100 protein-coding genes, 4 tRNA genes, 1 pseudogene and 1 other annotated feature (2 of these 106 only partly in view) are annotated in these 115,343 nt (G+C 45.2%); of the genes and pseudogenes, 56 read left to right on the top strand and 49 right to left on the bottom strand.

The window, feature by feature from the left end; all coding sequences use genetic code 11:
* Together VEJY3_RS10455 and VEJY3_RS10450 are read left to right on the top strand one after the other, a co-directional pair.
* Positions 1-959, top strand: partial view of a protein-disulfide reductase DsbD gene (locus VEJY3_RS10455; protein WP_014232437.1) — the 3' end only. The gene continues 1,150 nt to the left of window position 1, outside the view; the window shows 959 of its 2,109 coding nt (coding positions 1,151-2,109); its start codon lies beyond the left edge, outside the window; it ends in the stop codon at positions 957-959.
* Positions 959-1,474 carry a protein disulfide oxidoreductase gene (locus tag VEJY3_RS10450; protein WP_014232436.1) on the top strand — a complete coding sequence of 172 codons (516 nt, stop codon included), beginning with the start codon at positions 959-961 and terminating at the stop codon, positions 1,472-1,474. Before VEJY3_RS10455 ends, VEJY3_RS10450 begins: the two co-directional genes overlap by 1 nt.
* Positions 1,475-1,531: 57 nt before the next feature.
* On the opposite strand, the gene VEJY3_RS10445 is transcribed toward VEJY3_RS10450, so the two are convergent.
* The 3 genes from VEJY3_RS10445 to VEJY3_RS10435 form a co-directional block, all read right to left on the bottom strand.
* Positions 1,532-2,065 carry a hypothetical protein gene (locus tag VEJY3_RS10445; RefSeq protein ID WP_014232435.1) on the bottom strand — a complete coding sequence of 178 codons (534 nt, stop codon included), beginning with the start codon at positions 2,063-2,065 and terminating at the stop codon, positions 1,532-1,534.
* A gap of 363 nt (positions 2,066-2,428) precedes the next feature.
* Positions 2,429-3,454 carry a DUF2955 domain-containing protein gene (locus VEJY3_RS10440; RefSeq protein WP_014232434.1) on the bottom strand — a complete coding sequence of 342 codons (1,026 nt, stop codon included), beginning with the start codon at positions 3,452-3,454 and terminating at the stop codon, positions 2,429-2,431.
* An 8-nt stretch (positions 3,455-3,462) separates the two neighbouring features.
* Positions 3,463-4,527: an HlyD family secretion protein gene (locus VEJY3_RS10435; RefSeq protein ID WP_014232433.1), complete on the bottom strand. Its 1,065-nt coding sequence runs from the start codon at positions 4,525-4,527 to the stop codon at positions 3,463-3,465.
* 99 nt (positions 4,528-4,626) lie between these two features.
* Between VEJY3_RS10435 and VEJY3_RS10430 the strand changes: the two genes are divergently transcribed.
* Together VEJY3_RS10430 and VEJY3_RS10425 are read left to right on the top strand one after the other, a co-directional pair.
* Positions 4,627-5,487, top strand: coding sequence for a LysR family transcriptional regulator (locus VEJY3_RS10430; protein WP_014232432.1), 861 nt, complete (start codon positions 4,627-4,629; stop codon positions 5,485-5,487).
* A 140-nt stretch (positions 5,488-5,627) separates the two neighbouring features.
* Positions 5,628-6,170 (top strand): isochorismatase family protein, encoded by a 543-nt coding sequence (locus VEJY3_RS10425; RefSeq protein WP_014232431.1) that lies wholly within the window; start codon positions 5,628-5,630, stop codon positions 6,168-6,170.
* Positions 6,171-6,200: 30 nt separating this feature from the next.
* Here VEJY3_RS10425 and VEJY3_RS10420 read toward each other — a convergent pair whose 3' ends face one another.
* The 4 genes from VEJY3_RS10420 to VEJY3_RS10405 all read right to left on the bottom strand — a co-directional run bounded on the left by VEJY3_RS10420 (position 6,201) and on the right by VEJY3_RS10405 (position 11,694).
* A complete protein-coding gene (locus VEJY3_RS10420) occupies positions 6,201-7,097 on the bottom strand; it encodes a 1-aminocyclopropane-1-carboxylate deaminase/D-cysteine desulfhydrase (RefSeq protein WP_014232430.1) in 897 nt (298 codons plus the stop codon).
* 117 nt (positions 7,098-7,214) lie between these two features.
* Positions 7,215-8,495: a HAMP domain-containing sensor histidine kinase gene (locus tag VEJY3_RS10415; RefSeq protein ID WP_014232429.1), complete on the bottom strand. Its 1,281-nt coding sequence runs from the start codon at positions 8,493-8,495 to the stop codon at positions 7,215-7,217.
* The gene (locus VEJY3_RS10410; RefSeq protein ID WP_014232428.1) at positions 8,492-9,169 is read right to left on the bottom strand and encodes a response regulator transcription factor; all 678 of its coding nucleotides are present in this window, start codon (positions 9,167-9,169) and stop codon (positions 8,492-8,494) included. The genes VEJY3_RS10415 and VEJY3_RS10410 overlap by 4 nt, the downstream gene beginning before the upstream one ends.
* A gap of 188 nt (positions 9,170-9,357) precedes the next feature.
* Positions 9,358-11,694: a YgiQ family radical SAM protein gene (locus VEJY3_RS10405; RefSeq protein WP_014232427.1), complete on the bottom strand. Its 2,337-nt coding sequence runs from the start codon at positions 11,692-11,694 to the stop codon at positions 9,358-9,360.
* A gap of 347 nt (positions 11,695-12,041) precedes the next feature.
* Here VEJY3_RS10405 and VEJY3_RS10400 point away from each other — a divergent pair, with 347 nt between their 5' ends.
* From VEJY3_RS10400 to VEJY3_RS10390, 3 genes are all read left to right on the top strand, one after another.
* Positions 12,042-14,069: an EAL domain-containing protein gene (locus tag VEJY3_RS10400; RefSeq protein ID WP_041170248.1), complete on the top strand. Its 2,028-nt coding sequence runs from the start codon at positions 12,042-12,044 to the stop codon at positions 14,067-14,069.
* 157 nt (positions 14,070-14,226) lie between these two features.
* Positions 14,227-14,913 carry a hypothetical protein gene (locus tag VEJY3_RS10395; RefSeq protein ID WP_014232425.1) on the top strand — a complete coding sequence of 229 codons (687 nt, stop codon included), beginning with the start codon at positions 14,227-14,229 and terminating at the stop codon, positions 14,911-14,913.
* Between the two features lie 128 nt (positions 14,914-15,041).
* Entirely contained in the window at positions 15,042-15,242 is a 201-nt protein-coding gene (locus tag VEJY3_RS10390) for a DUF4250 domain-containing protein (RefSeq protein WP_014232424.1), read from the top strand.
* Between the two features lie 22 nt (positions 15,243-15,264).
* Here the strand turns inward: VEJY3_RS10390 and metR are convergent, their stop codons facing one another.
* Positions 15,265-16,176, bottom strand: a complete 912-nt coding sequence (gene metR / locus VEJY3_RS10385) for an HTH-type transcriptional regulator MetR (protein ID WP_014232423.1) — start codon at positions 16,174-16,176, stop codon at positions 15,265-15,267.
* Between the two features lie 261 nt (positions 16,177-16,437).
* On the opposite strand from metR, the gene metE reads away from it, so the two are divergent.
* Complete coding sequence (metE, locus tag VEJY3_RS10380; RefSeq protein ID WP_014232422.1) at positions 16,438-18,720, top strand: 5-methyltetrahydropteroyltriglutamate--homocysteine S-methyltransferase; 2,283 nt, start codon at positions 16,438-16,440, stop codon at positions 18,718-18,720.
* A gap of 118 nt (positions 18,721-18,838) precedes the next feature.
* Here the strand turns inward: metE and VEJY3_RS10375 are convergent, their stop codons facing one another.
* The 8 genes from VEJY3_RS10375 to VEJY3_RS10340 form a co-directional block, all read right to left on the bottom strand.
* Positions 18,839-19,225, bottom strand: coding sequence for a GspS/AspS pilotin family protein (locus VEJY3_RS10375; RefSeq protein WP_014232421.1), 387 nt, complete (start codon positions 19,223-19,225; stop codon positions 18,839-18,841).
* Between the two features lie 3 nt (positions 19,226-19,228).
* Positions 19,229-19,525 (bottom strand): YciI family protein, encoded by a 297-nt coding sequence (locus VEJY3_RS10370; protein ID WP_014232420.1) that lies wholly within the window; start codon positions 19,523-19,525, stop codon positions 19,229-19,231.
* 114 nt (positions 19,526-19,639) lie between these two features.
* The gene (gene yciA, locus VEJY3_RS10365) at positions 19,640-20,035 is read right to left on the bottom strand and encodes an acyl-CoA thioester hydrolase YciA (RefSeq protein ID WP_014232419.1); all 396 of its coding nucleotides are present in this window, start codon (positions 20,033-20,035) and stop codon (positions 19,640-19,642) included.
* A gap of 202 nt (positions 20,036-20,237) precedes the next feature.
* Positions 20,238-20,801, bottom strand: coding sequence for a septation protein A (locus VEJY3_RS10360; RefSeq protein WP_014232418.1), 564 nt, complete (start codon positions 20,799-20,801; stop codon positions 20,238-20,240).
* A gap of 131 nt (positions 20,802-20,932) precedes the next feature.
* On the bottom strand, positions 20,933-21,175 hold the full coding sequence (locus VEJY3_RS10355; protein WP_014232417.1) for a hypothetical protein: 243 nt from the start codon (positions 21,173-21,175) through the stop codon (positions 20,933-20,935).
* An 89-nt stretch (positions 21,176-21,264) separates the two neighbouring features.
* Positions 21,265-23,802 (bottom strand): hybrid sensor histidine kinase/response regulator, encoded by a 2,538-nt coding sequence (locus VEJY3_RS10350; protein ID WP_014232416.1) that lies wholly within the window; start codon positions 23,800-23,802, stop codon positions 21,265-21,267.
* Positions 23,795-24,061, bottom strand: coding sequence for a hypothetical protein (locus VEJY3_RS10345; protein WP_014232415.1), 267 nt, complete (start codon positions 24,059-24,061; stop codon positions 23,795-23,797). The genes VEJY3_RS10350 and VEJY3_RS10345 overlap by 8 nt, the downstream gene beginning before the upstream one ends.
* 159 nt (positions 24,062-24,220) lie before the next feature.
* Positions 24,221-25,489, bottom strand: a complete 1,269-nt coding sequence (locus VEJY3_RS10340) for a dicarboxylate/amino acid:cation symporter (protein ID WP_014232414.1) — start codon at positions 25,487-25,489, stop codon at positions 24,221-24,223.
* 542 nt (positions 25,490-26,031) lie between these two features.
* Here VEJY3_RS10340 and VEJY3_RS10335 point away from each other — a divergent pair.
* On the top strand, positions 26,032-27,573 hold the full coding sequence (locus VEJY3_RS10335) for a long-chain fatty acid--CoA ligase (RefSeq protein ID WP_041170247.1): 1,542 nt from the start codon (positions 26,032-26,034) through the stop codon (positions 27,571-27,573).
* 98 nt (positions 27,574-27,671) lie between these two features.
* Here VEJY3_RS10335 and VEJY3_RS10330 read toward each other — a convergent pair whose 3' ends face one another.
* From VEJY3_RS10330 to VEJY3_RS10295, 8 genes are all read right to left on the bottom strand, one after another.
* Positions 27,672-28,364, bottom strand: a complete 693-nt coding sequence (locus VEJY3_RS10330; RefSeq protein WP_014232412.1) for a Crp/Fnr family transcriptional regulator — start codon at positions 28,362-28,364, stop codon at positions 27,672-27,674.
* Between the two features lie 273 nt (positions 28,365-28,637).
* Positions 28,638-29,444 carry a tryptophan synthase subunit alpha gene (gene trpA, locus VEJY3_RS10325; RefSeq protein ID WP_014232411.1) on the bottom strand — a complete coding sequence of 269 codons (807 nt, stop codon included), beginning with the start codon at positions 29,442-29,444 and terminating at the stop codon, positions 28,638-28,640.
* Positions 29,444-30,634 (bottom strand): tryptophan synthase subunit beta, encoded by a 1,191-nt coding sequence (gene trpB, locus VEJY3_RS10320; RefSeq protein ID WP_014232410.1) that lies wholly within the window; start codon positions 30,632-30,634, stop codon positions 29,444-29,446. Before trpB ends, trpA begins: the two co-directional genes overlap by 1 nt.
* 40 nt (positions 30,635-30,674) lie before the next feature.
* On the bottom strand, positions 30,675-32,114 hold the full coding sequence (gene trpCF / locus VEJY3_RS10315; protein ID WP_014232409.1) for a bifunctional indole-3-glycerol-phosphate synthase TrpC/phosphoribosylanthranilate isomerase TrpF: 1,440 nt from the start codon (positions 32,112-32,114) through the stop codon (positions 30,675-30,677).
* Positions 32,115-32,127: 13 nt separating this feature from the next.
* Positions 32,128-33,126: an anthranilate phosphoribosyltransferase gene (gene trpD / locus VEJY3_RS10310; protein WP_014232408.1), complete on the bottom strand. Its 999-nt coding sequence runs from the start codon at positions 33,124-33,126 to the stop codon at positions 32,128-32,130.
* A 19-nt stretch (positions 33,127-33,145) separates the two neighbouring features.
* Positions 33,146-33,736 (bottom strand): aminodeoxychorismate/anthranilate synthase component II, encoded by a 591-nt coding sequence (locus tag VEJY3_RS10305; protein ID WP_014232407.1) that lies wholly within the window; start codon positions 33,734-33,736, stop codon positions 33,146-33,148.
* 6 nt (positions 33,737-33,742) lie between these two features.
* Positions 33,743-35,305, bottom strand: coding sequence for an anthranilate synthase component 1 (locus VEJY3_RS10300; protein ID WP_014232406.1), 1,563 nt, complete (start codon positions 35,303-35,305; stop codon positions 33,743-33,745).
* 125 nt (positions 35,306-35,430) lie between these two features.
* Positions 35,431-35,534: a sequence feature (Trp leader region), on the bottom strand.
* Positions 35,481-35,606, bottom strand: coding sequence for a trp operon leader peptide (locus VEJY3_RS10295; RefSeq protein ID WP_014232405.1), 126 nt, complete (start codon positions 35,604-35,606; stop codon positions 35,481-35,483). (Overlaps the previous feature by 54 nt.)
* A gap of 96 nt (positions 35,607-35,702) precedes the next feature.
* Here VEJY3_RS10295 and VEJY3_RS10290 point away from each other — a divergent pair, with 96 nt between their 5' ends.
* Positions 35,703-36,572, top strand: coding sequence for a PHP domain-containing protein (locus VEJY3_RS10290; RefSeq protein WP_014232404.1), 870 nt, complete (start codon positions 35,703-35,705; stop codon positions 36,570-36,572).
* Between the two features lie 38 nt (positions 36,573-36,610).
* Positions 36,611-37,231, top strand: a complete 621-nt coding sequence (locus tag VEJY3_RS10285; RefSeq protein WP_014232403.1) for an L-threonylcarbamoyladenylate synthase — start codon at positions 36,611-36,613, stop codon at positions 37,229-37,231.
* Positions 37,232-37,318: 87 nt separating this feature from the next.
* Here the strand turns inward: VEJY3_RS10285 and VEJY3_RS10280 are convergent, their stop codons facing one another.
* Entirely contained in the window at positions 37,319-38,029 is a 711-nt protein-coding gene (locus tag VEJY3_RS10280) for a calcium-binding protein (protein ID WP_014232402.1), read from the bottom strand.
* 342 nt (positions 38,030-38,371) lie between these two features.
* On the opposite strand from VEJY3_RS10280, the gene rluB reads away from it, so the two are divergent.
* A complete protein-coding gene (rluB, locus tag VEJY3_RS10275; protein WP_014232401.1) occupies positions 38,372-39,310 on the top strand; it encodes a 23S rRNA pseudouridine(2605) synthase RluB in 939 nt (312 codons plus the stop codon).
* Between the two features lie 148 nt (positions 39,311-39,458).
* Here the strand turns inward: rluB and VEJY3_RS10270 are convergent, their stop codons facing one another.
* Together VEJY3_RS10270 and yeiP are read right to left on the bottom strand one after the other, a co-directional pair.
* Entirely contained in the window at positions 39,459-39,779 is a 321-nt protein-coding gene (locus VEJY3_RS10270) for an HI1450 family dsDNA-mimic protein (RefSeq protein WP_014232400.1), read from the bottom strand.
* A gap of 2 nt (positions 39,780-39,781) precedes the next feature.
* Positions 39,782-40,348 (bottom strand): elongation factor P-like protein YeiP, encoded by a 567-nt coding sequence (gene yeiP / locus VEJY3_RS10265; protein ID WP_014232399.1) that lies wholly within the window; start codon positions 40,346-40,348, stop codon positions 39,782-39,784.
* A gap of 192 nt (positions 40,349-40,540) precedes the next feature.
* Between yeiP and VEJY3_RS10260 the strand changes: the two genes are divergently transcribed.
* Positions 40,541-41,308 (top strand): nucleotidyltransferase domain-containing protein, encoded by a 768-nt coding sequence (locus VEJY3_RS10260; protein ID WP_014232398.1) that lies wholly within the window; start codon positions 40,541-40,543, stop codon positions 41,306-41,308.
* A 13-nt stretch (positions 41,309-41,321) separates the two neighbouring features.
* On the opposite strand, the gene VEJY3_RS10255 is transcribed toward VEJY3_RS10260, so the two are convergent.
* A complete protein-coding gene (locus VEJY3_RS10255; protein ID WP_014232397.1) occupies positions 41,322-43,685 on the bottom strand; it encodes a DNA polymerase II in 2,364 nt (787 codons plus the stop codon).
* Between the two features lie 513 nt (positions 43,686-44,198).
* On the opposite strand from VEJY3_RS10255, the gene uvrY reads away from it, so the two are divergent.
* From uvrY to nspC, 10 genes are all read left to right on the top strand, one after another.
* Positions 44,199-44,843 (top strand): UvrY/SirA/GacA family response regulator transcription factor, encoded by a 645-nt coding sequence (gene uvrY / locus VEJY3_RS10250; protein ID WP_014232396.1) that lies wholly within the window; start codon positions 44,199-44,201, stop codon positions 44,841-44,843.
* 1 nt (position 44,844) lies between these two features.
* Complete coding sequence (gene uvrC, locus VEJY3_RS10245; RefSeq protein WP_014232395.1) at positions 44,845-46,677, top strand: excinuclease ABC subunit UvrC; 1,833 nt, start codon at positions 44,845-44,847, stop codon at positions 46,675-46,677.
* Between the two features lie 46 nt (positions 46,678-46,723).
* Positions 46,724-47,281, top strand: a complete 558-nt coding sequence (pgsA, locus tag VEJY3_RS10240; RefSeq protein WP_014232394.1) for a CDP-diacylglycerol--glycerol-3-phosphate 3-phosphatidyltransferase — start codon at positions 46,724-46,726, stop codon at positions 47,279-47,281.
* Positions 47,282-47,686: 405 nt separating this feature from the next.
* Positions 47,687-47,760: transfer RNA gene (locus tag VEJY3_RS10235), tRNA-Cys, on the top strand.
* Positions 47,761-47,797: 37 nt separating this feature from the next.
* Positions 47,798-47,873 (top strand) — tRNA-Gly (locus tag VEJY3_RS10230).
* 79 nt (positions 47,874-47,952) lie between these two features.
* Positions 47,953-48,039, top strand: a tRNA-Leu gene (locus VEJY3_RS10225).
* Positions 48,040-48,045: 6 nt separating this feature from the next.
* Positions 48,046-48,121, top strand: a tRNA-Gly gene (locus tag VEJY3_RS10220).
* 724 nt (positions 48,122-48,845) lie between these two features.
* Complete coding sequence (locus VEJY3_RS10215; protein ID WP_014232393.1) at positions 48,846-51,722, top strand: pyridoxal phosphate-dependent class III aminotransferase; 2,877 nt, start codon at positions 48,846-48,848, stop codon at positions 51,720-51,722.
* Between the two features lie 18 nt (positions 51,723-51,740).
* The gene (locus VEJY3_RS10210; protein ID WP_014232392.1) at positions 51,741-52,994 is read left to right on the top strand and encodes a carboxynorspermidine synthase; all 1,254 of its coding nucleotides are present in this window, start codon (positions 51,741-51,743) and stop codon (positions 52,992-52,994) included.
* A gap of 115 nt (positions 52,995-53,109) precedes the next feature.
* A complete protein-coding gene (gene nspC, locus VEJY3_RS10205; RefSeq protein ID WP_014232391.1) occupies positions 53,110-54,243 on the top strand; it encodes a carboxynorspermidine decarboxylase in 1,134 nt (377 codons plus the stop codon).
* An 85-nt stretch (positions 54,244-54,328) separates the two neighbouring features.
* On the opposite strand, the gene VEJY3_RS10200 is transcribed toward nspC, so the two are convergent.
* Positions 54,329-54,841 (bottom strand): glycine cleavage system protein R, encoded by a 513-nt coding sequence (locus tag VEJY3_RS10200; protein WP_014232390.1) that lies wholly within the window; start codon positions 54,839-54,841, stop codon positions 54,329-54,331.
* A 212-nt stretch (positions 54,842-55,053) separates the two neighbouring features.
* Positions 55,054-55,956, bottom strand: a complete 903-nt coding sequence (locus tag VEJY3_RS10195) for a DUF3943 domain-containing protein (RefSeq protein ID WP_041170360.1) — start codon at positions 55,954-55,956, stop codon at positions 55,054-55,056.
* Between the two features lie 369 nt (positions 55,957-56,325).
* On the opposite strand from VEJY3_RS10195, the gene VEJY3_RS10190 reads away from it, so the two are divergent.
* Positions 56,326-57,558 (top strand): CinA family nicotinamide mononucleotide deamidase-related protein, encoded by a 1,233-nt coding sequence (locus VEJY3_RS10190; RefSeq protein ID WP_014232388.1) that lies wholly within the window; start codon positions 56,326-56,328, stop codon positions 57,556-57,558.
* 60 nt (positions 57,559-57,618) lie between these two features.
* Here the strand turns inward: VEJY3_RS10190 and VEJY3_RS10185 are convergent, their stop codons facing one another.
* Positions 57,619-58,242, bottom strand: coding sequence for a TetR/AcrR family transcriptional regulator (locus VEJY3_RS10185; RefSeq protein ID WP_014232387.1), 624 nt, complete (start codon positions 58,240-58,242; stop codon positions 57,619-57,621).
* A gap of 108 nt (positions 58,243-58,350) precedes the next feature.
* Between VEJY3_RS10185 and VEJY3_RS10180 the strand changes: the two genes are divergently transcribed.
* Both VEJY3_RS10180 and VEJY3_RS10175 read left to right on the top strand, forming a co-directional pair.
* Positions 58,351-59,415 carry an MBL fold metallo-hydrolase gene (locus VEJY3_RS10180; protein WP_014232386.1) on the top strand — a complete coding sequence of 355 codons (1,065 nt, stop codon included), beginning with the start codon at positions 58,351-58,353 and terminating at the stop codon, positions 59,413-59,415.
* Positions 59,416-59,449: 34 nt separating this feature from the next.
* Positions 59,450-60,442, top strand: a complete 993-nt coding sequence (locus VEJY3_RS10175; RefSeq protein ID WP_014232385.1) for an NAD-dependent epimerase/dehydratase family protein — start codon at positions 59,450-59,452, stop codon at positions 60,440-60,442.
* Between the two features lie 108 nt (positions 60,443-60,550).
* Here the strand turns inward: VEJY3_RS10175 and VEJY3_RS10170 are convergent, their stop codons facing one another.
* The 4 genes from VEJY3_RS10170 to ubiG all read right to left on the bottom strand — a co-directional run bounded on the left by VEJY3_RS10170 (position 60,551) and on the right by ubiG (position 65,538).
* Positions 60,551-60,832 carry a 2Fe-2S iron-sulfur cluster-binding protein gene (locus VEJY3_RS10170; protein ID WP_014232384.1) on the bottom strand — a complete coding sequence of 94 codons (282 nt, stop codon included), beginning with the start codon at positions 60,830-60,832 and terminating at the stop codon, positions 60,551-60,553.
* Entirely contained in the window at positions 60,832-61,965 is a 1,134-nt protein-coding gene (nrdB, locus tag VEJY3_RS10165) for a class Ia ribonucleoside-diphosphate reductase subunit beta (RefSeq protein WP_014232383.1), read from the bottom strand. The genes VEJY3_RS10170 and nrdB overlap by 1 nt, the downstream gene beginning before the upstream one ends.
* A 92-nt stretch (positions 61,966-62,057) precedes the next feature.
* Positions 62,058-64,340, bottom strand: a complete 2,283-nt coding sequence (gene nrdA / locus VEJY3_RS10160) for a class 1a ribonucleoside-diphosphate reductase subunit alpha (RefSeq protein ID WP_014232382.1) — start codon at positions 64,338-64,340, stop codon at positions 62,058-62,060.
* A gap of 490 nt (positions 64,341-64,830) precedes the next feature.
* A complete protein-coding gene (gene ubiG / locus VEJY3_RS10155) occupies positions 64,831-65,538 on the bottom strand; it encodes a bifunctional 2-polyprenyl-6-hydroxyphenol methylase/3-demethylubiquinol 3-O-methyltransferase UbiG (RefSeq protein ID WP_014232381.1) in 708 nt (235 codons plus the stop codon).
* Positions 65,539-65,848: 310 nt separating this feature from the next.
* On the opposite strand from ubiG, the gene gyrA reads away from it, so the two are divergent.
* From gyrA to VEJY3_RS10105, 10 genes are all read left to right on the top strand, one after another.
* Positions 65,849-68,482, top strand: a complete 2,634-nt coding sequence (gyrA, locus tag VEJY3_RS10150) for a DNA topoisomerase (ATP-hydrolyzing) subunit A (RefSeq protein ID WP_014232380.1) — start codon at positions 65,849-65,851, stop codon at positions 68,480-68,482.
* Positions 68,483-69,162: 680 nt separating this feature from the next.
* Positions 69,163-69,339 (top strand): hypothetical protein, encoded by a 177-nt coding sequence (locus tag VEJY3_RS25850; RefSeq protein WP_041170244.1) that lies wholly within the window; start codon positions 69,163-69,165, stop codon positions 69,337-69,339.
* A 217-nt stretch (positions 69,340-69,556) separates the two neighbouring features.
* Positions 69,557-70,204: a GTP cyclohydrolase II gene (gene ribA / locus VEJY3_RS10140; RefSeq protein WP_014232379.1), complete on the top strand. Its 648-nt coding sequence runs from the start codon at positions 69,557-69,559 to the stop codon at positions 70,202-70,204.
* A 177-nt stretch (positions 70,205-70,381) separates the two neighbouring features.
* Positions 70,382-71,644, top strand: coding sequence for an imelysin family protein (locus tag VEJY3_RS10135; RefSeq protein WP_014232378.1), 1,263 nt, complete (start codon positions 70,382-70,384; stop codon positions 71,642-71,644).
* A 93-nt stretch (positions 71,645-71,737) separates the two neighbouring features.
* Entirely contained in the window at positions 71,738-73,138 is a 1,401-nt protein-coding gene (locus VEJY3_RS10130) for a di-heme oxidoredictase family protein (protein WP_014232377.1), read from the top strand.
* A 10-nt stretch (positions 73,139-73,148) separates the two neighbouring features.
* Positions 73,149-74,186 (top strand): imelysin family protein, encoded by a 1,038-nt coding sequence (locus VEJY3_RS10125; protein ID WP_014232376.1) that lies wholly within the window; start codon positions 73,149-73,151, stop codon positions 74,184-74,186.
* Positions 74,167-75,249 carry a DUF1513 domain-containing protein gene (locus VEJY3_RS10120; RefSeq protein WP_014232375.1) on the top strand — a complete coding sequence of 361 codons (1,083 nt, stop codon included), beginning with the start codon at positions 74,167-74,169 and terminating at the stop codon, positions 75,247-75,249. Before VEJY3_RS10125 ends, VEJY3_RS10120 begins: the two co-directional genes overlap by 20 nt.
* Before the next feature lie 152 nt (positions 75,250-75,401).
* Positions 75,402-76,943 carry a murein L,D-transpeptidase gene (locus VEJY3_RS10115; protein ID WP_014232374.1) on the top strand — a complete coding sequence of 514 codons (1,542 nt, stop codon included), beginning with the start codon at positions 75,402-75,404 and terminating at the stop codon, positions 76,941-76,943.
* A gap of 172 nt (positions 76,944-77,115) precedes the next feature.
* On the top strand, positions 77,116-77,664 hold the full coding sequence (locus VEJY3_RS10110; protein WP_014232373.1) for a DUF882 domain-containing protein: 549 nt from the start codon (positions 77,116-77,118) through the stop codon (positions 77,662-77,664).
* 122 nt (positions 77,665-77,786) lie between these two features.
* Complete coding sequence (locus tag VEJY3_RS10105; protein WP_014232372.1) at positions 77,787-78,443, top strand: MBL fold metallo-hydrolase; 657 nt, start codon at positions 77,787-77,789, stop codon at positions 78,441-78,443.
* Between the two features lie 57 nt (positions 78,444-78,500).
* Here VEJY3_RS10105 and VEJY3_RS10100 read toward each other — a convergent pair whose 3' ends face one another.
* Positions 78,501-79,181, bottom strand: coding sequence for a DUF2982 domain-containing protein (locus VEJY3_RS10100; RefSeq protein WP_014232371.1), 681 nt, complete (start codon positions 79,179-79,181; stop codon positions 78,501-78,503).
* 335 nt (positions 79,182-79,516) lie between these two features.
* Between VEJY3_RS10100 and VEJY3_RS10095 the strand changes: the two genes are divergently transcribed.
* The 6 genes from VEJY3_RS10095 (at position 79,517) to VEJY3_RS10070 (ending at position 85,571) form a co-directional block, all read left to right on the top strand.
* Complete coding sequence (locus VEJY3_RS10095) at positions 79,517-79,918, top strand: hypothetical protein (protein WP_014232370.1); 402 nt, start codon at positions 79,517-79,519, stop codon at positions 79,916-79,918.
* A gap of 522 nt (positions 79,919-80,440) precedes the next feature.
* Positions 80,441-81,529: a TRAP transporter substrate-binding protein gene (locus VEJY3_RS10090; RefSeq protein ID WP_014232369.1), complete on the top strand. Its 1,089-nt coding sequence runs from the start codon at positions 80,441-80,443 to the stop codon at positions 81,527-81,529.
* Positions 81,530-81,648: 119 nt separating this feature from the next.
* Positions 81,649-82,188 carry a TRAP transporter small permease subunit gene (locus VEJY3_RS10085; protein WP_014232368.1) on the top strand — a complete coding sequence of 180 codons (540 nt, stop codon included), beginning with the start codon at positions 81,649-81,651 and terminating at the stop codon, positions 82,186-82,188.
* 12 nt (positions 82,189-82,200) lie between these two features.
* The gene (locus VEJY3_RS10080) at positions 82,201-83,487 is read left to right on the top strand and encodes a TRAP transporter large permease subunit (protein ID WP_014232367.1); all 1,287 of its coding nucleotides are present in this window, start codon (positions 82,201-82,203) and stop codon (positions 83,485-83,487) included.
* A gap of 97 nt (positions 83,488-83,584) precedes the next feature.
* Positions 83,585-84,940 (top strand): cache domain-containing protein, encoded by a 1,356-nt coding sequence (locus VEJY3_RS10075; RefSeq protein WP_014232366.1) that lies wholly within the window; start codon positions 83,585-83,587, stop codon positions 84,938-84,940.
* Positions 84,933-85,571, top strand: a complete 639-nt coding sequence (locus VEJY3_RS10070; RefSeq protein ID WP_014232365.1) for a response regulator transcription factor — start codon at positions 84,933-84,935, stop codon at positions 85,569-85,571. Before VEJY3_RS10075 ends, VEJY3_RS10070 begins: the two co-directional genes overlap by 8 nt.
* 37 nt (positions 85,572-85,608) lie before the next feature.
* Here the strand turns inward: VEJY3_RS10070 and cosR are convergent, their stop codons facing one another.
* Positions 85,609-86,097 carry a MarR family transcriptional regulator CosR gene (cosR, locus tag VEJY3_RS10065; protein ID WP_014232364.1) on the bottom strand — a complete coding sequence of 163 codons (489 nt, stop codon included), beginning with the start codon at positions 86,095-86,097 and terminating at the stop codon, positions 85,609-85,611.
* 392 nt (positions 86,098-86,489) lie between these two features.
* On the opposite strand from cosR, the gene VEJY3_RS10060 reads away from it, so the two are divergent.
* Both VEJY3_RS10060 and VEJY3_RS10055 read left to right on the top strand, forming a co-directional pair.
* Positions 86,490-88,061, top strand: coding sequence for a BCCT family transporter (locus tag VEJY3_RS10060; protein ID WP_014232363.1), 1,572 nt, complete (start codon positions 86,490-86,492; stop codon positions 88,059-88,061).
* Between the two features lie 209 nt (positions 88,062-88,270).
* On the top strand, positions 88,271-90,154 hold the full coding sequence (locus VEJY3_RS10055) for a methyl-accepting chemotaxis protein (RefSeq protein WP_014232362.1): 1,884 nt from the start codon (positions 88,271-88,273) through the stop codon (positions 90,152-90,154).
* Positions 90,155-90,225: 71 nt separating this feature from the next.
* On the opposite strand, the gene VEJY3_RS10050 is transcribed toward VEJY3_RS10055, so the two are convergent.
* Positions 90,226-90,945, bottom strand: coding sequence for a 3'-5' exonuclease (locus VEJY3_RS10050; RefSeq protein WP_014232361.1), 720 nt, complete (start codon positions 90,943-90,945; stop codon positions 90,226-90,228).
* A gap of 8 nt (positions 90,946-90,953) precedes the next feature.
* Positions 90,954-92,843: a DUF294 nucleotidyltransferase-like domain-containing protein gene (locus VEJY3_RS10045; RefSeq protein ID WP_014232360.1), complete on the bottom strand. Its 1,890-nt coding sequence runs from the start codon at positions 92,841-92,843 to the stop codon at positions 90,954-90,956.
* Positions 92,844-93,049: 206 nt separating this feature from the next.
* On the opposite strand from VEJY3_RS10045, the gene VEJY3_RS10040 reads away from it, so the two are divergent.
* The gene (locus tag VEJY3_RS10040) at positions 93,050-93,691 is read left to right on the top strand and encodes an outer membrane beta-barrel protein (RefSeq protein ID WP_014232359.1); all 642 of its coding nucleotides are present in this window, start codon (positions 93,050-93,052) and stop codon (positions 93,689-93,691) included.
* A 68-nt stretch (positions 93,692-93,759) separates the two neighbouring features.
* Here VEJY3_RS10040 and VEJY3_RS10035 read toward each other — a convergent pair whose 3' ends face one another.
* Together VEJY3_RS10035 and VEJY3_RS10025 are read right to left on the bottom strand one after the other, a co-directional pair.
* Positions 93,760-94,950: an amino acid aminotransferase gene (locus VEJY3_RS10035; protein ID WP_014232358.1), complete on the bottom strand. Its 1,191-nt coding sequence runs from the start codon at positions 94,948-94,950 to the stop codon at positions 93,760-93,762.
* Positions 94,951-95,642: 692 nt separating this feature from the next.
* The gene (locus tag VEJY3_RS10025) at positions 95,643-95,903 is read right to left on the bottom strand and encodes a hypothetical protein (protein ID WP_041170242.1); all 261 of its coding nucleotides are present in this window, start codon (positions 95,901-95,903) and stop codon (positions 95,643-95,645) included.
* 172 nt (positions 95,904-96,075) lie between these two features.
* Between VEJY3_RS10025 and VEJY3_RS10020 the strand changes: the two genes are divergently transcribed.
* Together VEJY3_RS10020 and VEJY3_RS10015 are read left to right on the top strand one after the other, a co-directional pair.
* Positions 96,076-97,473 (top strand): PLP-dependent aminotransferase family protein, encoded by a 1,398-nt coding sequence (locus VEJY3_RS10020; protein ID WP_014232356.1) that lies wholly within the window; start codon positions 96,076-96,078, stop codon positions 97,471-97,473.
* Between the two features lie 86 nt (positions 97,474-97,559).
* Positions 97,560-97,778: a hypothetical protein gene (locus tag VEJY3_RS10015; protein WP_014232355.1), complete on the top strand. Its 219-nt coding sequence runs from the start codon at positions 97,560-97,562 to the stop codon at positions 97,776-97,778.
* 72 nt (positions 97,779-97,850) lie between these two features.
* On the opposite strand, the gene asnS is transcribed toward VEJY3_RS10015, so the two are convergent.
* Positions 97,851-99,251 carry an asparagine--tRNA ligase gene (gene asnS, locus VEJY3_RS10010; protein WP_014232354.1) on the bottom strand — a complete coding sequence of 467 codons (1,401 nt, stop codon included), beginning with the start codon at positions 99,249-99,251 and terminating at the stop codon, positions 97,851-97,853.
* A 513-nt stretch (positions 99,252-99,764) separates the two neighbouring features.
* On the opposite strand from asnS, the gene queD reads away from it, so the two are divergent.
* Entirely contained in the window at positions 99,765-100,127 is a 363-nt protein-coding gene (gene queD, locus VEJY3_RS10005) for a 6-carboxytetrahydropterin synthase QueD (RefSeq protein ID WP_014232353.1), read from the top strand.
* 133 nt (positions 100,128-100,260) lie between these two features.
* Here the strand turns inward: queD and VEJY3_RS10000 are convergent, their stop codons facing one another.
* The 4 genes from VEJY3_RS10000 to pabB form a co-directional block, all read right to left on the bottom strand.
* On the bottom strand, positions 100,261-101,622 hold the full coding sequence (locus VEJY3_RS10000; protein WP_014232352.1) for an L-serine ammonia-lyase: 1,362 nt from the start codon (positions 101,620-101,622) through the stop codon (positions 100,261-100,263).
* 98 nt (positions 101,623-101,720) lie between these two features.
* A complete protein-coding gene (locus VEJY3_RS09995) occupies positions 101,721-102,974 on the bottom strand; it encodes an aromatic amino acid transport family protein (protein WP_014232351.1) in 1,254 nt (417 codons plus the stop codon).
* Between the two features lie 365 nt (positions 102,975-103,339).
* Entirely contained in the window at positions 103,340-103,939 is a 600-nt protein-coding gene (locus tag VEJY3_RS09990; RefSeq protein WP_014232350.1) for a CoA pyrophosphatase, read from the bottom strand.
* A 196-nt stretch (positions 103,940-104,135) separates the two neighbouring features.
* Positions 104,136-105,497, bottom strand: a complete 1,362-nt coding sequence (pabB, locus tag VEJY3_RS09985; RefSeq protein WP_014232349.1) for an aminodeoxychorismate synthase component I — start codon at positions 105,495-105,497, stop codon at positions 104,136-104,138.
* Between the two features lie 288 nt (positions 105,498-105,785).
* On the opposite strand from pabB, the gene VEJY3_RS09980 reads away from it, so the two are divergent.
* The 8 genes from VEJY3_RS09980 (at position 105,786) to VEJY3_RS09945 (ending at position 113,598) form a co-directional block, all read left to right on the top strand.
* On the top strand, positions 105,786-107,303 hold the full coding sequence (locus tag VEJY3_RS09980) for a fumarate hydratase (RefSeq protein WP_014232348.1): 1,518 nt from the start codon (positions 105,786-105,788) through the stop codon (positions 107,301-107,303).
* A gap of 175 nt (positions 107,304-107,478) precedes the next feature.
* Entirely contained in the window at positions 107,479-107,664 is a 186-nt protein-coding gene (locus VEJY3_RS09975; protein ID WP_014232347.1) for a hypothetical protein, read from the top strand.
* Between the two features lie 178 nt (positions 107,665-107,842).
* A complete protein-coding gene (locus VEJY3_RS09970) occupies positions 107,843-109,219 on the top strand; it encodes a YcjX family protein (protein WP_014232346.1) in 1,377 nt (458 codons plus the stop codon).
* The gene (locus VEJY3_RS09965; RefSeq protein ID WP_014232345.1) at positions 109,216-110,256 is read left to right on the top strand and encodes a YcjF family protein; all 1,041 of its coding nucleotides are present in this window, start codon (positions 109,216-109,218) and stop codon (positions 110,254-110,256) included. The genes VEJY3_RS09970 and VEJY3_RS09965 overlap by 4 nt, the downstream gene beginning before the upstream one ends.
* A gap of 100 nt (positions 110,257-110,356) precedes the next feature.
* Positions 110,357-111,901 (top strand): transcriptional regulator TyrR, encoded by a 1,545-nt coding sequence (gene tyrR, locus VEJY3_RS09960; protein ID WP_014232344.1) that lies wholly within the window; start codon positions 110,357-110,359, stop codon positions 111,899-111,901.
* 36 nt (positions 111,902-111,937) lie between these two features.
* Positions 111,938-112,522: a ribosomal protein S5-alanine N-acetyltransferase gene (gene rimJ, locus VEJY3_RS09955; RefSeq protein ID WP_014232343.1), complete on the top strand. Its 585-nt coding sequence runs from the start codon at positions 111,938-111,940 to the stop codon at positions 112,520-112,522.
* A 1-nt stretch (position 112,523) separates the two neighbouring features.
* Positions 112,524-113,111 carry an HD domain-containing protein gene (locus tag VEJY3_RS09950; protein ID WP_014232342.1) on the top strand — a complete coding sequence of 196 codons (588 nt, stop codon included), beginning with the start codon at positions 112,524-112,526 and terminating at the stop codon, positions 113,109-113,111.
* 13 nt (positions 113,112-113,124) lie between these two features.
* Entirely contained in the window at positions 113,125-113,598 is a 474-nt protein-coding gene (locus VEJY3_RS09945; protein WP_014232341.1) for a DUF2947 domain-containing protein, read from the top strand.
* Between the two features lie 51 nt (positions 113,599-113,649).
* Here VEJY3_RS09945 and VEJY3_RS25555 read toward each other — a convergent pair.
* From VEJY3_RS25555 to VEJY3_RS09935, 3 genes and pseudogenes are all read right to left on the bottom strand, one after another.
* Positions 113,650-113,727 (bottom strand): annotated as a pseudogene (locus tag VEJY3_RS25555) (integrase); the annotation flags it as partial.
* Positions 113,728-113,806: 79 nt separating this feature from the next.
* A complete protein-coding gene (locus VEJY3_RS09940) occupies positions 113,807-114,130 on the bottom strand; it encodes a hypothetical protein (protein ID WP_014232340.1) in 324 nt (107 codons plus the stop codon).
* A 23-nt stretch (positions 114,131-114,153) separates the two neighbouring features.
* Positions 114,154-115,343 carry the 3' portion of a site-specific integrase gene (locus VEJY3_RS09935; RefSeq protein ID WP_014232339.1) on the bottom strand. The gene runs 46 nt beyond the window's last position, so the window shows 1,190 of its 1,236 coding nt (coding positions 47-1,236); its start codon lies beyond the right edge, outside the window; the stop codon is at positions 114,154-114,156.

Here is a 115,343-nt window from a genome sequence, read left to right as displayed (position 1 = left end):
TTTGGTTTCTTGGCTTGATGGTGCTGGTTACTGGGCTTTTTGGCGCCAATATGCTGGGGCTATTTCAAATTCGTCTTTCATCTGGCACGAATACGTGGCTGGCTTCCAAAGGCAATAACACTCTTATTGGCCATTATGTTCAGGGTATGTTTGCGACTTTACTTGCGACACCATGTTCTGCGCCATTTCTGGGGACGGCGGTGGCCTTCGCGCTTGGGGCTGATGTGTTTACGTTGTTTGCCGTCTTTACTGCGTTGGCAATCGGTATGGCGTTGCCGTGGGTTCTGGTCGCTGTCTTTCCGAGTATTGCGCTTAAATTGCCAAAACCAGGTAAGTGGATGAATGTGGTTAAAGTTGGTTTTGGTGTGATGATGCTGGCTACCAGTATTTGGTTGCTGACCTTGATTGCTAATCACTTACCGTTGTTCTGGGTCATTCTGGCTGGCTTAGTCGGGTTTATTTTTATCATGGCGAGGGTCAAAACCGTTTACGGCGAAAAAATGCTGGCGATAACGGGTTCCGCTTCTGTATTTTTGATTGCAGGTGGGTTGCTTTTTGCTAGTTTCACCGCCAGCAAGTGGGCGACACCACTTCCACAAGACCTTGCATGGCAGAGGTTGTCAAACACAGCGATTGACTCTCATGTTGCAAATGGAAGAGTCGTATTTGTGGACGTCACTGCAGATTGGTGTATCACTTGTAAAGCGAACAAGATCGGGGTGATCTGGCAAGATCCGGTGTATTCGTTATTACAAAGCCCAAGTGTCGCGACATTGAAGGGCGACTGGACTCACCCCGAGAGTTCTGTAACGGATTTCCTACGTCTATATGGACGTTACGGCGTCCCTTTTAATATCGTTTATGGGCCAGCAGCACCCCAAGGCATCCCCTTGCCCGTCATTCTTACGGAGGATGTGGTCGTCAGTGCGATTAAACAAGCGAGTGGAGAAAACAGTTAATGAGCTCTAAAAGCCGGCGTAAATCATGGCAACATTGGCTACGCCAACTCCTACAAATTGTGATCATTGTTACTGTCGTTTCAGTTGGTATAGATTGGTACCGCACCAAAGATATACCCAAACAAAACGCGCCAGCGTTGAGCGCGTTCATGAGCAGTGGTCAATATGTTGATGTCATCGAGAAAAGTCATGAAGAACCCGTGGTTGTCTATTTTTGGGCGACATGGTGTCCGGCATGTAAATTTGTTAGCCCAAGTGTGAACTGGATAAGTGATCACTATTCGGTAATTGGGGTTTCTGGTTCTTCAGGCAATGAGGAGCGGGTGAAACAGTTTATGATGTCTAAAGATTATCGATTCAATAATATCAATGATCCTAAAAGTAAAATTATGCAAGATTGGAAAGTCGTTGTTACCCCCACCATTTATGTTTTAAGAAATGGTGAGATAACCTCTATTACAACGGGTATTTCCACGCCGATGGGAATATTAGCAAGAATTTGGTTAGCCAGTTAATTTCCTAAAATAAATCCGATATTCCAACACTGGAATATCGGATTTTTTAATACGGCGCTATTTTCTAGCACCAACAGGAATCATAATATGAGCATATGGGGTTCCTTTCCACATGACATAGGGGCCACCATAATAGGGATCGGTTGGTAGTGAATCGAGTAGTGCCTGGTCCGGAGTAATAATCATCAAGTGAGGGCCTTCGACTATCCATTGATTGTCGTCGGTTTTTCCTTCTGCATAAGGGTCGGTATTACTGGCGCCACCATCACCGGCCAACATATAAGAAATACCCAATGCTTTTGCTTGGAATGGCTTTTTATTCATCCAGGCATCTGCCCATTCCATCCACGCTCCGTCCATACACATTGGTGCGGTGCCCTCTAGCTGAGGGGGAGTCGGGAAACAGGTATATTGACTTGACCCTTCTTGAAGGACGTTATTGTTCCAGTCCATCACCGTTACTTTGTCACGAATGGTTGGAGGGGCTGCACTCAATGCGTCATCCAATAAAGCTTGTGAATCATCTGCTGCGTACACACTAAAAGCGCAACTTACCGAAATAAGAGTTGAAATATAAAGAGCTGACTTCATAAATATGGCCTCAAGTTAATACAACATGAGAATGAGAGTGACTTAATTATAGATTAACATTAGCAATGAGTAATTTATTTTTACGGAACACTCATAAGCAATAAGTTTATTATGTTGATTTGAATATTGTTTCTATATACATATGAAACATCACTTTTACTATTAATATTTTTACGCTTACCATGGCCAGTTTAATATTAATGTTGGTAAACGTTTTTATATATCTATCTTTATATCTAAATTTTCATTTAGAGAGCAATATTATTTTATGCTCGTAATGTATTTATATAACAACGAATTAATATAGAAAAAAGCCGCATGATTGCGGCGATGTATAGAAAACCAGTCAGCAAATGGTGCTTTCTAATGCTGGGTGACGTTGTTTTGGAGCATTTCGGGGTGTTTCAATAACATGACTCGAATCCAGTGATGGACGACCCAGATCACCATTGCGGTAAGTAGCACTGCCACAAAAATGGAGCTGAAACGGTACAGGATTGAGAAAAAGGCATCCTTTTGCTCTGGAACCAATGAAGTTGTTAAGGGCACTGATAGCGCCGACATGGCGGAAAACGCAATCGCAGCTTTTATTTGCCCCTTGGTCAGCCAGAGGCAGAAAGGCCCCATCGCAATGGTAAATGCCAGCCAGAAAAGTAAGCCATGGCCATACCAACTGCCCAAGATTAATTGCACAGCCATCCCTGCGATGCAGCCTAACGCTGTTCCTATTATGCGGATTTTCGCCATGCCCATTGAACCGGCTAAAGTCATTGGCGTCAGAATGATCAATATGGAAGCCTGTGCAGACAACGAATCATACAAATCAGCAACCTGGAAAACGATAAATGCAGCCATCGCGACTACCCAACCCATTGCGACCTGACTGATATAGTCGATATCTCTTTTCACGGGGGTAGAGATTGCGATGTTTTCGGTTGGTGAATCAGGCTCTGGAAACAGCCAATAGGCGAGTGCACAAACAAAAATATTACACAGGGTGATGACCCACATGTTGACGTTGAATTCTTCGATATCCATAAAATCGTAGCTGGCGAAGTTCAACACAATGGAGCCAACTAGCAGCCCCATGTAGCCGAACAAAAACGTTTTTGGATTCATCATCGCGATACACTTAAACAGCATCATGATGCCGACCGCTACAGTCATCAGCACCGGATGGAACTGTAAGTACTCCAACAGGAAAGTAGCTTGCAGCGTTGTCCAAACGGCGGAGAAAAACACCATCAGTAACGACGGGAGATCAAAACGGTCAATTCGTCCCAGAATAAACAGCGGTACCATGATGGCAAAGAATCCGTATGACCAGTTAAACAACATGCTCAATGCGAGACCTAAAGAGCAGCCGAACCAAATTCGTAAGGTTTTCATGTTGCCGCCTAGTAGATAAAGTGGAACCAACTCGCGAGGTAAATCTGAGCATTAGCCATCATCTGCCAGAAAACACTATTGTCCGGATACAAAACGATGGTTGCACGAGAGCCGACGAATAGGGCGTTTGGTAATGCTTCGTCACTAGTGAGATTAACCCGTGTGCGCTGAGCATCACGTACCCAACGGTTATTCACTTCCACTTTTGTCAACGCACCATTTGGTGTTTGTTGCGCTGCGGCGACACCGTAATCTCTGCTGGATAGATCAAAGTCGTAAACCACCCCGGGATTTGCATCGAAAGTGACTAAGGCATGATAGGTTTTGTCGACGCCAGCGACCGATTTTTCACGAAAGTCAGCAGCAACCCACATAGAACCCGTTGGTACGAACGTTAAAAGCGGCAAGTTACTATTCGCCATGGTGCCGGCTTCCAGTTGTAGGTTAGTTACCACACCATCACTTGGCGCGAGTATTTCGGTATTGGCTAAGTCTAACATCGCTTTGTCGATACCATTTTGAGCGATACGCACGGCGGAACTTTGACCTTTTTGATCACCAAGCTGGGCTTCAATGACTTTTAAGTTCTGTTTTTCCGCTTTTAATGCAGCATTAGATACCTGGTTTTGTGCGAAAGCATCATCGAGCGCTGATTGGGAAATGACTTTCTTACTTGATAGCTTCTGCAAGCGTACGTATTCCCGATGTGCATTATCAAACGTCGCTTGCGCTCTGGCAATATTGGCAATTGCTGCCTCTCGCTGAGAATATAGGGTCGCCTCTTTTTCATATGCGGCTTGCAGCGACAACTTCGCTTGCTCAAGCGCGATTCTGTATTTGCGATCGTCAATCTTAAATAGCACTTCGCCCTTGCGGACTTCCTGGTTATTGGAAATCAGCACGTCGGTGACTTTACCAGAGACCTCTGGAGCTAATTGAACAACATACCCCTGAACCCGACCTTCGGTAGTTAATGGTGCGTGACGGTCAGCAATGACGATGTATAAGAATAGAACGATAAACAGGACAATTAATGTGCGCATCCAGTGTCTGAATTGTTGGTCAGCAGTCATTGAAAGTTCCGGAGATAGATTAAAGAAAGCGATTATAGATAACTAACTAACAATTCAGTAGAATGATAACACCAACATAAGTGACCTAAAAATAGGACAATGAACGTAAGCTTAGATGATATTTATCTGTTCACCCAGACTGTTGTTCATGGTGGGATCAGTGCGGCGGCTGAGGCGAACCAATTACAACGCTCCAAAGTGAGCCGCAGATTGCAGGAACTTGAAAAAGCGTTGGGTGTGCAATTACTCATCCGTACTACCAGAAGCATTGAACTAACCGCGCACGGTAAACGCTTATTTGAGTTGGTCGGACAGTCGGTCGATCATATCCAGCAGGGTTTGATTGCAATGCATGAGTACCAGCAAGAGCTTTCAGGGAAGGTGCGATTGGCTATTCCATCCGCGTTAATGAGCTCGGCTGCGTTTAGTGCGATTATTTCTGAATATACTCAGCGTTATCCAGATATCTCTGTGGAGATCGAGAACCATCAAGAGAGTGTCGATCTTAAACGGCAGTCGTTTGATCTTCAGCTTTTGCCCAGCGTCGTTAAAGTGACCGATGACAGCTATATTCAATTTAGTCTGTTGCCGTATACCAGTCATTTTGTTGCATCAAAAGCCTACCTTGAGGCTCATCCTCCAATCAAGTCTTTGGACGATCTCAAGCATCATCGCTTGCTGACTAATCGCTATAACGCGAACCTGTTAGATCCTGCTCTGGATGTTGCATTAAAGTCTGATGACCTCAACCTGTTACGTTCAATGGCGATCGCAGGCAATGGTATTGCTTTTATTCCTCAGACACATTCAAAGCCCTCGTTGCAAGATGGCCTACTTGTCGAAGTGTTGCCCGAAATCGCTCACCCAAAGCAACATTTGACCCTTATTTATCCGTCTGCTTTGTTTCTGCCAAACAAAGTGGTTGCGTTAATTGAACTGTTTCGAGAAAAGTTTAAATAGCAAGAGGTATGGCGCACTCAAAATAGTGTGAGCGAGCCTTCTCTTTCCGTCGCAGGTTCTCCAACCTAAGCGCATATTAGGTCATTATCGATATTCAACTGGTTTTATTGGGTGTCAAGCACCACATAAAGGAGGGAAGTATGTTATCGAAAGACAACACTGGGTTGATTGTCGTGGATGTACAAGGCAAGCTCGCGACATTAGTGCATGAAAGTGACCAGCTGATTGAAAATGTCGCCAAGTTGGTCAAAGGAGCTAAGGCACTGAACTTGCCAATTCTCTGGCTGGAGCAGAACCCTGAAAGGCTAGGGCCAACCTCTGAGCCTATTCGAGTGGAGTTAGAGACAGCACATTTGCCTATTACCAAGTACACATTTGATGGCTGCAAAGAAGAACGTTTTAAGCTAGCGGTAGACAATGCCAAAGTGGATACATGGCTGGTTTGTGGTATCGAGTCCCACATTTGTGTGTATCAAACTGCGCTTTCTTTGCGTCAATCGGGCTACCGCGTTGAACTTGTGACCGATTGTGTGTCGTCGCGTACGGCTGCGAACAAGGCGCTCGCTCTGGCGAAGTTAACCGCCAATGGTGTCGTATTAACGGGCCTGGAAATGTGTCTTTACGAAATGGTGGAAGATTGTCGAGCGCCAGAGTTTAAAGAGATTCTGGCGTTGATCAAATAGGTATTCGAGGCGCTGTCTAGGGCTGCGCGTTTAGTCAAATTCTCGTTGATATCTTGGCAGCATTGACTCGTTGCCAAGTATCCCTCCTTGATGAACATAGATCAGTGTCTTGTCTGGGTTCTCTTTTCGCCACGAAGCCAGACATTGCCACATATAGGGGTCGTAAAGGAGATCAAACTCCAGATCCGTTTGTTCGTACAAGCTTTTCCATGTCTCGTAATCTTCTTTATACAGGCGTCCGAAATGGTGTTTTTTCCGTACCGATAAAACCTGCGGATGGCTGGTTTCGCCCAGCATATTGAACTGCTCAGTTAGATAGTTTTCATCTCCTACGCAAGGGCAGGTTAAGATTTCTATTCCATGAGGGTTAAGATACTTGTGCAGATATAATGCGGTGGTGCCAGTACCGGAAGGAAGCGCAACCGCAAACTGTTCTTTTGCCCTGAAGCGAGTCCAGTCGAGAATCTCGCGCGCAAGTTGTTTTACGCCACCTTCGGCAATTTGAGAGCGTCCGCCTTCAGGCATAAACAGCGTGGTTTCATCCAATCCACGTATATCCGAGATGTACTGGCTAGGGTGAAGCTCGCTGCCAACGTCTTTCATCGCTGTTATCTGCATCCCTAAATCGAGTGCGCCCCGATAATTACCAATAGGCGTGCTTTTTAACCACTCCGGGATATGACTGACATAAAACTCGAATGCCCACCCTTTAACTTTTGCGAGTGCAGCCAGAGAATACATCGCATTAGACTGGGCTGAGCCATAGCTAATCAGAGTCGTAACATTTGGATCCTGTTCTTCTAATAACATCATGAATTTACGTGCTTTGTTCCCGGAAAAGTGGGAATGCAGTAAATCATCGCGCTTTAGAAAGAATGTCTGACCGTTAAAGCTGTGTTGAGTGATTGGGCTTTCAGAGAGTTTCATGTGATGCCTGACGGAATAAACCGTGTCACCTGATCATTTTAAAAGGTGGCACAGTTTACCGTTATCGCTGAGAGAACAAAAGCGGCGAGGCTTAAAAATACCATTGATTTTTCGCGGTTATTCGTCGGTATGTTCAGATGCCAAATTGATCAAAGCTTCACACCCGCCTGATGAGTGCGTATTGATCACAAACTGCCAGCCATAGCGGCGGCACAAGTCATCCACGATCATGAGCCCTAAACCGTGTCCGTCAGAGTCTGGTACGGAAGAAAAGCCTTCTCCTTCATCTCGGACAGACAAAGTATCGTCGCTCATTTCAACGTAGATTTTGCCTTTAGAGGTCGCGGCAATACTATTTCGAATCAGGTTACTCAGAACGATATTAAGCACAGCGGTTGTTGCTCTTGTATGTGGGCTGCCTGTTACCGTCACTTCAAACTCAAGAGACTTTTCATCAGCCTGTGCCTGACTAAGCGAAACAATGTGGCGTAGCTCCTGCTCAGAAATTCTCCGCACAGGGCTATCATCCGAATTTCGCTCATAACGAACTAACCCCAGCAATGCGTCGACCATGGTAGACATCTGCTGCGTTGCGTCCTGAATACGATGAACCTGTCGTTCCTGAAATGGTGTGCTGGAATTTCTGGCTAATAAGCTACTGGAGCCTTTCATGACTGTCAGTGGCGTTCTGAGCTCATGACTGGCGTAGCGTGCAAAGGCTTGTTCTCGCTTAATGACCTGATTTACCTCGTTGCGATACTCGTTAAGTTGAGTAGCAAGAGCTTCGAACTCTTTCGCTGAACCTGACGGGACAACAAACTTCTTTGTTGTATCGCCTTGGTGCTCATCCAATTGCGTTTTCAGAGTGTTAATCGGCTCAATTAGTCGCTGAGACAAGCGGAGTAACAAGCTGCCGAAGACAAAAATCAGTGCGAGTACCACCGCCAGCACCAACCCGATAACATAAGAGAACTCGCTCCATGTAATCTCGATTTCATCAATTAACGAAATCAAGATGATGGGATGCTCCTCACCATCCTGCATGTAGGTGCTCATGTAAATCATGCGTGTATAGGGTTCTTCGCCGGCTTCACCTAAAAAATAGTGTTTATCTTGCAAGAAAGGGCGGTAAAAAGCGGGAACCAAGTTGATGTCATTGTATGCCGTTGTGAGAAGATCAAGCTTTATGACTCCCTCGGAAGGCGTCTGTTTAAAATGTTCGATTGCTTCTTTTTTGTCGATCATAATTCGGCGCTCACCGACGCGATCTTCTGACCACAGCAGTGATCCACTTACTAACGCAAAGCAGAGCAATCCGATCACGACGGAAACCAGCAAGAAAAACAGTTCGAGTCGACCGGTCATACTTTTCGTATTACCGAGTAAGCGACGAATCATGCTCCCGGCTCCAAGCGGAAGCCGACTTTAGGAATGGTTTTGAGCAAGTGCTCCTCGAAGGGTTTATCGAGTTGTCCGCGCAGCTGATAAATGTGGCTGCGAAGCACATCGTTATTTGGCTCGTTTTCTTTCCATAAACGAAAGGCAATGTCTTCTCGGGTCACGATTTCTGGAGCGCTTTGTACCAGCATTTCAAGAATGGTGTAAGTAGTTGGGTTTAGTGCCAACTGCTTGCCTTGGCGATATGCCTGATGCGTTTTTTGGTCAATCGTTACTTCACCGTACTGGAGTTGGCTTGAGGCAACGGTACCACGATAGCGTTTTATTAGCGCAGTCATGCGAGCTTCGAGAATATCGAGGTCAAAAGGCTTAGTCAGGTAGTCATCCGCTCCATGGGCAAAGCCTTTCAGCATATCGTCGCGACTATCTAGTGCGGTCAGCATGAGTACAGGGGTATTATTTCCTGCGTCTCTTAACTTGTTACACAGCGTTAAACCATCCATACGCGGTAACATTAAATCGAGCAAAATAATGTCGAAAGAGTTACTAAGGGCAAGCTTAAGACCAAGCTCTCCGTTGTCAGCGTAATCAAGCTGCATGCCAGCACACTCGAAATAATCGAACAGCATTCCAGCGATTTCTCGATTATCTTCTACTAAAAGTACACGTTTCATTCATTCTTATCCAATCTCGGCAATGTCGGTTTGCCCTTGACGAACATTATTCACTATAAGCGTGAAAAAGTTGTCAATGTTATAAACGATTCACCAGTATAAGTGACTGATTGAAAGCGTAACACGCAAAACAAAAGGGCTCCAGAATTGCTTCTGGAGCCCTTTATTAGATTTCGTTGTTTCGACGGTTATCGACGCTTAGGTTTGCGCTGACCGGCTGGTTTACCCTGAGCTTGAGGGCGGCCCTGGCCTTGTGGCTTACCGCCATTCGGACGGTTTGAGTTAGAGCCTGCACGCTGGCTGTTGTTATTTCCACGCCCTTGACCACCTTGCGCTTTACCTGCGCCATTACGGTTGCCAGAAGGCTTGCCGTCACGAGAACCACCCTCAGAGCGTTTCTCAAGGTGACCACCAAAACCAGGCTGGTTCTTGGTGTGCTTAGTCGCAAAGCGGTTTGCACCGTGGCGGCCGGATTTACGACGCTGCGCTGGTGTTTGCGCATCAATGTCTTCAGCCGGCACCAAACAAGTGGCTTTGTCACCAATCAGATGTTTTTTGCCCATGCTAACCAATGCTTCACGAATCATTGGCCAGTTTGCCGGATCGTGGTAACGCAGCAGAGCTTTATGCAGACGACGCTGACGCTCACCTTTAGCGACAGGAATGTCTTCACGCTGTTTGTACTTCACGCGTTTCAGAGGGTTAGTCTCTGAGTAGTACATAGATGTTGCGTTACACATTGGCGATGGGTAGAAGTTTTGTACCTGGTCACACTCAAAGTTGTTCTTCTTCAACCAAAGAGCAAGGTTCAGCATATCTTCATCTTCAGTCCCCGGGTGCGCAGAGATAAAGTAAGGGATCAGATACTGTTTCTTACCTGCTTCAGCACTGTACTTCTCGAACATTTCTTTGAAGCGGTCATACGTACCCATGCCTGGTTTCATCATCAGATCCAGAGGGCCTTTTTCAGTATGCTCAGGTGCGATCTTCAAGTAGCCGCCAACGTGGTGAGTGACCAACTCTTTCACGTATTCTGGTGACTCAATCGCAAGATCGTAACGTACGCCCGACGCTACCATTACCTTCTTAACGCCTTCAACTTTACGTGCTTCGCGGTAAAGGTCGATGGTGTGTTTGTGGTCTGTGTTTAGCTTGTTACAGATACCTGGGAACACGCAAGAAGGGCGACGACAGTTCGCTTCCGCTTTCGGATCTTTACAACCCAGACGGTACATGTTCGCGGTAGGACCACCAAGATCGGAAATCGTGCCAGTAAAGCCTGGAACTTTGTCGCGAATTTCTTCTATCTCGTTAATGATCGATTCTTTAGAACGGTTCTGGATGATTCGTCCTTCGTGCTCGGTAATCGAACAGAATGAACAACCACCAAAACAGCCGCGCATGATATTCACCGATGTTTTGATCATGTCATACGCAGGGATTTTCGCTTTACCATACATAGGGTGAGGGACACGTGCGTATGGTAAACCAAACACAAAGTCCATCTCTTCTGTGGTCAACGGAATCGGGGCTTGGTTAACCCAAAGTTCACGGTCGCCGTGGCGTTGAATCAACGCTCGTCCAGAGTATGGGTTAGTTTCCAGGTGCATCACACGGCTTGCGTGCGCGTACAGAATACGGTCGTTGTTAAGTTTTTCGAAGTTAGGTAAACGTACCGCTGTGGTTTTAGCATCATGACGTGACGGACGAATAGTGATTGGCTGCGCCGCAGCTGGTTCGTCTTTCTTGGTGTCGCACTGCGTTTCTACCTCGTATGGGTTCTTAGGTACGAACGCTTCTTTACGTGGTTTTTCAATACGAGACGAGTCGATGATGGTATAGCTGTCTGGTGCTGCAGGCAGGTTAACCGCTGTACCACGAATGTTCGTCATGTCAGAAATGTTTTCGCCGTTTGCGATGCGGTGTGCCACTTCAACCAGCGCACGCTCAGCATTACCAAATAACAAAATGTCGGCTTTCGCATCAAACAAAATTGAGCGACGAACTTTATCTGACCAGTAGTCATAGTGCGCAACGCGTCGCAGGCTGGCTTCAATACCACCTAGTACGATAGGCACTTCTTTATAGGCTTCACGACAACGCTGTGAATAAACTAAGGTCGCGCGGTCAGGACGTTTACCACCTTCGTTATTCGGTGTGTACGCATCATCGTGACGAAGTTTTTTATCTGCGGTGTAGCGGTTGATCATGGAGTCCATGTTACCCGCTGTGATCCCAAAGAACAGATTTGGCTGACCAAGCTGCATGAATGCGTCTTTGTTCTGCCATTCAGGTTGAGCAATGATACCGACTCTGAAGCCTTGCGCTTCTAGTAGACGGCCAATGATCGCCATACCAAAGCTTGGGTGATCCACGTAGGCATCCCCTGTCACAATGATAATGTCACAGCTATCCCATCCTAGGGCATCCATTTCTTTGCGGCTGGTCGGCAAGAAAGGTGCCGAACCAAAACACTCGGCCCAGTATTTTTTGTACTCATGAATAGGAGTGATGTTGTTGGTCATATTTTGCTCTCTGTTCCAGGGAGCGCGAATTATAGCGATTTGATGATCAGGTATCTATACCAAACTTGTTTATTCAAGCTTAGTTCATCGAGTTTTATTTAGATTGTAAAAATTGGACGGAGTTAACGATGGATTTTTATCTAATATCACCTTGAATCCCTTGTGGTTATTAGGGTTGCGACTAATAGTGTCCCAATCTTAATACAAGGTATAAGCAACCGTGTTCTTATCTTTGTTCCTGTATATAATCAGATTGTGCACAGCAATATAACGAGATTCAGGCGGTTATGTTTGTCACGCTAAGCCAGAGCAGTCGAAGTTAGGGTTTAAGAAGGAAAGGCTAGGTAATGAGGGATTCAGCAAAGATAGCACTAGGTCGAGTACAACCCAAACTCAATCATACAACAGTTATTGAGTGGTCTTACAATCGTTGTACTCGCGAGTATGAGTGCGACCAGCGGAGCATGGACGAGGTTTTTGGTTTTCAAAGCTTTGAGGACATGCTTGATCAAATGTCTTCGGAGCAAAGGGAAAACTTCCAGCAGCAAATCAGCGAAGTGGATCTACTCGGTGGAGAGGGGCATTTTTCGTGCTGTTTAGCATCAAACGAAATCGATCTTGTTTGTGCCACGATGAACTTCGAGAAGGTAAATGACTGCGTGGTGAAAGGTACCGTCACGCCTTTGATGAACATTGCCGGTGGAGGGGAGCAGGCTAAAATATTGGAAACTCTGTTCGACTTACCAAATGTTGGTGTTTTAATCGCGGACGCTAACGCCAATATACTTGGGTGTAACCGAGCTTTCGAACTGCAAATGGGCTATAGAAATAGCGATCTCATCGGCCTCAAAACAGAAGTTTTTCGTTCCTCACATCATAGTCAATCCTTTTATGCTGAGATCTGGAACCGTATCGAGAAAGATGGTTACTGGAGTGGCAACCTTTTTTCCCGAACCGCGAGTGGTGGTCATCAAGCTCACCATCTCTACGCTTATCGGCTGAATTTTCAATCTGGGCGAGTTTTGTTCCTCGGGTTCTCTACGGATATCTCTGCGTCTTTGGTATGGATGAAAAATCGCAGTGAGCAGGCTCGAGACTGGTTCTCGTTTTTGCCCACAAAAGACCAATTTGAAAACAAACTAGAGCACTTCGCCAGAGAGAGCGGCCATCAAGATCTCAATATCATCATGACGCTGAGGCCGAACTTTAGTCAGAATCGCTTAGTGGAGCAGCAGCTAGGGTTTGCTGACTTTATCACGCGCAGCCGCTACACAAAGCTAGCCGGTCAGTTAACTCGGAATGTATTTGTCGTGTGCTTGCAAACACCGCGTTGCCAGTGGCTAAGCACCATCAAGTTAATCGAAGTGGCTATGAAGGGATTCTTCACGGAATTAAAAAGTGAGATGGGTACAATTGTTCATGACACGATTGTTGAAGGACAAACTGGCGTGTCCGTACTTGGCTACGATACGAGCAGTCCAAAAAAGGCGTTAGCTTTGGCGGTTCAAACGATGGTGTCGTCTAAAGTAGGTGAAGGAGGATACTTCAATTTTTATAACAGCACACTGCATACCGAGCTGCTAAAACGCCAGCACTTAGAAGCCTTCCTTCAAAAGAAAATCGATGGTGAACTTGTAGATGTCTATTTTCAGCCGATTGTGGACACCTACTCGGGTAAAGTCATTAAATTTGAAGCGTTAGCGCGGTTTCACCATGAAAATAGTAGTTACACTACGCAAGAGATGATTTCGGTTATCGAAGATCTGGAATTAATCGCCGAGTTAGACGATATGGTTTGTCGAATCGCGCTGGAGCGCTGGTCTGAATTACAAGGCTTCTATGACGATGATGTCGGACTGTCCATTAACCGCTCTCTCAACACTAAGTTAGATGTATTACAGGTGTTGCAACGTTCATTAGATTTGATTAAATCCAGCAGCGTCAATCCTGAACTGGTGACATTAGAATTAACCGAATCGGCTTACTTTGAGCAAGATGAAGCGCATACTCAAGCCTTGAAGCAGATCAGGCAAGAAGGGATCAAAATCGCCATTGATGATTTTGGTACTGGCTACGCTTCTTTTTCTTATCTCGGAAAAGGACAGTTTGATCTACTCAAAATTGACCGTAAGTTCGTGGCTGATATTCATGAGGGCAGCAGTAATTATTACATTGTTAAAATGATCACAGAACTGGCTCACCAATTGGGAGTAAAAGTGATTGCAGAAGGCGTCGAGCAAGTACAAGAGAGGCGTATTCTGGCCGACCTTGGGGTCGATTACCTTCAAGGGTATTTGTTTTCCCCGGCGGTGCCAGCCACGGATCTGAAGCAAACTAAATATTGCCAGAGCTTATTTAGCCCGGGCTCGGGGTAATGAAAGCCTCTGTCTTCTTTACGTAATCAGAAAATGCTGTAGAAGTGAGTTCGAAAGGTGAGCAGAGCCGATTAATGGCCCTTTAGGGTTTAGGTGGTTTGGCGATAGGTGATTTGTTATTATCGCCACCCCAAACGACTTTTGAGCTTGCTACATCATGATTCAACAATTGCTGGTTACTTTTCCTCCTATGTTATTTGGCGCACAAGCGCTACTGACTTTGCTTTTAATCAAGGGCGATATTTGTCCGGGTCAGCGAGGTCGTCTGCACAAAATGTTACCTGCAATAGGAGTCATGTGGCTGGCAGTCGCATCATTGCGCATTGAGGCGTTTATGGTGGTGTTTGCGATCTTCTATTTCTATTCTCAGGTTCAGACCAAAAAAACGCGTGAGAAAGGGCCAATTTGGGCATTGCACCTGGCGAATGGTTTGGCGTTTGCCTATGTCAGCATTCAAGTATTTGAACAGGCTAACTGGCCAGCAGCGTTTGCAATGGCGCTCATGATCTTCTTTCTTGGGGCTTCATTCTCTCAACTGCTACTTACGATTGCGCGTAGCCGTTTAGAAGCGTTTCATCGAATCTTACCAGTAACCGGTATTGTATCTGGCATGTTGTTGGTGATTGCGACGCTGTTTTCCTCTTACCAGTTGGATGAGGCAGCATTAAGTGCCGCAACTCAACCAATACTCATTGCCTTGGCGATGTTGATCTCTTCTATTGTGGTTTGGTGTTGGCACATTTTCACCCATAAAAAACCTGAGAAAGTGCAGCTTAGTATCGCTTTCTTATTTGCTCTTGTTTCTATGACAAGCCTGCAAAGCTTGTTTTCAATGATCGCTTAATATCCCGTTTGTGAGCTCACGATCTAGAGTGGGCTCACTTTAAATTCGCCAGATTATGTCTACGCTGTATATATACCCGGTCACTTGAGGTTATTGGGGTATAAACCTTGTCGAAGAGGAGTGTCGCGATGGATTTAAGCAATGTAGGTAATCTGGATAGCATTATTCTGTTAGGTATCGTCAACGAAAAACTACGCTTAGAGTGTGACAGTTTTGACGAATTAGTATCGACTTATGAAATGGATACAGAGTCGGTAGTAGGCAAGCTGGATATGCTTGGCTACCAGTACGACCCTCTCACAAACCAATTCAAATCGTACGAACGCTAACAACGTTCAACATCTCCCATTCTTAAGCCATCTTGATGCCATCGAGGTGGCTTTTACATTGTTGTCTTGCGGTTGCGAAAAACGCCTGTAAATAGCGTTTGTCTTTCTCTGAGTTTCGAACAGCAGCAAACAGACGACGCCACAGCCCATTGCCAAATGGCTTACTGGTAATTAATCCTTGTCGAGAAAATTCTGAAATTGCCCAGTTCGGCAGCGCGGCAACCCCTAATCCAGCCGAAACCATTTGCACTAACATCAATGTGTTGTCTGCTTGCTTCCACTTAGCTGGCTCCACACCAGCAGGTTGTAAGAAGTGTTTAACCACATCAAGTCGCTGTTTTTGAACCGGATAAGAGAGCATGGTTTGATCGGCAAGATCTTGAGGATCAATAATCGCTTTATCAGCCAACGGGTGGCTGGTGGACGTGATTAGACGCATTTCAAAGTCAAACAAAGGCTCGTAGTGCACTTCTGAACGCGGCTGAATATCCGAAGTAATAACCAGATCCAGCTCTCCGGCGAGTAGGGCTGGTAAAGGCTCGAATCCAAAGCCTGAAGAAAAATCCAGCGTCACACTAGGCCACGCCAACTGGTATTCCTTAAGAGCAGGCATCAGCCATTGAAAACAAGAATGACATTCGATAGCCATGTGCAATCGGCCATTAACGTCTTCTTTCAAACTTGCCAGTTCATTCTCTGCTCTAGCGAGTTTCGGTAAAATATCTTCTGCAAGGCGCAATAGAATTTCACCTTCTGAAGTGAATTTCACCGGGCGGGTTTTCCTAAGAAATAACTGCCCACCAATACGAGACTCCAGATCCTTAATTTGGTGCGAAAGAGCTGATTGAGTCAAATGCAACGCGGTTGCCGTGGCCGTCAGTGAGCCCGTATCTCGAAGCGAGGTAATAGTACGCAAGTGTTTTAGCTCTATCATGAATCTCTTTCATCCTTTAATGCTCACCATGAACTTAATTAACTTAACTGCAAAATATAGAAATGTAAACGTCTAGACGTCTATTAATTAAAGGTATTGGTGCGTTTTACGATCGCATTATGAATTTTTTTAATAAACAAGTTGAATATTTAGACCTTGTCCAATTTTAGTCTGAGAGAGATAGTTTAGCCATCCAGACATCCTAATGGTTAAGCCAGAGATGTTCTGACCAAAATAAACTGAATAATAAGGACTAGGGAAATGGCGACAATCACACACATACTTGGCTACCCACGCATTGGTGAAAAACGTGAATTGAAATTTGCGCAGGAGAAATACTGGCGCGGAGAAATCGATCAAGCACAACTCCAGCAGGTTGGCGCACAGCTAAGAGCAAACAACTGGCAAGTACAAAGCGATGCGGGTTTGAGTTTTGCCACTGCTGGCGACTTTGCCTGGTATGATCACGTACTGACAACAACATTGTTACTGGGCCACGTACCAAAGCGTCATGCCGAGGGCACACCTAACCTTGATACTTTGTTCAAGGTTGGTCGAGGCCAGTCACAGGCTGGTTGTGGCTGTGCAGGCGCAGCTGCCTCTGACATGACTAAGTGGTTCAATACCAACTACCACTACATTGTGCCGGAATTTAGCAAAGACGATACTTTTGAGGTGAGCTGGCCGCAGCTATTTGAAGAGGTGAGTGAAGCCGTTAACGCGGGACACAAGGTTAAGCCTGTTCTACTTGGTCCATTAAGTTACTTGTACTTGGGTAAAGAAGTTGAAGAAGGTTTTGACCGCCTGTCACTGTTACCAAGATTGCTCACCGCGTATCAAGCAATTTTGGCTAAATTGGCTGCTTTGGGTGTGGAATGGGTACAAATTGATGAGCCTATTCTGTCTCTTGAGCTGGAAAGTCAATGGGCGGATTCATTTAAACTGGCGTATCAAATCATCCGCAGTGACGTAAAAGTGCTGCTAACGACTTACTTTGACGCTGTTACCGATACACTGGACAAAATTGTCGAGTTACCTGTTGATGGTTTGCACATTGACTTGTCGGCAGCGCCAGACCAGCTTGATGAAGTTGTGGAAAAACTACCACAAGGTTGGGTGTTATCGGCTGGTGTTATCAATGGACGCAATGTTTGGCGAGCTGATCTAAGTGCGCAACTGGCGAGCTTACAACCGGTAAAAGAGAAGCTAGGCGATAAGCTGTGGGTTGCAAGCTCATGTTCATTACTGCACAGCCCGGTAGATCTAGAGCTTGAAACAGCGCTGAGTGAAGAAGTAAAAAGCTGGTTCGCCTTTGCGAAACAGAAAGTTACCGAGGTAGCCCTGCTAGGTAAAGCACTGGACGGCGATCAAAATGCGATTCTGGCATGCGATACTTACAGCCAGCCAATCAATGCGCGTAAAACGGCGACACACGTGAATAAACCTCAAGTGCAGGCTCGTATTAATCGCATCACCGCGGAGCTAACACAACGCAGTGCTCCTTATCCTGAGCGTGCGGCGCATCAGGCCGAAGTACTGGGGTTACCACTGTTGCCAACCTCGACTATCGGCTCTTTCCCTCAAACCGGTGAAATTCGTGTTCAGCGCAGCGCGTATCGCTCTGGTCAACTTTCTGAGTCAGATTATATTTCCGCACTTAAAGGGCATATTGCTGATGCGGTGAAACGTCAGGAAGCGCTGGATCTGGACGTGTTGGTGCACGGCGAAGCTGAGCGTAACGATATGGTTGAATACTTCGCAGAAAATCTGGCTGGTTTCCAAACAACCAAATTCGGTTGGGTTCAGAGTTACGGTTCTCGCTGCGTGAAGCCTGCTATTGTCGTTGCGGATATTGAGCGTGAAAAACCAATCACGGTTGAGTGGTCAACGTATGCACAATCCCTGACCAGCAAACAAATGAAAGGAATGCTGACTGGCCCTGTTACGATTCTGTGTTGGACATTCCCGCGTGAAGATATTACGCGTAAGGAGATCACCCAACAGTTGGCGCTGGCGCTGCGAGATGAAGTTTCTGACCTACAAAATGCAGGCATTAATATCATCCAGATTGACGAGCCTGCGATTCGTGAAGGGTTACCGCTTAAGAAGCGTGATCATAAAGCTTACCTAGAATGGGCTGTGGATGCGTTTAAGATTTCTGCAGGTAGTGCGAAGCCGGAGACACAGATTCATACTCATATGTGTTACAGCGAGTTCAATGAAATCATTGATTCAGTTGCAGCACTGGATGCAGATGTGATTACCATTGAGACATCACGTTCAAACATGGAATTGCTAAAAGCGTTTGAAGAGTTTAATTATCCAAATGAAATCGGTCCTGGAGTTTATGATATTCACTCGCCGAACATTCCAAGTGAAGAGTGGATTGAAGGTCTGATCAAGAAAGCGGCAGAAAAAATTCCGGTACAACGTTTATGGGTGAATCCAGATTGTGGTCTAAAAACACGAAACTGGGCAGAGACAGAGGCAGCGTTGGCTAACTTAGTCTCAGCAGCGAAAAAGCTACGTACTGAGCTAGCATAAACAGCAGTTATAGAAAAAGCAGGGGTGAGACCCTGCTTTTTTGTATCTTTTAACCAGCCATTCAAATGCGATGCTTGGACGGTATCCAATACTGAGCTCGCTCGGCAAATTACTGTGATTAATTGCTACAGCGTTGCTCTGAAATCAGTTCATCCGCCATCAATTGACCGCGCGTATTACGCACTTTCACTCTATACATTAAACCCATATTGATATGATCTCGGATTTCTGGTTTGTGGCAGAATGTGTAGATACTCGAGTTAAGCATTTGTGCTAATGGTTTCGCTCCCATCGCGCCGTCGTTATAAATCATCATCATTTCGACGACATTCTTGTTAGAAGAAACCCGCATAATTTGCAGAGGTCCATATTCCATAGGTAGACCAGCAGAGAGAACACCGGCACGATTAGATGCCATCAGTTCCAGCTGACGCTCTTTATCCGCGGTAGACGTACAGCCTGCTAGCGCACCAAGCGCCAGAAACAAACACAGTAATTTTTTCATAAATTAAAACACTTTTTTGAACGGTTTGACGATCACGTTTTCGTAAACGCCCGCCGCCACGTAAGGGTCTTTATCTGCCCAGGCTTTTGCGTCTTCCAAAGAATCAAACTCTGCTATGACGGTGGAACCGGTAAATCCCGCTTCTCCTGGGTTGTCAGAATCAATCGCTGGCATTGGGCCTGCGGTTAGAAGTCGTCCTTCGTCCTGAAGTTGTTGCAAACGTTCCAGATGTTGAGGGCGAACACTCATACGCTTTTCTAATGAATTCTCGATGTCCTGAGAAAAGATGACATACCACATAGCATAGTTCCTTAATTGGTAGGTTGAAGTCCTAATTTAACGACTTTTTGGTGGCTCTCACAAGTTAACAATAGAAAATGTGAGAATTTTCCTTCTATTAGAACCGTTTCAAACCTATTTTGCGATAGGGCGAGGTTTACCTTCGCTGTCGATCGCGACGTAATTAAAGGTTGCATCACACACCATAAAGCGATCTTCAATGCCGTCTACTTTCACCGGTTTCACCCACACTTCAAGGTCGACACTCATTGAAGTGCGGCCGATGTTTTTACATACACCGTAACAACAGACGACATCACCGACGCTCACTGGTTTTCTAAACGTAATGCTCGAAACAGAAACGGTGACGACGCGTCCGGAAGAAATTTCTTTCGCCAAAATAGCACCAGCTAAATCAAGCTGAGACATAATCCAGCCACCAAAGATATCGCCATTCGCATTTGTATCAGCAGGCATTGCGAGGGTACGAAGCAGTAGTTGGCCTTTCGGAGAGTTAAATTCTTGGCTCATTGTGACATCCTAAATCATCGTCAGCGCTTAAATGGGACCAATCTCAGTAAGTAAAAGTTCCCAAGCATTTTAATCTGCCAGGACGTTCTGTTAGTTACTACGATGGATAACAAGCGCAAATATTAATTGGAACAGTAACAAAACAGCGACCCGAAGGTCGCTGTTAAAAATAATTTGCGCGGATTATAGCAAAGCTGAGCCGTTATTCATCAACCGAAACATCGGAGGAGCTATTTTTCTGCTCTTTTGGCATGTGTTTGTAGATGTAAAAGCCTGTAGCGATCATATAACTGAATGTCGCTATCAGCAGACCAAACACTTTAAAGTTAACCCAGACATCGAGTGGCAGTTCGTAGGCAACATAAATGTTTAAGCCTGCGCAGAAAGAGAAGAAGCCGACCCAAGCCCAGTTGATGCGTGTCCAAATGTTTTCAGGAAGAGAGATCTCTTTTCCTAGCATCCCTTTTATTGCTGATTTTCCCATCGCGTGACTGACCGCAAGACCAATAGCAAATACCATGTAAACAATGGTCACTTTCCATTTGATGAAGTTGTCATCATGGAGAAATATGGTCATGCCACCAAATACAGCCACCATCACGAAAGTGATTAACTGCATTTTTTCCACTTTTTTGTAAAGCGCAAACGTCAGGACGATTTGAATAGCCGTCGCGACGATGAGTGCTCCGGTCGCAACGTAAATGTCGTACATCTTATACAAGGCAAAGAAGACAATGAGTGGAATAAAATCAAGAATTTGCTTCATGTTGCAGAAAACTACCTGGTTATTGAGTTGTTCACAGTCTAGCGGAATCTGACGCAATGTGAATAGCTCGAGACAATTGGATACAAAAATTGCCGCGACAATGGCGGCAATCCTTGTCTCTAATTTATAGTTTAGGCGACATTCTGGTATTGGGGGATACGCGTTTTGACATCTTCTAAATAGCCTTCACACAAAAGGTTATCTACTGTGGCAGCGAGTTCGTCATTGGTCATGATGCCGCAAGATGACTTGCCCGTCATTAGATTGAGGTATTGGTGATATTCATTTTCGGAATAGTGACCGATACGATCTAACAATAGTGCTTTAATACCATGATGAATCAAGCTGCGATATGTGTCTCTGCTGGGTAACATTGTCATCTCCCTTTAACATTTTTCTACCCGTGCCTAATGCTATGATTTAGATAGCTCTACTTGTATAAGCATAAGTTATGCCAAGTAATTTAAAGTGAGTTTGACTCAGTGGGTTGGTTTTGAATGAGCCACGTCTGTATTACCTCTCGCAACGCATTTAAGGTTGTTGGCTTGTTCAAGCGGCCATCCATGAGTTTAGAAATCTGTGCGAGCTCTAAATCTCCAGATTCCCCTGATAACGCGATGACCTTGACGGAAGGAGAGATTGCTTTAATACGTTGGCTGGCATCAAAACCATTCATAACCGGCATTTGCACATCCATCAAAACCAAATCGACTTTGTGAGATTGAATCATCTCTATTGCAGTCGCGCCGTTATTTGCCTGCAAACATTGGACACCTAATTGTTTCAAATACAGCTGAACTAATGTGCGTTGCACCTCTTTATCATCAACAATGAGCACTGTTGGTGCATGTTCACCGACTTTTAACTCGTTCATTACATTAGACTTAGCTTCGTCTTTTGTAGTGCTTCCGTGTTCGGAGTTAACTCTAAACGTCTCTGCTTTTGGTGAGTTCGGTACGACAGGAAAGTAAAGATAGAACGCTGTGAACTCTCCCTTTACAGAGTGGCATTCTATTCGCCCGCCAAATGAACGCATTACTCGCTGACAATAACTTAGCCCCAGACCACTCCCTCCGCTTTTTTGGTAGGAAAAGAAGTCGTCAAAGATCTTATGCACAATGGTGTTATCGATGCCAGGCCCGGTATCACGAAAGATTAATACGTTCTCATACGGTCCAGTTTGAGTACTCATTTCAATTTGACTTGCAGGATAAGAGTCAAAGTAATAAACCGCATTGCGGATCAAGTTAAAAATAACGAAGTTAAACAGGGTCTCATTTAACATCACCACAAAATCATCTTGCTGAGGCAGTTTTACTCGATCGAGACTCTTTTCGTTTTCAAAACCATAGCGAGTGATCGCCTGATTCACCGCGTTGTGAATAGAAGTTGCTACCTGTGGCTCTTGTTCGGGCGATGTGTCGCTGACCTCTCTTAATATGATGTCAATCAGTTGTCGACCTCGCTGAATTACCGCTTGCCCCTTATTGATGTCGCCTTTTAGAGTTTCTGATGGAAACTGGGATTCAATATGTTGAGTCAAAACCTCAAATTGTAATTGAACCTGCGTAAGGGGGTTACGCATTTCATGAGCAATGGAGTGGGCGAGTGCTCGGCTTTGACGAACTTTTCTATCAGCCTCAATCGTACTTTGCACACGAGTCAGCAGCGTTTGTAACGCGGAAATCTCTTCGTTAGAAAACAGCTTCTGATTTCGCTTATGGGAAGAAATCAAAAGGTGAGAGACCGAGCGGCTATGGCCATAAATCGGCATGACCAGTGCCGTATCACTGGAACGCATTTTATTGTAGAGCTTTCTCAATGTACTGCTGTTGGCTGAGGTGTACTTTATCTCTTCAGACAGTTCATCAAGAAGCAGCACCGATTTATCAGAATGCAGATAATCTTCATAGAACGTCTCAGAGCAGTGGCTGTTGACCAATTGCAGTTTGTCTTTAGGGATATCGAGCAGTACCCCAAGCTTTTCCATCGCATCATCAATGGAGCGCTTAAAGTCCTCTTCCAGAGCCAAAATTTGTTGCACCGGAGTTTGCTTTTTAAAATACACAAAATAGGAGACCAAACGGCTCACTCGACGATAGAGCCAATGCCAGGTAACACCAATCAGTGCACAGATCGGAATGGAAATAAGCCATTGGTTGCCTTCGGTTATTGGCATCAATATCGCCCCTAACGGCAATACAAAAATACCGCATACCAACAACGTGCTGACGGCGATGTAGGCGAGATATTTCGCACTATAAAAGCGTGAGGTGAGTAAAGCGTAGCCAAAAAATAGCATTTCACTGATGGAGAGTGCTGGTGGCAACCATGTCAGTGAAAAGTCGCCAAGAAAATAGGTCATGCCGAGATGGATGGCCGTAGTTGACAGCATGAATACCAAGATTCCTGCGATCATGTAGTTGCTTTTAGCCAGTGTCAGTTTGCTACTGTTGACTCGCATACGAGCAAGGTTGATGAGTGTAAGCGTAATCAGTATCAGGATAGAGTTAAAGAAGTAGGCGGTCTGAGAGCCAAATTCAATCACAAACTCACTGGGTCCCTGTATAGAGACATTCTCTACCGTTAAATCCGGACGTAAATTTATAAAAAGTGAATACCCTGACAGCAGTACAAATATCAGTTGCTGCCATCTTTTTGTATCCCTGTTTTTCTGTTCGGCGAGTAGCTGACAGGAAAAGTAATACGCAAAGGCAAAAGAGAAGAAGGAGGCGAGATTAGCCAGTTTCGCCATGAAAACGCCGCCTTCTGAGCCAAAGTTTACCAATAGGTCAGTATGAAAATAGGCATTGCTGCCAATCCAGATAATGATGCAGGCAGAGTATGCGATGTAGGGCGCATGATGGGTGCCTAAAACGCGCTCGCTGCGACTTTTCAGGCGATAGCAATAGTACAGCTGCCACAAGAGAACAGCGGCTATAGTGACATATAATGTAATGGCTTTTGGGTAGAGCAGACCTGCCAAACCAAAATCAAACATTCTGGTTCACCTGTGGAAGATGTTTGTTTTGTGGTTCGCAATACTTGCCACTGAATTCTAAGAAGAAAGTTTGAGATTTCTCACGCCACGCTTTGATGAAAATACGGGCATAGCCTGTGAAGCCACGGCTAGGAAAACATAAGCTTAGTAGCAGGTGGCAGAACGCCGTACGATGAATGATTTCATGTACAACTATTTGATTTTTTTGAATAGACCAATCTGTATTGGAGATCAGGTCTAAAGACAACTTTAGACTCATGAGACAACCTAGCACTGATATTTTTTGTTTTATAGGTGCGTTATATCATGATAAATAATTTATGCTACCAGTTTCTGTTTGTATGGTTACCTAATGCAAAAGTTGGATAAAAAAAGCCGCTCAATTTGAGCGGCTTCTTAAAAGTTGAATTACGGAAAATTAAGCTTCTTGCTTACTCAGCTCAACTTCTTTATTTGCTTGTACTTCTTCTTCTACAAGTGCATCAACAATAACAGCACATGCTGCATCGCCCGTGATATTCAGAGCAGTACGAATCATATCGAAGATACGGTCAAGAGCGAATAATAGTGGCAGACCTTCAATTGGAATACCAGCCGCTAGTAGAACCGCAACAACCAAGAATGATGGACCCGGTACACCAGCCTGACCAACTGCACCAAGAGTAGACGTTACGATGATCGCGATGTAAGCGCCCATGCCTAGGTCGATGTTAAATAGCTGAGCAAAGAAGATTGCTACCAAGCCGTAGTAAATCGCGTTACCAGACATGTTGATCGTTGCGCCAAGAGGCAGAACGAACGAAGCGGTAGAGTTTCTAACGCCCAGGTCTTTTTCACAAGTATCCATCGTTACTGGCAGTGTCGCCATTGAAGATGCTGTTGATAGTGCAACTGCTTGTGGTTTCTTCATTGAAGAGATGAATTTCTTCGCAGAGGTCTTAGTGAAGATATGAACCATTGCAGGGTAGACAACGAAGCCAAAAATTAGGATAGCGGCCGTGTACACAACGAACAGTTTGAATACAACCATCAGTGCGCCGAAACCAAACGTACCCACAGCTTCAGCCATCAGGCCGAATACACCGATAGGAGCAATGATCATCACCTTGTTGATCATCCAAACCATCGCGTCAACAATGCAGTTCACACCGTTGATGATAGGATCACGGCGTTCTTTAGTTTGTTGAGAAATCGCAATACCAAAGAACATACAGAAAACTAGGATCTGTAGGATGTTCGCGTCATTCAGTGACTGGAAAACGTTGGTTGGGATCATACCAGTGATGGTAGCCCAGAAAGTTGGCAGCTCACCTTTAGATGCGTATTCAGCTGAGAACATGCCTTCAACGCCAGAAACGTCGATGCCGATGCCCGGTTGGAATACTTCACCCATAAATAGAGCAAGTGCTACTGCAAGAGCAGATGTTAGACCAAAGTAACCTAGTGTTACTAAGCCAACTTTACCTGCAGACTGGCTATTTCCAAGACCAGCAGCACCAGAAATCAAAGCGACAGCAACCAATGGGATTACTAGCATTTTGATTAGGTTGATAAAGATAGCACCAAGTGGCGCGAAGACCGTAGCGTCGTGACCCATTAGAGCACCAGCGGCTGTACCCACGATCATTGCAATGACGACTTGCACGCCAATGTTGTTTAGCAAACTCTTTTCTTTTAACACTTCCATAACCTCTGTGCTAATAAAATGTAAAATCCTAAAATTACACACTGTTCACATATAAATAAACGGAGAATAATTTCGCCCTCGCTTTTTACACTTATCATTCACAATTGGCAATATGCTAAACAGGGTTATTGATGAAAAAATCGATATTTCATTGACGAATGCTAACTTTTTGCTCAAAAGCAAACGTTTGCTATTTGTTTGTCAAATGCATTGCTGGTTGTTACATTAATTTGGTTAATGAGGTTAGCGATTGAGGATGAAATATTTGTTAACAACTTGTTTGCTGTTTTTGGGTTGAGGGAGGGCGTATTTATTGCCTGATATTTATGACAATAATTAGGACGCAAGCTCACACTTTAGTGATTTCACGGTTATAAATGTTAAATATTTTACATTCTTGGGATGTTAAGTCTTGTAAATATAATGTTAACAAGTGGTGGGTTGAAGATGCAATAACCGTAAAAAGCCACTCTATCGTTAACTTTTTGTTGTTGAATCCTTAAGAACAACGTGAATGCCAATAATCTAGAGGTGGAGTCATTATGATGAATCTTGCTGCTGCGCTGCAGCGAAATGCTGCCAGTAAGCCTGATAAGACAGCGTTGATATGCGGTGACTTGGAAATTTCTTATTCTCAATTTGATGCGATCGCGGGCAAAATTGCGACGTCTTTGATCAATAGTGGTGTCAAACCGGGTGACCGAGTCGCGTTGTCGTGTCCTAATCTGCCTTTCTTTGCGTTTATTTATTTCGCTGTTCAGAAAGCGGGCGCTGTTGCCGTACCACTCAACGTGTTGTTGAAAGCGAGAGAAATCAAATATCACCTGGAAGACTCAAACGCTAAGTTTTTCTTCTGTTTTGAAGGTACACCAGAGCTACCAATGGCCAGAGAAGGTGTGAAAGCCTTTAAGGAAGTTGAAACCTGCGAAAACATGGTTGTCATGACCCAGTCGCAGGCTGATTTAGAGTGGGGTGGTGTACCAACTCTTAACGCTTTCATTCGTGATGTTGAACCGCTATCTGATTACGTGCCTCGTAATGCCGATGACACCTGTGTTGTATTGTATACCTCTGGTACGACGGGAATGCCGAAAGGTGCGGAACTAACGCAACAAAACATCGTGATGAACGCGATTGTTGGGCAAAACATCATGGCTGCGCAAGGTGACGATGTGCACCTGGTGACTTTGCCTCTGTTCCACACATTTGGCCAAACCGTGCACTTGAACGCCAGTGTCTTGAGCGGTGCAACTTTGGTTCTTGTTCCTCGATTCGAGCCTTCTCATGTTCTTGAATTGATCGAAAAACATAAAGTGACCATTTTTGCTGGTGTACCAACAATGTACATCGGTATGCTTCATGCGGATGCGGATTACGATATTTCGTCGCTGCGCGTGGCGGCAAGTGGTGGTTCATCGTTACCAACGGAAGTGTTCCGTGCGTTTGAAGAGAAGTTCAACGTGCCAATTCTGGAAGGCTACGGTTTATCTGAAACGAGTCCAATCGCCTGCTTTAACCATTTAGATCAAGAGCGAATTCCTGGTTCGGTTGGTCAACCTATCCAAGGTGTGGAGGTTAAGCTTGTCGACCTAGAGGGGAATCAAGTCCCTGTGGGTGAAGAGGGTGAAATCATCGTACGCGGTCACAATGTGATGAAAGGCTACTTGGGTCGCCCAGAAGTAACAGAGTCAGTACTGAAAAACGGTTGGTTCCACACGGGTGACGTAGGCCGTTTTGATGAAGCAGGTAACTTGTACATCGTGGATCGAATCAAAGATTTGATTATTCGTGGTGGCTTTAACGTTTACCCACGTGAAATTGAAGAAGTGTTCATGACGCACCCTGCTGTTGCGATGGTCGCAGTGATTGGTATTCCTCATCAAGAATACGGAGAGGAAATCAAAGCTTACGTAGTGCTTAAGCCTGATCAGGATCTTGAAGCGGCTGACCTTCAGGCTTGGGGACGTGAACACTTAGCGGCATTTAAATACCCTCGCTTTGTCGAGATTCGAGACCAGCTTCCGATGAGTGCAACGGGTAAGATTTTGAAACGCGAATTGAAATCCGAACTTAAAGTCGCTTAGACAAATGATGAAAGGCAAGCCAGCTAGTGATTAGCTGGCTTTTTTTGTTTTCTGATACTTTTTATTTTCTGATACAGGGGATGATGCAGGGGCATGGGTTATTCAAGTTGTTTGAGATATTCTTCCATCTCCAGAGGATTGGGAATAGTGATGCTCCCGTAGCTCAGAGAGAGTATTCCCTCGCTTTCCATTTTTTTTAAGACTTTGTGTACGCTTTGTCTTGTTAGCCCCATCATATTCGCGATGTGTTCTCTAGTTACACGAACCATACATGGCTCTGCACTGATTGCCCGATTGGTTTGATAAGTCGCGAGTAAAAGTAACCGGCGACCAATACGCTCTTCAATGCCTCGTATTGCATCGTCTTCTATAACGGATATTGCCGACCACAGCCTTCGACTCATCAGATCCAGAATGACTGGGTAACTTTGCGGGTACTTAGCCAGCAACTGACGGAACTTATCACCCTGTAGCTCCAGGAGTGTCACGTCGGAATGAGCCGTTGCTCCGAATATGCGCGGCATGCCGGGTGAGAAAACATTGTCTCCGAACCAGCCGCCCGCATCGAAAATCATTAACGTGACTTCTTTGCCTTTTGTACTTATCGAGTTGACTCTTACTGCTCCTTTCGCAATCACCATCAGAGATGAATGCTTGTCTCCTTTGTTACAGATAAGCGCTTTTTCGTCGAAATGCCGGGTTCTTGCGATTTGTACCGCGTCATTGATGCCCTCTTCAGGTAATCCAGATAGTACGGGGCATTGAAGCAACAACTTTTTTAACTCTTCCATGTCGGTACCTTAATGCAGCACTGTTAACTGAGCTATTTTAACATTTTATAATTCGATGCACTCAGGGCGCTTGTCTCGGGAGAGGGTAATAATCTGAATTTGTGATGGGTCTCTATTTGAGTGTGCATCATTCGTTCAGGAAGTGGTTGGTTTGAGAAACGGTTGATATGAAAAGTAAGTGGCTTAAATAGAGAATCGAGTCGTTTATCCGCCAAACATAAAAACGCCCGCTTATAGTTATCAGCGGGCGTTTATTTACATCAAGAAGAGGGCTTATTTTTGAGTAGCGGCCTTCATTGCCGAAACAAACTCACCAAGCTTGTCCAGCATAATCTGTGGCTGCTCTGCGTGCGTCTCAATGATTTTAACCACGGCTGAACCAGAGATGGCGCCAGCGGCACCAGCCTCTATTGCTTGTTTCACTTGTTCTGGCTCAGAGATACCGAAGCCAAGTAACGCTGGTGGAGCATCGAATTGGTTTAGTCTCTCTAACAACTGTCCAACAGGCATATTTGCCTTCGTTTCTGTCCCTGTTACACCCGCTCGAGAAAGTAGGTAGGTATAACCGCCACTTAGCTCTGCCACTTGCTCCAGGGTTTCGTCGCTGGCCGTTGGTGGTGCAATAAAGATCGGATGAATGCCAAACTTCTCTGCGGCTGCGACGAACTCTGCGCTTTCATTGGTTGGTACGTCGGCAATCAGAACAGAGTCGATACCGGCTTTGGCACAGTGTTCGTAAAAGTTTTCAATACCGCGAGAGTAAACCAAGTTCGCATACATCAATAGCCCGATTGGTAGATCTGGGTATTGGGCGCGAATCTTGCCAATTTGCTCAAAGCAGATACTTGGTGTTGCGCCAGACTCCAGTGCACGTTTATTTGCTCCCTGAATTGTCGGGCCATCTGCTAGTGGGTCAGAAAACGGAATGCCCAGCTCAAGTGCGTCAGCACCCGATTCAACAAGGGTTTCCATAATTTTGTATGATTGTTCTGCATTTGGATCACCTACCGTTACGAACGGTACAAACGCGCCTTGGTTCTTTTCATTCAGGCGAGCAAACATCTTCTCATAACGACTCATTAGATCACTCCTTTTTCTTCTAGGATGGCGTTTACGGTGAAGATGTCTTTGTCACCACGACCGGATAAGTTGACGACTAAAAGCTGCTCTTTTTCTGGATTTTCGCGAGCCATACGCAACGCGTGTGCAAGTGCGTGAGACGATTCAAGTGCCGCAATGATACCTTCACTACGCGCAATTTCCTGGAAAGCATCCAAGGCTTCATCATCGGTTACATTGGCGTATTCCGCACGGCCAATGGAATTCAAGTAAGCGTGCTGAGGCCCAACAGATGGAAAATCTAGACCAGCAGAAACGGAGTAGGACTCTTCGATCTGTCCGTTTTCATCTTGCATGATTGGCGCTTTCATACCGAAATAAATGCCTGTCTTACCGTGTTTCAGCGGCGCACCGTGTTGGTCGGTATCGATACCTTTACCTGCAGGTTCGACTCCAATAAGGCGAACACTTTCTTCTTCGATGAAATCAGCAAACATACCAATGGCGTTAGAGCCACCGCCTACACAAGCGATAACTGCATCTGGAAGACGTCCTTCACGAGCCAGAATCTGGTTCTTGGTTTCTTCACCAATCATACGCTGGAACTCGCGAACGATAGTTGGGAACGGGTGAGGGCCCGCTGCCGTACCTAGTAGGTAGTGCGCGTCTTCGTACGTTGCTGACCAGTCACGCAGTGCTTCATTACACGCATCTTTAAGTGTTGCCGAACCAGAATGTACCGGAATGACTTCAGCGCCCATGAGTTTCATGCGGAACACGTTCGGGCTTTGACGCTCAACGTCTTTCGCACCCATATAAACGCGACATTTTAGACCAAGTAGCGCACATGCTAGTGCTGTTGCGACACCGTGTTGACCCGCACCGGTTTCAGCGATGATTTCTGTTTTGCCCATGCGCTTAGCCAGTAGAGCCTGACCTAGCACCTGGTTAGTTTTGTGTGCGCCGCCGTGGAGTAAGTCTTCACGCTTTAGGTACAGTTTGGTCTTTGTACCTTTAGTTAAGTTGCGGGTATGCGTTAGCGCCGTAGGGCGACCTGCATATTCCTGAAGAAGTGTCATGAATTCGCTACGGAACTCTGGATCTTCCTGTGCGTCAATAAACGCTTGCTCAAGTTGCTCCAATGCAGGAACGAGGATTTGCGGAACGTACTGACCGCCATATTCGCCAAAGTAGGCATTCAGTTTTGCCATCGTGATAGTCCTTCTCGTAATTTTCTTGCTACGAATAATTTTAGTAGTTGCGAATTGCGTTAAACGCGGCCTGCAACTTCTGTACATCTTTTTTACCTGGCGCGCTTTCTACGCCAGAGTTTAAATCTAATCCCAAGCAACCTAATGACGCCGCTTGTTGAGCATTCTCAGGCGACAGTCCACCTGCTAACATGATTTGACTTGGGTCGCCGATAAGAGACCAGTCGAAAACTTGTCCGGTACCACCAGATTGATTCCCGACCTGCGCATCCAATAAATGGCGATCAACGTTTTCCGCAAGCAAAGTTGGCGCGCTCTCTTTGACGCCATACGCTTTCCAAATTTCAACGCCAGCAGGAAGTTCAGCTTTTAACTGGTTGACGTAGGTTTGATCTTCAGCGCCGTGCAGCTGAACCGCTTTTAAACCAAGCGATGTCACAATTGCGGCTACAAAATCAATCTCATGATTTTGGAACACACCTACGTATTGAAGTGGCGCACCACTCATGGTGAGTCGAGCCGTTTCTAAATCCACCGCTCGTTTAGACTGTTCAACAAAAATCAGCCCGCCAAATACCGCTCCCGTTTTATAAGCTTTTGCTGCATCGTCAGGGTGGGTCAAACCACAAACCTTATTTTCACCCAATGTGACTTTACGAACAGCGAGCTCCAGATTGTCTTCGGACATAAGCGAACTGCCAATCAGGAACCCGTCCGCGTAAGCCACTAAATCTCGAACCTGTTGGTGTGTGTAAATGCCTGACTCTGAAATCACGGTTGCTTTTGGCGCGAGTTTTCGAATCAACGGTGCTAACTCTTTGGTGCGGTTAAGGTCAGTACTTAAGTCGCGTAGGTTACGGTTGTTGATACCGATAACAAGCGCACCCAAATCAACCGCACGATGCAGCTCTTCTTCGTTGCTGACTTCTGTCAGAATACCCATGTTCAGGCTGTGAGCGACTTCAGCTAATGCTTTGTATTCTTCATCGTTAAGTACAGACAGCATCAATAAGATGGCGTCAGCCCCGTAGTGGCGCGCTAAGTAAACTTGGTAAGCGTCTACCATGAAATCTTTACAAAGTACGGGCTGAGTGACCTGACTGCGGACTTGTGGAATAAAGTCGAAGTTGCCCTGAAAGTACTTCTCGTCGGTTAAGACAGAAATGGCATCTGCATGATTGTTGTAAACCGACGCAATGTAGTCTAGGTCGAAGTCGTCTCTGATGAGCCCTTTAGACGGAGACGCTTTTTTACACTCAGTAATAAAAACCGTCTTATCGCCGCTGAGCGCATCGTAGAAGCTACGATCTGAAAGTTCTAAATCGGATTGAAATGTACTCAAATGCTGAGAAGCTTTGCGCTCTGCGACCCACTGATATTTGTCGCGAACGATCTTAGCGAGAACTTCCGCCATTTCCGCTTCTTTTTTTGACACGTGCTCAGAAAGGTTGTCAGCTTTTTGAGTGTTGAAATCCGTCATCTTGATTATTTCCTTAAGCGTGTGCGGCAAGTTGCTGAACTAATTGATAAGCCTTGCCTGAATTCATTGCCTCAATGGCTTGCTGCGCATTGGCTTTTAAATCTTCGTGACCGAACAGACGCATGAGCAATGCAACGTTCGCCGCGACAGCACCGAGCTGAGCGTCGGTTCCTTTTCCTGTGAGAATATTGGTGATGATTGCTTTATTCTCTTCTGGAGCGCCACCTTTAATCGCTTCTAGCGGGTGTGTTTCTAAACCGAAGTCTTGCGGAGTCAGTGTGTATTCAACAATTTGACCGTCTTTGATCTCTGCCACCGTGGTTGGTCCATGAATGGCCACTTCATCGAGCCCACTGCCATGTACGACTGCGGCGCGCTTCATACCCATTTGTAGCATGGTTTCTGCAATAGGACGAACTAGTTCTTCGCTGTAAACACCCATTAATTCAATGTTAGGGTGAGCAGGGTTAATCAGTGGACCAAGAATATTGAAGATAGTGCGTGTTTTCATCGTTTGGCGCACTGGCATCGCATGGCGTACGCCACCGTGGTATTGGGGGGCAAACAGAAATGCAACGCCAATTTCGTCCATGGCTTTACGCGTGTCTTCTGGGCTCATGGCAAGGTTGATGCCAAATGAGTCCAGTAGATCAGAAGAGCCAGACTTACTGGAGACACTGCGGTTGCCGTGTTTGGCGACTTTCAAGCCGCAAGCCGCAGCGACAAATGCTGCCGTGGTGGAAATGTTGATGGTATCGTGACCATCGCCACCAGTACCGACAATATCGGCAAAGTCATACTCAGGACTCGGGAACGGTTTTGCGTTGGCGAGCAGGGCTTTTGCTGCGCCGGAAATCTCGTCTGGAGTTTCGCCTTTGATCTTAAGCGCCGTTAGCGCTGATGCCATCAAAATTGGGTCGAGTTCACCACGAATAATGGTGTCGAACAGTTGCTGACTTTCTTCTTGAGTCAAAGCCTGTTGGTCATAAAGTTTGTTGATAATCGCTTCCATAATTCCTCTCCCTATTTCTTTATGCGTTGTTTTTCTCAAGCGCCCATTCGATAGCATTGGCTAATAGGGTTGCTCCATACGTGGTCATGATCGATTCCGGGTGGAACTGGAATCCGCAAACTTTATCTTGCTCGTGTACTACTGACATGGTTAATCCATCCACTTCAGCGGTAATGGTCAGCGTTTCTGGAACAGAGGTTGCGACCAATGAGTGATAACGGGCAATGGCCAGTGGTGATGGCAAATTGGCGTAAGTGGCGTGATTGTCATGTTCCATCATCGACACTTTGCCGTGAATGATCTCACCTGCGCCCGCAACCGTGCCGCCATAGGCTTCAACGATGGCCTGATGGCCAAGACAGATGCCTATCATTGGCACTTTGCCTTTCATGCGCTGAATTAAGTCTGGCATTGAGCCCGCTTCAGAAGGAGCGCCCGGACCTGGAGAGAGTAGAACAACTGGGTTTTCTAGCTCATTGACCGCGTGTTCTATGGTCTCGGCAGCAATGTTATTACGGTAAATGGTGACGGAATGACCAAGCGAACGAAATTGATCAACCAAGTTATAGGTAAAAGAGTCAAAGTTATCGATAAATACTATGTTAGCCATGCTCTGCTACTCCTTATGGGCTGCTTGAATAGCAGAAATAACGGCTTGTGCCTTACCGCGGGTTTCGTCCGCTTCCGCTTGTGGATCTGAATCGAAAACTACCCCTGCGCCTGCTTGTACTTGGGCAATACCGTTTTCAACATAGGCAGAGCGAATCACGATACAAGTATCTAGCGTGCCTTCTCCGGTTAGGTAACCAACTGCACCGCCATAGCTTCCGCGACGAACACCTTCCACGTCACGAATTAACTGCATAGCACGAATTTTTGGCGCGCCTGTCAGTGTGCCCATATTCATGCTTGCCTGATAAGCATGCAGGGCGTCTAAATCTTCGCGTAATTGACCGACGACGCGTGAAACTAGATGCATCACATGGCTGTAACGGTCTACCTTGAGTAAGTCAGCTACATAGCGAGTACCTGCCTCAGAGATACGTGCGACGTCGTTACGTGCCAGATCAACTAGCATCATGTGCTCTGCGTTTTCTTTCATGTCGGTACGCAGTTCAAGTTCGATACGGCTGTCGAGATCGAAATCGATTTCTCCATTCGGGCGCTTACCACGGCGGCGAGTGCCTGCAATTGGGTATATCTCAACCTGATTGGTGTCGGTTTCGTACTTCAAAGCACTTTCTGGCGAAGCGCCAAATAGAGTGAATAACTCATCTTGCATGTAGAACATGTATGGGCTTGGGTTGCTCTTCTTCAGCTCTTTATATGCCGCTAGTGGGGAAGGGCAAGGAAGCGTGAAACGGCGTGAAGGAACAACCTGGAAAATATCCCCTTTCACTACGTACTCTTTTAAATCACTGACAATCTGGCAGAAGTCTTCATCTGAGATGCTTGGTTGAGCTGTCACATCAGTAAGTTTAGCCGCACTAGGCAGATGCTTAGGCGCGCTACACTGTTCGCCGATCTCTGCAATGCGAGCTTCTAAGGTCGCTTGTTGTGAGTTATTGACAAATAGCGTTGCTTGCAAATGGCAAGACTCAGTTTGATGGTCAACGACGAGTAGTGTCTCGGCAACGTAAAAAACGTAATCTGGGCATTGATTGGTCGCATCTGCATGACCCAAAGGCTCGAAACTTGCCACTAAGTCGTAAGCGAATAAACCACCGAGGAAAATCGCGTGCTTATCTTTATCTTCTAGATCAAAACTGTGTTGAACTAAGCGCAGTGCATCGAATGAAGAAGCTTCACGTAAGCGAGAGTCTTCATCCAGAGTGTCGCATGGCTGGGAAAATTCAAGTGTGAAAGTCTCACCATCAAATTGAGAAGTAACGTCACTACGTACGTTCTTATTGAGGTGAGCAAGCAAGTTTTTACCATTGTCCGTTAATGCCTGCATGGTGACGGTATGGTCAAAACAAACGATGCGAACCGCAGAGTCAACGATCAAAAGTGACTTCAGGTCCTGTTTCGAATCGATTTCCGCAGATTCCAGAAGTAAGCTATCCGTTTTATTTTCACACAGGGTGTGAAACAAGCGGGTTGGGTCTTGAGTGTAAGGAACAGAAGCCGTTAGCACTTCCAGTTGTCCAAGATTCTTGATTTCAATGGCCTTGTTCACAAGACCTCCTTATAGCTATTTTAATCTTCCTGCTGAACATAGTGGCATAAACTAGGCGTAGGCCCAATTAAGAGTTTACGAGATCCGGTCAATGTTTAAGCAGTTAAACGTAAAAAGGGCGAAAAAATAAAAAGCCCGCTTTGGCAGCGGGCTTTTTAACGTTTGAATTTCTAAACTAGAAGTACACGTTTGCCCACCAAGAACTTGTCCAAGTGCGCCACCAAGCAACGTCTGCCGAGCTTGTCTTATTTAGACAAACTGCAACTTTCGCTTTTTGGTTTTGCTTCAATTCTTGTAACATAGTGAGCCTTGAATAATGTGTTCTGTATTTGTGTACTAGTTAACTAGTGCGGAGATAAAAAGTCAACCCCAAAACAGCATTAAAACGATAAAAAATATGAGAATTGATTTACATAGCCATACCACAGCCTCTGATGGCCGACTGGAACCGAAAGATTTAGTGGATAGGGCACTGAGTTTTGATATCGAAGTTTTGGCGATTACAGACCATGATACCGTTGACGGTTTAGTGCCAGCGAAACAGTATGTAGAAGAGAATCAGTTGCCGATCAAAATTATTAACGGCATCGAAATCTCAACCGTTTGGCAAAATAAAGATATCCATATCGTCGGTTTGAATATTGACCCCGATAATCCAGCATTGAAGACGCTTATTGAACAACAGAAACAGCATCGAATCACTCGTTCAGAGTTGATCGCATCGCGTCTGCAAAAAGCAACCCGTGAAGGCGTTCTGGAAGAGGTACAGCAGATTGCTGGTGACGCGCCAATTACACGTGCCCATTTCGCGAAATGGTTGGTGGACAATGGCTTCGCTAAAAACATGCAAATGGTGTTCAAAAAGTTCCTTACGCGTAACAATCCTGGTTATGTGCCGCCGAATTGGTGTTCGATGAAAGATGCGATAGATGCCATTCACGCTGCTGGTGGCCACGCAGTGTTAGCTCATCCGGGTAGATATCAGTTGACAGCAAAGTGGATTAAGCGTCTTCTTGCGGCATTCGCGGAAGCAAATGGTGACGCGATGGAAGTCGCTCAGCCACAACAAGCACAACAAGAAAGACGCAATCTGGCGGATTATGCTATACAATACAAACTATTAGCGTCCCAAGGTAGCGACTTTCACTATCCGTCTCCTTGGATGGAGTTGGGTCGAAACCTCTGGTTGCCGTCAGGCGTAGAACCAGTTTGGAAAGATTGGGGCATTGACCCTTCGTTGGATCGCAACGAAGTCCACGCTCCATAAGGATATAGAGCCGAGAGGCTCGATAATGAGGAATTACAATGAGCCAGTTTTTTTACGTTCATCCAGAAAACCCACAGGCTCGCTTGATTAATCAAGCAGTAGCAATCATTCGTAACGGCGGTGTCGTGGTTTACCCAACCGATTCGGGTTACGCACTTGGCTGTCAACTGGAAAACAAACAGGCGTTAGAACGTATCTGTCAAATTCGTCGCTTGGACGATAAGCACAACTTCACGTTGTTATGTAGAGATTTATCCGAGATTTCGCTGTACGCACGCGTAGACAACGGCGCATTTCGATTACTGAAAAATAATACACCGGGGCCTTACACATTCATCTTCAAAGGTACAAAAGAAGTGCCTCGTCGTTTAATGAATGCAAAGCGTAAAACTATAGGTATCCGTGTTCCTGATAACCAAATCGCGCTTGATCTTTTGGAAGCATTAGGTGAGCCATTGATGTCTACGTCGTTGATTTTACCTAACAGTGACGTAGCTGAATCTGATCCAGAAGATATCCGTGACAAGTTAGAACATGCGGTTGACGTAATACTTAACGGCGGTTATTTGGGTGAACAACCGTCAACGGTTATCGACTTTAGTGAAGGTGACCCTGTCGTGGTTCGTCTTGGTTCGGGTGACCCTGCGCCATTTGAATAAGTGTGGTGTTAGCTTGATGTGATAAAGGAGGCTGAGATGCCTCCTTTTTTGTATCTGGCGTATCGATTCGAAAACGAAGTACATTCTTTAAGCGAACTCGAAAAGATCGATGCCTTTGTGATCCGCATAATCGATGTAACTCGATGTGACGCCATTAAGTGTCACTTCAACATTGTACTCATCACTGGAGAATACCGCCCAGCCACACTCATTGTATGAAAGGTCAAGATCATCTGCTGAGTCAAGAAACGTATCGCGAATCCCATCCCCGTTAGTATCTCGTCCAAAATCGAAAACTAACTTATCCGAGAAAATACTGAAATCCAGTACTTCTGCTTTCACTTCGATGTCATTAGAAGAAACAGGTTGATCAGGAACACCAATCGCCATTCTGTTGGTGAACACGAATGAATCTGCGCCAAAGCCACCACTTAATACGGACTCACCATCACCGATAACAATGGTGTCATTGCCCCAACCGCCACTAATAAAATTGTTACCTGAATAATCGAAAATGATGTCGTCTCCGAATCCGCCGTACAGCGAGTCATTTCCTAAACCACCAGACAGATAATCATTACCGAAGCCACCAGAGATGAAGTCATTTCCCCTCCCGCCGAACAAGGTGTCTTCTCCCCAGCCACCGAAAATATAATCGTTCCCGTCGAATCCGACGAAATTATCTTTACCGCCAAAACCGAAGAAGATATCGGTTGTGTCTGTGCCTTTGGTACCAGTCATATTGTCATCGTCGCAGGTGCCAAATATCCAATTGAGAGTAAGCGCTGTGTTTGACATTTCATTGTCCTTTTTATCTGATTATCTTAGCGGGCAAGTCAGTAAGTTGTTGTGGTAACAACCGTGATAATTTTATCAGCTGAAGTTGTAACGCAGCGGGCGAGAGAGTTCTAAATTAGTACGGTTCTTCGCCAGAATATTGATGGCCAGTAGGAAAAAAGTGGTATATCGGAGTTCAATCAGGTTACAAGCAGAAGGCGGAGAATAGAGAGGATTTCTCTTACATTAAACCAGAAAGTTACGTATAATGGCCGACTGAAAAAATCCCGTGAAGATGGGTAATTGCATAATACAGACCAATCCTGGTCTAGACGTCTGTGAAGACGACACATAGGTAGATAAATGAGCGAAAAGTTACAAAAAGTATTAGCACGTGCTGGTCACGGTTCTCGTCGTGAGATTGAATCGTTAATTAAATCTGGTCGCGTAAGCGTGAACGGTAATGTTGCTAAGCTTGGTGAAAGACTTGAAGATGAGAACAGCGTGGTTCGTATCGATGGTCACATTGTATCTGCGAAGATACAAGAAGAAGTGATCTGTCGTGTACTAGCGTACTACAAGCCTGAAGGTGAACTGTGTACTCGTCATGATCCGGAAGGTCGCCGTACTGTTTTTGATCGCCTGCCAAAGATTCGTGGCTCGCGTTGGATTTCGGTAGGTCGTCTGGACGCGAACACATCAGGTCTGTTGCTTTTCACTACGGATGGTGAATTGGCAAACCGCCTAATGCACCCAAGTCGCCAGGTTGAGCGTGAATATCTAGTACGTGTGTTCGGTGAAGTAACTGAACAAAAAGTTCGTAATCTAGTAAAAGGCGTAGAGCTGGAAGACGGTATGGCTCGCTTTGAAGACGTTGTTTACGCTGGTGGTGAAGGCATGAACCACACCTTCTATGTAGTAATCAACGAAGGTCGTAACCGAGAAGTCCGTCGTCTATGGGAATCTCAAGATTGTACGGTAAGCCGCCTGAAACGTGTTCGTTACGGTGATATCTTCCTGGACAAGAAACTGCCACGCGGCGGTTGGATGGAACTGGATCTGAAAGAAGTAAACTACCTGCGTGAGCTAGTAGAACTTCGTCCAGAGAAAGAAACCATGCTTGATCTGAACAAAGATAACACTTCACGTAAGCGTGAACGTGCACGTAGCCAAAAAATTCGTCGTGCAGTTAAGCGCCACGAAGAACGTGTAAATACGCCGAAAGGCCGCAGCAATAACCCTGCTCGTCGTAAGACAAAGAAAAGTGCGGGTGAGCAAGGCGTACGTAACAAACATCGTTAAGCGTTATTAAAAATCAGAAAGGCTTGCCCATTGGCAAGCCTTTTTCTTATCTGAACATCGAGAGATGGAAGCTTCTCTGGTAGATAAGAAGTTAGATAAAAAAAACACCAGCATAAAGCTGGTGTTTTTATTCATGATAGGGGAAGCGTTAGTCGCGCTTCCAAAGCATATGACAGAACTTGTGGTCTGGGTCTCGGCTGATTAGCATACGAGCAAATACGTCATCAAGTACGTCATTTTCCTCGTTTACTAGGCCGATACGCACTTCTGCATACACTTCTTTGTCGATCTCGAAGCCTACATGTTCAACCCAGTCTTCACCAGTTTCGACTAGTTCTGCGGCACCACGATCTTCAAACTGTGCAGTAAACAGAATGACATCAGCTGGCTCAAGGTTATCTGGAGCCATTTCAAGAAAAATGTCGTACGCAGCGTCGATAACGTCGTCGTAAGAAATCAAATCAGACATGCTTATGCTCGGCTCATGTATTTGCGTTCTGCAGTGTTAATCACCACTCGGTCACCCGTTGCGATGTACTCTGGAACTTGAACAGTAAGACCAGAAGCAAAGCGGGCAGGTTTAGTACGTGCAGAAGCTGACGCACCTTTGATTGAAGGGTCAGTTTCTTCAATCACTAGCTCAACAGAAGATGGCAGCTCAAGACCAACCGCTGAACCGTCTACCAAGATCACGTGGATACCTTGTGTGTCTTCGTTAATGAATAGCATCTCATCAGCTACGTCACTTTCTTTAAATGTGTATTGTGAGTAGTCTTCGTTATCCATAAAGATGTGTTCATCGCCATCTGCGTATGAGTACACAACGGCACGCTTGTTCATTTCTACCGTTTCAACAACATCATCAGACTTGTAACGCTCGTCTACACGTGCACCTGTTGTTAGATCAGTACAACGCATCTTGTAGATTTTCGCGCCGCCACGACCGCCTGGAGTCGTCACTTCGATGTCTTTAACTAGAAGAGTTTTACCATTAGACTCGATTGCGAAGCCTTTCTTGATTTCACTTGCCTTTGGCATTGTATTTTCCTATTGATACTTATTACGCAAAACTTGATGATTATAGCGTTAAGTTGTCTTGCTGGCATCAAAATTCATTGCTGAAATTGGCTTCATCTCTCATGAATAAACGCGTTATTAAGCTTGATCCAAATTCAGTGCTGGTAGATCATAATGTTCTTGAATCTTAAGCTTTAGATTGCGTTACTTTCAATGTCTCTTCCTGTTATCGACTCAAAACAACCTTTTCAAACCGAATTTGAACCTCTGATCAGAGAAGTTCTTACGTGCCTTAAAAGTGGGCTAGGGCAAAACTTACATAGTGTGTATGTCTATGGCAGTGTTGCGCGTAAAACGGCGGTAGCAGGTAAGTCGAACCTCGATTTAGTGGTTGTAACCAAAGCAGCATTTGAGTCTAACCGGGCCACGTTATTGAACACGATCAAGTGGCGTGCACAGCAAGGCTACCCGCAAGTAAACGGTGTTTCAGTCCGAACTGCACTGGTTAGTGATGTTGCGAATCTCGACAGTATATTCACCTGGGGATTTATGCTTAAACATTGCTGTGTCTGTATTTATGGTGATGATTTAGCGGACTGCTTTGGCGATTATGTTCCAAGCTGGGAGATTGCTAAACATTGGAACATGGATGTGGAAGAGTGGCTCTCCGTGTATCGTGCGAAAATTGCGCAGGCAAAAAGTATTGAAGAGCAAACTCAAGCTCAAACGGTAATAGCCAAAAAGTTGTTGCGGGCGTCGTATTCTCTGATTATGTATCGCGATAAACGCTGGTTTGACGAGCCTGTGGAATGTGGTCAGGTATTTTTGACCTACCATCCAGAAATGCACTTGGAGATCGAACGTCTGGGTATATTGCTTACGGGACGCTCTATCCCAAAACGCTCGGTGATAGGGCTTTTAGATAACTTTGGCAGCTGGCTAGTCAAGCAGTATCAAAAAACAGAGTTTCGCATCGGTTAGCTAAAGCCGGTTGTTAAAACAAGCCCATCTGTGGCGCCGACAAGGTTTCAAAATCAGTGCCGATAAAAGGTAGAATGGCATCAGCGACGGGCTTCAACTGCTTATCGATATAGTGTTGATAGTCAATTAAGCTACTGCGGTATTCATGTGGCTCTGGCCCATTAACGGTAATCACATACTCAATTCGACCTCGGTTTTGGTACTGTAATGGTCGACCAAGTTTGGCATTGATTTCGTCTGCCATTCGAGCGGCACGCACTTGGGGCGGAATGTTCTTTTGGTATTCGTGCAGTTTACGGCGCAGTCGCTTCTGATAAATCAATTGGTCATCGAATTCGCCGTTATTGGTTTTCTCAACCACTTCGCGCACATAGTCACTTGGATCTTCACCATGGAAGATCATGCCATAAAGTGTGTTTTGGAATCTTTGCGCCAGCGGTGTCCAGTCTGTGCGTGCGCTTTCTAGTCCTTTGAAAATAATCCGCTCGTTTGCACCTTCACCAATTAATCCTGCGTACCGCTTCTTTGAGCCAGTTTCCGCCCCGCGGATGGTAGGCATCAAAAATTTACGATAGTGGGTCTCGTATTCGATTTCTAGCATTGAAGTGAGATTGTATTCAGAACGAAGATGCTCCTGCCACCAGTTGTTAATGTGGTCGACTAATTGATTGCCGACTTTATCGGCCTCTGCCTGACTGTAGGTGCGGTTTAATGACACAAAGGTGGAGTCCGTATCCCCATAAATGACCTGATAACCTTGTTCTTCAATCAGCACTTTGGTCTGCTTCATGATCTCGTGTCCGCGCATGGTGATACTGGATGCCAGTCGGGTATCAAAAAATCGGCAACCGGAGGAGCCTAATACGCCATAAAATGAGTTCATGATGATCTTAATCGCCTGAGAAAAGGCTTTTTCATTGTTCTTTTTGGCAACGTCACGTGCTGCCCAGAGCTTTTCAATCATCTCGGGCAAAAAGTGTTTTGTGCGATGGAATTGGCCACCACGAAATCCGGGTACCGCTTGATTGTCTTGTTTGCCGATCTCAAGTTGTAGCCCTTCAACAAGCCCCATCGGATCTATCAAGAAGGAACGAATGATGGACGGGTACAGGCTTTTAAAATCCAGCACTAAAACGGAGTCGTAAAGGTTAGGAATAGAATCCATTACGTATCCGCCGGGACTGGCTATCCAGTTTTCTGGGTGTAAATTTGGCGCTACATAACCCGCGCGGTGAATTTGCGGCAGATAGAGATTAGTAAATGCAGCGACCGAGCCACCGACTCGATCCAGCTCTACGCCTGTTAATCGTGATCGTTCAATCGCGAAAGCGAGCAGGTGAGTGTGATCGAAAATCTTATTTACCAACACACAATCCTGAAGATTATACTTCGCTAACGAAGGCTTATCTGAACGATACATGCGATTGATCTCATCCATACGATCATGCACGTTGTGGATCTCTTTGCCTTCACCGAGTAATTCCTGAGAAACGGATTCCAGAGACCAGGAGCGAAAGTGGTATGTCGCGGTTTTTAGCGTGTCGATACCGTCCATCACCACGCGGCCGGGAATAGAAATGAACCCCTGTTGGCTTTGTGAAGAACTGCGGAAGAAACTCGCTTGATCCGCTCTGCCTAACTTGAGCTTCATGTTGTGCCATTCCGCTCTTTTGTGCAGTAAGCGGAAATCGAAGTCAATCACGTTCCAGCCGACCACTACATCAGGGTCAAACTGCTTAAACCAAGCGACTAAAGCATCCAGTAAGGCTTTCTCATTTTGTACCCACTCGATTGGGGTATCTGCAGGTTCAGGATCGCCTATCATAATGACGCGCGAGTCCATTGGACTGTCCAGACCAATAGAGTAGAGAATGCCTTTTTCCGAACACTCGATATCTAAAGAGACAACTTGCAGCTTCGGCTCATAGTCGCCAGAACGGCATTTTGCATGTTGAATGCGTTGGTATCCGTTGTAAGTTTGCTGGTTACCTGTAAATTCGATACCACCTCTGATGAAGCGCTCCATCAAATAGCGATCAGCAAGCCGAATGTCGCCTTCGTACGTGATAATGTCGTGATGTGAAAAGTGACCTTGTAACGACATGGCATCTCGGGTAAGTCGTGTATAACAAGCCACAAGAGGGGTAAGCTCGAACGTTTTAATCTCTAACAAACGAAATTCGACGTGAAGTTTGTTTGATTGGGCGATCTCTCTGGCTTGCTCTAGGTCTGATTGAGCAATAAAGAACACTGGCTTTTCGCCATGAATCAGCAACTGAGTTGGTCCAGCTTCGGTTGATACCCATAGCTCTATCTGAGTCTGACCTTGGATATCTCGCGCCTGACGAGTGAGTAGGAAGCCTTGCTGGATGTTCAAGTGAGAAAAACCTTATCGATAATTTAAGCCGGATATTCTAGCACTAAGAGATAAGAAGGAAACGCGTAGTGATGGCCGTTGCTGGTTTTGTCGCCGAATCAGTTCAGGCATCGAGCCTGTATGCTAAAAATGTTCTGTTGCTAAGAATAGCGGTGAATTCAAACGATGACATTCCTGTATGATGGCACTTGAGCTCTGACCTGAGAGCATGGTATCTCGTTTATAGATTGACCATTTGGCTCTGATATTGAGTTGCGTTGGGCAATATAAAATCTAGTTGCTTGATTTATTACGATTAATGTTGTTAATTATCTTCAATTATATTTCGGTTCTGCGCAGTACGCTCTGAAATAACAGAGTGGTTTATGAATAAGTTCTTGCTAAAGTTTGCGTTTGAGCACATATTCATAGAAAGCAATTTTTCGTCAAATACGTTAGTATTAGGCGTCATACTGATATCCACATAGAACATCATGTGGGTGCAGAACCAATAGAAAGTGTGGAGATACAAGTTTGATAAATGTTTTCCTTGTAGATGATCACGAGCTGGTTCGCACAGGGATACGACGTATTATTGAAGACGTCCGTGGAATGAACGTAGCAGGAGAAGCTGACAGCGGTGAAGAGGCAGTAAAATGGTGTCGCAGTAATCATGCTGACGTCGTTTTAATGGACATGAACATGCCAGGAATCGGTGGCTTAGAAGCGACTAAAAAGATTCTTCGCGTGAATCCTGATGTAAAAATCATCGTACTTACCGTTCATACAGAAAATCCGTTTCCAACCAAAGTAATGCAGGCAGGAGCTTCTGGTTATTTAACCAAAGGTGCAGGCCCAGACGAGATGGTTAACGCGATTCGTGTGGTAAATAGTGGGCAGCGTTACATCTCACCAGAGATTGCGCAGCAGATGGCATTGAGTCAATTCTCACCTGCCTCTGAAAACCCGTTTAAAGATTTATCTGAACGTGAATTGCAAATCATGTTGATGATTACCAAGGGTCAGAAAGTCACGGATATTTCTGAACAACTTAACTTGAGTCCAAAAACAGTAAACAGCTACCGCTATAGACTGTTTAGCAAATTGGACATTAATGGCGACGTTGAGTTAACACACTTAGCGATTCGTCACGGAATGCTGGACACTGAGACGCTTTAGTGTGAATCCTCCTTTTGATTCGGCTTCCTTTCTCAAGACAGTAACTCATCAGCCCGGCGTGTACAGAATGTACAACGCCGAGGCTGTTGTTATTTACGTCGGAAAAGCCAAAGACCTCCAAAAGCGCCTTTCGAGTTACTTTCGTAAAAAAGTCGACAGTGAAAAGACACGCGCACTCGTTCGCAATATTGCCAAAATCGACGTTACGGTCACTCATACCGAGACCGAAGCGCTGATCCTTGAACACAATTACATCAAGCAGTATTTACCGAAATACAACGTACTGTTGCGTGATGATAAATCCTATCCTTACATCTTTATCAGCGGACATAAACATCCGCGCTTATCGATGCATCGAGGTGCTAAAAAGCGCAAAGGCGAGTACTTTGGCCCGTATCCGGATTCCGGTGCAGTGCGCGAAACGTTACATCTACTGCAAAAGATATTTCCCGTTCGCCAGTGCGAAGATACTGTCTATTCAAACCGTACTCGTCCATGTCTGATGTATCAAATTGGGCGCTGCGCAGGGCCGTGTGTCAGCTCAATCATATCAGACGACGAATATGCGGAGCTGGTGGGTTTTGTTCGCCTATTCTTGCAAGGCAAAGACCAGCAAGTACTTAAGATGCTAATTGAGAAAATGGAGCATGCGAGCCAGCAGCTGCGCTTTGAAGATGCGGCAAAGTTTCGTGATCAGATTCAGGCAATCCGCCGTGTTCAGGAACAACAGTACGTTTCCGAAGACAGTATGGACGATATGGATGTACTTGGCTTTGCACAGGAAAGTGGAATTGCGTGTATCCATATTCTGATGATTCGTCAGGGGAAGGTTTTGGGTAGTCGAAGTCACTTCCCTAAAATTCCGCAAAATACCAGTCAGCAAGAAGTGTTTGATAGCTTCTTAACTCAGTATTATTTGAGTCACAACGAAGCGCGTACCATTCCCGCCCGGATTATTCTCAATCAGGAGCTGGCAGAGGATATTGAGCCGATTCAAAAAGCACTCTCCGAAGTTGCAGGACGTAAGGTTCGCTTTCATACATCACCCACTGGTGTCAGAGGGCGCTACCTCAAACTGTCGAATACCAATGCACTAACGGCAATTACCACTAAAATTAATCATAAGATGACCATCAATCAGCGCTTTCACGCCCTACGTGAAGTGCTGGATATGGAGTCGATAACGCGCATGGAATGTTTTGATATCTCTCATACGATGGGAGAGAGCACAATCGCGTCGTGTGTGGTTTTCAACAATGAAGGTCCGGTAAAACAAGAATATCGCCGTTACAACATTACGGGTATTACTGGTGGTGATGATTATGCCGCGATGGGGCAGGTATTGGATCGCCGATATTCAAAGCAACTGGATGTGGAGAAGATCCCAGACATCATTTTCATCGATGGTGGTAAAGGTCAGCTAAACCGTGCCCATGAAATCATTTCACAACACTGGGGAGATTGGCCAAAACGACCAATTTTAATCGGTATTGCGAAAGGGGTAACGCGTAAGCCCGGGCTGGAAACGTTAATCACGGTAGATGGCCATGAGTTTAATCTGCCAAGTGACGCCCCGGCGCTTCACCTTATTCAGCATATTCGTGACGAAAGCCATAATCATGCGATTGCAGGACATCGGGCTAAACGTGGCAAAACACGACGCACGAGTGCGCTAGAAGGGATTGAAGGTGTTGGACCGAAGCGACGCCAGGCTTTGCTGAAATACATGGGCGGATTACAGGAACTTAAACGTGCAAGTGTCGAAGAAATCGCCAAAGTACCGGGGATTAGTCACTCTTTAGCAGAAATTATTTTCCAAGCATTGAAACAATAAGGAAAATCCCGCAACATTAGCACGCAATGTGTAAGAGAATAATAAAATGCGATTGAATATCCCGAACATTCTGTCTCTTCTTAGACTGTTCTTAATTCCAGTTTTTGTGGTTGTTTTTTATCTGCCTTATTCATGGGCACCTTTTGCTTCGGCAATGGTGTTTTGGGTAGCAGGCTTTACCGATTGGCTAGATGGTATGTTGGCTCGTAAACTTGGCCAAACATCTCGTTTTGGCGCGTTTATCGATCCGGTAGCTGATAAAGTGCTGGTTGCGACAGCGTTGATTTTGATTACAGAACACTACCACACCATATGGGTGACAATTCCCGCTGTTACCATGATTGCTCGTGAGATCATCATTTCTGCCCTACGAGAGTGGATGGCTGAAATTGGTAAACGCGCTAGTGTCGCGGTTTCTTGGGTCGGTAAAGTTAAAACTCTCGCACAGATGTTTGCGTTGTGGGTGTTGATTTGGCGTTATGATGAATGGATGGTTTGGGTTGGCTTCGCGGCGCTTTACATCGCTACCGTCCTGACGTATTGGTCTATGATCCAATATCTCGCAGCAGCAAAAGACGATTTGCTCGATGAGAAGCATCATTAATAAAAAAGTATTTATACTAAGCAGGCACCCAATGCCTGCTTTTTTGTGCCCGTTAGAAATTAATAGCTATTGGCGTACAAAAAATAAATGTGATTTAGATCCTGTTTTTCTTAGTGTTGCTTATCCGATACAACGAATAACCTGATTATGAACGGTTGATGTGAGCTGATTCTCTGGTATCTCTGGTAGGGGAGTAGCCAAAGTTTCACGATAAACAAGTGTATTTGAGCAAGTTTTTGTATTAAAACTAAGCAATCTACCGTCTTTCGCACAAATTCTAGTCAAACGATTTAAAAAAATAAAAATAGTGTTGACTCGATCGCTCGAATCCGTAGAATGCATCCCGTACCCAAGAGAGCAAAGCTCAAAAGGGTGGTTAGAAAAGGTTATCTTTTCTTGCAATGAGGCGCCTTGGCAGAGTGGCTATGCAGCGGATTGCAAATCCGTGGACCTCGGTTCGACTCCGGGAGGCGCCTCCATTATTCTTTCGATAGCAAATAGCTTTCGAGAATAAATGCGACACTAGCTCAGTTGGTAGAGCGCAACCTTGCCAAGGTTGAGGTCACGAGTTCGAACCTCGTGTGTCGCTCCAAAAATTTAAAGATATGGCGTTAAGCGGTATCAGATGGTGTTTTACTTTTCTGTAAAGGCATCACAAAGTATATTTGTGTGCCCTGGTGGTGGAATTGGTAGACACAAGGGATTTAAAATCCCTCGGCGTTCGCGCTGTGCCGGTTCAAGTCCGGCCCGGGGCACCATCTCATGCGACACTAGCTCAGTTGGTAGAGCGCAACCTTGCCAAGGTTGAGGTCACGAGTTCGAACCTCGTGTGTCGCTCCAAAATACGAAAACCCAGCATTGTTATGCTGGGTTTTTTCGTTTCTCTCCCTAGAAAAATAGCTGTTTCTAGGAACTCTCACATATTTCGCTTCCCAGCCGTACTTTCTGATCACATCGTTCAGTTTTATTCGCGGTCTAATTTATTCGTATTTTCAGCTTGTTATGTGCATCTGTTGTGCGTCGCGATTACCTTATATAGGCTAAGGTTACAAGTTCTGCCGCCATTGGCAAAATACAATTGCGTCCGAGATCAATAAATCAATGATGAAAAATCATTGCCATGAGATTTTATTTTGTGATAAATTCGCGCGCAATCTCGGAGCGTAATTTACGCCTTTGGTTCTCTGGGGGATACGCGTAGTGAACATTCAAGCTGATTGTGACACTACGTAGGGTAGGTATCGGCAAAGCCTTTTGTTGATAGACGGGATACTAATGCTGTAAGTGCAGCATATTAATGGGAAACCCAACATTGCAACCTTTGAATAAACACACACTAATCAGCTTCATACTGCCGAAATGTCCTGTTTTACAAAACGGGTGCATTACGGAACCTTGATTACGTCCCAGCGCATATAGAAGTCACGAATGTCGTGACAGGATTATCTGTGTTTGTCATCTCAGCCATGACAAATGCGGAGGTTTACTTATTTCTCCTGTAACTTTTTTCTAATGATAATTAAAACAGGATGAAGAACTAATATAATTCAAGGGATTACCTAGTATGACCACTGCCTTTGAAGTCGATAACAATATCGCAAACATTTTTTCATCACAGGTTCCAGTTGTTGAGGGAACGTACGACTTAACTCCAGACCAAGTGTTACTTGATCAGGCTGAGCACGAATCAGCGGTTCGCTCTTATCCTCGTCGCTTGCCGATTGCTATTAAACAGGCTTATGGCTGTTTAGTAGAAGATACTCGAGGTCAAATCTTTTTGGATTGCCTTGCGGGTGCGGGTACTTTGGCACTGGGTTATAACCACCCAGAAATCAATCAAGCATTGAAAGATCAGCTAGATTCTGGCCTGCCTTATCAGACGCTTGATATTGCTACCTCGGCGAAAACGCATTTCATTCAGTCTGTGAAGTCTTTTCTTCCTCAAGAGCTGGGTGATAACTGTGTGATTCAGTTCTGTGGACCATCTGGTGCCGATGCAGTTGAAGCGGCGATCAAACTGGCGAAACAGACGACTGGCCGTAACACTATGTTCGCATTCCGTGGTGCTTACCATGGTATGACTAACGGTACGATGGGCATGATGGGTAACTTAGGTACTAAGGCTCGTCGTACAGGTTTGATGTCAGACGTACATTTTATGCCTTTCCCATACAACTTACGTTGCCCGTTTGGACTTGGTGGCGATGAAGGTGCGAAAGCGAGTATTCGTTACATCGAGCGTCTTCTAAATGATGACGAAGCAGGCATTATGAAGCCGGCGGCAATCATCGTTGAGCCAGTACAAGGTGAGGGCGGTGTTATCCCTGCACCAGCATTCTGGCTGCGTGAGCTTCGCCGTATCTGTGATGAACACGGCATTCTGTTGATCTTCGACGAAATTCAATGTGGTGTTGGTAAATCTGGCTACAACTTTGCTTTCGAAGAAGCCGGCATCGTTCCAGACGTGTTGTGTTTGTCGAAAGCGATCGGTGGTGGTATGCCGATGTCGCTTCTTGTTATCAACAAGCAGCACGATACCTGGAATCCGGGCGAGCACACGGGTACGTTCCGTGGTAACCAGCTTGCAATGGTTAGTGGTGCGAAAGCGCTAGAAATTATTCAACGTGACAACCTTGTCGAGCATGCAAACATTGCTGGCCAATACCTTCGTTTTGGTCTGGAAGGCATTCAGAAGCGCGTTAACTGTATCGCAGAAGTTCGCGGCAAAGGTTTGATGCTGGGCGTTGAAATTAAGAACCCTAATGGCGAATTGAACAAGTTCGGTGAGCCTGTGGCTGATGGTCAGCTGACGCTTGCGATTCAACGTGCGGCGCTAGAGCGTGGCTTGATGGTAGAGAAGGGTGGCCGTGAAGGCTCTGTAATTCGTTTCCTTCCACCACTGATCATTTCATTTGAGCAAATCGACTTTGCTCTGCGTGTGCTTGAAGAAGCCATCATTGCTGCTGGCGGTAGCCATGTTGAAGCTTCACCACAGGAAGAGTGGAAAAAGCACTTCGTTCACACTGGTGAATTAGGTAGTACTGAGTTTGCATCGGTGATGAACCACACGACTGCAGCTATGAAGTCTGTATTCGAACAAGTAAGTGCGCCATATTCAGGTATGGACCCTAAAGCGTTAGAAGAAGCGATCAATGCTGTCGACCTAGACAACAAAAATGCGCCTCTTAAATCAGTGATTGACGACGCTGCAGAGCTTGTTGCCAAGAATGCGATCTTTACTCAGCATCCTGATTGTATTGCGCATTTACACACGCCACCACTCATGCCTGCGATTGCGGCTGAAGCGATGATTGCAGCTCTGAACCAGTCTATGGACTCTTGGGATCAAGCGTCTTCTGCGACTTACGTTGAGCAAAAAGTGGTGAACTGGCTTTGCGACAAATACGAGCTAGGCGAGCAAGCTGACGGTATTTTCACTAGCGGCGGCACTCAAAGTAACCAAATGGGCTTGATGCTGGCGCGAGACTGGATCGCGGACAAACTAAGTAGTCACTCTATTCAGAAGCTAGGTCTTCCTGAGTACGCCGACAAACTGAGAATTGTGTGTTCGAAGAAATCACACTTCACGGTTCAAAAATCAGCGTCTTGGATGGGACTTGGCGAAAAAGCAGTCATGACTGTTGATGCTAATCCAGACGGCACGATGGATGTGAACAAACTGGATGAGGTGCTGACTCAGGCAAAAGCGGAAGGTTTAATCCCATTTGCGATCGTTGGTACAGCTGGTACAACCGATCACGGCGCGATTGATGATCTAGACTTCATTGCAGACATGGCTGAAAAACATGAACTGTGGATGCATGTCGACGGCGCATACGGTGGTGCTTTGATTCTTAGCAGCCAAAAAGCTCGCCTAAAAGGTGTTGAGCGTGCGCAGTCTATCAGCGTTGACTTCCACAAGTTGTTCTACCAAACAATCAGTTGTGGTGCACTTCTTGTTAATGACAAGTCAAACTTCAAGTTCCTGCTTCATCATGCAGATTACTTGAACCGCGAACACGACGAACTACCAAACTTGGTAGATAAGTCTATCGCAACAACTAAGCGTTTTGATGCTTTAAAAGTGTTTATGACAATGCAAAGCGTGGGGCCAAAAGCTCTAGGCGACATGTACGACCATTTGCTTGATCAAACGCTAGAAGTAGCAGATATGATCCGCGATAACGACAACTTTGAGTTGTTGGCGGAACCATCACTATCTACGGTTCTGTTCCGTGCGACACATGAATCCGCAGATCTTGATGAACTAAATAAAGCGTTGCGTTTAGAGGCGCTGACTCGCGGAACCGCAGTACTGGGTGAAACCATTGTTGACGGTAAAACCGCACTTAAATTTACGATTTTGAACCCGTGTCTAACGACGGCGGACTTTGAATCTTTGCTCTCAAAAATCCATATGCTAGCAGTTGAGCTAGTTTAACAAAGGTAACGGAAAACTATGGCAATTCTACAGATTGGTGCAGGCGGCGTTGGCTGGGTAGTTGCACACAAAGCAGCACAAAACAACGACGTTCTGGGTGATATCACAATCGCATCACGTACCGTAGGTAAGTGTGAGAAAATCATCGAATCTATTCAGAAGAAAAACAACCTGAAAGATTCAACTAAGAAATTAGAAGCTAGAGCAGTTAATGCTGACGACGTAGATTCTCTTGTTGCTCTTATTAAAGAAGTTAAGCCTGATCTTGTGATCAACGCTGGTCCTCCATGGGTAAACATGCCAATCATGGAAGCATGTTACCAAGCGAAAGTGTCATACCTGGATACATCAGTGGCAGTTGACCTGTGTTCTGAAGGTCAGCAAGTACCTCAGGCTTATGATTGGCAGTGGGGTTACCGTGAGAAGTTCGAAGAAGCGGGCATCACAGGTATCCTAGGTGCTGGTTTCGATCCAGGCGTAGTGTCGGTATTTGCAGCGTACGCAGTTAAGCATCTGTTCGATGAAATCGATACTATCGACGTAATGGACGTAAACGCTGGTGACCACGGTAAGAAGTTTGCGACAAACTTCGACCCAGAAACCAACATGCTAGAGATCCAAGGCGACTCTTTCTACTGGGAAAATGGCGAGTGGAAACAAGTACCTTGTCACTCTCGTATGCTTGAGTTTGAATTCCCTAACTGTGGTTCACACAAAGTGTACTCAATGGCGCACGATGAAGTTCGTTCAATGAAGGAATTCATCCCTGCAAAACGCATTGAATTCTGGATGGGTTTCGGTGACCGTTACCTAAACTACTTCAATGTAATGCGTGATATCGGCCTATTGAGCCCAGACCCACTAACGCTGCACGATGGTACAGTAGTACAGCCTCTGCACGTATTGAAAGCGCTACTACCAGATCCAACTTCTCTTGCACCAGGCTACACCGGTCTAACTTGTATCGGTACTTGGGTTCAAGGTAAGAAAGACGGTAAAGAGCGCAGTGTCTTCATCTACAACAATGCTGACCACGAAGTGGCATACGAAGACGTAGAGCACCAGGCGATCTCTTACACCACAGGTGTTCCAGCGATCACTGCGGCACTGCAATTCTTCCGTGGCGAGTGGGCGGATAAAGGTGTGTTCAATATGGAACAGCTAAACCCAGACCCGTTCCTGGAAACCATGCCTTCTATCGGTCTGGATTGGCATGTTCAAGAGCTTGAAGCAGGTCAGGGACTTCCAGTTATCCACGAACTTAAAAAGTAACTATTTAAGCTCGTAGCAAACCTGGAATTAACTTAAATCTAAGCCGATGCGAATGCGTCGGCTTTGTTCGATTTTATAGTGCCTTCGTTTAGGCGAGGGGACTCAAGGTATTACAATGCAACACAACGAACTAAAAACCCCGTACTTCATGATCAATGAAGACAAGCTGGTAGAAAACCTAGAGAAAGCGAAACAGCTGAAAGAAATCTCAGGTGTGAAGCTGGTTCTTGCACTGAAGTGTTTCTCAACTTGGGGTGTTTTCGACATCATCAAGCCTTACTTAGACGGAACAACAAGTTCTGGCCCGTTTGAAGTGAAGCTTGGTCATGAAACATTTGGTGGTGAAACGCACGCTTACAGTGTGGGTTACAGTGAAGACGACGTACGTGAGGTTGCTGACATCTGTGACAAGATGATCTTTAACTCTCAATCTCAGCTTGCTGCTTACCGTCATATCGTTGAAGGTAAAGCGTCAATTGGTCTGCGCTTGAATCCAGGCGTGAGCTATGCAGGTCAAGATTTAGCGAACCCTGCACGTCAATTCTCTCGCCTTGGTGTACAAGCGGATCACATCAATTCAGAAGTATTTGACGGTATTGATGGTGTGATGTTCCACATGAACTGTGAGAACAAAGACGTAGATGCGTTTATTGGATTGCTGGATGCGATTTCAGAACAGTTTGGTGAGTACCTAAACAAGCTTGATTGGGTAAGCATGGGCGGTGGTGTATTCTTCACGTGGCCTGGTTACGATATTGAAAAGCTTGGTCTTGCGCTGAAAGCCTTCTCTGAGAAACACGGCGTACAAATGTACTTAGAGCCTGGTGAAGCGATCATTACTAAGACCACGGATCTGGTTGTGACTGTGGTTGATATCGTAGAGAACGTTAAGAAAACTGCGATTGTTGACTCTGCAACTGAAGCACACCGTTTAGATACGCTGATTTACAACGAGCCAGCATCAATTCTAGAAGCGTCTGAGAATGGCGAGCACGAATACGTGATCGGTTCATGCTCATGCCTTGCGGGTGACCAATTCTGTGTGGCGAATTTTGAACAGCCGCTAGAAATTGGCCAACGTCTACACATTTTAGATAGTGCAGGCTACACCATGGTGAAACTAAACTGGTTTAACGGTTTGCGTATGCCTTCTGTTTACTGTGAGCGTTCAAACGGCGAGATTCAAAAGCTGAACGAGTTTGATTATTCAGATTTTAAACGTTCACTATCTCAATGGTCAGTGAAATAAGCGTTCTGGCTTTATGTACTATATCAATGCAAAAGAGCAGCTGAGGCTGCTCTTTTTTATAAGAGGCGGGGCAGGTCAACAGACCCTAGTCTTCTATAATAACCCGAGTATCCTCACTCAGCGCTTCTAGCTCATTCGCTACATCCTCAATTTCCATTTCGCTTGGCAGTTTAATAGCGATTTTTGCACTGAACAGGCTTGAGCTGACGCCGCCACCTCCAGCAATAAAGACACGCTGACAGTCCATATCTAAAATCGAGATGCCTTGATCATCAAGAATATGGGTTATCTCATTTACGATGCCAGCTCTGTCGTTGGCGTCGAGTCTGAGCTGGAAGATCGTGTCAGCACTATGCGAGTAAGGTTCGGAATCGACGAATTTAACCACTAATGTCTGACATGCGGAAAATGCGTCTTTAACGATATCGGCTTTTTCTTTTGGTAATTCAATTTTAATCCCCCCCGCCACTTGGTCTTCAATAAAGTTAACTTTACTGATTAACCATTTACCTCCATTTTCATGGGTGATGGCAGCAAGTTCCTTGATGGTCGCAGGTGATGCCTGACCAGCAAAATTAACGATAAACACAGTGTTCATATGGTCCCCTCCTGGAAAAAGGTTTGGACGCGGCACGGGATTACGTAGCGCTTAAGTTATTGGAATAAATCCTTTTATTCAGTGTAGGTGTTAGGTGGGGGATATGTTTGATGAAGGTCAATTTTTTGGGCTAATTCTTGAAGCGAATATTTAAAACTGTGTTTGAACCACAAAAAAGCAGCCAGTCGGCTGCTTTATCGGTTTACGTCAGATTAGAACGTGACTTTTAATTCCATGCCATAGAACTGGCTGTCGTAACTGGTACCTGCGTTCATCGCAAACTTGGCTACATCCTGATTACCAAACCAAGGGGATGAACTAAATTGCAGTTCGGCACTGCCACCCCATGCGTCGGTGACCCAGTAGTGGACATGACCGACTGGGTTTAGGAAGAATAGTGATATATCACCCACCGTTTCCGAACCCAATACTTCACCTCCGTTTGCCAGGATATCTTGCTCAGCGGTTACCATCATCTCACCAACGACAGCACCAAAAAACGGCGTAATGAAAAGGTCTTGCCAAGAAGGCACTTCAGCAAAAGCCTCCACACCATACTCCCAGAAGAACGCTGACATCGTAGCGGAATACAAGAACGATTCAAATTCGTTATAACCAGAGTGGCGGGCCGCGGTATAGTAAACACCACCAAAATAAGGGTGCATAATATAGTTGAGAACATGCTCATCTCGGTCCCAAACCGGACCATCAGAGACATTGTCTTTCCATTTCTGCCCCAGCTTACTCATATCACGGTCTTCTTCATCCCACTTGGTGATACTTTCTGGAAGGAAGGTCATCAAACCGACAGTCGCAACACTCAAGCCAAGAATGGTGTACGTTTGGCCCATGAGGTAATCCCAGTCTTTATCTTGAGGAACGATAAGATGTTTGGGTTGAAGACCAGCGTCAAGATTTAAAGAATCATCATTATCCTGTTCAAAAGCCAGACTGCGGTTTTGAGCTTCAAAGGTGTATAGATTGGTCGTTGCGCAGTAGCCGGACAGGCAATCAGGGGCGTACGAAAACTCCGAATGTCTGGCCATATCGTATTGGCTTGCGTTTGCAACGGTTGTTGTTACAAAGCCGAGTCCTGCTAGAGTCTTCTTGAATATGGATGATTTTGACACAAAGGTCTCCGAGTAATTGATTTGATGATCTAACTCAAATTATCCCTTAAATAAAAAACCATTTAAATACTTGATGTTAATTTATATCAAAATGATTTCATTACACTAGCTTGCACCTTGAGGTGATCGGCTTACATTATCAACGTGATTAGAGCGTCGGCATGTGTCCTTTTTCATCACCCTCAAGCGCTGTCGTGGTGGCTTCTTTTGTTCCGGTTACCCAGTTTGAACCATGCAATTCAAGCGGATTTGTGTATAGTTAACACCAGTGCAGGTAAAACTAATTCAATAAATAGAACATGATATGAGTACAGCATACAAAATTAGAAATGTGCTCATGGTGAGGAGTCAGTTGTGAAAATTGCAATGCTTAGTACCGGTGAAGAAGTTCTTCACGGGGATATTGTTGATACAAATGCGGCCTGGATGTCTAGTCTGTTTTATCAGCAAGGATTTGGCTTAACTAAACGCTCAACAGTCGGTGATAAGCAATCGAGCTTGATTGAAGAGTTTTTAATGCTGAGTTTTAATAATGACGTTGTTATCGTTAATGGCGGTTTAGGTCCAACGACTGACGACTTGAGTGCCGCGGCAGCAGCAAAAGCGGCTGATTGTAAGTTGGTGCTGTTTAAGGAATGGCTTGAGCAGCTAGAGAGCATGTATGCGCGACGTGGCAAACCTATGCCAGATAGTAATTTAAAACAAGCCATGCTCCCTGAAACTGCTCAAATACTCGATAACCCAATCGGTACTGCCTGTGGTTTTAAAATGTTGATTAACGATGCGGTTTTCTATTTTACGCCAGGCGTACCCAGCGAATTTAAACTGATGGCAGAAACGCAGATTTTGCCTGATTTGAAGCGCACTTTCCCTGATGTTCAAGGCTCTTCATGTAGCCGAATTTATACATTTGGACTCTCAGAGTCGGGCATCTCAGATAAGTTGGATCCGATAAAGTTACCTGAGGGGTATGAGCTTGGTTATCGCTCTTACTTGCCTTTCATTGAAGTGAAACTGTTTGGCCCTAACGATCAGTTTGATCAGCGTTTAAAGTTATTGCAGATAATTAATCAACACCTGGAGGCTAATACAGTCAGCATCGACCAGCCTATGATCGAGCATGTAGGCCAGTTGTTAGTAGAGAAAGCGTTAACGCTATCAGTTTCTGAAAAGAGCAGTGCAGGGTATTTGACCTATTGGCTCAACGGTGATGAAAACGCCGAAAAGCAACTTGGCCACAGCTGGGTTTTATCAGGCAGTAATCAAGCTATCAAAGACGAAGGTGACCCATTAGCCGCAACGTTTGCACTGTCCGGTGCGACTCGTGAAAAATGTCGAACTGATTTGTCGTTAGTTACAGGCGAACTCGACGATGGTCTGTTTTCTGTCGCGCTATCGACGCCTAAAGGGGAATGGGGAGCTGTCTACAAGCTGTCCAGAAAATATCAGCGCGATGATCAAGTAAAAGTCATCAGTACGGCTGCTCTCGATCTACTGCGTCGTTATCTGGAAGGTAAGCCGATGTTTGCCCACTATGCGTTTTTAGAAAAAGTGAAAGAGATGCACATTCCATCCAGTGCAATTTAGTGCCGGTTTTTACACGACTTTTGGATAAAAAAGCCAACTCTGTTGGCTTTTTAAATATGCCTATTCTTCACGTTGGGATTTTTCATAACGAGCAAGGAAAAGTCGTGTCGTTTCTTCGACCAGACGTTGCTTCTCTTTTTCCGTTAGTGGTGCTTTGATACGCATCAGCTGAGGCCACAGCGCGCTTCCTTTGATCAAACTATGCAGCTGTTCTTTAGCAAACTCGGCATCAAGATCGATCAGTTTGCCGTCATCACTCGCAGCAAGGATCCAGCGATAAACTGCGGTTTCTTTTTCTGCCAGCTTCTTCAATTCTTCCTGCAACATATCCGGGTTGCTGAACAAATAGTCAAATGCTACTCGAGCCAAGTCTTGATATTGTGGCGAAGATAGAAATTCCAACTCTTCGGTCAGTAGTGACGCAAGTTGAGTACTCAATGGCTGCTTGCCACTGTATGTGACGTTGCTTTGCATTATCGCTCTTTGCCATAGTTCAGAAAGCAAATGCAGAACCAGCGCTTCCTTACTTTCAAAGTGATTGTAGATCGTGCGCTTTGACACATTGGCTAACGCGGCTAATTTATCCATGCTCGTCGCTTTCACGCCTTCTTCACGAAAAGCTTCAATGGCTGCCTCAACTATCGCTTCCCGTTTTAACTCACTTCGGCTCAGCTTTTTTTCCATCATAAAGATCATTGCTCGTAATTATTTGATCCAATTTTACACTGCATAGTTTACTTTTCAATCTAGTTAAGTAAACTACACCGTATAGTTTACTTTTGGTGACAAAGAATGAAGTCAGTTACTTTTATCTTCTTAGGAATATTGGTGGTCGGTATGCTAGCGAGCTTAGCTTCTAATAAACAAAAGTTTTACAACAGCGAAATGCGATATTCATCGACTCTGGGCGACACGGTGAAGATCGTTCATGCATTCTTAACAGCAAAACGTGTTGATGCCGTCCCAAAAACACCGCTTCTCAATTATGAAATCAATCCTAACGATCTTCGTCAGCCGAAGAGCGACTTCTTATATCGTCTCGGCCATTCAAGCGTGTTAATGCACATCGATAGCAATTGGATTCTTACGGATCCTGTATTCAGTGAACGTGCTTCTCCAATACAGTGGGCTGGACCGAAGCGCTTTCATCCGGCTCCAATCACAGCAAATTCGTTGCCGTACATCGACATTGTGATTATCAGTCACGATCACTATGACCACCTGGATAAAGCGACGATAAAAGCGATCGATGAAAAAGTTGGTGTGTTTGTTACGCCACTTAAAGTGGGTGACCGATTGCAAAGTTGGGGCATCTCGAGAGAAAAGATCATCCAGCTAGATTGGTGGCAATCGGTGTCGCTGAACAACATTGAACTCGTTTCAACGCCTTCTCAGCACTTTTCAGGTCGTGGCTTGTTGGATCGTAATCAAACCCTCTGGTCGAGCTGGGTTATTCTAGGCAGCAAACATCGTATTTTCTTTAGCGGAGACAGCGGGTACTTCTCTGGTTTCAAATCTATCGGCGAGCGTTATGGCCCATTTGATTTCACTCTAATGGAAGCGGGGGCTTACAACTCGCTTTGGAGCGATATTCACATGGTGCCGGAAGAAAGCGTGCAGGCACATATCGACCTGCAAGGGAAATTTATGATCCCAATCCATAACGGTACATTCGATTTATCCATGCACCCATGGTACGAGCCTCTTGAACGTATATCCGCAATAACTGCGAATCGTGGTGTTCAACTCGTCACTCCTGCTTTCGGTGAACAAGTCGTACTTGATGCGCCATCACGTAAGAATCGTTGGTGGCTGGAGCAATCAGCAAACAGCAACCTCGAAATCGCTCAGTTTTGAACCAATAGTCGATGAAAACTTTAAGGAGAAGATTATGAATAGATGTTTAGTCACAGGCGCAAGTGGTCACGTTGGTAATAACCTTGTCAGGGCTCTCTCTCGACAAGGAGACTACGTGCGTGCAGGCATCCGTAACTTGAAGAAGTCTGATTCATTGCAGGGAATCGATTGTGATGTTGTTTACTGCGATTTATTAGATAAAGCGTCACTGCGAGAAGCGCTTAATGGCGTTGATACCCTCTATCAGGTTGCAGCAGTCTTTAAACATTGGGCAGAAGATGAGGAGGCTGAAATCGTAAACCCCAACTTGATCGGAACGAGAAACATACTGGAAGCCGCAAAAGAAGCAGGGGTAAAACGAGTCGTTTATGTAAGCTCCATCGCTTCTTTAGAACAAACACATCGCAACGAAAACGGCGAAATTATTGTTGAAGGATACAATGTTTCTGACCAGGTCAACCCATACTGCCGCGCGAAAACCCTTGCAGAACAAGAGGCATGGAAAGTTTCGGAAGAGTTAGATTTGGATATGGTGACGGTACTACCTTCCACTATTCTTGGCGGGGAATACAAACCGAATACTGAATCGCTCGACGCTTTCTCTGCAATCGTGAATGGTAAAATGCCATTCTTATACGAGTTATACTTAAGCCCTATTGATGTTGATGATGTCGTTAAAGGAATGGTTAGCGCAGCAAAAACAGGCGTTCGTGGGCATCGCTATGTTTTAGCTAACACTTCCACCATTTCCACTAAACAAATCATTGATATTGCCCGCGAGATCAACCCGTCTCTCGTTGCTCCGAAGATACTGGATGAAAATGAGATTTACGCACTTGTTGATCAAGCTGAAGCGGAAGCGCTTAAAACGAATACTCGGCCTAAGATCATTCGCAGCAATGTGGCACGTACCCTCAAACATAAGTTTGTGTTTGATTTGCACAACTCATTGATGCATCTCGGCCATTCACCTAAAGCGGCAGAGACGGTTGTTAGAGAGACCATGCAATCATTGTATGTCCGCTGATCAATTTGTAGTCTCATAAAAACGAACCCCACCTGTATGAGGTGGGGTTCTGAATACAAACAAAGGTGTTTACTTTGTCTTGTTACGTTCGATGCTACTCAGTTGACGTCAGGCACGCTGCTTTTCTTTCATCGTGTAGTTAACGCCACTGAGTGAAACATTGGATTTCGCTTTACAGATACAAGGCAAAATTTCTTCGCCTTGAGTGTAAGCCATAGCAAAACCAACATACTCAACTTCACCAGACTCTAACGTACAGCGACATGCACCACAGTGGCCGTCACGGCAGTTATATTCTGGTAATAAGCCAGACTGTTCCATTGTCTCCAAAATAGTATTGGAAGGGTTAGATTCAATGCTGATAAGTTTGTTGATTTTGATTGTCGGCATTACAGCTCAAATCCTTCAAAGTCGTCCGCGCTTACTTCGTTGTCAATTTGACCAACAAGGTAAGATGAAATCTCTGCTTCTTGAGGCGCAACTTGAACGTTATCAGAAGACAACCAAGCATTAATCCATGGAATAGGGTTGCTTGTCGCTTCAGGGTACGCTGCTGGTAGACCTACCGCTTGCATACGAATATTGGTGATGTACTCAACGTACTGGCTAAGAATGTCTTTGTTCAGGCCGATCATTGAACCATCTTTAAACAGGTATTCTGCCCACTCTTTCTCTTGCTCTGCCGCTTCTTTGAAGAGATCAAAACATTCTTGTTTTGCTTCTTCTGCGATTTGCATGAACGTGAAATCATCCTGACCGTTACGTAGCAGGTTGATCATGTGCTGAGTACCGTTTAGGTGAAGCGCTTCATCACGTGCGATCAGCTTGATGATTTTCGCGTTACCTTCCATCAGTTCGCGCTCTGCGAAAGCGAAAGAACATGCGAAACTTACGTAGAAACGAATCGCTTCTAGAGCGTTCACAGACATCAGACAGATGTACAGTTTCTTCTTAAGGTCGTACAGACTTACCTTAACTGTTTCACCGTTAAGGACATGCTCACCTTCACCGTAGCGATGGTAGTCATTCGTCGCTTGAATCAAATCGTCGTAGTAGTGCGCGATGTCTTTCGCACGCTTTAGAATGTGTTCATTCTCAACGATGTCATCAAATACCACAGCAGGGTCGTTCACGATGTTACGAATGATGTGCGTGTACGAACGAGAGTGAATCGTTTCAGAGAAAGACCAAGTCTCGATCCATGTTTCTAGTTCAGGCAGAGAAACAAGAGGAAGTAGCGCAACGTTCGGGCTACGGCCTTGGATTGAATCGAGAAGCGTTTGGTACTTCAGGTTAGAAATGAATATGTGCTTCTCGTGATCTGGCAACTTGTTGTAGTCGATACGGTCGCTAGATACGTCAACTTCTTCTGGACGCCAGAAGAAAGAAAGTTGCTTTTCGATCAGCTTTTCGAAAATTTCGAATTTTTGTTGGTCATAGCGAGCAACGTTTACTGATTGACCCAAGAACATTGGTTCTTTTAGTTGGTCATTTTTTTTCTGGTTAAAAGTACTGTAAGCCATAATGCCTCAATTCCTTTTAAACCTCCCGCGTAGGGGAGGTTTTCGATATTCTGTTACTATTCAGTTACTGCGGATTGCTAGGGTCGTGTAGATTAAATCTTACAACCGCCACCTGCACAATCTTCTTCTTCCGGTTGAACTGCGTCTTTCTGTTCATCCTTAGCGCCATCACGAGTGTTATGGTAGTAAAGCGTCTTCACACCAAATTTGTACGCAGTCAGCAGGTCTTGAAGCAGTTTCTTCATTGGAACCTTACCCGTCTCGTAGCGTGATGGGTCGTAGTTGGTATTCGCAGAGATCGCCTGGTCAACGAATTTCTGCATGATACCGACAAGGTGCAAGTAACCATCGTTAGAACCGATGTTCCAAAGCAGCTCGTAATTGTCTTTTAGCTCAGTAAATTCTGGCACAACTTGCTTCAGGATACCGTCTTTCGACGCTTTTACTGACACAAAACCACGAGGTGGCTCAATGCCGTTTGTTGCGTTCGAAATCTGAGAAGAGGTCTCAGAAGGCATCAGCGCAGTCAGCGTTGAGTTACGTAGACCGTGTTCCATGATTTCTGCACGTAGGCTATCCCAATCATAGTGAAGCTCTTCGTTACAAATCAGGTCGATATCTTTCTTGTAAGTATCGATTGGCAGCAAGCCTTTCGCGTAGTTTGTTTCGTTGAACGAAGGACACTTACCTTGCTCTTTTGCCAGCGCTACTGAAGCTTTCAATAAGTAGTACTGCATCGCTTCAAATGTACGGTGAGTCAGGCCGTTTGCACTGCCGTCAGAGTATTTCACACCGTTCTTCGCTAGGTAGTAAGCAAAGTTGATCACACCAACACCCAGAGTACGACGGTTCATTGTCGACTTGTATGCAGCTGGTAGTGGGTAATCTTGGTAGTCCAATAGTGCATCAAGAGCACGAACAACCAGATCAGATAGCTCTTCAAAATCATCCAGAGACTTGATAGCACCTAAGTTGAACGCAGACAGCGTACATAGTGCGATCTCGCCAGAATCATCTTCTACGTTAGTCAGTGGTTTGGTTGGAAGTGCGATTTCCAAACACAGGTTAGACTGACGAACAGGCGCTACTTCAGAATCAAATGGGCTGTGAGTGTTACAGTGGTCCACGTTCTGGATGTAGATACGACCTGTAGATGCGCGCTCTTGCATTAGCAAAGTGAACATCTCAATCGCTTTGACGGTTTCCTTCTTAACTGAAGGATCGTTCTCGTACTTAACGTACAGACGCTCGAACTCTTCTTGGTTTTCGAAGAATGCGTCGTATAGACCTGGTACGTCTGATGGTGAGAATAGCGTGATGTTGCCACCTTCAACCAGACGCTGGTACATCAGCTTGTTTAGCTGTACGCCGTAGTCCATGTGACGAACACGGTTTTCTTCAACACCACGGTTGTTCTTAAGAACCAATAGTGAGCGTGCTTCACCATGCCACATTGGGTAGAAAACAGTTGCAGCACCGCCACGTACACCGCCCTGTGAACAACATTTCACAGCGGTTTGGAAGTACTTGTAGAAAGGAATACAACCAGTGTGGAATGCTTCACCACCACGGATCTCTGAACCTAGAGCACGGATACGACCTGCGTTGATACCGATACCAGCACGTTGAGAAACGTAACGAACAATAGAGCTTGCTGTTGCGTTGATAGAATCCAGGCTGTCACCACACTCAATCAGTACACAAGAGCTGAACTGACGGGTAGGCGTGCGCACACCTGACATAATCGGTGTAGGCAGAGAAATCTTGAATGTTGACGTCGCATCGTAGAAACGTTTGATGTAATCAAGACGTGTTTCTTTCGGATACTTAGCAAACAGACATGCAGCCACAAGAATGTACAAGAACTGGGCACTTTCGTAGATTTGGCCCGATACACGGTTCTGTACAAAGTACTTACCTTCCAGCTGTTTTACTGCAGCGTAAGAGAAGTTCAGGTCACGTTTGTGGTCAATGTACGAATCCAGTACGTCTAGATCTGCTTTTGTGTAATCTTCTAGCAGATGTCCGTCGTACTTACCCATATCAACGAGTCTAGCTACGTGATCGTAAAGCTTAGGTGGCTCATATTGGCCATACGCTTTTTTACGTAGATGGAATACAGCTAGACGAGCTGCCAAGTACTGGTAATCCGGTGTCTCTTCTGAGATAAGGTCGGCCGCAGATTTAATGATAGTCTCGTGTATGTCTGACGTTGTAATACCATCATAAAACTGGATGTGAGCTCGTAACTCTACTTGAGAGACAGAAACGTTGTGCAGACCTTCTGCAGCCCAAGTAATAACGCGGTGGATTTTATCCAGATCGATAATTTCTTTACGGCCATCACGCTTGGTGACGGTAAGTTGTTGGTTCATTCTGCTTTATTTCCCTAAGAAAACTGATAAAAGCCGTGTTTTTGTCTATTTATATGCAAAGCTTTCTAGTCTTGCGGTGGCTTTGTGATCAAAGTCTATCTATATATTGTAGCTTAAACACAATATATAGGGGTTAATTTGTTTGCGGGTTACAAGATAGTGCTATTGCTCAGATTGATCAAGGTACATGTTTGGGATGACTTGTGGATAACTACCCAAATGAAAAAAAACAGTAAGTGAACACTAACCGATGAGAAAAGGGCAGACTTGAATAGGTAAAATCACAGTTTTGAGATCGGTTTAGAAATAACCGCTCGGAAAAATATTTTCCTTGATCTTTGGACATTTTTATTTGCGAAAAATAGGTTGGTTAAAATGCTATCTATAGCACAAATCTTATACACAAAAGCGGTAACTTTGTGCTACCGCTTCTGACGATTTTCTTAACTGAATGGTCAACTAGAACAAGGTTTTTTTAACGATACGGCGTTCAGTATTTTTTAGTATGAACGATGTAGTTTACATCCACATTACGACCAAGTTTATAACTGTCGTTAAGTGGGTTGTAATGCAAACCTGTGATACCTAAATCAGTCAGATCGGTTTGGTCAATCATCTTCAGCATTTCTGCTGGTTTGATGAACTTCTCATGGTCGTGAGTGCCTTCTGGAACAATCTTGAGTAACTTCTCTGCGCCAACGATGGCAAACAAGTAAGATTTTACGTTGCGGTTCAAGGTTGAAAAGAACACGTGACCACCAGGTTTCACCAGTGCCGCGCAAGAGCGGATAACAGAAAGAGGGTCGGGTACGTGTTCCAGCATTTCCATACACGTGACGACATCGTAAGTCGCGGCATTTTCTGCAGCGTGGTCTTCGATGGTGCTTTGGATATAGGTTAGCTTTGTGCCCGTTTCCAGAGCATGCAGGCGCGCGACTTCTAGTGGCTCTTTACCCATATCTAGCCCGGTTACGATCGCGCCTTCTTTTGCCATGCTCTCTGCGAGAATGCCACCACCACAACCAACATCGAGTGCGCGTTTGCCAAACAAACCATCTGCTTTTTCGAGTACATAGTTCAAACGAAGTGGGTTAATTTGGTGAAGTGGTTTGAATTCACCCTCTAAATCCCACCAACGAGAAGCCATGTCCTCGAATTTCTTAATTTCACTAGGGTCGACGTTTTGTGCTTTAGTCATAATGGTTGTACTGCATTCAATCTGAGTCCTTTAGAGGGCGTCAGTATACTCTAACGTTTTATCAGTATTAAACTGATTAATCCCCGTTTTGTTCACCAGAATTCTATTTTTGCTTAATATTGAACGAAATATAGTCACTTTTCATAAGGATATCGGATGAGTGTGCAAATTCTCGACATTTGAATCTCAACAAAGCTCACAACCTGATAAAAGGAGAGGGAAAGGGATGCCGAAGTGATGAAATGTGTGTTATATTTTTCGCCTTACACGTATCGTAATTACGATCAGATAATAGAGGGATAATGGCTCCATGAGCGATTTAGCTAAAGAGATCACGCCCGTAAACATTGAAGACGAGCTTAGAGGTTCATATCTAGACTACGCGATGTCAGTAATCGTGGGTCGTGCTCTTCCAGATGTGCGTGATGGTCTAAAACCAGTGCACCGTCGCGTTTTATTCGCGATGAACGTACTAGGCAACGATTGGAACAAACCATATAAAAAATCAGCCCGTGTTGTCGGCGACGTAATCGGTAAATATCACCCTCACGGTGATAGTGCTGTGTACGACACAATCGTACGTATGGCTCAGCCGTTCTCACTTCGTTATATGCTGGTCGATGGCCAAGGTAACTTTGGCTCAATCGATGGCGATTCTGCTGCGGCAATGCGTTATACCGAAGTACGTATGGCAAAAATTGCCCACGAGCTTCTGGCTGACCTAGATAAAGAAACCGTAGACTACGTACCTAACTACGATGGTACTGAACAGATTCCAGCGGTTCTTCCAACAAAAATTCCAAACCTATTGGTAAACGGTGCCTCTGGTATCGCAGTAGGTATGGCGACCAACATCCCGCCACATAACCTTGGCGAAGTGATCGATGGCTGCCTTGCATACATCAATAATGAAGCCATCACTATTGATGAACTAATGGATTACATCCCTGGTCCAGATTTCCCGACGGCAGCACTTATCAGTGGTCGTAAAGGCATTGTAGACGCGTACAAAACAGGTCGCGGTAAGATCTACATGCGTTCAAAAGCGGACATCGAAACAGAGAAAAACGGTAAAGAAACCATCATCGTTACCGAAATTCCTTACCAAGTGAACAAAGCTCGTTTGATCGAGAAGATTGCTGAACTGGTTAAAGATAAGAAAGTAGAAGGCATCAGTGCGCTACGTGACGAATCTGACAAAGATGGTATGCGTATCGTTATTGAATGTAAGCGTGATGCAGTAGGCGAAGTGGTTCTGAACAACCTTTACGCTCAAACTCAGCTGCAAACGACTTTCGGTATCAACATGGTAGCGCTGAACAACGGTCAGCCACAGCTATTCAACCTGAAAGACATGTTGAAGTGCTTCGTGGATCACCGTCGTGAAGTGGTAACTCGCCGTACTATTTTCGAATTGCGTAAAGCTCGTGAACGTGCCCACATCCTAGAAGGTTTGGCACTTGCACTAGCAAATATCGATGAAATCATCGACCTAATTCGTAAAGCACCAACGCCAGCAGAAGCAAAAGCAGGCCTTATCGCCCGTGGTTGGGATCTTGGCAACGTAGCAGCGATGCTAGAGCGTGCTGGTACTGATGCTGCGCGTCCTGAGTGGCTAGAGCCTCAATATGGTATCCGTGACGGTCAGTACTTCCTGACTGAGCAACAAGCGCAAGCAATCCTAGATCTACGTCTACACAAATTGACTGGTCTGGAACACGAGAAGATTCTGGCGGAATACAAAGAGCTTCTAGATGAAATCGCTGAGCTAATGCACATTCTTGCAAGCACTGAGCGTTTGATGGAAGTGATTCGTGAAGAGCTAGAAGCCGTTCGTGACGGTTTTGCTGATGAACGTCGCACTGAAATTACTGCAGCGAGCCATGACATTGACATGGAAGAGCTGATTGCTCGTGAAGACGTAGTAGTCACTCTGTCTCACGGCGGTTACGTTAAGTACCAAGTACTGAGCGACTACGAGTCACAGCGCCGTGGTGGTAAAGGTAAGAGCGCAACTAAGATGAAAGACGAAGACCATATTGAGCGTCTTCTAGTGGCGAATACCCACGACAACATCCTGTGTTTCTCTACGCGTGGTAAAACTTACCGCTTGAAAGTTTATCAATTACCGCTAGCGAGCCGCACTGCTCGTGGTAAGCCTATCGTTAACATTCTTCCTCTGGAAGATGGAGAGCGTATCACGGCTATCCTGCGTGTAGATGAGTTCTCTGAAGATAAGTTCATCTTCATGGCGACAGGTGACGGTACAGTTAAGAAGACGCCACTGAACCAATTTGCCAACGTTCGTTCAAACGGCCTTATCGCCGTTAACCTGCGTGATGATGATTCACTGATCGGTGTTGATATCACCAATGGTGACAGCGACATCATGCTGTTCTCTAAAGCAGGTAAAGTTGTTCGCTTCAGCGAAGATAAAGTACGTGCTATGGGTCGTACTGCTGCTGGTGTTCGCGGTATGAAGTTGGGTGAAGATGACCAAGTTGTGTCTCTAATTGTTCCTTCAAACGAAGGTGACATCCTGACTGTGACCGAAAATGGCTATGGTAAACGTACCGAGCTTGCCGAGTACCCAACTAAGGGTCGTGCAACGCAAGGTGTAGTATCTATCAAAGTTTCTGAACGTAACGGACCTGTGGTTGGTGCGGTACAAGTAGAAGAAGGCGACGAGATGATGATGATCACCGACGCTGGTACTCTAGTTCGTACTCGTGTAGCAGAAGTTAGTCAGGTTGGTCGTAACACTCAAGGTGTCACACTGATCAGAACCGCTGAAGATGAAACAGTAGTAGGCCTGCAACGCATTGACGAAATTGAAGACGCTGATTTACCAGAAGGTGAAGAAGGCGAGTCAACGGAACCAAGTGCAGAGCAACAAGCTCCTGAAGCTCCTGAGTCTCCTGCTGCGGAAGATAGCGAAGATTAATCTTTAATTCTGCACCTCTTCTAACTAAAAGCCGAGTATTTTACTCGGCTTTTTAGTGCCTACCCTAAAATCCACCCAATATATTGTTCTTGTTGGTATTAACACACGAATATAACGAGTGTCTTTGACTTTAATAAATGAGAGATATAGTTACTGCTTATATTCTTTTGCTACTTATATGTTTCTCATTATCTGAGGTTTTAATATAAATCCTCGTGCGTATTCGAAACCGATTAACTCGGAGCTCGTCTCATGTATAACGGCGTTTGTATAGAGTCGGTGTATATAGTGTTAAAGTTATTGCATATTGCGTGGTCGTCTTTATAGCCAAATAACTTCTAAGTGTTTGGTTCGCTGAGAATGAACCGAACCTCAGGTGTGGTAAGGCCTCATTATGGCAGTTGGACGCTTCATATATATGAGAGTGGATGAGTTATAGGGGAATTAGCCTACGTCGAAGAACATGATATGTCGGTGATTGATTTCAGCTTTTAATCATTGACTATAATAAAGACAAGTCAAATTAGTGTTAGTTGTGTGACTGTAATTCCATAATTTTAAACAATCTGTGAAAATAACAAGCAGAGTGTTATTCTTTCTTAAGATTTCGAAGGCTCCAGCATATATAAAATGAAAACGTTAAGCTGGGTACGTAATAAAAGATCTCAATAGGTAAACGAGTGGATCCAGTTATATCGCAGTTAAGAAAGGACTTTCATGCGCATATTCGCGCTATGCAGGCACTAAGATTGCCACAAGTTACTTCAACTCTCGCCGTTTTGACCGACGAAGAAATTCAAGAACTCGAAACCGTATGGGTAGAGTTTGCCGTCTGGAAGCGTCGTCAAACACATTAATCCTCTTTTTTACACTCGCATTTATCAACCCCAGGCAAAATTTGTCTGGGGTTTTTTATTGTAGTTTGATGGAAATGTTATATTATAACACTTCGTCAACGTGACGGAGGTCATCCATCGTCATGTATCGTTGAGAGGAAAAGATCTAAGATATAGTGATCTATGCATTGAAAAATGTGGTATCAATCCCCATAGTTGAAGAGCATGAGTTCATCCCATGAATGTAATAACGAAAGTGCATCAAGAAATAAATCGAGTGAGTGTAGATATGGCTGAAGTACGTGCCAGAGTAGATTTTAAAGTCGGGGCTAAGAGTAATATTGATGCTGAAATCCTGTCTTTCCGTGGTTTGAAGACGGATAAAGAGCATGTAGCAGTTATCTTTAAACAAGCAGACCAAGTTCAAGAAACGCCACTGGTGCGTATGCATTCTGAATGTCTGACCGGCGATGTTTTTCACTCCTCTCGTTGTGACTGTGGTGAGCAATTAGAAGAAACGATTCAACGTATGGGAGAATCGGGCGGTATTATTCTGTACTTACGTCAGGAAGGTCGAGGTATTGGCCTGTACAACAAGATTGATGCTTACCGACTACAAAGTCAGGGTATGAACACCTACGAGGCGAATAACCACTTAGGGTTTGATGATGATCTGCGTGACTTCACTGAAGCAGCTCAAATGTTGCAAGCTTTAGGTGTTAGCAAGATCCGCCTTGTGACGAATAATCCTAAAAAAATCCGCGAGCTCGCCGAGTATGGGGTCGAAATTGTTGAAGTTGTAAACACTTCTGCTCACGTCAAAGATGGTAACGAGAATTACCTCAAAGCAAAAGTCTCTCACGGCAAACACAATCTCAAGGTTTAGCCTTAAAAACAGAACTGTTAACAAGTCATGTTAAAAGCCTCACATTGATGAGGCTTTTTTTTTCATCTTAAGTTGCAAAAAAATTGTAAATTTGTATTATCTCGTGACTAAAAGTGCAAATAAGAATAATTAGCACTTCGAATACAAAAAACAATTTGCTCAACAAGGATGCTTCTAATGAATGCAAAAACAGTATTAGTTCAAGCTATTGCTGCTTCACTTCTTATTTCCAGTGGTACTGCGGTTGCTGCTCAAGTAACCAAACAAGGCGTTGTCGAACATTATGCAGACGTCGCACATGCTGTATTCGCAGATTCATTAAACACGGCTAAAGCGCTAGACGTGAAAATTGATGAGTTCCTCAAAGCCCCTTCAGCGAAAAAGCTAGAAGAGGTTAAACAAGCATGGCTTGATTCTCGCGTACCATATCAACAGTCTGAAGTATTCCGCTTTGGTAACGCGATCGTCGATGATTGGGAAGGTCAGCTTAACGCTTGGCCGTTGGATGAAGGCTTAATCGACTACGTCGCTACGGATTACCAATATGAACTTGGTAACGAAGGCGCTGCGGCAAACATCGTGGCTAACAAAAGTCTGACTATTGGTGCAACGACACTAGACGTATCAAAAATCACACCTGAACTGATTGCCGATCTCAACGAAGTGGGTGGTTCTGAGGCGAATGTTGCTTCTGGTTATCACGCGATTGAATTCCTACTTTGGGGACAGGACCTTAACGGAACAAATGCTGGCGCAGGTCAACGTGCTTACACGGACTTTGTTGTCGGTTCTGCTTGTACCAATGGCAACTGTGATCGTCGTGGTGAATACCTGAAAGCGGCAGCTGATCTATTGGTTCAGGATCTTGAATGGATGGAGAAACAGTGGTCTGCGGATGTGAAAGACAATTACCGTCAGGAACTATTGGCAGATTCAGCAGAGAATGGCCTGCGCAAAATGATGTTTGGTATGGGCTCGCTGTCTCTTGGTGAACTGGCCGGTGAGCGCATGAAAGTGGCGTTAGAAGCGAACTCAACAGAAGATGAGCACGATTGTTTCTCTGATAACACGCACAACTCTCACTACTACAACGAGCAGGGTATCTACAACGTGTACATGGGGCTTTATAAGCGCCAAGACGGTACGTTACTGACTGGTCCAAGTATTGCTGACCTGGTTGCACAACAAGATGAGCAAGCGGCGAAAGAGATTCAAAAGCAGTTTGATGACACTCGTAGTCAAGTAGGTGAGTTGGTGACTTCTGCCGAGAAGAAAAACCAACACTTCGACCAACTGATTGCTGCTGATAACGTTCAAGGTAACGCGCTAGTGAACGAAACCATCATGTCGCTGGTGGCTCAAACGGGTGCAATTGAACGTGCTGCAAACATCATTGGCATTGAAAGCTTAAGCCCAGATACAGCAGACCACGAGTTCTAAGAAAAAATATAATAACCAATCAAGGGCTCATTTTACGGACTGAGCCCTTTGCTGTTTGCGCTCGCTGTTATCAATTCATTTAAGAGCAATGATATGAAGCCATCATCCCTAAATTACTCCCATTTAGCGCTACTTTTTACTGCTGTATTTTCTACGTCTGTAACTGCCTATGAAGTGCGTTCTGGCGGAAAAACCAGTGTTAAAAAAGACGGTGCGAATGCTTATTCCCTTCCTGCGGCAAATTTACCGATGAGTAAACGACTGGACTTTAGTGTCGGGAATAGCTTTTTTAGAAACCCTTGGGTACAAGCGCCAGCGACTACAGAAGCGCGAGATGGACTCGGACCACTATTCAATACCAATGGTTGTCAAAACTGCCATATCAAAGATGGCCGAGGTCATCCACCTGAAGAAGGGGATATCCACGCCGTTTCTATGTTAGTACGTTTGAGCATTCCTGCTGAAACGCCAGAGCAAAAAAAAGCGTTCATCATTGATGGTGGTATTCCAGAGCCAACCTATGGTGGCCAGTTACAAGATTTTGCCCTACAGAATCAAACTCCCGAAGGTAAAATTTCGATTACTTATAGCGATGTTCCGGTGCAATTCAACGATGGCACGATGGTAACGTTACGAAAACCAACACTAAAAATTACTGATCTGGGTTATGGAGACATGCACCCGGATACCCAATTTTCTGCGCGTGTTGCGCCACCAATGATAGGTTTGGGGCTGCTGGAAAGCATTCCTGACGACACTCTACTCGCTTGGGCGGACGAAAACGACACTAACAAAGATGGTATTTCTGGGAAGGTAAACAAAGTTTGGGACATAGAAAAAGGCAACTTCGCGCTCGGTCGTTTCGGCTGGAAAGCGGGTCAACCAACATTGATGCAGCAGAATGCAGCCGCCTTTAATGGTGATGTTGGCCTCACAAGTCACTTGTTCCCAAACGAAAACTGTACCTCAAAGCAGACAATATGTAATGAGCTGCCAAATGGCGGTGATCCAGAAGTTAGCCAGAATATTCTCGACTTCGTGGAGTTTTACAGTCAGCACCTGGCCGTGCCAATTCGTCGTAATGTTGAAGACCCGCAAGTGCAACTAGGTCAGAAAATTTTTGCTTCATCAGGTTGTGAAAGCTGCCATAAAACTAACGTTAAAACCGCTAAACGAGCTGGTTTACCTGCGCTTTCAGAACAAGAAATACACCCATATACCGATCTACTGTTACACGATATGGGCGAAGGTTTGGCAGACCACCGACCTGAATATCTGGCGAATGGTCGCGAATGGCGCACCCCTCCGCTTTGGGGGCTTGGCTACACCGAAGAAGTTAATGGTCATACCTACTATTTGCACGATGGTCGTGCACGTAACGTTATGGAAGCAGTACTTTGGCACGGTGGCGAAGCAGAAAATTCAAAACAGAGCGTATTGGCGTTAAGCAAGAGCGAGCGTGAAGCGCTGGTGGCTTTCCTTGACTCGTTATAAGGAATCGAATGTGAATAAAAAACTATTAGTGTGTGCCGTTGTTACTGCGCTGAGTCTGACGGGTTGCCAATCGACATTGAGTTCAGCCGATGATCAGGCAGAGAAAACGAGCCATATTTCGCAAAGTGTGTATGAAATCGAGTATCAATCTGCTCATACCTTTTTAGAACAGAGCGCATCATTAGAACGTGCTTTTAATGATTTTTGTGCATCAGGGGATAAAGACCCATCTTCAGTAAAACAACAATGGCATGAAACCATGCGCGCCTGGATGGCTCTACAAGGACAGGAGCGCGGGCCTGCGAGTGCGTTGGAGCAAAGCTGGAATGTGCAATTCTGGCCAGATAAAAAGAATACCACCGGACGAAAAATGTCGGCACTAACCAAATCGGATCAAGTCTGGAGTGCACAACAGATCTCAACGCAGAGCGTGACGGTACAGGGCTTGGGTGCACTAGAGTGGTTACTTTACGATAGTGGTTCGACACTGGAAACAAACAGCAATACCTGTTCCACAGCGGTATCAATTTCTCAAAACCTCAACGCTAAAGCCGGCTTGATTGCGAACGCTTGGGCCCAGAACCCGTGGAAAGCAATGAAAAACACGGAGTGGGAGTCGGAATATATTTCGCTACTGTCCAACCAGCTTGAATACAGTATGAAAAAATTGAGTCGCCCGATGGCGAAAATTGGTCATCCGAGACCTTACTTTTCTGAGTCTTGGCGTTCAGGCACTTCACTCGCGAATTTGAAAGCAAACGTGCAAAGCATGCAAGCTTTATACTTGGCCAATGGCGATGGCTTAGACGCTCTTTTGCGCGAACAGGGCAAGTTGGAACTCGCCGATCGAGTTTCGCGTCAGTTTGACATGACACTTGAGACTTGGCCTGAGGAGAATAGCTTATTCGAAGCACTACAAACGGTAGATGGTTACCGCATGGTGTTGGCGCAATACAACAAGTTAGAGCAATTGAAGTACCTCATTCATGAAGAGGTAGCAATCGAACTCGGCGTGGTTATAGGATTTAATGCTACCGATGGTGACTGATCAAACAAGACGCACATTGCTTAAAGCCGCTCTATTTGGAGCGGCAGCCCCATTACTGCCTTTTGGTTGTGCTAGTACGACTCCGCGAACGCCAGCGTTAATTGGATGTTCAATCATTGGCCGTGACAAATATGCAGCAGTTGTTGCCGATGAACATGGGATGCCGATTTCCAAATTGCCAATTCCAGAACGTGGTCATGGTGTTGCTATCAACCAACACGGTCATGCGACGGTGTTTGGTCGTCGGCCGGGTACCTTCTTCATGGTATTTGACTATCGGAATGGGCAAGCGATAAAGCTGCACACGGCAAAAGCAAATCGTCATTTCTATGGTCACGGCGTGTATTCCCACGATGGGAACTATCTGTTTGCGACAGAAGGTGAAAGGGGCACAAGCCGAGGTATTATTGGCGTTTACGATGTGCGCAAGCAGTATCAAAAGATGGATGAGCTGTCAGGCTTTGGTATCGGACCACATGAAGTCATCATGATGCCCGATGGTGCATTAGCGATCGGTGTTGGCGGTGTGCATACTAATGGAAGAGAGCCTCTAAACCTCGATTCCATGACCCCAAGTCTGAGCTACCTGTCTCAAGATGGTGAGTTTCTCGATCAAGTTTCTCTGCCCGATCACAAGCTGAGCATTCGTCATCTTGCGCACGATGGCTCAGAGACAGTGCTATGCGGCCAGCAATATCGAGGTGAGCCAGATGAATACCCGGCTCTTATCGCGATGCACACTCGGGGTGAAAAAATGCTGGAGCTTGAGGCTGAACCTGAAGAATGGGCGCGTTTCAATCATTACGTTGCCAGCATTGCGGCGACTGATGAGTGGATATTAGCCACTTCTCCTCCGGGAAGCTGCTATGGTATTTGGTCCAAAGCGACGGGCAAGTTGGTTGAGTTGAACGCGTTACCCGATGCATCGGGTGTTGTGATCTATGGGGATGAGTTCCGCATCAGCTCTGGTGCAGGCAAAGTTGTGGAGCAACAGCCAATAGAATTTAAGAATACATTTTCAACAGGTATACAGTGGGACAATCATTGGTCTAGAATTGTGTGAAAAACAACCTTATTGATAGTTTTATGTGAAACTTATCGGAAAAAATATTGTCCCGTTCTTATTTTTAAAGCAGCAACCTGTGAGATATTTGCCATACTTTCTAATAAGGCAAGTAGGTAAGGGTTGTATCAGTGTTTGCTAGGGTTCTAATAATGACGGCACTTTTAGTGCCGTTTTGCAGCTTTTCTACCGCAGTTTCTCTTGACGATACTTCACAAGTGGAGCAAGAGGGAGCGGTTAAGCAGCTCTCAATTGAAAAAATGATCCACTATCCATCTGTGGTGGAGCAATTGTACCAGAGCACAAACTACCGTTTGAACTGGCAGAATGAAAGTGACGTTGAACAGTTCATCTTTCAACTGAATGTTGTCGCGCTTGCAGACGTCACTAAAGAGTTTGATAACCAGCTGCATAGAATCAACCAGATCAAATGGCAAGGTGACAACCTCGACTTTGATTTGGTGATGACAGATTCATTGCTGATGTATTTAAGTTACTTGGAGCAGTTGCCTCACGAAGGGGTTAACTGGCTATTTGCCAATAAAACGCAAGTTGATCTTCCTCCGCCGAGTATCGATACATTATCGGTTCTTAGCAATGAGCTGACTGTTGGTAAGCTGGATCAGTTTTTGTCCAGTTTGCGTTCTCCGCTGCAAATGGATCGAGATTTCAACTCGGCGTTTTCAGCCTTATCTGAGCACGCGCAATACCAATACCCTTTATACGAGCAACAAGGCTTGCTTCGTCTTGGCGATCCAATAACCAATAAAGCCTCTTTGGCAGAGCGCCTTGCGATAGTGGGCGTGGATGTCAGCTATGTTGACCCAAATTCGGCGCGATATGATGAGAACCTTGAACTGGCTGTCAAAGAATTTCAGCGTATTCATGGTTTGAAGCAGGACGGCGTTATCGGGCCAAATACGATACGTTGGATTAACTTTTCTCCTAAGCAGAGGCTGCATTTGCTTGCTTTAAATGCTGAGCGCTCAAGAATATGGGCGAAAGAGAGAGATAATGTCGTATTCGTCAATGTGCCAGGGTATCAAGTTACATACTGGCATGATGGACAGCCATTGTTTGAGTCGAAAGTCGTGGTTGGTAAGAGTTCAAGAAAGACGCCGATAATGACGGTCAATATGGATTCGGTTATTTTGAATCCAACATGGAATGTGCCATGGAAGATCATGGTCAAAGACATCATTCCTAAAGTAAAAAGCAACCCAATGTATTTGATTCACAATAACATTCAAATCATTCGATCTTGGACTTCACGAGAGATCATCGATCCTACCACTATCAATTGGGCGACGGTTAATCCTCGAACTTTCCCATACCGAATGCGTCAGGCATCGGGTTCACAAAATGCGTTGGGCTTGTATAAGTTCAACATGCCAAACCCGCAGGCCATTTATTTACACGATACGCCAAGTAAAAACTTGTTTGAGCAAGATCGTCGAGCATTCAGTTCTGGTTGTGTTCGCGTGGAAAATGCCGATCAATTAGCTGAACTGCTTTTCAAAACGCAGGGGCTGGAAGAGCGTTTCGCGAAAAAACGCGAAAGTGCCCGTCGTTCTAATACGTCGGTTCCTTTAGGCGAGCGTATTGCGGTCCACATCATCTACCAAACTGCGTGGTTAGAAGAAGGTACGCTGTATTACCGTGATGATATTTATTCTTACGATAATCAAGGGTAGCGGCACACAAAACTTTAAGTAAATTTACATTGCAGAAAATTTACTTGTCGTTCAACCAGTAATCCATCCAAAATAGTCGATTAGGACATTCCAGACTGATTTGTGCGTTTGACGAAATGCACCAGTTTGGTTAATGTCCGCCTTTCGTGTAGTTTTTGAGCAGTATTTCTATATGGTAAGTCGTAATTTTTCCCGTCGTGATTTTCTTAAAATGACCGCTGGTGGTGTTGTATTGGCGTCTGCAATGCCAACTCTCTCATGGGCTTCATTGCCTGATGAACCTCGCGTACTAGCGATGAATAACCTGAATACTGGTGAGCAATTAGAAACGTGCTACTTTGATGGAAGTGGCTACGTAAAAAGTGAGCTTGAAAGGTTAGATGAGTTCTGTCGCGATCACAGACGTAATGAAACCTTCCCTATGGATCGACGTTTGTTTGATCAGATCAGCCAAATTCAAAAGCTTATTGGTACGGAGTCAGAAGTCATTGTGATCTCTGGTTATCGTTCACCAAAGACGAACTCTTCATTGCGTAACAACTCTTCTGGTGTGGCAAAGAAAAGCCTTCACATGGAAGGTAAAGCCATCGACTTTCGTTTAGACGGCGTAAAGTTGTCTACTGTACGTGACGCTGCTTTAAGTCTGAAAGCTGGTGGAGTTGGCTACTACCCGGGCAGTAACTTCGTTCATATTGACACTGGTGCGGTTCGCTCCTGGTAAGTGAGGTTGCAAGTCACCCTGAAAGTCTTGACGCGCAAGGTTTTCACAAGTCTTGAAGTCATTTAGGCTTAGTGTCATAGTTGCGGAAGTCTTAATAAAATTTATGTGGTGATAGGTTATCCATGGCTCTTAAATACCAAATTGTCCCGGTGACAGCTTTTTCTCAAAATTGTTCTATTGTCTGGTGTGATGAAACGATGAAAGGCATCGTGGTTGACCCGGGCGGTGATGAGAAGCAGCTTGCTGTGTTAATCAAAGAGTTAGGCGTTGATGTTGTTCAATTGGTATTGACGCATGGACATTTGGACCACGTTGGTGGCACTCAGCCATTAGCGGCTTTGCTTGGTGGAAAGGAAATTGTTGGGCCTCATAAAGCGGACAATTTCTGGTTACAAGGCTTAGAAGGGCAGAGCAAAATGTTTGGCTTCCCGCTAACTGAAGCATTTGAACCTGATCAATGGCTTGATGAGGGTGACACTGTCACGTTTGGTAACCAAGTGCTGAAGGTGATCCACACTCCGGGTCATACACCTGGTCACGTTGTGCTTTACAGTGAAGAAGCTCGCGTAGCATTTGTGGGTGATGTCCTGTTTAACGGCAGTATCGGTCGTACAGACTTCCCTCAAGGTGATTTCAATACCTTGATCTCGTCGATCAAAGAGAAGCTTTGGCCACTGGGTAACGATGTGACCTTCATTCCAGGCCACGGCCCACAATCTACTTTTGGTCATGAACGTAAAACCAACCCATTTGTTGCCGATGAGATGCCGCTTTACTAGCGAAGTCTGACTCGGAAAATAACGGGTAATTGAATGACTGACTCGGGCAGAACAAAGTTATTTTGTCTCGAGTAAGTCTGGCTCGGCGGCAGCTAAATACCGCCGAGTTAACCCGACAAAATCTTCGGCTTCTCTATCCAAATCACTGGCTGAGATAAACACGTCGTAGCCATAAAAATCTCGCTGATATTTCATTCTGTTTGCAAGCATCGCAAGCAAGCCATCGTATTGCTTTCCCTGACTACTCAGATACGGTCTTGGATCGAGCACCATATCTTCGAACTTTTCTTCACATTGATTTTGTCTTGCTCCTAAATACAGAAGCGCACGTTGGCTCAGGAGGATTTCTGTCGCAATGCGAGGGCAAATCGCATCCAAGTAAGGAGAGTAGTGCTTTAAACGTACGCCAATCCAGGGCAGTGGTTGGTACCATCCGTCTTGTTGATAGCTACAAATACCTATCGATTCAATATTGCACCAGCGAACAACCCAACCACCCTTAAAAAGGTGTTGTTGAAAGTGGGTTGCGGTTAGCGTAAATGAGACTTGGCTTTTTTTAATCATCATAACTGCAAAGCCGACAATAACCGCCATTAATACCACAGACAATATCGCTTGCTTCCATCCAGGTGATATCAACACAAGAAACAAAGTTATTAAAGCGACAACCAACAAGGTTATTCGGGTAAGAATAGAACCAGGTTTAAAATGTGAATTTGTGAGATGTAGCGTTTCCATGCATTTAACCTCATAGAGTCAACAAAATACCCAAATGCTTTCCCGTTAATCACGATCTAATTTAACTGTGCTTCTAGGCTATTTGCGGTGCGATTACTTCATTTGTCCGGTGTGAAACAAAATGCATTTGGTGGATAAAAAACCTCTGTTTTTATACCCAGTATTCAATAAAACAGTTCACAAATTACCTGTATAAATTCTAGACGCTCTGCGTTTTGAACGCATTTTTCATCGCGTTTCGGCGCTAAAACCTACAAATTGCTTGTGAATTTTGGTATAAAACGCGCTTCAAATTTTCATCCCTGCTGATATGCAGTGAACTGGAGACATATTCAATGAGACTTGCTCATAAGCGTAAAGTGCAAATGAAATTGCAAAAGCGCATTAAAGCGACAGTAGCAAACATTGCTGCAGTACAAAAAGCAGCGAAGCCTGTTGCTGAGAAAGCAGCACCTTCTGTTACTGAGAAAGCTGTTGCCGAGAAAGTAGTAGCTGAGAAGAAAGTAGCTGTAGCGAAAACAGTAGAAGTTGCGCTAACTCCAAAACAGCAACAAGTGCTAGATATTGTTGTCGCAAATGCGGACGGTATTAACCCTAAAGGCATCGGCCTTGCTGCAGGTCAAGAAGACACTAAAGCGGCATCATGGGCAACTGGCGCTCTGAAGAAGCTTCTTGAAGAAAACCTGGTTCAAAAAGAGCAATTGGCAGGTAACAAAGTTATCTACAAAGCGATTTAGTTTTAAAATCCTTAATCTTATTAAGATACAGCTCTCTAATACCTCGGCTATTGTCGGGGTATTTTTTCGAGCGACCTAACGTCCCATCACTCCGTGTTTCTGCTCCTTCTTTGGCAAGTCTAGCGACGTCAAAATGGCAAATGTCACAATTCTTTAAATACTTTGTAAATTTTTTGGGAAGTTACTACTTACGTAGTTTTCTATTTTCGAGAGTTTTAATTTCTTTCTAACTAACTGTTTTATTTAGGCGTGAAATTTTAATTGGGTTAATCTCCTACGTATAAATACGTACTACCAATGGCTAATGTATGAGTAGTAGGCTGTAAAAATTGCGTGTTCCTGCCCATTTCAGAATCAACGTTATTGATACATCTTTAGCATCAAGTTACGCCCTGTAACTCAAATGATGCTTCGCTATTTTAAGAGTCAACTTTAGACAAGCACATTGTTCGTTACTTGGTGTAATACAAATCCTTGTGAAATGGATGATAACAATAACCTTGGTGACAAAGGACGTGAACGATGAGTTTGATCCAAAAATCTCTTAAAAGAGTGCTGAAAACTACAGCTGTGGTTGCTGCGATGGCCTTCGCTGCAACTTCTGCTAATGCTGCGGAAAAAGTCTACCGCCTGAAACTTGCAGAAACGTGGGGACCTAACTTTCCTATCTTCGGCGATACCACGAAAAATATGGCTAAAATGGCAGAAGAAATGTCAAACGGCCGTCTGCAAATTCGTATTGACTCAGCAAACAAGCACAAAGCACCTTTTGGCGTGTTTGACATGGTGAAATCAGGTCAATACGACATGGGCCATTCGGCGTCTTACTACTGGAAAGGGAAAGTGCCAAACACACTTTACTTTTCTTCTATGCCTTTCGGTATGTTGCCTACAGAGCAGTACGCTTGGTTCTACTATGGCGGTGGCATGGAGTTAATGGACAAAGTGTACGCTCCTCATAACCTGATGTCGTTCCCTGGTGGTAACACAGATACTCAAATGGGTGGTTGGTTTCAAAAAGAAATTAAAACACTGGATGACCTTCAAGGTCTGAAAATGCGTATCCCTGGTTTTGCTGGAGAAATTTTGGCTGAACTGGGCGCTAAGCCAACCAATATAGCACCGGGTGAACTGTACACGTCCCTTGAGCGTCGCACCATTGATGCACTTGAGTGGGTTGGTCCTTCGCTAGACCTTCGCATGGGTTTCCACAAAATTGCGCCTTACTACTACACAGGTTGGCATGAGCCAGCGACAGAGCTTCAGTTCCTGGTCAACAAGCGTACTTGGGAAAAACTGCCTGATGATCTGAAAGCGATCTTAAAAGTGGCAATGAAAACTGCAGCTTACGATATGTACACGCAGTCTAAACACGAAAGTGGTAAAAACTGGGCGACGATCAAGTCAGAGTACCCGAACGTAGAAGTGAAGGACTTCCCGCCAGAAGTAATGGCAGCAATGAAAGAAGCGAATGATCGCCTTCTGAAGAAACACGCGGAAGAAGATGCCTTGGCGAAAGAGATTCAAGAGTCTCAAACTGCTTACATGGAGCAAGTTCGTCAATGGACTGATATCTCACAACGTGCTTATCTAAACAGCCAAGCTGACTAATACGTCAGTATGCTGCCCAAGCCAATTGGGTTGGGCAGCGAGTGAAGCCCAAGAAAAAACTCATAATAAAATGCTCCGCCACTTAGCGGAGCTCAACCATACGTTCCACGGAGTCAGGAATGAGAAGCCTTATTTATATTGAGCGGATGTTTAACCGCTTCAGTGATTTTTTGGGGTGGTTGTCCAGCATCCTCTTCATCTTACTGCTACTAAATGTGGTATACGACGTTGTTATGCGATACGTGTTCAACGATGTTTCTATCGCCTTTCAGGAAATGGAATGGCACCTTTTTGCCTCAGTATTTTTGCTGGGTGTACCATACGCCATCAAAGCTGGTGGACATGTTCGAGTCGACATTTTCTACGAGCGTTTATCTTATAAAGCGCAATCCATTATCGACATAATAGGCACGTTATTTTTCCTGCTTCCTTTTTGCTTATTGGTCGCCTGGTTCGGTATCGACTTTGCCAAAGAAAGTTACGCACTAGGGGAGACTTCTGGAGACCCAGGTGGTTTGCCTTACCGTTGGATCATTAAGGCAATGATCCCATTATCATTCTTTTTTATGGCAGTGAGTGGGATTGGTTTGTTGCTGCACTCTATCAATAAAATTGTTAACCCTCATCTTATCTATGCCGGTAATAACGGTAAGTCGTAAAAGGAAGTTATTATGATCGGTATAGTCATGTTTTTTGTAGCCTTATTTGCGCTACTTCTGGGTTTCCCCGTTGCGTTTACCTTCGGTGGTATCGCACTGATTTTTGGTGTTTGGGCAGAAGGCATTGAAATGTTTGCCTTTATGCCATATCGAATTCAATCGATTATGCAAAACACGGTACTAATGGCTGTGCCGTTATTTGTGTTCATGGGACTGGTTTTACAGAAAACCAAGCTTGCAGAACAACTACTAGAGTCAATGGGGCGTCTGTTCGGTGGCGTTCGTGGTGGTATCGCGATTTCTACTGTACTAGTAGGGGCGTTACTTGCTGCATCTACCGGTGTTGTTGGCGCTTCTGTTGTGGCAATGGGGCTTATTTCCCTGCCTGTGATGCTCAAGTACAACTATGACAAAGGTCTGGCGTGCGGCACCATCTGTGCTTCAGGTACGCTGGGGCAAATTATCCCTCCATCGATTGTTTTGATCCTACTAGGGGACGTATTAGGCGTACCTGTTGGTGATCTTTTCCAAGCAGCGGTATGGCCGGGAATAACACTGGTTGTGGCGTACGTGATCTACATTCTGGTGTACGCAAAGTTGAACCCGCAAGCCGCTCAGCCTATCGAGCGTGATGAGTCTGTCAGCCGAAAAGAAGAAGTCATTAGCGCGCTCAAAGCGGTTCTGCCACCACTGGCTTTAATCATCGTGGTATTAGGTTCTATTTTCGCAGGTGTTGCCACGCCGACAGAATCGGCGGCATTGGGTGGTGCTGGTGCGATCGTACTTGCTGTGTTGTACAAGCAGTTCAGCTGGTCGATGGTTTATGATGCTTCAAAAGAGACGGTAAAAGTCACCGCGATGGTATTTGCGATATTGCTTGGTGCGACCGCATTCTCCATGGCATTTACTTACACTGGTGGTGATTACTTAGTCGAAGAGTGGATGTTGAGTATCCCAGGCGAAAAATGGGGCTTCCTAATCATCACCATGCTTGTCATTTTGATTCTGGGCTTCTTCATCGACTTCGTCGAAATCTGTTTCATCATCGTTCCAATTCTCGCCCCAGTTGCAGAGATGCTAGGCATTAATATGACGTGGTTTGCGATTCTGGTAGCGATGAACCTACAAACCTCTTTCCTAACGCCACCATTTGGTTTCAGTTTGTTCTACTTGAAAGGGGTAGCGCCAGCAGGGGTAACAACGCGTGATATTTATAAGGGTGTGATGCCGTTTATCGCTATTCAGATAGCCGTGCTTGCGTCGCTTCTATTCTTCCCTGGCTTTTACGGAATGGGCTAAAAGGAGATTTTGTGACCTGAGAGTTTCCACCTTTTGAAACAAGTTGTTAAGCTGCTTATGCGTTGACGCTTGGAGCAGCGTTTCATGGAGGGAAGGGATGCCTCTCAAAGCAAAGTTAATTCTGCTGACACTGATACCTGTGGTATTGGTGTCAGCCAGTATCAGTTGGATTTCTATCTACCAAGCCAAGACCCTTGGTCAGCGAGAAGTGGAGCTATTCCACCAAAACCTCATTCAGTCAAAAGAAGCGGCGCTAAAGGATACCGTCGATGTTGCTTTTGACGCCATCATTCACATCTATAACGACACAACGATTGAAGAAGACGTTGCCAAAGCTCGTGTAAAAGCGATTTTAAACCACTTAACCTATGGTTCCGATGGGTATTTCTTTGCTTACGATAAACATGGCACTAACCTTGTCCATCCAGCACAACCTGATTTAGTCGGGGAGAACCTGCTTGGCCTCCAAGATGAGAACGGTGATCGGCTCATTGAGGCACTGTTATATCAAGCACAAACAGGTGGTGGCTTTCACCAATACTTATGGCAAAAGCCGTCGACAGGTGAGGTTGTTCCTAAGCTCAGTTATGCGGGTTGGTTAGACAAGTGGGAGTGGATGGTCGGAACCGGGCTGTACATAGAGGATGTCAGCCAGGAAGTGGCCAGCATGCGCGCGGCAGTGAATAAAAATATCGAAACGACCTTCTTTTCGGTCGTTGTGATTCTGGTCGTTACGGTTGCCGTGATCATCGTATTAACCCTTGCCATTAACTTGCACGAACATCGCCTTGCAGATAAAAACCTGAAAGAGCTGGCGTATAAAACCGTGATGTTTCAGGAAGATGAGAAAAAACATTTGGCGCGCGAGCTACATGATGGCATCAATCAGTTATTGGTCTCTAGCAAATGCCATTTAGATCTGATGAGTCATCGTTTGGAAGACGAAAAACTCAAGCAACACTTGGATAAATCTCAGCGCTCATTGGTTACCGCCATCAATGAAGTCCGGCATATTTCCCACCAGTTGAGGCCAAGTGCGCTGGATGATATTGGTTTGGAAGCGGCGCTTACCACTTTACTACAGGATTTTCACTCTCACTCTGGGATTGATATTGATAGCCATTTTGATACCCAGCAGCAAAAATTGACGTCGGAAGTCGCCACCACCTTATATCGCGTTGCTCAAGAATCATTGAACAACATCGAAAAGCACGCGAAAGCGAAAAAAGTGACGGTGATTTTGCAAAAAATGGGCAATATGCTGCAATTACTGATACGTGACGACGGAATTGGATTTGTCGTCAACCAAGCGGTCCATCGTCAAGGGATTGGCTTGCGAAACATGCAGGAGCGTGTTGAGTTTATTGGTGGTGAATTTGAACTAATGAGTGAACTTGGTCTGGGGACCGAAATAACCGTGCTGCTAAATTTGGATGAAGGTGTTTATGGATAAACCGATTAGTGTGTTGATTGTCGATGATCATCAGGTGGTGTTAGATGGTTTTATGGCACGGTTGGAACTAGAGCCGGACATTGAAGTCATCGGTACCGCCAGTAACGGCTTGGAAGCAATAGAAGTGGCCAAGCATCTTCATCCTGACGTGATCCTTATGGATATCAGTATGCCCATAATGAACGGCATTGAGGCAACGGGAATCATAAAAGAGGAAGTGCCTGAGAGCCGAATTTTGATGTTAACCATGCATGACAACCGAGAGTACATCATGAAAGTGATGCAAGCCGGGGCAGTAGGGTACATGTTGAAAGAGATTTCAGCAGAGAAAATGGTTCAGGCGATCAAAACGGTTAATCAGGGTTCAACCTATTTTTGTGAGTCCGTCACCCAGACGTTGTTCACGCAAGATGTTACGCCAATCAATCAAAAGCCTAACCCACTGAGTCGCAGAGAGGAAGCGGTGCTCAAATTAGTTGCGCAGGGGAATAGCAGCAAAAAAATTGCCACATTGCTTAATATCAGTTACCGAACAGTTGAAACACATCGTCATAATATTAAGCACAAGCTAGATCTGCATTCGACCGCTGAGTTAGCCAAATATGCATTTGAGACAGGACTTACCAAATAACACAGTGCCCGCGTCAGGCGAGCACTGACGGGAATGATTACTCAGCTTTAGGAACGGTACCAGTAATGCTGCCAATTTCAAGCATTGGGGCAACGTCAATATCTTCTGCATTCATCATGGTCGAAATACGCTGTACTGAAGAAAGTAGCAGTGTTTGTTCCCATTCTTCCAGCTTCTGGAATCGATTAATGAAATGCTCTTGTAGCGGCGTCGGTGCTTGCTTCAATACTTCTTGTCCCTGTTCTGTCAGTACAGCGTGCACTTTGCGCTTATCTTCAACGCTACGGCGACGTTCTACAAACTGATTACGCTCTAATCGATCGAGAATGGTGGTCGCTGTGGCTTGACTCATATTGGTGTGGCTAGACAATTGTTTGATAGTGACATTGTCTAACTCGTTGATAGCACGCATTAAAATTAGCTGAGGTGCAGTCAGACCAGACTCTTTACTCAGCTTTTTAGAGTGTAAATCAATAGCGCGGATGATCTGACGAATCGAGACCAATACTTCTTCGTACTTTTCCAATTTATTCATCCAGTCTGTAGGAACATTTAACGAGGCGACACTAACTCAAATGCTTTGTTATTTAAAGAGCTGCGTAAAAAAATTCCGTCGTTTCTCTTCCGGCACTTCTTTGATGATTCCAATTTCCATTTACAGCATGGTGGAAGTGAATCACTACGCTCTAAAATTATTATAGCAACAATTGTTTGTGGTCTAATTATTTATGCAATGTGTTGCATTTATTTGGTCAGAAATCTCTGATTGAAAGGTAATAAATGTGGATTTTTTATGGAAAATCTAGACAAAAACACCTCAAATGTTAGGATCTTGACCCTTCACGGAATTTAAAACGTATCGTGTTCGAATGATTTTATTGTTTGGTGCGTAAAGATTACAAGAATTAGAGAGGAACGATGACAAAGGGTATAGATAAGTACAGTATCGATAGTACCGACTATACGGTAGGTCAGGATAACGTTCAAAAATGGGGGTTTGATGTACATAACCCTGTTTTTGGGATTAGTGCGGGTTTAATTGCACTGTTTCTTGTGGCTGGATTGGTTTTAGATGCACACACTGCTAAGACGGTACTTGATGGAATCAAATGGCAAATCATCGGTTCATTTGATTGGCTATTCATTATTTCAGGTAACATTTTCGTTATATTCTGCCTGGTACTGATAGTGTCCCCGATGGGGAAAATCCGCCTCGGCGGTAAAGACGCAGTTTCCGATTACTCGTTCCTATCGTGGTTAGCTATGTTGTTTGCTGCAGGTATGGGTATTGGTCTTATGTTCTGGAGTGTGGCAGAACCCGTTGCTTACTTTACCGGGTGGTATGAAACACCGCTAGGAGTGGAAGCAAACACCCCTGAAGCGGCGCGATTGGCATTGGGTGCAACGATGTTCCACTGGGGTCTTCACCCATGGGCCATTTACGGTGTTGTTGCGCTTTCCTTAGCTTTCTTCGCTTACAACAAAGGGCTTCCATTGTCGATGCGCTCGATCTTTTACCCACTATTGGGTGACCGTGCGTGGGGCTGGGCTGGCCACATTGTTGATATTTTAGCGGTACTGGCAACACTATTTGGTCTGGCAACATCGCTGGGTCTGGGAGCACAACAAGCCGCAAGTGGTATTCACCATGTGTTTGGTATCGAGGCTGGTATCGGGTTGCAGGTGATTGTCATCACTGTGGTGACATTACTTGCAGTGGTATCGGTTGTTCGCGGTATTGATGGCGGGGTGAAAGTCATCAGTAACATCAACATGATTGTTGCTTTCTTACTGCTTATCCTTGTTGGTTTGATTGGCTGGGCGGCTAGCCTGGGCTCTATTCCAACGACATTGATGGCATACGTAGAAAACATCATTCCACTGAGTAACCCGTTTGGCCGTACTGACGAAGCGTGGTTCCAAGGCTGGACTGTATTCTACTGGGCTTGGTGGATTTCTTGGTCACCATTCGTAGGTATGTTTATCGCGCGTGTTTCCCGTGGCCGTACAGTACGAGAATTCATTACCGCGGTTCTGCTTGTTCCAACCGCAGTAACGGTGGTTTGGATGTCTGTATTTGGTGGTCTGGCTATCGAGCAGGTGGTTGATAAAGTGGGCGATCTAGGTGCGAATGGTCTGACTGACGTGTCACTGGCTATGTTCCAAATGTTTGATTCACTGCCATTTGGTAACATCCTGTCGTTTATTGCTATCGTTCTGGTTTTGGTGTTCTTTATTACCTCTTCAGATTCAGGCTCATTGGTTATCGACAGCATCACGGCAGGTGGTAAAGTTGACGCACCAGTACCACAGCGAATTTTCTGGGCATTGATGGAAGGTGCCATCGCGGTTGCACTGCTTTGGATTGGTGGTTCGGAAGCCGTTCAGGCTCTGCAAGCCGGTGCCATCTCTACGGCGTTGCCATTCACTATCATCTTGCTTGCGATGTGTGTGAGCTTATTGATGGGTATGAGAACCGAGCGTCAATAGTCGGAATAAAATACTATGTTTAAAAAGCCAGCTTAGCTGGCTTTTTTTTTTGTTGTTTTTCTGACGATAGACAAAAGAATGACTCAATTAAAGTTCATACCTTACAATAAGTTAGCAATGTAATTGATTGTTTTGAAACTTGGTGATTAGTGCCAAGAAAGTGTGTAATATTCACGCTCCTAGGTTGTCCTCCCAAATAATATAAAAATATGAAATTTTCACTAAAACAAAAACTTATCGGCGCGAGTCTTTCGGCCGTGGTTATTATGGCTGGTGCACTGACTTGGTTGTCGGCTGGTCAACTGTTTGATCAGACTTCTGCTGGTGTTTATTCAAGAGCACAAAGCTTGAGTGCCGTTGCTTCGGAAGGGATTTCTGACTGGATTACCATCCGTAAAGAAATCGCTACCGCATTTAATGATTACTCGACCGAACAGGACGTTGTGCCGTTCTTACAGCAAGCACGCAAAGCTGGCGGCTTTGACGATATCTTCCTTGGTACGCCAAAAGGAGAGATGTACCGTTCTCATCCTGAGCGAAACCGTGCTGATTATGATCCGCGAACTCGCCCTTGGTATAAAGACGCCAATGTCGCGGGTAAACAGATCATCACTGAGGCTTATCAAGACGCGATCACCAATGCGCTTTTGGTTACTATCGCTGAGCCGGTTATGAAAAATGGTCAGTTTATCGGGGTAGTCGGGGCCGATGTTCTTATCGATCAGCTTATCAGTGATGTGATCAACTTAGACGCTGGTAAAAATGCTAACGCGATGTTGATTGACATGAACCAAGGGACGTTTCTTGCTCATCCGGATAAAAGTTTGACGTTAAAGCCAATCAGTAGCTTATCGACAGACTTCTCGCGACAGGCGATCGAGCGCGCTGCTGACGAAGGTAAAATTGAAAGCACGACCATCAGAGGCGTAGAAAAACTCTATTACTTCCACAAAGTGGCGGGAACGCATTGGATGTTCGCCATTGAGATGGACCGCGCGACGGAAGAAGCGGGCAATGCAGTACTGTTGCGTGACTTGCTGATCACTGCTGTGATGATCACAATCGCGGTGATTGTTGCGGTTTCTTGGTTAGTTGGCTTCTTGTTCCGCGACCTAAACCGAGTATCTCATGCACTGGAAGAAATTGCTTCTGGTGAAGGTGATTTGACTCAGCGTCTGGAACCACGCAGTGACGATGAAGTTGGTAAACTGGCAGAAAACTTTAACCGCTTTGTTGGCAACATGCATACCATGGTGACCACACTTAGCCATGTCTCTTCATCACTGTCTGAACAGGCTCGTACCACGGCTCAGCAAGCAGAGGAACGTAGTCAGCGTATTTCTTATCAGCAAGATGAAATCAACATGGTGGCGACTGCGGTTAATGAAATGGCGGCCGCTACGCAAGAAATTGCGGGTAACGCAGAAAGCACGGCTAGCCACTCAGAAGAGGCGGTAGGCGCTTGCGCTCACGGTTCTAGCCAAGTTTCACAGACGCAATCTTCAATCCAGAATCTGGCCAAAGAAGTGCAGGTTGCGACCGATGTTATTCAGGATTTGGAAGCGCACGGTAATAGCATCAATACGATTCTATCGACCATTCAAGACATCGCAGAACAAACAAACTTGCTGGCACTTAACGCGGCTATTGAAGCGGCACGAGCAGGTGAGCAAGGACGTGGCTTTGCAGTGGTTGCTGATGAAGTTCGTGTGTTGAGTCAACGCACACACGCTTCAACAAAAGAAATTCAAGAAACCATCGAGATGCTGCAGGGTACGACCAAGAAAGCGGTTGGTATCATGGGTGACAGCCGTCTTCTGGCTGATACCAGCGTTGATGATGCGAACTCAGCAGCAGCGAGTCTGACTCAAATTCATAGCGCAGTTGAGCAAATCAACGACATGGCAACACAGATCGCTTCTGCTGCTGAAGAACAAGCGTCGGTAACGACAGAGATTACTCGTAACACTGAAGGCATTCGTGATGTTTCTAACGAGCTTTCAGCAGAAGCACATCAAGCTGCTGAACAAGCCGCTTACTTGTCTGAGCTATCACATGAGCTTGAGCAGGAAATCAAACGCTTTAAGCTGTAATTTCGAGATATCTCTAGCGCGTTAAATTTAAAAAGGAGCCATTGGCTCCTTTTTGTTTTTCTGGCTGTAGGCTAAAGCCAGAATTCGCTGATTGGTTGACTCTCATCGTAATGGTGCGCGATTTGTGCCTGAAGCAGTTCAGCAGTAGCTATCGCATCAGTCAGAGCGTGATGAGGAGTATAGTCCGGCAAGCCATAACGGCGTCGTGATTGAGCTAATCGCAACGATTCTGGCTTTTTGCCTTTTAACGACTCCCACAGACTTCCCGGTCGCTTTTTCTGAATGTCTTCCTCTATCTGGAAAGTATCCAATACCGGGAATTCAATGCCTTCATTGATACGATCTCGCAATGCTTTATCGAGAAATTCACGCTCTATGCGACGATAATGCACCACCACGATCTTACCGCTTAAACAGGGCAACAGTTCATTGAGAATATCCCCCAAATCAGGCGCATCAATCAGCTCACTATGGGTAATACCGTGAATGATGACAGAGTCTTCATCCAGCTTTTGTTTCGGTCTTACTTTCCAATGACGAGCATTACGCAAAAAGATACGCTTCAGGTTAAAAGGGACCAGCCCAATCGTAATGATGTCGTTCTTATCGGGATCTAAGCCCGTGGTTTCTAAATCCAGTGCGACAAACTCAACGTCTGAAATTGGCGTATCTGGCGATGGCAATTCAGTGCCGTAAAAGGCAACCAGATTTTCATCCGTCGCCATCTCGACTTTTTGCTTAAACTTCGTGTGCCATTGGATAGTCGGCTTTTGAAAGAGCTTTTTTAACATGTTAAGCCTCACTTAAAGCTCTTGTTTGCTTGATAGCGAAACTTAAGGAAGTTTTGGCCATTACTCAGAATTTGGAAGGCATCCTTAAGGTTTCGGCGCTCAAAGTCCGACAGATTTTCTGGTTCAATATTGTTGTCAGGCTCAATGCCCATTTCAACATCGTACGCTTGGTGGCGAATTCGCACCATGGAGATGAACTCTAACGCATCTTTTAAATCTTGAGCGCGACCTTTTGGCAGAATACCGGCGTCAATAATGTCATCCAGGCGTTCAAATGAGTTCTGTGTGCGAGAGCCAACAGCCAACGCGTGAACCCTGATCAAATCGACAAGCGGGGCTGTACCACGACGCTTGAGGTTGATGGAGTTTTTATGCTGCCCATCTTTTTCCACCACAAAGCTCTTAAAGAAGCCGAGTGGAGGCGTTCGGTTAAGCGCGTTACGTGCAAGGCAAGCCAGGAATCGGTTGTTTTTACGGGCACGACGGACGATAAAGCTGGTTAACTGCTCTGCCCATTTTAGTCGTCCGTACACGCCGTCTAAATCAAAGAAGATGGATGCATTAAGCAACGCTTTCGGGTTTGGATCGTCGATCCAGTCGGCGAAACACTCTTCCCATTGTGAACGTGTCATTCTCCACATTGGGTTGGTTGCCATGATATCGCCTGTACAATATTTGTAGCCACAGGCATCTAAACCATCGCTGACAAACTGCGCTAACTCCTCAAAATATTTACCATGCTTCGACTCCTGATAGCTCTCGTCGAGAATGATGGCATTGTCCTGATCGGTAACCAGAAGCTGCTCATCACGCCCCATTGAGCCAAGCGCGAGAAAACAGTAAGGGACAGGTGGTGGACCTAACTTTTCTTCGGCCATTTCCAGTAAGCGCTGTTTGAAGCTACGACCGATTACGGACATGGCACTGCCGACCATGTGAGAATTGGCGTCCTCGTTCACTAAACGAACAAAACTGCTTTTGACTTCTTCAGCGACGGCGGCCAGCTCTTCGATGGTGTGCTGGTGGAAAATACTGCTTACAAGTAGCAATGAGTTTTGTGATTCGTAACGAACAATATCCGTTGTTTCAATGATACCGATTGGCTGTTGATCTTTCACAACAGGGAGGTGATGCACGTTATAACGCAACATTTTCAGCATGGCTTCATAGATGTAAGCGTTATGATCGAGTGAGATAACTTCGGTAGTCATTACCGTTGCAACATCTTCATGTGGGGATAAACCCTCGGCCAGTACACGCGCGCACAAATCTCGGTCGGTGACAATACCTAATACCGGAGACTGTGGGTCGTCTTCGTCTCGTACAAAGTCCGGGTCAATAATAAGCAGAGACGAGACGTTATCTTCTGCCATAATTTTTGCTGCTTCCTGAATCGACTGGCCACGCTCGATCGTCGGAGTGTCACGCGTTAGCAACGTTTTCACTTTGGAAGTCGTGAGATCGTTGGCTTCTTTATTTTCAGAGATAGCCATGCGCAGGCGAGCGCTGTTTTCAACTTCGACAAAGTCAGCAAATGAGTCGTAGTTATCGTACATTTCCTGGAAAACGTCGCCAGGGATACAGTAGATCAGGGCATCATCGATCGCTTTTACAGGAAAACGAACTTTATTATTGGTAAGCAGGCCCATCTGACCAAAAAAGTCGCCTTCATCCAGTCTGCTATAAAGTTCACCTTTACGTCGGTAAACCTCAACGACGCCACTTCTCACGACGAAGAGCTCTTGAACTTCATCTCCAAAATGGATAATCGGAGTATCTTCTCGATAATACGAAATTTCGACACTTTCGGTGACTTTGCTTAGCGCTTCTTCTGGGAGTTCGTTAAAAGGGGGATACTTGGCGAGAAAGTTATAAATCTCGAGAAGTTCTGCATCCATAAGGTTGCCTTTTGATTTTCAAGTAATAAAGTAATCTTAACTTAGTTTTAAAACAGAGTCTTACTCGTTCGTCGTTTTGAGCACTTAATCATAAGATTCCGACGTGTAACACGACAATAGTAATGTCATTCGGCTAATATCGTGGATGTCGAATGAGTAAAATCGGGTTACGAAAGCATCTATTGATTCTCATGAAAGGAAATCGAATGTTGAGAAGTTTATTACTTGTGCCACTTTGTGTTTTTTCTGCACTTAGCGGTGCTTCAGAGGCGGAACAAGCGGACAAATTTGGTTATGAACATATTTATCTAAACGTTGGTGCAGGGACAACCAACGAAGAATGGTTAGAAAATGCGAATGTTACGACGATTGATTTGGGTGGTAACTATTTAGTCACGGACAACTGGCTGTTTAATGCAGACTATTCCGCACAGTTTTTTCATCCAGACACTTACACGCTGCGCATCGATCGTTTAACGGTTGGTGGTGGTTACCGATATGGCATAACCCAACAACTCGACCTTTACGGTGTTTATCGTTTAGGTGCAATTAAGGCGAAAGCAACGGATGACGATACGGATAAAACACTGGTATCCGAATCGGAATTCCTACACGCGGCAGTATTTGGCGCGAACTACTTGCTGAGTGAAACGCTGATTGTTAACGCTGAGATTGAAGCCAATCGCAGTGATATTGTTGACGAAAACAAATATAAAATCGGCTTCAACTATCAGTGGCATGACGTCATTGGTACCGGTCTTTACTACCAATACCGAGATACGGACTACTCGGGAGCACCCTCTGATTACATCAATGAGGTGGGTTTAAGCCTCAGGTTTGTTTACTAGTTTAAAGTCTTAATCGAATACAAAAAAGGTCAGCAAGTGCTGACCTTTTCTTATCTTATCGCTGCAGATTAAAGAACTGCTGCAATGCCTTTACATAGTGGGCCCATGTTTGACTTAGTCATACCAGCCACACTGATTCGGCCAGAGCCGACAATGTAAATAGCGAATTCTTCTTTCAGACGGTTCACTTGCTCTTTAGATAGGCCAGAGAAAGAGAACATGCCGTTTTGGCGTTCGATAAAGCTAAAGTCTGCATCTACACCTTCTTCTTTCAGTGTCGCTACAAACAACTCACGCATCTCTTGGATACGATCGCGCATTTCTGCTACTTCTGCTTCCCATTCTGCACGAAGGTCAGCGTCGTTTAGAATATGCGTAACAACAGCGCTACCGTGAGCTGGTGGGTTAGAGTAGATAGAACGGATGATTGCTTTAACTTGTGAGAATGCTGTTGTTGCCACTTCTTCTGATTCAGCAACAAGAGTGAATGCACCTACACGCTCGTTGTAAAGACCGAAGTTTTTAGAGAACGAGCTAGCAACTAGGATTTCTTTGTTGTACTTAGCAAAAGTACGTAGACCCGCTGCATCTTCCTCAACACCTTTCGCGAAACCTTGGTATGCGAAGTCGAATAGAGGAAGCAATTTCTTCTCTGCAACTAGCTTAGCTAGTGTTTCCCACTCTTCTGCTGTTGGATCGATACCAGTAGGGTTGTGGCAGCAGCCGTGTAGAAGAACGATGTCGCCTTCAGAAGCAGCTTGAAGATCGTTAAGCATTGCATCGAAGTCTTTGTCTTTTGTTTCTGCGTTGTAGTAGCTGTATTGAGCAGTTTCGATGCCAGCCGCAGTGAACACACCATTGTGGTTTGCCCAAGTAGGGTTGCTGATCCAGATTTTAACGTCGCCTAGCTGACGTTTGATGAATTCACCAGCAACACGCAGTGCACCTGTACCACCTGGCGCTTGAGCTGTTTTTGCACGTTTGTCTGCAACCACTTCAGCGCTCTCGCCGAATAGCAGTTTTTGTACTGCTAGAGCGTATTCTGCAGTCCCTTCGATGGTTAGGTAAGATTTAGTTTTCTCAGTCTCAATTAGAGCTGCTTCAGCTTTCTTTACCGTAGCAAGAACAGGGGTTTCACCTTGTTCGTTTTTGTAAATACCTACGCCAAGGTTGATTTTTTCTGCGCGAGTATCTTTTTTAAATTCTTCAGTAAGACCAAGAATAGGGTCGGCCGGAGCGGCTACTACTTTTTCAAACATAATCTTCATCCATGTTAATCGAAGGGTGTGCCCGTATTTATACCTTTCAGCATTACTTGTTACAACACCTTCTGATAAGAAAACCTAAAAAAGATGCTATTAGAAATCGAATTCAAAGATAAACCAGACTTTTGGCATGCTAACAGTGCTAAGAAGGGGAGTTAGAAGCAATCTTTATCGAGAATTGATGCTGTTTTGTACATCGAATGCAATCGTTTACTTCGAAAGTGTCTATGTGCCAAATTGTTACGGAAAAGTTACATGGTTCTGCTTAACTGATGGCATAGAAAGCCTAGGTAAACTCTTTACAAAACAAGAACGCAAAACTAACACAGGAGAATCAGATAGAGATGTTTTTGGGTTCAATTTCTTGTTCTTCTTTTTTAATGGCTTTTTGAGGTTAATGTCGGGTTTGACTGGATTGGACGAGAAACCAGATTAGACGTTGTTTTTTCTATGTCAGGATGTCTTTATTTGATTCAAAATTACGTCAACTAGAGGTCATTGGGTGGAATATTGGCAAACTTAACAGAGCATAGCTGGTTAACGAAAACACTTTCGTTGTTTTGACCCGGAGGTGTGCATCATCAATGACTCAATACAACCAACATATTTAAGATAGCACTTATAGCCAGTGAGCCGACCCGATAGTCGGCCCATGATGATGCACCGAATTTTACCGATGTGCGCGTCTAGTCGTCTTGTTCTTCTTCTTTGCTAGCATTTTCCTCGTTGAGGTGTTTTACAATCGCCTCTTTAGCATGTTCTTCCGTTGCTGTTTCACCTGGTGGCACAACGAGATCCGCCATTTTGTGTACACCCATTGCATCTTCGGCAATATGCAACCAGTCTGGGTGCCAATAATAAGGATCGGACGCACCAGGGTGGTCCCAGCTATGGACACCTTTATGCGCTCCTCGGTATGAGAGATCATCCATGGTAAACACTTTCATAACTTCCTCCAAAAACGTCATTTCTTTGAAAGTATGGAACATAATTCTACACTTCGGATCGCGAATTCATCTTACTAAGATTGATTAATTACCTTGCAAGAACGATAAGTCAGCTATCAGAATGTCGGCGCGAAGTATGCTAAGGTTCACCCGAAGTCAAAGTGAGAGAATGATGAATCGATACCGTCAATTAGCTGAGCTGTTTAAAACTCAGATTCAGCAGAATACATGGAGAGCAGGGGAGAAGCTGCCATCTGTGCGTGTGACCAGCCGTAATCATTCAGTGAGTGCGGGGACGGTATTACAGGCTTACCAGTTACTGGAAGCTCAGGGCTGGGTAAGTGCTAAACCTCAATCCGGCTATTATGTTACGGCCGAATTAGAGCGTTTTGAGGCAAGCAATGAAGTCGTGCCCATTTATCGCTCTAGCTTCAATGATGAGTTGTACGATTATCTTAAACATCAAGGATTGCCCGATGCAGTGTGTTTGGGCTCCGCATTTCCCGACGCCACTTTATTTCCTTTCGAAGCTTTAAACCGTAACCTTGCCAGCTCTGGCCGTAAAATGGGACCAGAAAGCTTGCTTGATAACATGCCTCCGGGGAGTGAGTCATTACGTCGTTTGATCGCACAACGTTACATACAGCAAGGTATATTGATTACGCACGAAGATATTGTGATCACCTCTGGCGCGCTTGAGGCGTTGAATCTGAGCTTGCAAGCGGTTACTCAGCCCGGAGATACGGTTGTTGTGGAGTCACCGGCTTTTTATGGTGCGCTTCAAGCGATAGAACGTCTTGGGCTGAAGGTAATCGAGGTTTCGGTAGACAGCCAAAAGGGGCACGATCTTGAACAGCTTGAAGCAATATTTGCAAAACATACTGTTCGCGCTTGTTGGCTGATGGTTAATTTTCACAACCCGACGGGTGCACTGCTGTCAGATGAACAAAAGGAACGGATTGTCCGGATGGCGGAACAACACGATGTCTACTTAATTGAAGATGATGTCTATTCCGAGCTTTATTTCACGGCGAATAAACCGACGTCTCTTAAAACTTTTGATACGCAAGGGCGAGTGCTTCACTGCTCCTCACTCTCTAAGAGTCTCTGTCCGGGGTATCGGCTAGGATGGGTGGTGAACCATCGCTTTAACGAACCGATCCAAAAGCTACAACTTATCTCTACTTTGTCGGGGAGTGCACCGATTCAGCAAGGTATCGCCCATTATCTGCAAAATGACAGCTACGACAATCACTTGAGAAAGCTGCGAAAAATCATGCAACAGCGCCAAAGCTTGTTCATTGAACTTATACAACGCTACTTGCCCCAAAACCTGATTTATAACGTACCTGAAGGTGGCTACTTTGTATGGGTTAAGTTGCCAAATGGGACGGACAGCAAGTCGATTTATCAAGCTTTGTTGCAACAACAGATAACTGTGGCATATGGGAAGTTGTTTTCAAGCGATACCAAGTTTAAAAACTACCTGCGACTTAATACTTCCATGCCTGTCGATGGATCATTAGAAAATGCCATCAAAAAAATAGGCGAGTTGCTGACAACTGTTTAGGCATTTATCACATTAACTGTATCAGTTCATCTTACTCTGAGTGTGGTTTAATCAACGTAATAACAACCTCTTACCTCGGAGTGATGATGAAAAAGCAGTTGGTGAAACATGAATTAACACTGATCATTGTGGCGATATTTAGTGCTTTCTTACTGGTGTTTGGACACCTTATTTTGGCCAAGTCATTTGCATATTATGCGTGGGTTGAATACACCGCTGCGGTCATTCCGTTCGTTATCTTTGGTTTGTGTTTTGTCGGTGTGAGGTATGCGGTGAAAGCCGATCAAGAGGAAAGTAATTCTTAATTTGGTGAGTGCCAGATAAAACAAAAGACCTCCACTTGGGAGGTCTTTTTAATTCTGTTTCACTAAAAGTGATTAGAAGTTCGCAGAACGTGGTGTACGTGGGAATGGGATCACGTCACGAACGTTGCCCATGCCAGTTACGTAAGAAACCAGACGCTCGAAGCCTAGACCAAAGCCTGCGTGTGGCACTGTGCCGTAACGACGTAGGTCGCGGTACCAGCTCATGTGCTCAGGGTCGATACCCATTTCACGCATACGTGAATCTAGAATATCCAGACGCTCTTCACGTTGAGAACCACCGATGATTTCACCGATGCCTGGTGCTAGAACGTCCATCGCTGCTACTGTCTTGCCATCGTCGTTCATACGCATGTAGAACGCTTTGATGTCTTTCGGGTAGTTCTTAACGATTACTGGCGCTTTGAAGTGCTCTTCCGCTAGGAAACGCTCGTGCTCAGAAGACATGTCGATACCCCATTCAACTGGGAATTCGAACTCACGACCAGAATCCAGAAGGATTTGGATTGCGTCAGTGTAGTCTACTTGTGCGAAATCAGAAGAAACGAATTGCTCTAGACGAGTGATGGCTTCTTTATCGATGCGTTGAGCGAAGAACTCAAGGTCATCACGACGCTCTTCAAGTACTGCTTTAAATACGTACTTCAGCATGTCTTCAGCAAGTTTTGCTACGTCGTCTAGCTCTGCAAACGCAACTTCAGGCTCAACCATCCAGAATTCTGCCAGGTGGCGGCTTGTGTTTGAGTTTTCAGCACGGAAAGTAGGGCCGAAAGTGTAAACTTTGCTGATTGCACAAGCGTAAGCTTCCGCGTTTAACTGACCAGAAACTGTCAGGAACGTCTCTTTACCGAAGAAGTCTTCGTTGTAATCTACTTTGCCAGCGTCTGTGCGAGGTAGGTTTTCCATGTCCAGCGTAGAAACGCGGAACATTTCACCAGCACCTTCTGCGTCAGAAGCGGTGATTAGTGGCGCAGATACCCAGAAGTAACCTTGCTCGTGGTAGAAACGGTGAATAGCTTGAGACAGGCAGTTACGTACACGAGCTACCGCGCCGATCACGTTTGTACGTGGGCGAAGGTGTGCTACTTCACGTAGGTACTCGATCGAGTGACGAGTTTTTGCCATTGGGTAAGTTTCAGCATCTTCAACCCAACCAACAACTTTAACGTCAGTTGCTGCCAGCTCGAAGTCCTGACCTTTCGCAGGAGACTCAACAATCTTACCAGTTACTTCGACAGAGCAGCCTGTAGTCAGCTTTAATACTTCGTCGTCGTAATTATTAAGATTATTAGGGACCACGGCCTGAATCGGGTCGAAACAAGAGCCGTCATAAATGGCAAGGAAAGAGATTCCAGCTTTGGAATCACGACGTGAACGGATCCAGCCACGAACAGTAACTTCACTGTCTACTGCTAGCTGACCTTTCAAAACGTCTGATACAGGCGCGTAAGTCATGTTTTCAATATTCTCCATAGAGGTAAAAATTCAACTCAACGCTCTTTAAAGTCCTTGTTTCATAATCTTTTTGTTTAAAAAACAAGCAGAGTGCTGGGTTGGGTAGAATTTTACAGATTCAACGAGACATATTACCTGTCAATTCGTCAGCTTCAACCTTTATATTCATTTTGAAGGTCAGAAAAAGATGATTTCATCTTAGTTTTACCCCTGATGAAAGCGAGAATAGCGAAAAACGTTCAGACAGAAATGCAAGTAGACACTGATATTCCGTTTATGGGGAGTTCGAAACTACGTTTTTAAACACATGCCGCGCTAATCACACTGTTTTCTTTGTGTATTCATAACGTGATGATTATGTAATCAAATAACTGGCGAATGGCAAAACTCGACGCTCGGGTATCATTCACTTAAATAAAAATACTGATTTATGACTCAATAATGGACTAATGCTTGTCTCTTGGCAGTGATTTCCTTAGTATATCGCGTCTTTTTTAAAGCCTGAGAATCAAGATGAAAACAGAATTGTACAAAGAGTTCATGTTCGAAGCGGCACACCACTTGCCACATGTACCCGAAGGTCATAAGTGTGGTCGTTTGCACGGACACTCTTTCCTTGTTCGTCTTTATGTAGAAGGTGAGGTAGACCCACATACGGGTTGGGTTGTGGATTTTGCAGAAATCAAAGCCGCTTTCAAACCAATTTACGATCGTTTAGACCATTACTACTTAAACGATATTGAAGGCCTGGAAAACCCAACCAGCGAAGTGCTCGCGAAATGGATTTGGCAGCAACTGAAACCAAGCCTTCCGCTGCTAAGCAAAGTAGAGATCAAAGAAACTTGCACAGCAGGTTGTATCTACAAAGGCGAGTAATCGCAACAAGCGTCATTTACAAAGGCAAGCTTATCGGCTTGCCTTTGTTGTATCTGGACGATGAAAACTACGCTAAACGCAGATACAAAAAAGCCCGAGCAGATGGCTCGGGCTTGGTGTTCAGAAGGTAGGATTAGCAGATAACTTTTATTGCCAGACCACCTTGAGAAGTTTCGCGGTATTTCGCGTTCATGTCTTTACCTGTCTCTAGCATGGTTTCGATAACCTTATCCAGAGATACGGTAGGAGCTGAAGAACGACGCAAAGCCATACGAGTTGAGTTGATCGCTTTTACAGCCGCAATACCATTACGCTCGATACATGGAACCTGTACCTGACCAGCGACAGGGTCACATGTCAGACCCAGGTTGTGCTCCATTGCGATTTCTGCTGCCATACAAACCTGCTCTGGGCTACCACCCATCAGCTCTGCAAGGCCAGCTGCTGCCATTGAACACGCCACGCCAACTTCACCCTGACAGCCAACTTCTGCGCCAGAGATAGATGCATTACGCTTGTAAAGACCACCGATTGCACCAGAAGCTGCAAAGTAACGGATGTAGTCTTTCTCTGATACGGTTTGAATGAACTTGTCATAGTACGCCAGTACCGCAGGGATAATGCCACACGCACCGTTCGTTGGTGCTGTTACAACGCGACCACCTGCTGCGTTTTCTTCGTTTACAGCAAACGCAAACATGTTTACCCAGTCAACCACAGACATCGGATCGTTGGTTGTCTTTTCAGAAGTAAGCAGTTGTTGGCGAAGCGCTGCAGCACGGCGAGGCACACGCAGTGGACCAGGCAGAATGCCTTCTTCGTTCATACCGCGATCCATACATTCGCGCATGGTACGCCAGATGTTCGCAAAGTACGTACGGGTCTCTTCATCAGAATGAAGCGCTTGTTCATTTTTCATGGTTAGCGCACTGATAGAAAGGCCACTTTCACGGCACTGATTTACCAGTTCTTCTGCTGTTGTAAATGGGAAAGGAACTTTAATCGGGTTCTCTTCCTCTTTACCGAAGTTTTCTTCATCAACGATAAAACCACCACCGATAGAGTAGTAGGTCTTTGAGTATGCTTTTTCGTCATCAATCCAAGCGTGGATTTGCATACCATTTTCGTGAAGTTCCAAATTCGTTTTGTGGAAGTTCATTCCACCTTCGCGCGGAAACGATACTGTATGACAGTGCATGCCAACAGGAAGACGTTCAGTTTCTTCTACGCGAGCAATAAAGCCCGGAATAGAATCGATATCTACTTTCTCAGGGGAGTTGCCTGCAAGACCCATGATAATAGCAATATCTGTGTGGTGACCTTTCCCTGTCAGTGATAGCGATCCATAAACGTCAACGGTGATTTTAGTGATGTCGCGTAATTTTCCCATTGCACGAAGATCATCAATAAACTCTTTACCCGCTTTCATTGGGCCTACAGTGTGTGAGCTTGAAGGTCCAACACCGATTTTATAGATATCAAATACACTAATCATATCGATTACCTCAGAAGAAAGCCTCCCAAGGGGATTTGGGAGGCTTAATTTTTTATCGTTATATTTTTCGATTAATCACGCTGGTATTTCAGCTGAGATTAAAGAGCGCCGTAGATTACAGAACTAATCGCTGCAAGACCACAGATAGCTGTGAAAATTTGCACAGGTGCTGAAGTTTTGTACTTCGCCATTGCTGGAACTTTGTGCATAGCGAAAACAGGCATCAGGAATAGGATTGCCGCAATCATTGGCGCACCCATCGTTTCAATCATACCTAGGATGCTTGGGTTAACGATAGCAACCACCCAAGTAGTCAGTACGATGAAGATTAGAGACGCTTTTTCAATCTTGCTTACTTGAGTGTTAGAGCGAGACTTGATTAGGCCAACAAGACCTTCGTGAGCACCCAGGAAGTGACCGAAGTAGCTAGAAGTGATTGCTGCAAACGCAACCAGTGGACCTAAGTAAGAGATCAGTGGAGACTCATGAACGTTCGCTAAGTAAGAAAGAACAGAGATGTTTTGTGCTTGTGCTGTAGCTAACTGCTCTGGAGACAGAGAAAGAACCACAGAGAACACGAAGAACATAACAAAGCCCATTAGCATCATTGCTGCGCCGCCAGTGATAGCGTCAGTTTTCTTCACTGCATTTTCACCGTAAACACGACGTTGCTCTTTAGAGAACTGAGAAATGATAGGGCTGTGGTTGAATGAGAACACGATGATTGGAATTGCCAGCCAAACGATTGAAGGCATTTCACCCCAGTTTGGTGAAACTTCCATCATTGAAGTATTCCACTCAGGAATCAGGTAGAAAGACAGCGCTAGTAGAATGAATACCAGTGGGTAAACCATTGCTGATGTTGCTTTCAGCATGAGCTCTTTACCAAATACCACACCTGTAGTCATTGCTGCGATCAGAGCACCAGACAGTAGCCAGCGAGGAATAGATTCCATGCCCATTTGGTTAACCAGGAATGAGTCAACCGTGTTAGTGATGCCGACACCGTAGATAAGTACGATAGGGTAAATAGCGAAGAAGTAAGCGAAAGTAATAAGGTTTGCGCCAGTTTTACCGAAGTGCTCTTCTACTGTGTCAGTGATGTCTGCTTCTGGATTCTTAGCTGAAAGAACAAAGCGAGCTAGAGATTTGTGTGCGAACCAAGTCATTGGTGCTGCGATTAGGGCTAGGATTACTAATGGCCAAAAACCACCAGCACCCGCTTTAATCGGAAGGAATAATACACCTGCACCTACGGCTGTACCGAACAGCGACAGACACCAGGTGAAGTCTTTGTAAGAAAACTTACTAGACGATTGTGCGGTAGAAACCGCAGAATTGATTGAATTCATTTTATGTTTACTCATTTTGGGAACAGGAAATAAGTCGGGTGCAATTTTGCAAGATTTTGCATTGGGAAAATTAGATCTAAGTCATGTATTGCTCGGGCTTATTGAATAATATGTCAAAAACCTGTTTTTTATCACGAAAATGATGTGCTACTAGTGATTAATGCTAATGTGTGGAATTAGAAAATCTAATTGATAGTCTTATTTGTACATATTTTTATCAGCGCAAACGCTTGCGGTGAAAACGACAAATTAAACTAATGTAAATGAGAGGTTGCGAATAGGTTTTTTGAAGTGAAATGTTGGATGGAAGTGCCCCTAAGTAGCCTCATGCTTGTTCGGAAATCATACATATTTGTAAATCACCATTACTTAGCGATGATGTGCCTTTGCATTGACTCAATAATCTGAGCGGTCATGCCCCAAATGAAGTGCTGGCGGTAAGGAATAGCAAATACACGGTGGCTAGTTTGCTTAAGGCTAAATTTGCTGCTGTAGAGTTTGCTCGGGTTCAAAATATGGTTTGCAGGTACTTCGAACACATACTCAACTTCATTGGGGTCAATGTGCGTTTTGTAGTTTGGCGATACAAAAGCTAAAAATGGAGTGACATTAAAGCGGCTAATGGTAGGAAGTTTGGGTAATTGGCCAAAGACATGTATGTCGTTATTTGCGATACCAATTTCTTCTTTTGTCTCACGAAGCGCAGTATTCACTAAGTGAATGTCTTCAGGTTCAAATTTACCGCCGGGAAAGCTAATTTGTCCCGGATGATGGCGCAAGTGTTCAGCCCGTTTGGTTAAAATCACCTGTAATCCTTCCGGGCGTTCGACAAATCCAATCAATACCGCAGCGTCACGCAGTGGCTTGTCTTTTAAAAAGCTTAATCGAGCGAGTGATTCTTTGTGATACCCAGTAGGCAACTGCAGTTGAAAGTTTTGCAGTAGCTTCGTTTTGTTGATGACCAAATTGCGTCCTTTTGTCTACTATCTATTGATAATTATAGAGGAGCCGCATCCTCTCTCAATGTGTTATCAAGATTATAACGATGGTGAACCGGAGTAAATCAGACGTTAGGGTAAGAAAGCTAATGTAAAAACGCTAGTGCAAAAACGCCTCCAGTTGAGGAGGCGTTGAGATATGGTATGAAAAATACCGTTCGCATTACTTCAAGGCTGGTAAAATTTTCGACAGCTTATCCAGCGTCTCCTGATACTCGGCCGCGCATTCACTGTCTGCCACTACGCCACCGCCAGCCCAAGCATACAAGTTGCCTTTTTCTGCAACCAATGTGCGAATGGTAATGCTGGTGTCCATGCGACCATGGCGAGATATGTAACCAATACTGCCGCAGTAAGCGCTGCGTCGATGAGGTTCTAGCTCTTCAATGATTTGCATCGCACGCACTTTGGGTGCACCAGTGATTGAACCGCCAGGGAAGCAAGCTCGCAACAAATCCGCAGGCGAATACTGTTCATCCAAATCTGCACGAATCGTACTGACCAAATGGTGAACCGCCGGGAAGCTCTCGATATCAAACAATTTTGGTACATGAACACTGCCAGGTGATGCAACACGGCCAATATCGTTTCGCAACAGATCGACAATCATTAAGTTTTCAGCCTGATCTTTTTCTGCGGTCTGCAAATCATAGGCGTTCGCCTTGTCTTGCGCTGCATCCAGACTGCGAGGTCGCGTGCCTTTGATTGGCTTAGTTTCGATGACTCTCTCTTTTAGCTCCAGAAAACGCTCTGGTGAGATGCTTAAAATCGAAGACTCAGGCATACGAATAAATGCAGAAAAAGGCGCTTGGTTGGCGGATTCGAGCTTCAGGTAGGCTTGCCACTCGCTGCCAGAGTATGGCGCATTGAAACGTTGCGCTAAGTTGATTTGATAACAGTCACCGCTTAGCAAGTACTCTTGCACGTTATTAAAACGAGTACCGTAAGATTGCTCGGTCATGTTCGATTGCCAAGCGCCAGTCAAACTAAATTCATCATCTTGTACGGCGGTTTGTTTATCGAGCCAATCCCAAGCTTGAGCAATATTTTGCCCAACGATACAGGCCTTGCTTAGTTTATGATCGACAACGATCGCCCATTGATAAAGGCCAACCGCCATATCCGCTGTTTGCAAATCCTTTTCCGCAAGCTCTGGCATAGCTTCTACACGGCGACCTAAATCATAGCTGAAGTAGCCAAGCGCACCGCCTACGAAAGGCAGATCCCACTCTGAACCGAGCTCAACACTCGGTAGCCATTGCTGTTGCAATTGATCGAGTAGAGAAAAGGGGTCGTCACCCGACACATAATCGTCAGATGGTGTCTTGATGCGTGTGTTATCGGCAATGGTTTCTAACGTTGCTACCGGGTTTGCAACAAGCACATCGAAACGGCTGTCGATGTGAGTTTCTGACGCAGAACGCAGCAACATCGCCCAAGGCTGATGCTGAATATGCGAAAAAAGGTGAAGTGCTAAGTCTGGTGCGTAATCCAACGCTTTAAAATCAATGAATTGATTATCCATGTTGTTCATTTGTGTAATTTGTGACAAAGAGATCGTTCACTGCATGGCATGTCATGGGCAGCAAGAGTATCATATTCCACCGTATAGCCAAACTTCCTCTATACAAAGGGTTCTGAGGAGGTTTTACTATACAAGAAGGCGACTTCAGTAACTCGTGTGTCGAGATCAGCCATCCGACAACTGTTTATATAATGTGTTTATAAAAATGAAGCTCAAAAGAGCAACTTGCTCAACAAACACGATTGAAGCCAAGCCAGTAATGGAAGCATAACTATAACGAGGCATGTAATGACGGTAATTCGCAAGCAGGATGTCATCAGCAGTGTTGCTGATGCGCTACAGTACATTTCTTACTACCACCCGCTAGACTTTGTTCAAGCCCTTGAAAAAGCCTACCACCGCGAAGAGAGCCAAGCCGCGAAAGACGCGATTGCGCAGATCTTAATTAACTCCCGTATGTCGGCAGAAGGCCACCGCCCAATCTGTCAGGACACAGGTATCGTGACGTGTTTTGTCAACATCGGCATGGGCGTTCAGTGGGACTCGACGGACATGACGGTTCAGCAAATGGTAGATGAAGGCGTTCGACAGGCCTACACGAATCCAGATAACCCATTGCGTGCATCGGTTCTGATGGATCCTGCTGGTAAACGTATTAACACTAAAGACAACACGCCAGCGGTAGTACACATCAACATGGTACCGGGCGATAAAGTTGAAATTCAGATCGCGGCTAAGGGCGGCGGCAGTGAAAACAAAACTAAGATGGTGATGCTAAACCCATCTGACGATATTGCCGAGTGGGTAGAAAAAACACTACCAACGATGGGCGCTGGTTGGTGTCCACCGGGCATGCTTGGCATTGGTATCGGCGGTACGGCTGAAAAAGCAGCGGTACTGGCAAAAGAATCGCTAATGGAGCATATCGATATTCAAGAGCTTATCGACCGTGGCCCACAAAACGCAGAAGAAGAGCTTCGTCTTGATATCTTCAATCGCGTAAACAAACTTGGTATCGGTGCGCAAGGTCTTGGCGGCCTGACTACCGTAGTTGACGTTAAGATCAAAACAGCGCCAACGCACGCAGCGTCTAAACCAGTGTGTCTGATCCCGAACTGTGCTGCGACTCGTCACGTACACTTCACGCTAGATGGCTCAGGCCCGGCAGACTTAACGCCGCCTAAGCTTGAAGAGTGGCCAGATATCACTTGGGAAGCGGGCGCGAATACTCGTCGCGTTAACTTAGACGAAGTGACACAAGCTGATGTTGAGCAGTGGAAGACAGGCGAGACAGTTCTTCTTTCTGGTAAGATTCTTACTGGTCGCGATGCGGCACACAAACGCATCCAGACTATGTTGCAAAATGGTGAGGGTCTACCTGAAGGTGTCGATTTCAAAGGTAAATTTATCTACTACGTTGGCCCTGTAGACGCTGTAGGTGATGAAGCTGTAGGTCCTGCTGGCCCGACTACGTCAACTCGTATGGACAAATTCACCGACATGATGCTTGATGAAACGGGCATTATGGGCATGATCGGTAAAGCAGAGCGTGGCCCTGCGACCGTTGAATCTATCAAGAAGCACAAAGCGGTTTACTTGATGGCGGTTGGCGGCGCGGCTTACCTGGTTGCGAAGGCGATTAAGAAAGCGCGCGTAGTAGCGTTTGAAGATCTCGGTATGGAAGCGATCTACGAATTTGAAGTAGAAGACATGCCAGTAACAGTCGCGGTAGACTCAAACGGTGTGAACGCTCACCAGATTGGTCCGGACACTTGGAAAGTGAAAATCCAAGAGATGGAAGCTTAATGTAAATGGCACTTTGAGGGCGTCTCAGTCTTGAGAATGTGACAAGGTGCTGATTTACCTAGCAAACAATTGACAAAAGTGCAGCGAAAACTGCACTTTTTGTCTATATACTAGGTATATTAACCTTTGGGCATAGCAACAGACGTTATGCGAACAATAATAATTAGGAGACGGCATGCCTCGTTTTATTCAAATTCTACAAATTATTCTTGCTGTTGTAGTGGGTGGCTTTGTTGGCTATGACTTGATTCTTCACGGTATCAGTATCTTTGATGAAAAATACGTCACGATTACGTGTGTATTGTGGGTAGTGCTAGAGGTGGCGCTATTCGTTATCTACAAACTGATTGAAGAAGATTAGAACGTTTACGCTCAAATCGTTTGATCGATAGTTAGAATACCGAAGCCTCTGAGAATTCTCAGGGGCTTTTGTGTTTTTGGGCAATGCCTTTCTCTGTGAGTATTTTGTTCATCTTTGATTAATGTATGTAAAATTAGACTCATACCTTCGTCGTTTACTAATGAGATAAATAAAAAGCATGAAAAGAATAACAAAAGAAGTGAATGACTTTATCAACCGTGGCATGGACTCTAATGTCCGAATCGCCGTTACAGGCTTATCCCGAGCGGGCAAAACGGCGTTTATTACTTCTATGGTCGATCAGCTGCTTTATACGGCGACGCACGACAATTTGCCATTACTGGCCGCGGCCAGAGACAAACGATTGATAGGCGCTAAACGTGAGCCTCAATCGAATATGATGGTTCCCCGTTTTGCTTACGACGAAGCCATCGCTCAAATTCATGCCACGCCCCCAGCGTGGCCAGTGCCAACGCGTGATGTTAGTGAAATTCGTCTGGCGTTGAAATATAAGCCGAATAAAACCACCAAAAAGTTATTGAGCAAAACTGCTGTTCTTAACGTGGATATCATTGACTACCCGGGAGAGTGGTTGCTTGATTTACCGCTTCTGGATATGGATTTCGCCACCTGGTCGCAAACGCAGTTTAATGCGCTAAAAGGTCAACGCAGTCAGTTGGCAGAAACGTGGTTAGAAGAACTGGAAAACCTGGACCTTAACGAGAGTGTCAATGAAAAGCAGCTCGAGAGCATTGCGCATTCTTACACGCAATATCTACATGGTTGTAAAGACGCAGGGTTGCATTGGGTTCAACCAGGGCGTTTTGTTCTGCCGGGTGAATTGGCCGGAGCGCCGGTTCTGCAATTTTTCCCTTGTCGGGTTGAAGCAGAGACCAAGCCTGTTAAAGGCAGTAATCTAGCGATGCTAGAAGCACGTTTCCATGAATATCAGCAAAAAGTAGTGAAGGCGTTTTATAAGCATCACTTTGCGACGTTTGACCGCCAAATCGTGCTGGTGGATTGCTTACAACCTTTAAATGCCGGAGATGAGGCGTTTTACGATATGCGTCAGGCGCTGGAGCAAATCATGCATAGCTTCCGCTACGGACGCAGCAGTTTTATTCGTCGACTTTTTTCACCAAAGATCGACAAAGTTCTCTTTGCTGCAACCAAAGCAGACCATGTTACGCCAGAACAGCATCCGAATTTGGTCTCTTTGCTCCAGCAGATGGTGCATCCCGCTTGGCAAACTGCCGCGTATGAGAACATTGAAATGAGCTGTATGAGTATTGCTTCGATTCAGGCCACGACGCCGGGGTTTATTTCCACCGGCGACAAGACCGTTCCGGCTTTGCAGGGCACAACACTGGATGGCGAACCAATGACGATGTTCCCTGGTGAAGTACCAAGGAAACTACCGAATGCGGCATACTGGCAAAACAGTGGTTTTGATTTCACTTCGTTCCGTCCAATGCCGTCAGCAAGTGATGAACCGATGAAACATATACGTTTAGACAAAGCACTGGATTACCTGATCGGAGATAAGTTGAAATGAGTGAATTCAAACAAAAGCAGGTCTTCTCCGACAATGTACTAGAAAAAGAACAGGATTCTGTACCAGAGGATTTAACTGCTCAAAAGGCCTTTAGTGACAAAGAAACCTTTGTGCCTGTTACTGTGCAAGAAGAACCGCAAGAAACGGAGCAGGAATTGCAGCTTGAGCATGTGATTCGTCCTAAATCTGGTCGAAAATGGTTGGCGACAGGGTTACTTACCGCGTTTTCTGGTCTGGTGGGGTGGCAGGCGATCGATTCAGTTGTCACGGCGGTTCAAACGTCCGACTGGCTTGCATTGGGATGGGCAGGTTTTATTGCAACCATCGCCTCATTTGGTATTGGCGCGCTAGGTAAAGAGTTGTGGAAGCTGCGTAAACTGAGAAATCACTTCAGTATCCAAGAAGAGAGTGAATTGCTTGTTGGCAGTGATAGCGTAGGCAAGGGCAAAGGGTTTTGTGAAAAAGTGGCTGAACAAAGTGGGGTATTGGCAGAAAATCCGGGCTTTGACCGCTGGAAAAACAGTGTTAACCCTGCACACAGCGACGCTGAAATTCTCGATATGTACGACTCAATGGTGGTCAGTCAGCAAGACAAACTGGCTACAAAGATCGTGTCTCAACATGCCACCGAATCCGCTGCGTTAGTTGCAGTCAGCCCTCTCGCCGCAGCAGATATGTTTTTGGTAGCTTGGCGTAACTTCAAAATGATCGACAACTTATCCAAAGTCTATGGCGTTGAGTTGGGCTATGCGTCGCGAATAAAACTGCTCAAAGCGGTCTTTGTGAATATGGCTGCCGCTGGTGCGAGTGAGCTAGCGATTGATGCTGGCATGGATTTAATGTCGATGGATCTTGCGGGTAAAGTATCTGCGCGCGCAGGTCAGGGGCTTGGTGTCGGTATTCTTACTGCGCGTTTGGGCTTAAAAGCGATGACACTGTTGCGCCCTCTGCCTTGGTATCCTGAGCGTCAGGTTAAACTGGGTACAATTCGCAAAGCGGTAGTGGCGAAAGTTGCATCAATTACGATGAAACCGTAACCAATATCACCATTGATGAATAGGATTGCTTGACGCCATTCCAAGCTTGATAGAAACTACTGTCAACTTTTCCTGACAGTTGTGAATTGGGATATTTTCAGTGCGTCTTGAAGTCTTATGTGAAGATAGACTCGGTCTTACCCGAGAACTGCTCGATATTTTAGCATCTAAAAGTATCGACTTGCGTGGTATCGAGATTGATATCAGCGGCATTATATATTTGAATTGCCCGGATATTGATTTTGATACCTTTAGCGAATTAATGGCCGAAATCCGACGTATTTCGGGGGTTAAAGACGTACGTAAAATCCAGTTCATGCCCATGGAACGCCATAATACCGAGCTGCTTTCGCTGGTGGATAATCTGCCAGATCCCGTCTTTGCTATCGACCTAAAAGGCGCGGTAGACATGGCCAACATGTCTGCGTTGTCTCTGCTAGGTTTGCACAAGCAAGAGGTGATTGGTACGCAAATTGGTACGCTATTACCAAGCATGCGTTTCTCCCGCTGGTCAGAAGGGGTGAATGCCCGAACTCGTGAAAATCTGGTAATTGATGGTCTGGATTACATTCTTGAGTTAATGCCAGTTTATATTAAAGATGAAGCGCAAAACTCGACACTGGCGAGTACGTTGATCACGATTCGCTCCAGCCAGCAAGTTTCGCGAATTGAAGAAGCCGTGCCGCTGCATAACCCGCTTGGTTTTGAACACTTTGTCGGATTATCTAACCGCCATAAAGCATTGATGAACCAAGCCAAGAAGTTGTCTGTCCTTGATCAGCCTTTATTGATTGAAGGTGAAACTGGCACTGGTAAAGAAATGCTGGCAAAAGCGTGTCACAGCCGATCTAGCCGAGCGAGTAAGCCTTTCCTCGTACTGAGCTGCGCGTCTATGCCAGATGATGTGGCTGAAACTGAACTGTTCGGCCATGCGCCAGGCTCATTTAACCACGAGCAGGGGCACAAAGGCATTTTTGAACAAGCGAATGGCGGCACCGTCTTCTTGGATGAAATTGGTGAGATGAGCTCACACTTGCAAATCAAGCTACTGCGTTTTCTTCAGGATGGTAATTTCCGTCGAGTTGGCGCAGAGGATGAAATGCACGTTGATGTGCGCATTATCGCCTCTACTAAGCATAACCTTGCTGAGCTGTCGGAAGCGGGGATGTTCCGTGAAGATTTATACTATCGCCTGAACGTTCTTACGTTGACGATTCCTCCTTTACGCAAGCGCTCTAATGATGTCGCTCCACTATTAGAGTTGTTTGTGACCAAGCACGCGCAGCAATTGGGTATTGATAAACCTGATTTCGACGAAGATTTGATCGACGGACTCGCAAACTACCAATGGCCGGGTAATATGCGTCAGCTGGATAATATGGTTCTGCGAGCTTTAACCGAGATGGATGGTCATTTATTGAAGGTTGAGCACTTTAATTTGCCACAACCTCAATCTGTCGGTGGTGGCAGTGCGACACTCAATTTAGATGGCTCTTTGGATGAGATCATGCGTGATTACGAGTCTCAGATCCTTGAGCGTTTGTATCAGTCATTCCCATCAAGTCGCAAGCTGGCGAAGCGTTTGAATGTATCACATACGTCAATTGCCAATAAACTGCGTGACTATGGGATTCGTAAAAATTAATCCTGAACGAAGAGAAAACGGACGTTGTCATTTGTAATGGAAGATAAAAGTTCATCCGTCGCCGTTCATAAGTTGGACGGCGACTTACTTCTGCGTACTGCGGAAATCGCTGATGCAGATATGATTGCCGAATATTTTCAGGTAAATCGCGAGTACTTAAAGCCGTATGAACCAACCCGCGAGGACGCCTTCTTTACCGTCAATGGTTGGCTACAAAAACTCATTAAACTAAGCGAACTCCATCGTCAGGGGCTTGGCTATTACTGTCTTCTTATTGATACCCAAAAACAACGCATGTTAGGCACAATTTCCTTCAGCGGCCTGGTTCGCTTCCCGTTCCACTCATGCAGCGTTGGTTACTCTCTTGCCCAAACGGCGCAGGGTAACGGATACATGCGTCGTGGTCTTAAAATGGCTTGTGATTACATGTTCGACGTACAAAATATGCATCGAATTCAAGCAGGGTATATGCCACACAACAAACGCAGCGAAGCGGTTCTGGAACATGTTGGCTTTAATAAAGAAGGCTATGCGAAGGACTATCTTTTGATAGATGGCGAGTGGCAAGATCATATCTTAACCTCACTGACTAAACCTGACTGGCAACCAAAGGCTCGATGATATGGAAAGACTAGAGAAGCAGCTAACGCTATTAATAGAGTTGGATCAGTTGAAAAATGTGCTTCGCCGAACCCGTGTTAAAAGCGCGGAAGGCAGACTGGAAAACAGCGGAGAACACAGTTGGCACGTAGCTCTGATGGCCGTCTTGATGGAAGAACATGCCAATGCTCCGGTCGATATTTGCCGAGTCATGAAAATGCTGTTGATCCACGATGTCGTAGAGATCGACGCGGGCGACACCTTTGTTTATGATACGGCCGCTTCAAAAGAGCAGGCGGAAAAAGAAATCAAAGCCGCAGAACGTTTATTCGGAATGCTGCCAAGCGAGCAAGGCAAAGAGCTATTGGTATTGTGGCATGAATTTGAAGCCGCACAAACTGACGATGCAAAGTATGCAAAAGCCCTCGACCGTTTAATACCAATGCTTCTGAATTATCATAATGACGGTCAGAGTTGGCAAGAACATGGCGTAACGCGTGAACAAGCGCTTACTATTAACAAAAGAATTGAACTTGGCTCTGTCACATTGTGGGACAAAGCGAAAGAAATAATTGAAGATGCCACCGATAAAGGTTGGCTGAAGTCGTAATAAAGGAGACTGAATGTCTTATTTGCCTTTGGACGAATACCAAAGAAAATGGATTTTTACTCACCAGTCGATGCCGGTACCAGAAGAAGACTTAGCGCAGATAAAGCCGATGAGTCAGGCTCGCTCCGCTCAGTTCTGGAAAGAGAACATCAGTGCGCAAAGCCCTGATATGGACCGTTTGAGCTCTCAAGATTGGCCGATGAAAGAGTCCAACTGGTCAGAAACTGTCGACTGGATGGCCGCTTGGGAATCAGACGAGCCAAACATGCCAACCGAAGTTGAAATACATATTGATTGGCAAGACGATGTTACCGTTTATTTCTGTTACGAGAAGTACAACGTCATCGAAACCAAGTGGTCTATCTTCAAAAAGCATTGGAAGAACTTCCTGTTCTATGATGATGGCCCAATGTTGCTTGGCCGCCGTCGCGCTCAAGCTCTTTGGTTTGACTCAAAAGGCAATGTTAAACTGGGCGAACGCCATTAGTAATCTGTTGAAATTATTATATTAAGCCATCAATTTGGTGGCTTTTTCTTTTTAAAGGTTTGATAGAGGGCTTAGGACACCACTTGCTCCTCTTTCGATAACGTGAGTGTAGATTTGTGTGGTATATACACCCACGCTATAAGTGGTTGTTTTTATTAGTAGCTATCACGCCCCGACTGAAGTGGGGCGCTGGTGGGACAATCGAAAACTATTTACATTTGTCGCATTTGCACATTTCCATGTGATAAGGAAAGCTGGAATCAAGTTCAGTGATCCAGTCGCCATGCGTTTCACACTTAAAAACCTGCCAAGGCAAGTCATATTCAATCATCCATTCAGCAATGCGCTTGGGTACTTCGAGCATGAAATCGCCGTTAGACACAACTACACTTCCAACGTTCCCAGATAAAACCATATCGCTTAAGCGAAACACTTTATCTTTTAGTAGTTCACACTCAATCTTTAGTGCCTCATGCTCTTTGCGAAGTTGAGAATATAAGGTCTTATACTTAGGCTCTGGTGCTAATTTCATGACAGTTAGTTTCCGAGTACCCATTATTTATTTGAAGCCATGATCCCATTTAAGTATTCGATCTGCTCGTGAGAGTGCGACTTCATGAACCTGCCGTAAACACGTTCCAACATCATCGTGCTCTTGTGCCCCATCTGTTCTGCGATAAATGACAGGTTTGCTCCTTTGGTGATCAACCAACAAGCGTAGGTGTGACGAGATTGATATGAGCAGCGGTGGCGAATAGCCGCTCGCTTTAGTGCGCGTGACCATAGTCGATTGTAGGTTGTCGTCTTATAAGTCTCGCTAGGTGCTTGGCCATTACGACGTTCTGGGATAAAAACGAATCGAACGCTTTCCTGGCGAAAGGTGTTTGAACCTTTTACTTCCACAAAAATATCTCTCACCGGGCTAAACAAGGTTAGCTTTCTTTGAGACTTGAGAGCGTTAAGGGCAGGCTCGAGCAAATGAATAGTTCTTGCTGACTTCTTATTCTTCGGTGTTGTGAATTTTCGTTCAATCGTGACATTGCGAGAAATCTCGATCGTCCCTTTATCTAGATCAACATCTTCCCAGGCTAACGCACAAAGTTCACCAGTTCTCATGCCAGTGTATATGGCTAAGGTGAACATATTCCGCTGCTGTAAGTTGGTCGTTGATTCTATTAGCTGGTGGAATTCTTCTAGTTCTAGTGGGTCCGGTTCGCCAGAGCCACCACTAAGCAGATCAACATGCAGGAATGGATTATCATCGATAAATTTTGACTTCACCGCTAGGTCAAAGCATCGGCGTAGCAGTTTGATCATATTATTGATCGTCTTTGCGCTACGTGACGCACCAGTGCGAGTAGGGGAGTCGACCATTAACTTTTGGCACTTGAGTGCATCCATGATCGTGATGGTGGAAATCGTACGTTCCTCCCCAACAAACAAGCAGCATGCTCTTGCTGTGGTACTCAATACATAGAGTGACTGTGAGGCCATTGTCGTTTGCTTCAATTGAATATAGTCATCAAACAACTCGCGAACGGTAAGGTTCTTACCACGCTGTTCTGGCGTCGCAAAGAGTTGTGCTTTCTTTGATGTTGGAAAGCGTGACAAGTAATCAAAAGTGCCCAATGAAATTTCAGAAAGTATAGAAGCGCGTAGATGACCTGCTTTTTTGAGATTGCCTTTGGTGACTTCCCATCCTTTTAGTGTCTCCCGACAGCGCATCTCGCGGTAAGTAAAACTAA

This window comes from Vibrio sp. EJY3 (assembly GCF_000241385.1).
GTDB classification, from domain to species: domain Bacteria; phylum Pseudomonadota; class Gammaproteobacteria; order Enterobacterales; family Vibrionaceae; genus Vibrio; species Vibrio natriegens.
The sequence above is the reverse complement of the archived record's forward strand: the minus strand, read 5'-3'. Positions and strand labels throughout refer to the sequence as shown.

Bases quoted from the DNA above. Each gene is read 5' to 3' on its own strand.
- VEJY3_RS10425 (WP_014232431.1), top strand. From the start codon at position 5,628: ATGTTATCGAAAGACAACACTGGGTTGATTGTCGTGGATGTACAAGGC.
- ribA (WP_014232379.1), top strand. From the start codon at position 69,557: ATGAATGTAATAACGAAAGTGCATCAAGAAATAAATCGAGTGAGTGTA.
- VEJY3_RS10440 (WP_014232434.1), bottom strand. From the start codon at position 3,454: ATGAAAACCTTACGAATTTGGTTCGGCTGCTCTTTAGGTCTCGCATTG.
- VEJY3_RS10375 (WP_014232421.1), bottom strand. From the start codon at position 19,225: ATGAAAAAATTACTGTGTTTGTTTCTGGCGCTTGGTGCGCTAGCAGGC.
- VEJY3_RS10180 (WP_014232386.1), top strand. From the start codon at position 58,351: ATGAAGTCAGTTACTTTTATCTTCTTAGGAATATTGGTGGTCGGTATG.
- VEJY3_RS10015 (WP_014232355.1), top strand. From the start codon at position 97,560: ATGAAAAAGCAGTTGGTGAAACATGAATTAACACTGATCATTGTGGCG.
- VEJY3_RS10415 (WP_014232429.1), bottom strand. From the start codon at position 8,495: ATGATTCGTCGCTTACTCGGTAATACGAAAAGTATGACCGGTCGACTC.
- VEJY3_RS09945 (WP_014232341.1), top strand. From the start codon at position 113,125: ATGTCTTATTTGCCTTTGGACGAATACCAAAGAAAATGGATTTTTACT.
- VEJY3_RS10090 (WP_014232369.1), top strand. From the start codon at position 80,441: ATGAGTTTGATCCAAAAATCTCTTAAAAGAGTGCTGAAAACTACAGCT.
- pgsA (WP_014232394.1), top strand. From the start codon at position 46,724: ATGCGATTGAATATCCCGAACATTCTGTCTCTTCTTAGACTGTTCTTA.
- VEJY3_RS10450 (WP_014232436.1), top strand. From the start codon at position 959: ATGAGCTCTAAAAGCCGGCGTAAATCATGGCAACATTGGCTACGCCAA.
- VEJY3_RS10295 (WP_014232405.1), bottom strand. From the start codon at position 35,606: ATGTTACAAGAATTGAAGCAAAACCAAAAAGCGAAAGTTGCAGTTTGT.
- VEJY3_RS10390 (WP_014232424.1), top strand. From the start codon at position 15,042: ATGGATTTAAGCAATGTAGGTAATCTGGATAGCATTATTCTGTTAGGT.
- VEJY3_RS10215 (WP_014232393.1), top strand. From the start codon at position 48,846: ATGACCACTGCCTTTGAAGTCGATAACAATATCGCAAACATTTTTTCA.
- metE (WP_014232422.1), top strand. From the start codon at position 16,438: ATGGCGACAATCACACACATACTTGGCTACCCACGCATTGGTGAAAAA.
- pabB (WP_014232349.1), bottom strand. From the start codon at position 105,497: ATGGATAATCAATTCATTGATTTTAAAGCGTTGGATTACGCACCAGAC.
- rluB (WP_014232401.1), top strand. From the start codon at position 38,372: ATGAGCGAAAAGTTACAAAAAGTATTAGCACGTGCTGGTCACGGTTCT.
- gyrA (WP_014232380.1), top strand. From the start codon at position 65,849: ATGAGCGATTTAGCTAAAGAGATCACGCCCGTAAACATTGAAGACGAG.
- VEJY3_RS10290 (WP_014232404.1), top strand. From the start codon at position 35,703: ATGAGAATTGATTTACATAGCCATACCACAGCCTCTGATGGCCGACTG.
- queD (WP_014232353.1), top strand. From the start codon at position 99,765: ATGAAAACAGAATTGTACAAAGAGTTCATGTTCGAAGCGGCACACCAC.
- VEJY3_RS10075 (WP_014232366.1), top strand. From the start codon at position 83,585: ATGCCTCTCAAAGCAAAGTTAATTCTGCTGACACTGATACCTGTGGTA.
- yeiP (WP_014232399.1), bottom strand. From the start codon at position 40,348: ATGCCAAAGGCAAGTGAAATCAAGAAAGGCTTCGCAATCGAGTCTAAT.
- VEJY3_RS10055 (WP_014232362.1), top strand. From the start codon at position 88,271: ATGAAATTTTCACTAAAACAAAAACTTATCGGCGCGAGTCTTTCGGCC.
- VEJY3_RS10405 (WP_014232427.1), bottom strand. From the start codon at position 11,694: ATGACCAACAACATCACTCCTATTCATGAGTACAAAAAATACTGGGCC.
- VEJY3_RS10445 (WP_014232435.1), bottom strand. From the start codon at position 2,065: ATGAAGTCAGCTCTTTATATTTCAACTCTTATTTCGGTAAGTTGCGCT.
- trpA (WP_014232411.1), bottom strand. From the start codon at position 29,444: ATGAGTCGTTATGAGAAGATGTTTGCTCGCCTGAATGAAAAGAACCAA.
- VEJY3_RS10350 (WP_014232416.1), bottom strand. From the start codon at position 23,802: ATGTTTGATTTTGGTTTGGCAGGTCTGCTCTACCCAAAAGCCATTACA.
- VEJY3_RS10200 (WP_014232390.1), bottom strand. From the start codon at position 54,841: ATGAACACTGTGTTTATCGTTAATTTTGCTGGTCAGGCATCACCTGCG.
- VEJY3_RS09980 (WP_014232348.1), top strand. From the start codon at position 105,786: ATGACGGTAATTCGCAAGCAGGATGTCATCAGCAGTGTTGCTGATGCG.
- VEJY3_RS10135 (WP_014232378.1), top strand. From the start codon at position 70,382: ATGAATGCAAAAACAGTATTAGTTCAAGCTATTGCTGCTTCACTTCTT.
- VEJY3_RS09950 (WP_014232342.1), top strand. From the start codon at position 112,524: ATGGAAAGACTAGAGAAGCAGCTAACGCTATTAATAGAGTTGGATCAG.
- VEJY3_RS10355 (WP_014232417.1), bottom strand. From the start codon at position 21,175: ATGTTACCCAGCAGAGACACATATCGCAGCTTGATTCATCATGGTATT.
- VEJY3_RS10360 (WP_014232418.1), bottom strand. From the start codon at position 20,801: ATGAAGCAAATTCTTGATTTTATTCCACTCATTGTCTTCTTTGCCTTG.
- VEJY3_RS10175 (WP_014232385.1), top strand. From the start codon at position 59,450: ATGAATAGATGTTTAGTCACAGGCGCAAGTGGTCACGTTGGTAATAAC.
- rimJ (WP_014232343.1), top strand. From the start codon at position 111,938: ATGGAAGATAAAAGTTCATCCGTCGCCGTTCATAAGTTGGACGGCGAC.
- VEJY3_RS10115 (WP_014232374.1), top strand. From the start codon at position 75,402: ATGACGGCACTTTTAGTGCCGTTTTGCAGCTTTTCTACCGCAGTTTCT.
- VEJY3_RS09965 (WP_014232345.1), top strand. From the start codon at position 109,216: ATGAGTGAATTCAAACAAAAGCAGGTCTTCTCCGACAATGTACTAGAA.
- VEJY3_RS10370 (WP_014232420.1), bottom strand. From the start codon at position 19,525: ATGTGGTATGTCATCTTTTCTCAGGACATCGAGAATTCATTAGAAAAG.
- VEJY3_RS10045 (WP_014232360.1), bottom strand. From the start codon at position 92,843: ATGGATGCAGAACTTCTCGAGATTTATAACTTTCTCGCCAAGTATCCC.
- VEJY3_RS10085 (WP_014232368.1), top strand. From the start codon at position 81,649: ATGAGAAGCCTTATTTATATTGAGCGGATGTTTAACCGCTTCAGTGAT.
- VEJY3_RS10020 (WP_014232356.1), top strand. From the start codon at position 96,076: ATGAATCGATACCGTCAATTAGCTGAGCTGTTTAAAACTCAGATTCAG.
- trpD (WP_014232408.1), bottom strand. From the start codon at position 33,126: ATGGAAGCGATTATCAACAAACTTTATGACCAACAGGCTTTGACTCAA.
- VEJY3_RS10040 (WP_014232359.1), top strand. From the start codon at position 93,050: ATGTTGAGAAGTTTATTACTTGTGCCACTTTGTGTTTTTTCTGCACTT.
- VEJY3_RS10340 (WP_014232414.1), bottom strand. From the start codon at position 25,489: ATGGAAGTGTTAAAAGAAAAGAGTTTGCTAAACAACATTGGCGTGCAA.
- ubiG (WP_014232381.1), bottom strand. From the start codon at position 65,538: ATGACTAAAGCACAAAACGTCGACCCTAGTGAAATTAAGAAATTCGAG.
- nrdB (WP_014232383.1), bottom strand. From the start codon at position 61,965: ATGGCTTACAGTACTTTTAACCAGAAAAAAAATGACCAACTAAAAGAA.
- VEJY3_RS10025 (WP_041170242.1), bottom strand. From the start codon at position 95,903: ATGAAAGTGTTTACCATGGATGATCTCTCATACCGAGGAGCGCATAAA.
- VEJY3_RS10170 (WP_014232384.1), bottom strand. From the start codon at position 60,832: ATGCCGACAATCAAAATCAACAAACTTATCAGCATTGAATCTAACCCT.
- VEJY3_RS10080 (WP_014232367.1), top strand. From the start codon at position 82,201: ATGATCGGTATAGTCATGTTTTTTGTAGCCTTATTTGCGCTACTTCTG.
- VEJY3_RS10400 (WP_041170248.1), top strand. From the start codon at position 12,042: ATGAGGGATTCAGCAAAGATAGCACTAGGTCGAGTACAACCCAAACTC.
- VEJY3_RS10130 (WP_014232377.1), top strand. From the start codon at position 71,738: ATGAAGCCATCATCCCTAAATTACTCCCATTTAGCGCTACTTTTTACT.
- VEJY3_RS10305 (WP_014232407.1), bottom strand. From the start codon at position 33,736: ATGGCTAACATAGTATTTATCGATAACTTTGACTCTTTTACCTATAAC.
- VEJY3_RS10095 (WP_014232370.1), top strand. From the start codon at position 79,517: ATGAGACTTGCTCATAAGCGTAAAGTGCAAATGAAATTGCAAAAGCGC.
- nrdA (WP_014232382.1), bottom strand. From the start codon at position 64,340: ATGAACCAACAACTTACCGTCACCAAGCGTGATGGCCGTAAAGAAATT.
- nspC (WP_014232391.1), top strand. From the start codon at position 53,110: ATGCAACACAACGAACTAAAAACCCCGTACTTCATGATCAATGAAGAC.
- VEJY3_RS10285 (WP_014232403.1), top strand. From the start codon at position 36,611: ATGAGCCAGTTTTTTTACGTTCATCCAGAAAACCCACAGGCTCGCTTG.
- VEJY3_RS10420 (WP_014232430.1), bottom strand. From the start codon at position 7,097: ATGAAACTCTCTGAAAGCCCAATCACTCAACACAGCTTTAACGGTCAG.
- VEJY3_RS10035 (WP_014232358.1), bottom strand. From the start codon at position 94,950: ATGTTTGAAAAAGTAGTAGCCGCTCCGGCCGACCCTATTCTTGGTCTT.
- VEJY3_RS10345 (WP_014232415.1), bottom strand. From the start codon at position 24,061: ATGAGTCTAAAGTTGTCTTTAGACCTGATCTCCAATACAGATTGGTCT.
- VEJY3_RS10280 (WP_014232402.1), bottom strand. From the start codon at position 38,029: ATGTCAAACACAGCGCTTACTCTCAATTGGATATTTGGCACCTGCGAC.
- VEJY3_RS10185 (WP_014232387.1), bottom strand. From the start codon at position 58,242: ATGGAAAAAAAGCTGAGCCGAAGTGAGTTAAAACGGGAAGCGATAGTT.
- trpCF (WP_014232409.1), bottom strand. From the start codon at position 32,114: ATGACGGATTTCAACACTCAAAAAGCTGACAACCTTTCTGAGCACGTG.
- asnS (WP_014232354.1), bottom strand. From the start codon at position 99,251: ATGACTTACGCGCCTGTATCAGACGTTTTGAAAGGTCAGCTAGCAGTA.
- trpB (WP_014232410.1), bottom strand. From the start codon at position 30,634: ATGGCAAAACTGAATGCCTACTTTGGCGAATATGGCGGTCAGTACGTT.
- VEJY3_RS10050 (WP_014232361.1), bottom strand. From the start codon at position 90,945: ATGTTAAAAAAGCTCTTTCAAAAGCCGACTATCCAATGGCACACGAAG.
- VEJY3_RS09975 (WP_014232347.1), top strand. From the start codon at position 107,479: ATGCCTCGTTTTATTCAAATTCTACAAATTATTCTTGCTGTTGTAGTG.
- VEJY3_RS10435 (WP_014232433.1), bottom strand. From the start codon at position 4,527: ATGACTGCTGACCAACAATTCAGACACTGGATGCGCACATTAATTGTC.
- VEJY3_RS10260 (WP_014232398.1), top strand. From the start codon at position 40,541: ATGTCTCTTCCTGTTATCGACTCAAAACAACCTTTTCAAACCGAATTT.
- VEJY3_RS10000 (WP_014232352.1), bottom strand. From the start codon at position 101,622: ATGATTAGTGTATTTGATATCTATAAAATCGGTGTTGGACCTTCAAGC.
- VEJY3_RS09940 (WP_014232340.1), bottom strand. From the start codon at position 114,130: ATGAAATTAGCACCAGAGCCTAAGTATAAGACCTTATATTCTCAACTT.
- VEJY3_RS10070 (WP_014232365.1), top strand. From the start codon at position 84,933: ATGGATAAACCGATTAGTGTGTTGATTGTCGATGATCATCAGGTGGTG.
- VEJY3_RS10120 (WP_014232375.1), top strand. From the start codon at position 74,167: ATGCTACCGATGGTGACTGATCAAACAAGACGCACATTGCTTAAAGCC.
- yciA (WP_014232419.1), bottom strand. From the start codon at position 20,035: ATGAGCCAAGAATTTAACTCTCCGAAAGGCCAACTACTGCTTCGTACC.
- VEJY3_RS10060 (WP_014232363.1), top strand. From the start codon at position 86,490: ATGACAAAGGGTATAGATAAGTACAGTATCGATAGTACCGACTATACG.
- VEJY3_RS10395 (WP_014232425.1), top strand. From the start codon at position 14,227: ATGATTCAACAATTGCTGGTTACTTTTCCTCCTATGTTATTTGGCGCA.
- VEJY3_RS10105 (WP_014232372.1), top strand. From the start codon at position 77,787: ATGGCTCTTAAATACCAAATTGTCCCGGTGACAGCTTTTTCTCAAAAT.
- VEJY3_RS10210 (WP_014232392.1), top strand. From the start codon at position 51,741: ATGGCAATTCTACAGATTGGTGCAGGCGGCGTTGGCTGGGTAGTTGCA.
- metR (WP_014232423.1), bottom strand. From the start codon at position 16,176: ATGATAGAGCTAAAACACTTGCGTACTATTACCTCGCTTCGAGATACG.
- VEJY3_RS09995 (WP_014232351.1), bottom strand. From the start codon at position 102,974: ATGAATTCAATCAATTCTGCGGTTTCTACCGCACAATCGTCTAGTAAG.
- VEJY3_RS10430 (WP_014232432.1), top strand. From the start codon at position 4,627: ATGAACGTAAGCTTAGATGATATTTATCTGTTCACCCAGACTGTTGTT.
- VEJY3_RS10335 (WP_041170247.1), top strand. From the start codon at position 26,032: ATGATGAATCTTGCTGCTGCGCTGCAGCGAAATGCTGCCAGTAAGCCT.
- VEJY3_RS10100 (WP_014232371.1), bottom strand. From the start codon at position 79,181: ATGGAAACGCTACATCTCACAAATTCACATTTTAAACCTGGTTCTATT.
- VEJY3_RS10270 (WP_014232400.1), bottom strand. From the start codon at position 39,779: ATGTCTGATTTGATTTCTTACGACGACGTTATCGACGCTGCGTACGAC.
- VEJY3_RS09970 (WP_014232346.1), top strand. From the start codon at position 107,843: ATGAAAAGAATAACAAAAGAAGTGAATGACTTTATCAACCGTGGCATG.
- VEJY3_RS10330 (WP_014232412.1), bottom strand. From the start codon at position 28,364: ATGGAAGAGTTAAAAAAGTTGTTGCTTCAATGCCCCGTACTATCTGGA.
- VEJY3_RS10110 (WP_014232373.1), top strand. From the start codon at position 77,116: ATGGTAAGTCGTAATTTTTCCCGTCGTGATTTTCTTAAAATGACCGCT.
- VEJY3_RS10410 (WP_014232428.1), bottom strand. From the start codon at position 9,169: ATGAAACGTGTACTTTTAGTAGAAGATAATCGAGAAATCGCTGGAATG.